The organism is Nonomuraea sp. AD125B (assembly GCF_041402765.1).
Lineage (GTDB): Bacteria > Actinomycetota > Actinomycetes > Streptosporangiales > Streptosporangiaceae > Nonomuraea > Nonomuraea bangladeshensis.
The window spans coordinates 1-113,535 of the sequence record NZ_JBGLOU010000017.1 but is presented as its reverse complement, the minus strand read 5'-3'; the positions used below and the strand labels follow the sequence as shown (position 1 = coordinate 113,535).

Genomic DNA, 113,535 nt, shown 5'->3' with positions numbered 1-113,535 from the left:
CGGATCCACTCCAGGTCGGCGACCGTCACGGACGGGTCGAACATCAGGTTCGTGATGCCCGCCAGGTCGCCGGGGGCGCCGTCCACCGTCGCGAACCGCAGCGGCTCGCTGGTCAGGAAGTCGAACCACCACGCGGGGCGGGCCAGCGCCTGCAGCGCGCTGCGCCAGCGCAGGGCCGGCGGCACCGTGAGGCCGTGCCTGACGTCGCGCAGCCGTGACCCGGCGACCGGCACGTCCACGGTGACGACCAGCACGTCCATGCCCGCCTCGCGGGCCGCGGCCAGCATGTCCAGGGTGCGGGTGCGGTCGCGGACCACGTAGAGCTGGAACCAGTTCCAGCCGCCGGGGGCCGCCGCCGTCACCGCGGGAGCCGGGGTGGTGCCCATGGTGGACAGCGTGTAGGGGACGCCCGCCCGCTCCGCCGCCCTGGCCACGGCGCGCTCGCCCGCCCGGTGCATCATCCGGGTGAACCCGGTCGGGCCGAGCACCACCGGCATCGCGATCCTGCGACCCAGGACCTCCACCGCCGTCGACGCCTCGGCCACGTCACGCAGCACCCTCGGCCGGAACTCCACCCGGTGGAACGCCTCCACCGACCTGGCCATCGACCACTCGCCCTCGGCGGCGCCGTCCACGTAGTCGAACACCATGCGCGGGGCGCGCCTCCTGGCCAGCTCCCGCAGATCGCCGACGTCCGCCGCCGCGGCCACCCGTCCGGCCCGGGAGAGGCGGGGACGCCCGGGCAGCACCTCCCGCAGCTCCCGCCACCGCGGCAGCCGCCGCCGCTCCTCCGCACTCCCGTCAATACCCCGACGCTACCAAAACCGGAGACACCCCCCCTATACCTTGATCGGGACCTCGCCACCTGCGCGCCCCCCGCACCTCCCGAGGCCCCGGTCGTCTGCGGGCGCCCTCTGCATCTCTCGAGGCCCCGGTCGTCTGCGGGCGCCCTCTGCATCTCCCGAGGGATCTGGGCCGTTTGCGGCACCTCCCGCGCCTCCCGGGGGACCCCGGTCGTCTGCGGCACCTCCCGCGCCTCCCGAGGGATCTGGGCCGTTTGCGGCACCTCCCGCGCCTCCCGGGGGACCCCGGTCGTCTGCGGCACCTCCCGCGCCTCCCGAGGGATCTGGGCCGTTTGCGGCACCCCCCGCACCTCCCGGGGGACCCCGGTCGTCTGCGGCACCTCCCGCGCCTCCCGAGGGACCTGGGCCGTCTGCGGCACCCCCCGCGCCTCCCCAGGGACCTCGGCCGTCTACGGTGGGGGCGTGAATGATCACCGTAGTGACGGCGGGCTCGTGGCGGCGTGGGTGCGGCTCGCCGGGGCGTCGGCCGCCGCCCTCGCCACCGGCGCCGAGCTCGTCGCCCGCTGGTCCGAGCCGCACCGCCGCTACCACGACCGCGCCCACCTGGCCGCCGTGCTCGCCGCCGTGGACGACCTGGCCGGTGACGCCGCCGACCCCGACGCGGTCCGCCTGGCCGCCTGGTTCCACGACGCCGTCTACGACGGCCACCCCGGCCGGGACGAGGAGCGCAGCGCCCAGCTCGCCCAGTCCAGGCTTCCGCGCTGCGGCGTCGCCCCGGCGGTGGTCGCCGAGGTGGCGAGGCTGGTCCGGCTGACCGCCGCCCACGACACCCTCGCCGACGGCGACGCGAACGGGGCCGTCCTGTGCGACGCCGACCTCGCCGTCCTGGGCGGCCCGGCCGACGGGTACGCCGGCTACGCGGCCGCCGTCCGCCGTGAGTACGCCCACGTCCCCGACGACCTGTTCAGGCTGGGCCGCGCCGACGTCCTGCGCCGCCTGCTGGCCACCCCCAGCCTCTACCGGACCGCCCGCGGCCGGGCGTTGTGGGAGGAACGGGCCCGCGCGAACATGACCGCCGAGCTCGCCTCACTCACCGCCCCCTGACCGCCGGGGCGTTCATCGTGGGACGTGCCGCTTGCGGCGGCGCAGCCCCGCGGCGACCAGCCGGCGCAGCAGCTCCCGCGAACTGACCGCCTCGGCCCCCAGCGACACCGCCCGCGCGTGCACGGTCTCGGGCACGTCGTAGTGGTCGCGGTCGAACGCCCGCTCCGGCACCCCCAGCAGCGCGGCGAAGTCGTGCAGCTCGTCCAGCGTGTGGTCGCTGACCAGATGCGACCACATGAGCCCGCGCGGCCCCGGCCAGTTGGGAGGATCGATGAGAACGGTCACGAGGACAAGGGTAGGACCCGCCCGCGCACCTCGATCTCCCCGAGGTCGGCGACGACGGTCCCGGCCCCGGCGGCGCGCAGCTCGTCCGTCTGCCCGCTCTCGCGTACGACCCCGACGACCAGCCCGAACGCGCCCTTGCCCGCCGCCTCCACGCCCGCGCGCGCGGCGTCCACCACCGCGACGCGGGCCGGCGGCAGCTCCAGGCGGCGCGCCGCCTCCAGGAACAGGGCGGGGTCGGGCTGGCCGGGGAGGCGCAGCTCGGCGGCGTCCGCGCCGTCGACGATCACGTCGAACAGGTGGGACAGGGCGGCGGCCCGCACCAGCCGGCGTCCGTGCAGGCTCGCCGATACGGCCGCCGTCCTGGCGCCGCGCCGCCGCAGCTCGTGCAGCAGCGCCACGGCGGAGGGGAACGCGGCCACGCCGTACGCCTCCACCTGGGCGAGGAACGTCCGGTCCTTGGCCAGCCCCAGCCCGTGCACGGTGGGGGCGCCCGGCTCGTCGTCCGGCGTGCCCTCGGGAAGCGTGATGCCGCGCGCGGCGAGGAACGTGCGGATCCCGTCGAGGCGGGGCCGCCCGTCCAGATGGCGCAGGTAGTCCTCACGGATGTCGAACGGCGCGGAGCGGCCGCGCAGGAAGGTGTCGAAGACGTGCTTCCAGGCGGCCGCGTGTCCCCGGGCGGTGTCGGTGACCGCGCCGTCGGCCCCGAAGGCGACGGCGCCGACCCGGGTCAGGTCGATGACGGGCGCGTCAACAGCAGCAGGCTCGCTCACATGGCGAACGTAGCCCGTCTACCAGGTCACGGGTAGCGTCTTGAGCCCGTAGACGATGGCGAGCTCCCTGAACGTCACCTCGCCCGCCACCTGGAGCGTCGGGAAGCGGCGCAGCAGGGCGGGGAAGGCGATGCGCATCTCCATCTGCGCCAGGGGCGCGCCGATGCAGCGGTGGATGCCGTGGCCGAAGGCCATGTGGGAGCCGTCACGGCCGGGCCGGATCTCGTCGGCGTCCGCGCCGAGCGCGCGTGGGTCGCGGTTGGCGCCGATGAGCGAGCACAGCACCATCTCGCCCTTCTTGATCGGTACGCCGTGCAGCTCCAGGTCGTCGCGGGCGAAGCGCGGGAAGGCCACCTGCACCACGGACATGTAGCGCAGCAGCTCCTCGACGACGTCGTTGACGTGGCCGTCGACCTCGCGCACCTTCGCGGCCTGCTCCGGGTGCTCAAGCAGCCAGAGCGTGCCGAGGGCGAGCATGCTGGTGCTGGTGTCGTGGCCGCCGGTCAGCAGGCCGTCGGCCATGCTGGCGAGCGTGCGGTCGTCGAGCTCGTCGCCGTGCTCGCGCAGGAGCTGGCCGAGCAGGCCCTCGCCGGGGTTGAGCCGTTCCCTGGCGACCAGCTCGACGAGGTAGGCCATCGCGTCGTTGATCGCCTGCAGCGACGCCTCGGGCCCGGCGGTGAAGTCGAAGCGGTCCTTGCTGATCTTGACGAAGTCGGCCCGCTCCTCGTACGGGACGCCCAGCAGCTCGCACACCACCAGCGACGGGATCGGCAGCGCGAACTCCTCGAACAGGTCGACCGGCCTGCTCTCGGCGCCCTTGGCCTCGATGCGGTCGAGCGCCTCCTCGACCAGGGCCTCGATGCGCGGCTCCATCCTGCGCAGCCGCCGCACGGTGAACTCGGGGGTCAGGAACTTGCGCAGCCGGGTGTGCTCGGGCGGGTCACGGAAGCCCAGACCGCCCGGGTCCTCCTGGTTGGAGCCGAGGCCGATGACGCCCGCGAAGTCGTTGCTGAAGCGTTCGTGGTCGCCGAGCACCGTGCGGACGTCCTCCCAGCGGGTGACGAGGTACACGGTCTGGTCGCCTGGGATCTGCATGGGAAAGACCGGATGCTCGTTCCTGATGCGGCCGAGCTCGCCCACGGGGTCGAAGCCGTCGCGCATGAACTGGACGAGCGGGAACTCATTGTCTGCCATCGTGTCCGTCCTGCTGGGATATAGCGCACTATCTAGGGATAAATCCCTCGATAGATGGTCCCACCTGGAGAGCCTGCCGGGCCCCTCCGAAAGGACGAATTTACCCCTCACCCCGCCGGGCGACCTCCCGTTCGGCTCCGCCGTCCTCCGGCGGGCGGACCGGGACAGGGGAGGTGACCCCGGGAAAGCGGGGCAAACTGGGACGGCAGCCGGGGTTTGGCGTACAGATTGGCGACCTTCTGCGATGATCTCGTCGCATAGAGCCGGAGTTAACGCCCCCCACGGATAGTGACTGATGCCGACATTCGAGGAATTCACCGCCTTCGTCAACGAGAAACCGGTCGCCACCGCGGTCATCGCCCTGCTCAGCCTCCTCGGGCTGGCGCTCGCGTTCCTGGTGATCAGGGTCGCCTGGAGAGCCCTCGCCTGGCTGTTCGCCAGATACGTCGCCCCGCGCCCCATCGAGGACGTGCTGACCATCGTGGCCGCCTCCATCGCGACCGGAGTGTCGGCCCAGGGCATGTGGCGCTTCTCCGGCGACGTGCTGGGGCTGGACGGGCCGCTGCGGTTACTCCTGTTCGCCTTCATCGAGGTCGCCATCATCACCTCGGCCGTACGCGCCCGCCGCAACATGCGCGAGAACTTCTCCGCCGGCATCGACGGCATCGCCGTGTGGGCGCTGACCTGCCTGACCGCCGTCCTGTCGTCCATGGACGCGCGCAGCCTGCCCGAGGCCGTCTTCCGGCTCGCCGCGCCGCTGGTCGCCGCCTGGCTGTGGGAGCGCGGCATGGCCATCGAACGCCACCGCATCCGCGGCACCGGCCGCATCAACTGGCGGCTCACCCCCGAACGGCTGCTCGTCCGGCTCGGCCTGGCCGAGGTCAGCGACCGCACGGCCAGCGAGGTGGACGCCCACCGCAGGCTCACCCGCGTCGCGCTGGCCGCGAAGAAGGCCAAGGCGCTGCGCGAGGCCGGCGCGCCGGAGCGCAAGATGCGCGCCGCCCTCGCCAGGCTCGACAAGGCGATGGACCAGGCCGTCGAGCACACCGGGCTGGCCGTCGACCCGGCCCGCCAGGAGGCCCTGCTCGCCCAGATCGCCGCGCTCTACAACACCAGCGCCCTCATCGACGCCGACCCGCGCGTGCCGTGGGAGCACGACGCCGAGCGGCACCCGGTGCCCGCCCGCCCGGCGCTGCCGCCCGCGCTGGCCGACCTCGTGGACGACGAGGACGAGGACATCGAGGTGCTCGACACCACCCCGCAGGTGCTGTCCACCGCCGAGCGCGCCGCCCGGCAGCGGGCCGCCCGAGACTACTGGGACCGGCAGATCGCCAAGGGCATCGTGCCGCGCACCGTGGACATCGCCCAGGAGATCGGCATCTCGCTGGCCACCGCGCGCGAGTATCGTGCCCTGTGGAAGCTGGAGCCGCAGGCACACGCCCTCATCGAGGCGCTGTTCCAGCAGCACGGCATCGTGGACACGGGCGCCTTCCCCGCACTCGGGGCCGACGGGCGGGTGCTCGCCAAGCACTGAGCGGCGGCACCTGGGGGGCGGCACTTGCGCGAGCAGCGCACACTCGAACGCGTCAGGAAGCTCCTGGCCAAGGCCGAGCGCACCGACAACGAGCACGAGCGGGCCACGTTCATGGCGGCGGCCTCGGCGCTCATGGCCAAGCACGGCATCGACGCGCTGCCGCCGGGGGCCGACCGTGAGACGCCCGGCGACCGCGTCGTCACCCTGCCCGCACCCTGGGCGAGGGAGAAGGCCAGGCTCGTCAGCCTGGTCGCCCAGGCGGTGCGCTGCCGTCCGCTGCTCATCGGGCGCGGCGACGACGGCCAGCGCGTGCACGTCTTCGGCTTCGCCGCCGACCTGGAACGCGCCGACCTGCTGGCCACGTCCCTGCTGCTGCAGATGGCCTCGGGGCTGGCCCGCGTCCGGCCGCCCGGCGACGCCGTCTCGCCGCGCGCCTACCGGCGCTCCTGGCTGATCGGCTTCACCGACGAGGTCTACCGGCTGCTGTGCGCGGCCGAGGCGGGCGCCGAGTCCGACGCGGCGGCGGCCGGCACGGGGACCGCGCTCGTCCTCGCCGACCGCCGCGCCGAGGTGGAGCGCGCCGTGGCCGCGCACTACCCGCGCGTCAGGATGAGCGTCCCGCGCACCAGCGGCACCGGCTACGGCGACGGCGTCGCCGCCGCCCGCCACGCCGACCTCGGCCGCACCGGCATGACGTCGCCCGCCGCCCGCGAGCTGACCTGACCCGGCCTGCCCTGTCCGGGTCGCGGGGTCGGCCGGCCGGCGATGCCCTGTTCCAGGTCGCGGGGTCAGCCGGCCAGCGCGGCGGAGACCAGCGAACGGGCCTCCTCCTGGACCTTCGCCAGGTGGTCGGGGCCGCGGAAGGACTCGGCGTAGATCTTGTAGACGTCCTCGGTGCCGGACGGCCGGGCCGCGAACCAGGCGTGCTCGGTCGAGACCTTGACCCCGCCGAGCGCCGCGCCGTTGCCGGGCGCCGACGTCTGCACGGCGGTGATCTCCTCGCCGGCCAGCGACGACGCCGTCACCTGCGCGGCCGACAGCTTGCCGAGCACCGCCTTCTCCTCGCGGGTGGCGGGGGCGTCCACCCGCGCGTACGCCGGCTCGCCGAAGCGCCCCACCAGATCGGCGTAGTGGGCGCTCGGCGACCTGCCGGTGACCGCCAGGATCTCGGAGGCGAGCAGCGCGAGGATGATGCCGTCCTTGTCGGTGGACCACACCGAGCCGTCCCTGCGCAGGAACGACGCCCCCGCGCTCTCCTCGCCGCCGAAGCCGAGCGAGCCGTCCAGCAGCCCCGGCACGAACCACTTGAAGCCCACCGGCACCTCGTACAGCCGCCGGCCCAGGGACTCGGCGACCCGGTCGATGATGCCGCTGCTCACCATGGTCTTGCCGACCCCGGCGTCGGCCGGCCAGCCGTCGCGGTGGGCGTAGAGGTAGGAGATGGCGACCGCGAGGTAGTGGTTGGGGTTCATCAGGCCGCCGTCGGGGGTGACGACGCCGTGGCGGTCGGCGTCGGCGTCGTTGCCGGTGGCGATGTCGTAGCGGTCGCGGCCGGAGATGAGCGAGGCCATCGCGTACGGCGACGAGCAGTCCATCCGGATCTTGCCGTCCCAGTCGAGCGTCATGAACCGCCACGTCGGGTCCACCAGCGGGTTGACCACGGTCAGGTCGAGCCGGTGCCGCTCGGCGATCTCCCCCCAGTAGGCCACGCTCGCCCCGCCCAGCGGGTCGGCCCCGATGCGCACCCCGGCCGCCCTGATCGCGTCGAGGTCGAGCACGGAGGGCAGGTCGTCCACGTACGTGCCGAGGAAGTCGTACCGGCCGGCCCGCTCCAGGGCGCGGGTGTAGGGCACCCGCCTGACCTCCTTGAGCCCGTCGGCCAGCAGCCGGTTGGCGCGGTCCTGGATCCAGCCGGTGGCGTCGGTGCCGGCGGGGCCGCCGTTCGGCGGGTTGTACTTGAACCCGCCGTCGGCCGGCGGGTTGTGCGACGGCGTGACCACGACCCCGTCGGCGAGCCCGAAGGTGCGTCCCTGGTTGTGGCGCAGGATGGCGTGCGAGACGGCGGGCGTCGGCGTGTAGCCGTCGCGCGTGTCGATGAGCACGTCCACGTCGTTGGCCGCGAACACCTCCAGCGCCGACACCCGCGCGGGCTCCGACAGCGCGTGCGTGTCGATGCCCAGGAACAGCGGCCCGTCGGTGCCCTGCTCGCGGCGGTATTCGCAGATGGCCTGACTGGTGGCCAGGATGTGGCCCTCGTTGAAGGCCGCGCCGAGCGCCGACCCCCGGTGCCCCGAGGTGCCGAACGAGACCCGCTGCCCGGCCTGGTCAGGATCGGGACGCAGGGCGTAGTAGGACGTCACCAGCCGGGGGACGTCGACCAGGTCGGCGGGCTGAGCGGGCTGTCCGGCGCGTTCGTGGGTCATGCAGGCCACTTTACAAACGGGGCCCGGCGCGGCGGGTGACCGAGTCGGGGTGTGCGAAGTACATTCACGTCAGCAACCAGAATGGAGTTCTGTTCGATGCGTTACGGGTACTTCCTCAACGAGCCCACGGGCGCCGACCCCATCGGCGGCCTCCGCGACCAGATCACCCAGGCCGCCGAGGACGGCTTCAGCTCGGCCTGGCTGTCCCACATCTTCGGCCTCGACGCGATCACCGCCCTGGTCGCGGCCGGCGTGCAGGCGCCGCCTCTGGAGCTCGGCACCGCCGTGGTGCCCACCTACCCCCGCCACCCGGCCGCGCTGGCCCAGCAGGCCATGACCGCCAACGCCGCGCTCGGCGGCCGCTTCGCGCTCGGCCTCGGGCTGTCGCACCAGATCGTCATCGAGAACATGTTCGGTTACAGCTTCGAGCGGCCCGGCCGGCACATGAAGGAGTATCTGGACGTCCTCGTGCCGGCCAGCCGCGGCGAGCACGTGCGCTACCAGGGCGAGACGCTGAAGGCCGACATCAAACTGAGCACCCCCGGCGCCGGCTTCCCCGTGCTGGTGGCCGCGCTCGGCCCGCGCATGCTCAAGATGGCCGGCACCGTCGCCGACGGCACCGTCCTGTGGATGACCGGCCCGAAGACCGTCGCCGAGCACATCGTGCCGACCATCAGGGCCGCCGCGGCCGAGGCGGGGAGGGAGGAGCCGCGCGTCGTGTGCGCGCTGCCCGTCTGCGTCACCGACGACCCCGAGGGCGCCGTCGCCCGCGCCAACGAGGTCTTCAAGATCTACGGGCAGCTGCCCTCCTACCGCGCCATGCTCGACCGGGAGGGCGCCGCGAACCCCGGCGACATCGCCCTCGTGGGCGACGAGAAGACCGTCCTGGCCAAGCTCGAAGAGCTGGAGCGGGCCGGGGTCACCGACTTCGTCGGCTCCGTCTTCGCCGAGCGGGAACGCACGCGGAGCCTGCTGACCGGCGCGGCGAAGGGCTGAGGCGGGAGAGATCCCCCTAGCTTTGGCAAGGTGAAGTTTGGCAAGGTGAAGGGCGTGCTGCAGGGCATAGACGTGTCGAACTGGCAGGGCTCGGTCAACTGGCCCGGTCACGCCGAGGCGGGCGTGGCGTTCGCCTTCGCCAAGGCGACCGAGGGCGGCGACTGGACCGACAAGTGGTTCGCGCGCAACTGGAACGGCATGCGGGAGAGCTGGCTCGTCTGCGGCGCGTACCACTTCGCCCGCCCCAAGGGCGACCCCGTCCAGCACGCCCGCCACTTCCTGGCCACGATCAGGTCGGCCGGCGGGCTGCGCCGCGGCGACCTGATCGCGCTCGACCTGGAGACCGGCGACGGCCTGCGCCCCGAGCAGGTCGCGCGCTACGCCCGCCGCTGGTGCCACCACGTCGAGCGCAGCACCGGCGTGCGCCCCTTCATCTACACCTTCCACTCCTTCGCGAGCTCCGGGCACTGCGCCGGCCTCGGCGAACATCCCCTCTGGATCGCCGGCCCCGAACACGCCCGCGGCCGCCCCGCCGTCCCGAGGCCCTGGAACGACTGGACCATCCACCAGTACGCCCAGAGCCCCGTGGACCGCAACGTCTTCCACGGCACCCGGAAGGACCTGACAAAGCTGGGGTTTCACCCGCGATAGCATCGTTGTTCGTCACCGAAGCAGCCCCGGTGCCGGGCGCCGGGCGCGCGACCTCAAGGAGTCACCGTGTCAGCCGAGCTACACATCACCCTCGCCGGAGCCGAGCGTGTGGTGGCGGCCGGCACGACGGCCGGCGCCGCGCTGGAGGCCGACGGCCGCACGGTCATCGCGGCCAAGGTCAACGGCGAGGCCCGCGACCTGGCCCACGAGCTCGCCGACGGCGACGTGGTCGAGCCGATCGAGGTCTCCAGCGAAGAGGGCAGGGCGATCGTCCGCCACTCCACCGCGCACGTCATGGCGCAGGCGGTGCAGGAGCTGTTCCCCGAGGCCAAGCTGGGCATCGGGCCGCCCGTCGACAACGGCTTCTACTACGACTTCGACGTCGCCCAGGCGTTCAACCCCGACGACCTCAAGCGCATCGAGAAGCGCATGCGCGAGATCGTCAAGGAGGGGCAGCTGTTCTCCCGCCGGCCGGTCGGCGACGACGAGGCGCGGGCCGAGCTGGCCGGCGAGCCCTACAAGCTGGAGCTCATCGGGCTCAAGGGCGGCGCGGCCGACGAGGAGTCGGTCGAGGTCGGCGCGGGACAGCTCACCATCTACGACAACCTCGACGCCAAGAGCGGCGAGCTGCGCTGGAAGGACCTCTGCCGCGGCCCGCACGTGCCGTCCACCCGGTCCATCCCGGCCTTCAAGCTCATGCGCTCGGGCGGCGCCTACTGGCGGGGCAGCGAGAAGAACCCGCAGCTCCAGCGCATCTACGGCACCGCTTGGGAGTCCCGCGACAAGCAGGACGAATACCTCAAGCTGCTGGAGGAGGCCGAGAAGCGCGACCACCGCAAGCTGGGCGCCGAGCTCGACCTGTTCAGCTTCCCGCCCGAGCTGGGCAGCGGCCTGCCGATCTTCCACCCCAAGGGCGGCATCATCCGCAAGGAGATGGAAGACTACATGCGCCGGCGGCAGGCCGAGGCGGGCTACGAGTTCGTCAACACGCCGCACATCACCAAGTCGTCGCTGTTCGAGACCTCCGGCCACCTGCCGTGGTACGCCGACGACATGTTCCCGGCCTTCGAGCTGGAGGGCGTCGAATACCGCGTCAAGCCGATGAACTGCCCGATGCACAACCTCATCTTCCGTGCGCGTGGCCGTTCCTACCGTGAGCTGCCGCTGCGGCTGTGCGAGTTCGGCTCCGTCTACCGCTACGAGAAGTCCGGCGTCGTCCACGGCCTCACCCGGGTGCGCGGCATGACGCAGGACGACGCGCACATCTACACCACCCGCGAGCAGATGGCCGAGGAGATCCAGTCGCTGCTGCGGTTCGTGCTGAGCGTGCTGCGCGACTTCGGCCTCGAGGACTTCTACCTGGAGCTGTCCACCCGCGACGACTCCGAGAAGTTCATCGGCGACCCGGCCGAGTGGGAGGAGGCCACCGAGGCGCTGCGCCAGGTGGCCACCGAGTCGGGGCTCACGCTCAAGGACGACCCGGGCGGCGCGGCCTTCTACGGCCCGAAGATCTCCGTCCAGGCCAAGGACGCCATCGGCCGCACCTGGCAGCTGTCCACCATCCAGCTCGACCTCAACCAGCCCAAGCGGTTCGGGCTCGAATACCAGGCGGCCGACGGCTCCCGGCAGACGCCCGTCATGATCCACCGGGCGCTGTTCGGCTCCGTCGAGCGCTTCCTCGGCGTGCTCACCGAGCACTACGCCGGCGCCTTCCCGCCCTGGCTCGCGCCGGTGCAGGTGGTGGGCATCCCGATCGCCGAGGCCCACGTCCCCTACCTGCAGGACGTCGCCAAGAAGCTGCGCGAGCACGGCATCCGGGTCGAGGTCGACACGGCTGACGACCGCATGCAGAAGAAGATCCGCAACGCGCAGAAGGCCAAGGTGCCGTTCATGCTGCTGGCCGGCGACGACGACATCGCGAGCGGCGCGGTCTCCTTCCGCTACCGCAGCGGCGAGCAGAACAACGGCGTGCCGGTCGAGCAGGCGATCACCGAGATCGTCCGCGCGGTGGAGCAGCGCGTCCAGGTCTGACACTCAGGCGGCTGAGCTGACGGACGGGGGGCGGAGCCAGGCGGCTCCGCCCCCCGTCCGTGCTCGTCACCTGGGGAACAGGCGGAAGGTCACGGCGGGCCGGCCGCCGAAGCGCCCGGCCGCCTCCCGCGCCTGGCCCTCGATGAGGTCGCGGGCGTACTTCTCCGGGTCCTCGTCGGTCAGCGCCTCGATGTAGGCGCGGTGCGCCAGGAGCGAGCGCACGCCCCGCTCCAGGCCGTCGGTGACGTCCACGGCGTGGGTGGGCGTGTCGGTGCCGGCGACGGCGACCCAGCGCACGCCGTTCCACGGCTCGGCGTCCGTGTCGGGGAAGATCCACCGGTTGCCGGCGTCCCCGGCCGCGTCCAGCACGGCCCTGCCGACCGCCCGGTGGTCCGGGGTGTTCCAGTACGTGCCGCCCCACGTGTCGTCCGGGTTGAGGGTGATCACCAGCTCGGGGCGGTGCCGGCGGATCGCGGCGGCCAGGTCGCGGCGCAGGGCGACGCCGTACTCGATGACCCCGTCAGGGTGGCCGAGGAACTCCACCTCGCGCACGCCCACCACGGCGGCGCCGGCCAGTTCCTCCCGCTCGCGCAGCGGCCCGCTCTCGGCGGGGTCCAGGGTGTCGATGCCCGCCTCGCCGCTGCTGACCATCACGTACGCGACCTCGCGGCCGGCGTCGGTCCAGACGGCCACGGCGGCGGCGCAGCCGTACTCCAGGTCGTCGGGGTGGGCGACGATGGCCAGGGCACGCCGCCAGTCGCCGGGCATGGGCTCAAGCTGATCGTTCGTGGTCATCCCCACACCCTAGGGCGGTGCGGCCCGGCGGTGCTCCGCGCGAGCGGCCTCGAGACCCGGTCCGCCCGGGGTCCTATGCTGCTAGTTATGCACGATCAGGCAGGGGCCGGGGCCCCGGACAACTTCGACCGTCTCTGGACCCCGCATCGGATGGCGTACATCAAGGGTGAGAACAAGCCGACGGGCACCGGCCCGGGCGACGGGTGCCCGTTCGACGCCATCCCCGAGATGAGCGACGAGGACGGCCTGGTCGTGGCCCGGGGGGAGAGCGTCTACGCGGTGCTCAACCTCTATCCGTACAACTCCGGCCACCTCATGGTGGTGCCCTACCGGCACGTCTCCGACTACGACGAGCTGACCCCCGCCGAGCTGGTGGAGCTGGGCGAGTTCACCCAGAAGGCGCTGCGCGCGCTGCGCAAGGCCAGCGGCGCCCAGGGCTTCAACGTGGGCATGAACCTCGGCCACGTCGCCGGCGCGGGCATCGCCGCCCACCTGCACCAGCACGTGGTGCCCCGGTGGGGCGGCGACACCAACTTCATGCCGGTCGTCGCCCAGACGAAGGTGCTGCCGCAGCTACTTCGCGACACCCGCCAGCTGCTCGCCGACGCCTGGGGCTGACTCCTCCCGCCGCACCAGCACCCCGATGCCGGTGGCCAGCAGCAGCGGCACCGCCAGGGCCAGCGCCATGGACAGCACCGCCGCCCCTGAGTCGTTGACCAGCATGCCGACCACGCCGGCGACCATCGTGCCGATGAGCCCGGCCCGCAGCGCGGGCGAGTGCTCGAAGGCCGCCGGCACCACCCCGGCCGAGGCCTGGTCGGGGCGCAGGATCGCGTACACCAGGAAGGCCACGGCCACGATCACGATCGGCATGAGGTTGGGGCTGAGCAGCGTGGCCAGCATCGCCTGCAGCTTGCGCCAGATGACGTCGAACGCCTCGCCGGTCAGCACCTGGCCGACGAACCGGCCCAGATGGGTCTGCTCGTTCGGCGGCTTCAGATAGTTGAGCCAGGCGAACGTCATGACGATCACCCCGCCGGCCACGCAGAACAGCCCCAGCTTCACCAGCGACACCCGCTTGCCCGTCAGCACGAGCGCGGTCACCGCGATGCCCGGCACGAACGCGATCACGCCGCCGAAGTCGCTGCCCAGCCCCGACCCGCCGAGCACCATGGCCCCCGCCCCGAGGCCGACGATCGCGGCCAGCCCGATCCGGCCCGGCCAGCGGTGCGCGATCGCGGTGGTGGTGAGCAGGGTGCCGGTGGCGAACAGCGCGAACGGGATGTTGCCGAGCCCGAAGTAGCGGGCGCCCTGCTCGGCGCTGTAGCCCATGAAGCTGTTGAGCTGGAGCGTGGTGCCGGTCAGCAGGTCGCCGGCGAGCGTGAGCGCCGTGACCCCGGCCACCACCGCCAGCGGGCCGAGCGGGCGCCTGCGCCACGGCCCGCCCAGCGCCAGCGCGACGATCACCGCCCACCAGGCCAGCATCCAGCCGAACAGCTCCAGATGCGTGCTCCACGGCAGCAGGTTGACCAGGAACGTGGTGACCGGCAGCGCCGCGAGGCCCACCGCCGCCACCCGCACCAGGGGCAGCCGCCTGCGGCGGCGCAGCAGCACGAACGCCAGCACGTAGAACAGCACCTGCAGGACGGCCAGCGTGGTGAAGTACTGGCCCTTGGCCGAGCGCATCGTCTGCGCGGTCGCGTCGGCGCGGGCCATCGCCTCGATCGTCGCGCCGCCCTCGCCCGCCCGCATCGGCACGCCCACCACGGTGGCGGGCACGGGCACGCCCAGCTCGGTCAGCACGGTGGCGGTCAGGTCGGGCAGGATCGAGATGTCGTCGCGGTGGGTGGAGGCGGCGCCGAGCAGCCGGCCCTCCAGACCCGGGGCGCGCAGGGCGGCCACCCGCAGGTGAGGCACCGAGCCGTGGTCGGAGAGCCCGGCGAGCAGCACCGTCGTGCCTGCGGGCAGGGCCTCCAGCAGCGCGCCGGCCTTGGCGTCCGCCAGCCGCGCCGCCTCGCGGCGCCGGGCCGGGGCGAGCTGCTCGGGCGTCGCGGGCAGGCGGTCGCCGGTGAGGTAGGGGCTCACGAGGTCGTCGACGTCCATGACGGTCAGCCGGCACCGTTCGAGGTCGCCGGCGGCGAGCTGCGCGGGGGAGGCGTGGTAGCGCGGGACCCGGCCCTCGCGGTCGGCGAGCGCGAGCGCCGCGCCGGGACCGATCGCGAGCGAGCACTGCCCGGCCGCCTTCAGCGCCTCGCCCAGGTTGCCGGCCTCGCGGTTGCCCGCCACGTCGATGAGGTAGCGGTAGCCGGGGATGACCGCGCCCTCGCCCCGCTGCTCGGGGGCAGGGGGCGCGCCGCAGCCGTAGCCGGCCGCCGACCTGGTGCCCGCCGAGACGGTCAGCCAGCCGTCATAGGGGCAGGTCACGTTGCCGACCGTGCGGACCGACAGGGAGCCGATCGCGCTCGATCCGGCCAGCGCCCACAGGTGGGGGGTGTCGGCGGGGCTGAGGTCGTTCCAGTGCAGCGCGGGCACCCCGATCAACGCCACCCGCTGCGCGGCGGCGGGGGGCGCCGCGGCGGCGGCCGGCCCTTGGCCGGTCAAGAGCTGGCCGGCCAGTACGGCCAGCACGATCAGCGCGCGCCTCACCTCGAAGACCTCCCGCGACTCGGTTGGGGCGTCGTGCCACCGGCGCACGAGGGGCCGGTGGAGGCCGCGCCGTCGGACGCGACTACCCTCTCATGCCGCGACCCCACCGCGAGCCGGTTACGCGCACCCGGGATCAAGCACGCGGCACCAGGTCGGAGGCCGGGTCGTGCGGGCGGGCCAGGCCGCCGGACGCGGGCACCGGGGTCAGCCAGTGACGATGACGGTCGTCGCGGCCGTGGGTGACGGCGTCGTACGCGTCCGCGAGCTTCTCCGTGACCGGCCCGGGGCCGCCGAGCTCGCGCCCGTCCACGGCGCTGACGTGCACGACCCCGGCGCCGGTGCCGCACAGGAGGATCTCGTCGGCGGCGTACAGGTCGGTCCGCATCAGGTCCTGGCGGACGGCGGGGACGCCCAGGTCGGCGGCGAGCCGTTCGAGGGTGTCCTGGGTGATGCCGTCGAGCGCCCCCGCGCCGGGCGGCGGCGTGAGCAGCCGCCCGGCGCGCACCACGAAGAGGTTGGCGCCGGTGCACTCGCTGACGTGCCCGGCGGCGTTGAGCAGCACGGCCTCGTCGTAGCCGGCGGCCATGGCCTCGTCCTTGGCGAGGACGGAGTTGAGGTAGGGGCCGGTGGCCTTGGCCGCGACCGGGACGACCCGGTGGTCGTTGCGCCGCCAGGAGCTGGTCATGAGCCGCACGCCCGAGGTGCCGAGCAGCGGCGGCCACTCCCAGGTCGAGACGGAGACGACGGTCGGGCACCGGCGCGCGGCGATGCCCATCTCGCCGTGGCCCCGGTGGGCCAGGTGCCTGATGTAGCAGGCGGCGTGGCCGTTGGCGGCGACGGTCTCCAGGGTGGCGGCGCGCAGCTCGTCCACCGAGTACGGCAGCGCGAGCCCGATCATCCGCGCGCTGCGCACGAGCCGTGCCAGGTGGTCCTCCAGCCGGAACACCGCCGGCCCGTCCGGCGTCGCGAACACCCGGGTGCCCTCGAAGACGGCGGTGCCGTAGTGCAGGGCGTGCGTCAGCACGTGCACGCGGGCCTCACGCCAGGGGACCAGCTCCCCGTCCATCCAGATGTACGTGGCTTCGCGCACTATGCCCACCCTCTTCCTCATTGGCCGCAAGTTTGCGGGATATATGGGCCAATCGGCTGACAAGTGGCACAGTAGCGGGATACTAGTGGCATGGGAAGGGATGACAACCTCGTCACACTCGTCCGCGACCGGCTGCGCCTGCACCGGGGCACCCCCAGCCGCAGGCTCGCCGGCGCGCTGGCCGACCTGGCGCAGACCGGCGCCCTGGCCCCCGGCGACCGCCTGCCCTCCGAGCGCGACCTGGCCCAGGCGGTCGGCGTCAGCCGGGGCACGGTGGCGGCCGCGTTCAACGCCCTGTGCGAGGAGGGGCTGTGCGAGCGGCGGCACGGGAGCGGCACGTACGTGCTGGGCACGCCCTCGTTCGGCGGCCTGCTGAAGGGCGAGGCGGTGGTGGCCGACCTGTCCACCTCGGTCGTGCCCGATCCGTCCCACCTGGTCGTGCCCCCGCTCGACCCGGCCGCGCTGCTGCGCTCGCCGAGCGGCCACGGCTACGACGCCATGGGCGACCCCCGGCTGCGGGCGCTGCTGCGCGGGGGCGCGGCCGGCGCCTGGCCGGAGGGCGGGGGAGAGGTCCTGGTCACGGCCGGGGCGCAGCAGGGCATCGACCTGGCCGCGCGGGTGCTGCTGCGTCCCGGCGAGCGGGTCCTGGTCGGCGATCCCGCGTACGGGGGCGCGCTCAGCGTGTTCCGGCGCGCGGGGGCGATCGCCGTGCCCGTCGACCTGGCCTCGCCTCCCGCCGTGGCGGACGCGCTCGCCCGGCACCGGCCCGCCGCCGTGTACGTCGTCGCCGTCGAGAACCCCACGGGCGCGCTGCCCGACCTGCGGCCCGCCGCCGAGCTGGCCGCCGCGGCGGACGTGCCGCTCGTCGAGGACCGCACCCTGGCCGCCCTCGTGCATGACGGCGCGCCGCCGCCCGCGCCGCTGGCCCCGCTGCATCCGTACGGGACGGTGACGGTCGGCTCCCTGTCCAAGGTGCTGTGGGGCGGGCTGCGGGTGGGCTGGCTGTCCGCGCCCGAGCCGCTGCTGGCCCGCCTGGTGGACGCCAAGCTGGACGCCGACCTGGCGACCAGCGCGGTGGCCCAGCGGCTGGCGACCGACCTCCTCGACCACAACCCGTCAGGCCCGTGGCTCGCCGAGCTGGCCCGGCGCCGCGACCACTTCACGGCGGCCCTGGCCGCCCGGCTGCCCGAGTGGACGTGGGAGCGGCCGGCGGGCGGGCTGTCGGTGTGGGCGCGGCTGCCCGGCACGGACACCGACCGGTTCGCGGCGGCGGCCAGGGAGGAGGGGGTGGCGGTGGCGCCCGGCTCGCTGTTCTCGCCGGACGGCCGGCACCGCGATCGCCTGCGGCTCAGCTTCGCCCTCCCGCCGGCCCTCCTGGACCAGGCGGTCGAGGCCCTGACCCGCGCCTGGACCTCCGGCCACGGCGACTGAGCGGCCCCGGCCGGTTGCGGCCGCCACGGCGGTTGAGCGGCCCCCCGCCGGTCGTGGCCGGGCATGGCGGTTGAGCGGCCCCCCGCCGGTCGTGGCCGGGCATGGCGGTTGAAGCGGCCCCTCAACAGTGGGGCCGGGCCGTCAGGTGAGGTCGAGGACGGCCTTGCCGTGCAGGCGGCGCTCCAGCAGCGCGCTCACGGCCTCGCCGGCCCGGTCCCAGCCGCCGCGCCACGCCACGTGCGGGTCGAGGACGCCGTCGGCGACGCGCGCGGCCAGCCACGTCAGGTCCGCTTCCAGCGGCTGCCCGTCCAGCAGGTAGAAGGTGACGATCGAGCGCCCGTGCCGCCCGTCGTTGCCGTAGAACGCGCCGGGCGGGAAGACCTCGGGCTCCTCGGCGGAGTGGCCGACCGAGACCAATGTCCCGTGCGGCGCCAGCTTCATGAAGCCCTGCACGAGCTGCGGCCCGCCCACGCAGTCCACGACCCCGTCGAGCGCCCGGGAGGCCAGCTCGGGGGCGGCGACCACCTCGTGCGCGCCCAGCGCCCGCAATCCGTCCCCATGAGCGTGCGGGTCGCCGGTGGAGGCCACGACGTACGCGCCGCCGAGCGCGGCGAGCCGCACCGCGTACCGGCCGACGCCGCCCGTGGCCCCCGTGACCAGCACGCGCCGGCCGAGCAGCGGCCCGATCACGCGCAGGGCGCGCAGCGCGCTGGCCCCCGCGACCGGGACGGTGCTGATCGCACCGAGGTCGGCCCCCTCGGGCACGACGCCGAGCGCGCGGGTGTCCACGGCCCGCAGCTCGGCCCAGCCGCCGTCGCCGCCGAGGGTGACGACCGGCGTGCCGGCGGCGGGACCGGAGCCGTCCGCGGCCGGCCGCTCGACCACCCCGGCGGCGTCCCAGCCGATCACCGCGCCGTCCGGCGCGCCGGCCAGGCCGTGCCTGACCTCGCCGTAGTTGAGCGAGACGGCACTGACTCTGACCAGGGCCTCGTGCGGGCCGGGCACGGGATCGGCGGTCTCGCCGAGACGCAGGCCGGAGGCGGTGGAGTGGTCGACGAGCAAGGCACGCATGCGAGATCTCCTCGTGGAGCGAACGGGTGTCCGAGCCCATTTATGCCACTGAGTGGCATAAGCCTGCAAGTGGCATTCGCCCCTGCTACACTCCCCGCGTGACCCTGCGCGAACGCAAGAAACTCCGCACCCGGCAGTCCCTGATCGACACGGCGCTGGAGCAGTTCACCCGCCGTGGCTTCGACGGCGTCACGCTGGACGAGCTGTGCGAGGCGGTGGAGGTGTCCAAACGCACCTTCTTCCGCACCTTCGCCAGCAAGGAGGACGTCGCGATGGCGCCCGCGCAGGACCTGTGGACGCTCTTCCTCGCCGAGATGGAGTCCGCGGAGCCCGGCGGCCGGACGCTGCTGGAGACAGGGCGGGACACGTTGCTGGCGGCGCTGGAGCGCGCCGCGCAGGAGGAGGGCTGGGGCCGGCGGATGGCGCTGGCGTACGCGCTCGCCCAGCGCACGCCCTCGATGGACGCCCACAACCGGCACTTCTGCGAGAGCACCACGCGCAGCGCACTCGACATCCTGTGGCGGCGGTTCGGCCTCGGCGGCCCGGACGACCCTCGGCCCCGCCTGGCGATCGACATGCTGGTCGCGGCGTTCCACGTCGCGATGGCGGGCTGGGCCGACGGCCCCCAGCCCGACCCCGCCGACCTGGCCGCCCGGCTCCGCGACGCGGTGGCGGCCCTGCCCGCCGCCCTCGCCCTGGTCCCGGGCGAGGGCGGCGCGGCGGGCGTCAGCTCACCTTGACGCTCGTCGCCTTGCTCTCGTGCTGGAGCCGGTCGAGCGAGGTGACCAGATAGGTGCCGGCGGCCTTGGCGGTGTAGGACGGGGTGGTGACGACGGCGACCAGGCTGCGGGCGTCGGTCTCGTGGCAGGCCTCGCCGGACTTCGGCACCTGGTAGACCGCGTAGGCGCGGGCCCCCTGCGAGGGCGTCCACGACAGCGTCGTGCCCGCGGCCTTGACGTCCGCCGGCTTGGGCGGCGGCTGCCCGTCGAGGTCCTTCATGATCGGCAGCAGCGCCGGGCGGCTGTAGAACTCCTTGACGACGCGGTCCATCGCGCCCAGCGGGTTGGCCAGCAGGTTCTTCGCGCTGAAGTAGACGTCGCCCTTGACCTCGGGGTACTTGCGGTTGAGCGTCAGGTGCGCGGCCAGCTCGCCCGGCCTGGACCACGACTGGTCCTCGCCGACCCGGTAGAGCGCCTGGCCGATGTAGAGGTGCACGCCGGTGCCCTTGACCGCGCCCGCCCACCAGGGCAGCAGCACGCGGTAGTCGGCCGCCTTGAAGCCGCGCGGCCAGTAGAGCTGCGGCATGACGTAGTCGACCGAGCCGGCCTTGATCCAGGCGAGTGCGTCGGCGTAGATCGAGTCGTAGGCCGACATGCCGGAGGTGTTGGACCCGGACGGGTCCTGCGCCTTGTTGCGCCAGATGCCGAACGGGCTGATGCCGAACTTCACGTAGCTCTTGCGCTCGTGGACCGACTTGTCCACCTCGGCGACGAGCTTGTCGACGTTGGCGCGCCGCCAGTCGGCCAGGCTCTTGCCCTTGCCGTACTTGGCGAAGGCGGCCTTGTCGTCGAACTGCCCGCCCTCGCCCGGATAGGGGTAGAAGTAGTCGTCGAAGTGCACGCCGTCGACGTCGTAGCGGCTGACGACGTCGTCCACGACCTTGACGACGTGCTCGCGCACCTTGGGCAGGCCCGGGTTGTAGTAGAGGCGGCCGCCGTACTTGACGACCCAGCCGGGGTGCTGCCTGGCGGGGTGGTTGGCCGGGAGCTGTGAGACGTCCGACTCGTACGCCGCCCGGTAGGGATTGAACCAGGCGTGGAACTCGAGGTTGCGCTTGTGCGCCTCCTCGATGAGGAACGGCAGCGGGTCCCAGCCGGGATCCTTGCCCGCGACGCCGGTGAGGAACTTGGACCAGGGCTCAAGCGACGACTTGTAGATCGCGTCGGAAGCGGGCCTGACCTGCACGAAGACCGCGTTGAGATTGCGCTTGGCGGCGGTGTCGAGGATCTTGACGTATTCGGCCTTCTGGCGGGCCTGCGACAGACCGGCCTTGGACGGCCAGTCGAGGTTGGTGGTGGTCGCGATCCAGAGTCCGCGCAACTGGCGCTTGGGGTAGCGCGGGTCGGCCTTGCAGGCGGCGGCCGCCGCGGTGGCCGCGGTGGTGGCGGTGGTCGTCTTCTTCTTGCTCGCGGCGGGGCTCTCTCCGGCTCCTGGGCCGAACAGGTAGGCGGCCGTGGTGGTGGCGACGGCGAGAGCGGCGGCGGCCAAAAGTGGGCGTCCAGTACGCATAGTGCCACCCAGTCTGGCAGCCCGACGCCGGTGATCAGGCCAAAAGAGCGAAATGAAACCGTGATGCTTCTGTGATTATTTGTTATGGCTGGGCCGGGAGGGACCTGATTCGGCCCTCCCGGCTCCACGGTTGAGAGCGGATCAGCCGGCCGCGGCCATCTTGTTCGCCAGGTTCGGCGGCAGCGGCTCGTAGCGCAGGAACGAGCGGGTGAAGGTGCCCGTGCCGTGGGACATCGACCGCAGGTCGATCGCGTACCTCGTGATCTCCAGCTCGGGCACCTCGGCCCGCACCAGCGTGCGCCCGGTGCCGACGGGCTCGGTGCCGAGCACCCGCCCGCGCCGCGACGACAGGTCGGACATCACCGAGCCGACGTAGTCGTCGGCCACCAGCACCGACAGCTCGTCCACCGGCTCCAGCAGCAGCGTCGGCACCTTCGACGCGGCCTCCTTCAGCGCGAGCTGGCCGGCGATCTGGAAGGCCATGTCGGAGGAGTCGACCGAGTGGGCCTTGCCGTCGTACAGCGTGACCCGCACGTCCACCATCGGGTAGCCGGCCACGACGCCGCGCTCCATCTGGGCGCGCACGCCCTTCTCCACCGACGGGATGAACTGCCGCGGCACCACACCGCCGACGATCTTGTCGACGAACTCGAACCCGCCGCCGGAGGGCAGCGGCTCGACCTCGATGTGGCAGATGGCGTACTGGCCGTGGCCGCCGGTCTGCTTGACGTTGCGTCCCATCGCCTGGCACCTGCCGCCGAACGTCTCGCGCAGCGGCACCCGCAGGTCGACCCGCTCGACCTCGACGCCGTAGCGCTTGGACAGCCGGTCGAGCAGCACGTCGGTGTGCGCCTCGCCCATGCACCACAGCACGAGCTGCTTGGTCTCGGCGTTGTTCTCCAGCCGCAGCGTGGGGTCCTCGGCGACCAGCCGGGAGAGCGCCTGCGCCAGCTTGTCCTCGTCGGCCTTGGACCTGGCCCTGATCGCCACCGGCAGCAGCGGGTCGGGCATCGTCCAGGACGTCATCAGCAGCGGCCGCTCGACGTCGGAGATGGTGTCGCCGGTCTCGGCCCGGCCGAGCTTGGCCACCGCCACGATGTCGCCGGCCACGCCCTTGGGGATCGGGCGTTGATGCTTGCCCAGGGGGCAGGACAGCGTGCCGATGCGCTCGTCCACGTCGTGGTCCTCGTGCCCGCGGTCGGCCAGGCCGTGCCCCGAGACGTGCACCGTCATGTCGGGGCGCAGCGTGCCGGAGAAGACGCGGACGAGGCTGATGCGGCCGACGTACGGGTCGCTGGTGGTCTTGACGACCTCGGCCACCAGAGGGCCGTCGGGGTCGCAGGTGACGCCCTGCACCGGCTTGCCGGACAGGTCGGTGATCTCCGGCATCGGGTGCTCCAGCGGCGAGGGGAAGCCCTGGGTGATGACCTCCAGCACCTCGTGCGTGCCGACGCCGAGCCCGCTGCACACGACCGGGTAGAAGCTGCCGCGCTCCACGGCCTTCTCCAGGTCCTCGATGAGGACCTTGACGTCGATCGGCTCGCCCGCGAGGTAGCGGTCCATGAGCGACTCGTCCTCGCTCTCCTGGATGATCCCCTCGATGAGGCTGCCGCGGTGCTCCTCGATCTGCGCCTCGTAGCCGGCGCCGGGCTCCTTCTCGGTACGGGCGCCGGTCGCGTAGTTGTAGAACTTCTGCGTCAGCAGCCCGATCAGCCCGTTGACGTGGCCGTTGGTGATGACCGGCAGGTAGAGGGGCGCGACGCCGTCGCCGAAGGTCTCCTGGCAGGCGGCGAGCGCCTCCTCGAAGTTCGCCCGCTGGTGGTCGATCTTGGTGATGACGACCGCGCGGGGCATGCCGACCTGGGAGCACTCCTCCCAGAGCATCTGGGTGAGCCCGTCGATCCCGTCGGAGGCCGACACGACGAACAGCGCGGCGTCGGCCGCGCGCAGCCCGGCCCGCAGGTCGCCCACGAAGTCGGCGTAACCGGGCGTGTCGATGAGGTTGATCTTGATGCCGTTGTGCGTCAGCGGGGCCACGGCCAGGTTGACCGAGCGCTGCTGCCTGACCTCGACCTCGTCGAAGTCGCTGACCGTGTTGCCGTCCTCCACGCGCCCCGGGCGCTGGACGGTGCCCGTGGCGGCCAGCAGCTGCTCGACGAGGGTCGTCTTGCCCGCTCCCGAGTGGCCGACCAGCACGACATTGCGTATCGCATCAGCCCGGTCGGCCGAGGGTGCCCTGCCCGCGGCTCCCACGGCGCTGCCTGAGCTCTTCTCCGCCACATCAGCCTCCCGCGCGTCGAACTCCGTCCCGGATCGCGCCCGCGGAATGTGCTGGAAACCGCATGGACGCGGTGTGTTCACCAAATACCCGTGTGGCGGATATCACAAGAGGGGCGGGGCAAAGAAAGTGCCTGGGTCCGTGATGGCCTACGATCGGACCGCGATGCTCAAACTCCTGCGCCCGGCCATGACCCGGATACTCACCCCGCTGGGCAGGGCCCTCGTGAGCCGCGGGATCGGCCCGGACGCCGTCACGGCGATCGGCACCCTCGGCACCGTCGTGGCCGCCCTGACCTTCTTCCCCCTGGGCCAGCTGACCTGGGGCGCTCTCGTGATCACCGTCTTCGTGCTGTTCGACCTGCTCGACGGCGTGGTCGCCCGGCTCGGCGGCAAGGGGGGCAGCACCTGGGGCGCGTTCCTCGACTCGACGCTCGACCGGGTCGCCGACGCCGCCATCTTCGCCGGCCTGATCTTGTATTTCGTCTCCCGAGGCGACACGCTGATGGCGACGGTCACGCTGGTGTGCCTGATCGCCGGCGCGCTGGTCTCCTACGCGAAGGCCAGGGCGGAAGGGCTCGGCCTCACGGCCGACGTCGGGCTGGCCGAGCGTCCTGAGCGGCTGGTCGTGGCGCTGGTCGCGGCCTTCTTCTCGGGGCTCGGGGTGCCGTACGTGCTGGCGGCCGGCATGTGGCTGCTGGCCGCGGCGAGCGTGATCACGGTGGGCCAGCGGGTGTGGCACGTCCACGAGCAGGCGAGGGAGAGATGAGCGGGGACACGTCGTTCGGCGACCGGATCGTCGCCGCGGGCTTCGCGGCCGGCTGGAAACTCGTCCCGCTGCTGCCCGAGCGGCCCACGGCGGCGGTCTTCCGCCTGCTGGCGGACCGGGTGTGGGCCAGGCACGGCAAGTCGGTGGCGCGGCTGGAGTCCAACCTGGCGAGGGTGACCGGGCTGGAGCCGGGCAGCCGCGAGCTGAGCGAGCTGACCAGGGCGGGCATGCGCTCCTACTTCCGCTACTTCCATGAGATCTTCCGGCTGCCGCGGATGAGCGGCGCGGAGATCGTGCGCCGCACCCGCGTCGTCGGGGCCGAGCATATCCACGACACCGTGGCCGCAGGCCGGGGCGTGGTGCTCGCGCTGCCCCACATGGGCAACTGGGACCAGGCCGGCGCGTGGCTGGTCAACGTGGGCCACCCGTTCACGACGGTGGCCGAACGGCTCAAGCCCGAGTCGCTGTTCCGCCGCTACGTCGCCTTCCGCGAGGGCCTCGGCATGGAGGTGCTGCCGCTGACCGGCGGCGACGGCCACAACTTCGCCACCCTGGCCCTGCGGGTGCGCAGGGGCGGCGTCGTGTGCCTGCCGGCCGAGCGCGACCTGACGAAGACCGGCGTGGAGGTGCGCTTCTTCGGCGCCGCCACCAAGATGCCCGCGGGGCCGCCGCTGCTGGCCGTGCAGACCGGGGCCGCGCTGCTGCCCGCGATCGTGCACTTCGACGGCGACGACTGGGGCATCCAGATCCAGGAGGAGCTCCCGGTGCCGGCCGAGGGCACCCGGCAGGAGAAGGTGCAGGCGCTCGCCCAGGGGCTCGCCGACGCCTTCGAGAAGGGCATCGCCCAGTATCCGGAGGACTGGCACATGCTGCAGCGGCTCTGGCTGGACGACCTGCCGGGCGGGGCCGGCCGATGAAGGTCGGCATCGTCTGCCCCTACTCGTGGGACATGCCGGGCGGCGTCAAGCAGCACATCGACGACCTGACCCAGGCGCTGGCGGCGCAGGGCCACGACGTGTCGGTGATCGCGCCGGCGGCCGACGACGACGAGCTGCCTCCTTACGTCACCGGCGCGGGCCGCGCGGTGCCGGTGCCCTACAACGGGTCGGTGGCCCGGATGTCGTTCGGTTTCCTGTCGGCGGCGCGGGTGCGGCGCTGGGTGCGCACCGGCGACTTCGACGTGCTGCACATCCACGAGCCGCTGATCCCGAGCCTCGGCGTGCTGGCCTGCTGGGCGGCCAAGGGGCCGATCGTGGCGACCTTCCACGCCTCGTTCTCGCGCTCGCGGGCGATCGCGGTGGCCGAGCCGCTGCTGCGCAGCGCGCTGGAGAAGCTGACCGGCCGCATCGCGGTCTCCGACGCGGCCCGCAAGAGCCTCGTCGAGCAGTTCGGCGGCGACGCGGTGCTCATCCCCAACGGGGTGACCGTCGACCGCTACGCGCGGGCCGAGCCGCTGGAGGGCTGGGGCCCCGACGGCCGCACGATCGGCTTCCTCGGCCGCATGGACGAGGAGCGCAAGGGCCTGCCGATCCTGCTGGAGGCGTTCGCCGTGCTGGCGGCCGACCGGCCCGAGGTCAAGCTGCTCATCGCGGGGCCCGGCGACGAGAAGGACGTCTACGACAAGATCCCCGCGCGCTTCCACGACCGGGTGACGGTGCTGGGCATGGTGAGCGAGGCCGACAAGATCCGCGCCTACCACTCGGTGGACGTGTTCTGCGCCCCCAACACCCGCGGCGAGAGCTTCGGCATCGTGCTCGCCGAGGCCATGGCCTCCGGGGCGACGGTGCTGGCCAGCGACATCCCGGCCTTCCGCAAGGTGCTCGGCGACGGCCAGGCGGGCGCGCTGTTCGCCAACGGCGACTCGGCCTCCCTGGCCCGCGAGGCCGGTGCGCTGCTCGACGCGCCGGAGCGCCGGGCCAAGCTGGCCGAGGAGGCGCTGGTGGCGGTCAGGAAGTACGACTGGTCCACGGTGGCCCGCGACGTCGTGCGCGTCTACGAGACGGTCACCGCGGCGGGCGCCGGCCGGGTGGAGGAGGACCTGTGACGTCGACCATGGCCGTGCTGGTCGCCGGCCTCGTCGTGGTGCTGCTCGCGGTCTACGTCTCCTGGCGCGCGGGCCGGCTCGACCGCCTGCACATCCGCCTGGAGCTGGCCCGCGAGTCGATGGACGCGGCGCTGACCCGCCGCCGGGCCGTGGTGCTGGAGCTGGCCGGCTCGCGCCTGCTCGACCCGGCCACGTCGCTGGTGCTGGCCGCGGCGGCGCACGAGGCCAGGATCGCCGGTCCCGAGGAGCGCGAGCACGCCGAGAGCGACCTGTCACGGGCGCTGCGGGCGGCGGTGGACCAGGAGCGCTTCAGGGAGAAGCTGGCCGAGTCGCCCGGCGGCGCCGACCTGCTGGAGGAGCTGGACGCGGCGGTGGCCAAGGTGGTCTACGCGCGCCGCTTCTACAACAACGCGGTGGCCGTCACGCGGACGGCGCAGCGCCGCTGGCTGGCGCGTACGCTGCGGCTGGCGGGCCACACGGACTACCCCGCTTTCTTCGAGATTGATGACAATCCCCCGGCGACCATGGCAACTGAATGACCAGATTTGGGGGGAAGCAGTAAGCTCATGCCGGTTTGCCAGGCATGGAGCGAGGAGTGTTCAACGTGCGGCTACCCCGGATGATCTCGGTCACGCTGGCCGGAGCGGCCGTGCTGCTGCCCATGGCGGCCTGCTCCAGTGAGGAGCCCGCCGCCGGCCAGGCCCCCCAGGCCGCCACCGCGGCCCCCAGCGACGAGCCCGAGGAGTCGGCGCCGGCGCATCCGTTCACCGGCAAGCCGTACGACACGCTGAAGCCGGTGCTCGCGGTCAAGATCGAGAACACCGCGGCCGGCAAGCCGCAGCTCGGGCTGAAGAGCGCCGACATCGTCTACGTCGAGCAGGTCGAGGCCGGGCTGACCCGGCTCATGGCGATCTTCTCCTCGAAGCTGCCGGCCAAGGTGGGCCCGGTCCGCAGCGCGCGCGTCTCCGACCTGCACATCGCGCCGATGTTCGGCAAGCCCGCCTTCTCCTACTCGGGCGCGCAGACCAAGATGCTCCCGCTGATCGCGGAGGCCTCGCTCTGGGACGTCGGCGACACCCGCAACCCCGGCGCCTACTACCGCGAGCCCGGCCGCTTCGCCCCCTACAACCTGTTCGCCACCACCAAGCAGCTCCTCGCCAAGGCGCCCAAGGCGAGCAAGGCCCACGACATCGGCTTCACCTTCGGGGAGGCGCCGGAGGGCGGGGTGGAGCGGAAGTCGTACACGGTCCGCTGGCCCGCCGCGCGCTTCACCTTCGCCTGGAACGAGCAGCGCAAGCTGTGGATGATCTGGCAGGACGGCAAGAAGGACATGGCCGCCGAGGGCGGGCAGCTCGGCGCCCCGACGATCGTCGTCCAGTACACCAAGACCGAGCGCTCGCAGTTCCACGACAAGAACCAGAGCTACACGCCGCTCGTGCACACCACCGGCAAGGGCTCGGCGATCGTGCTGCGCGACGGCAAAGCTTTCAAGGCGCGCTGGGAACGGGAATCGGAGGACAGCGGTACGACGTTCACAACGGAGAGCGGCGAGCCGATGAACTTCGCGCCCGGCCAGGTCTGGGTGGCGCTCGCCAGCCGCAAGCCCGTGATCCCTTAGCCGCCTGCATGTACAACAACAGCCCTGAATCCTGACATCTTGGCATGTCGGGCGAGGGGTCCCGCAGGACCTACGATGGGCTTGACAACGAACCGATCCGCCGTGAGAGCCCGTGAGGATGACCGTGTCCAGCAGCACGCCAGAAAGCACCCCCGTCACCGGAACCGCCCGCGTCAAGCGCGGCATGGCCGAGATGCTCAAGGGCGGCGTCATCATGGACGTCGTCACCCCCGAGCAGGCCAAGATCGCTGAGGACGCCGGCGCGGTCGCCGTCATGGCCCTCGAGCGCGTGCCTGCCGACATCCGCGCCCAGGGCGGGGTGTCCCGGATGAGCGACCCCGACATGATCGACGGCATCATCGAGGCCGTGTCCATCCCCGTGATGGCCAAGGCCCGCATCGGCCACTTCATGGAGGCCCGGGTGCTGCAGTCGCTCGGCGTCGACTACGTCGACGAGTCCGAGGTGCTGACCCCCGCCGACTACGCCAACCACATCGACAAGTGGCAGTTCACCGTGCCGTTCGTGTGCGGCGCCACCAACCTCGGCGAGGCCCTGCGCCGCATCACCGAGGGCGCGGCCATGATCCGCTCCAAGGGCGAGGCGGGCACCGGTGACGTGTCCAACGCCGTCACCCACATGCGCACCATCCGCGCCGAGCTCAAGCGGCTCAGCTCCCTGCCCGAGGACGAGCTCTACGTCGCGGCCAAGGAGCTGCAGGCCCCCTACGAGCTGGTCGCCGAGGTCGCGAAGAGCGGCAAGCTGCCGGTCGTGCTGTTCACCGCGGGCGGCATCGCCACCCCGGCCGACGCCGCGATGATGATGCAGCTCGGCGCCGAGGGCGTGTTCGTGGGCTCGGGCATCTTCAAGTCGGGCGACCCGGCCAAGCGCGCGGCCGCCATCGTCAAGGCCACCACGTTCCACGACGACCCCGACGTCATCGCCAAGGTCTCGCGCGGCCTCGGCGAGGCGATGGTCGGCATCAACGTCGACGAGATCCCGCAGCCGCACCGCCTGGCCGAGCGCGGCTGGTAGGCCCACCGGCCCCCGGGCGCTGACGGAAATCTTCGAGTGAGGCGGCATCCGCGAAGGATGTCGCCTCACTCGCGTCGCGTGGCGTTCACCACCTGGCCATGATCCTCGGTCAGGCTACGGGCGTTCCCCCCTCCTCGATCGTCCAGGAGCGCCCATGTCCTTCCCCAATCGCAGGCACTTCCTCGTCGCCGGGCTCGCCGCGGCCCTTCCCGCCACGCTCGCGCCCGGAGCGGCCCACGCCGACGACCCCACCTCCGCGAGCGCCGCGCGCGGGCTGCGCGGCGACCCCTTCACCCTCGGCGTGGCCTCCGGCGACCCCGACCACGAGGGCTTCGTGCTGTGGACCCGCCTCGCGCAGCAGCCGCTCGCCGAGGACGGGCTCGGCGGCATGCCGCAGCGGCCGTTCCCGGTCCTGTGGCAGGTCTACGCCGACGAGCGGCTGCGCCGGGTGGTGCGCGCCGGCGTCGCGACGGCCGCCCCGGAATGGGGGCACAGCGTCCACATCGAGGTGGACGGGCTGGCCGCCGACCGGGAGTACTGGTACCGCTTCCGCGTCGGCCCGTACGTCTCCCCGGCCGGCCGCACCCGCACCGCCCCGCACCCGGCGTCCTACGGCGGCGCCCTCGCCATGGCGTTCGTCTCGTGCGCCCAGTACGAGCACGGCTACTTCACCTCGTACCGCAGGCTGGCCGAGGACCACCCGGACCTGGTCCTGCACCTCGGCGACTACCAGTACGAGTACACCAGGGACACCTACACGATCCCCGGCGGCAACATCCGCGACCACGAGGGCCCCGAGACCGAGACCCTGGCCGGCTACCGCCAGCGCCACGCCCAGTACAAGACCGACCCCGACCTGCAGGCCGCGCACGCCGCCGCGCCCTGGCTGGTCGTCTGGGACGACCACGAGCTGGACAACAACTGGGCGGACAAGGTGCCGGAGAAGCCCGAGGTCCCGCAGCCGAACTTCCTGGCCCGCCGCGAGGCCGCCTTCCGCGCCTACTACGAGAACATGCCGCTGCGCCGCACCTCGATCCCGCGCGGCATCGACATGCAGCTCTACCGGCGGGTCCGCTGGGGCCGTACGGCCACCTTCCACATGCTCGACACCCGGCAGTACCGCGACGACCAGGGCTGCGGCGACGGCTACAAGGACTGCCCGGCCGCCGTGGACCCGGCCCGCTCGATCACCGGGGCCGAGCAGGAGGCGTGGCTGCTGGACGGCTTCCGCCGCTCGCGGGCGCAGTGGGACATCCTGGGCCAGCAGGTCTTCTTCGCCCAGCGTGACAACAACGCGGGACCCGCCAAGATCACCAGCATGGACGCCTGGGACGGCTACGTGGCCTCCCGCCGGCGCATCACGCAGGGCTGGGTGGACGCCGGGGTGCGCAACGCCGTCGTGCTGACCGGCGACGTGCACGCCCACTGGGCCAGCGACCTCAAGCTCGACTACGACGACCCGACCGGGCCCTCGGTGGGCGCGGAACTGGTCGCCACCTCGATCTCCACCACCGGCGACGGCGCCGACTCCGACCCGGCGGCGCACCCGTTCCTGGCGATCAACCCGCACCTGAAGTTCTACAACAACCAGCGCGGCTACGTGCTCACCAGGATCGAGCGCGACCAGATCACGGCCGACTTCAAGGTGGTGCCCCGGGTCACGGTGCCCGGCGCGGAGGCCTACACGCGGGCCACGTTCGTGATCGAGGACCGGGTGCCGGGGGTGCAGCAGACGTACCTGCGGCCGCTCGACCCGAGCCTGCGCCTCGCGCCGGTCACGGCCGAGGACACCGTCCGGCAGGAGACCGAGCGCCCCTGACGCTCCTTCGAGGAATATTAGCCAGGCTAAGTTAGTTGGGTCAGGCATGAGGGACGATCCCGCCCGCCTGGCAGAACAGGTCTCAACGGTGCTGCGTCACCTGGTGCTGCTCCTCCGGCGCACGGTCGCCGGACAGCCGCTCACCAGCCAGCAGTACGGCGTCCTCGGCTCGCTCGAACCCGGCCCGCGCCGGATGACCGAGCTGGCCGAGGAGCACGCCGTCCAACTGCCCACGATGACCGTGCAGATCAACCGGCTGGAGGACGCGGGGCTGGTCACGCGCGGCGGCGACCCCGCCGACGCCCGCGTACGCACGGTCGGGCTGACGGACGAGGGGCGCGAGCGGCTGCGGGCCGTACGCGCGGCCAGGATCGCCCACCTCACCGAGGAACTGGCGGCACTCACCGACGACGAGCGCGCCACGCTCGCGGCGGCGCTGCCCGTCCTGGCCAAGCTCGGCCGCAGCTAGACGCACCACCACCACAGAAGGAGCACCATGCAGACCGGCACGCACACCGGCGGGGGGATTCTGCGCCAGCCGATGTCCGTCTGGGCCACCGCGTTCGCCGCGGTCGTGGCCTTCATGGGGATCGGCCTTGTCGACCCCATCCTCCCCAGCATCGCGCAGGGACTGAAGGCGACGCCCAGCCAGGTGTCGCTGCTGTTCACCAGCTACTTCCTGGTGACGGCCGTGGCCATGCTGATCACCGGCTGGGTCTCCAGCCGCATCGGCGGCAAGCGCACCCTGCTGGCCGGCCTCGCGCTGGTCATCGTGTTCGCCGCGCTCGCCGGCACCTCCACCAGCGTCGCCGAGCTGGTGGGCTTCCGCGCCGGCTGGGGTCTCGGCAACGCCCTGTTCGTCGCCACCGCGCTCGCCGTCATCGTCGGCGCCGCGAGCGGCGGCGCAGAATCGGCCATCATCCTGTACGAGGCCGCGCTCGGCCTCGGCATCTCCGCGGGACCGCTGGTCGGCGCGCTGCTCGGCGACTGGAACTGGCGGGCGCCGTTCTTCGGCACCGCCACGCTCATGGCCGTCGGCTTCGTCCTCATCCTGACGCTGCTGAAGGCCACACCCAGGCCGGCCACCAGGACGGCGCTCAGCGCCCCCATCCGCGCCCTCGCGCACGGCGGCCTGTCCACCACCGCGTTCACCGCGCTGTTCTACAACTTCGCCTTCTTCACCATCCTCGCCTTCACCCCGTTCATCCTCGGCATGAGCCCGTACGGGATCGGCGCGGTCTTCTTCGGATGGGGCGTCTGCGTCGCCCTGGCGTCGGTGTTCGGCGCGCCGCCGCTGCAGCGCCGCATCGGCTCAGTCAACGTGCTGCACCTGGCGCTGGCGCTGCTCGCCGTCCTGCAGGCCGGCATCGCCGTGTTCGGCGTCACCGGCATGAAGGCCGGGATCATCGTGTGCGTGGTCCTGTCCGGCATCCCCATCGGGCTGAACAACACCGTCTTCACCGAGTCGGCCATGGAGGTCTCCGACGCGCCCCGGCCCGTCGCCTCCGCGGGCTACAACTTCGTCCGCTGGATGGGCGGCGCGCTGGCCCCGTTCGTCGCCACCAAGCTGGGCGAGGAGATCGGGGTGGCGGTGCCGTACGTGCTGGGCGCCGTCTGCTGCTTCGTCGGCATGATGATCCTCTACCTGCGCCGGCACCACCTGCGGACGCTCGTCCGCATCGACGCCGACCACACCCGGCAGGACCTCGCGGCGGCCCCCGCCCGCTGAGCCCTTCTCGCGGCCCAGCCGGAAGATGCGGGGCCGCGCTGGTGTTGAATAGCCTGAATCCGCACCCGGACGGAAGGATCGACTGTGCCCACGATCGGTGTACTCGCTCTCCAGGGAGACGTGCGCGAGCATCAGCGCATGCTTCAGGAGGCAGGCGCGACGGCCGTCGCCGTGCGCAGGCCCGCCGAGCTGGACGCGGTCGACGCCCTCGTCATCCCCGGCGGCGAGTCCACCACCATGTGGAAGCTCGCCGACATCTTCGACCTGCTCGAACCGCTGCGCCTGCGGATCAAGGAAGGCATGCCCGCCTACGGCTCCTGCGCCGGCATGATCATGCTGGCCGACCGGATCGAGGACGGCATCGCGGGACAGCAGACGATCGGCGGCATCGACATGGTGGTCCGGCGCAACGCGTTCGGCCGCCAGGTGGACTCGTTCGAGTCGGACCTGGACTTCGCGGGGGAGCGCGTGCACGCCGTCTTCATCCGCGCGCCGTGGGTCGAATCCATCGGCGGCGACGTCGAGGTGCTGGCCATGTGCGAGCCTGGGGATAGGATCGTCGCGGTCCGTCAAGGTCCGTTGCTCGCGACGTCGTTCCACCCTGAGCTCACCGGGGACACGCGCGTGCACCGTTACTTCGTAGACATGGTTAGGGAGCTCTAAGTAATGTCCGGCCACTCCAAATGGGCGACGACGAAGCACAAGAAGGCCGCGCTCGACGCCAAGCGCGGCAAGCTGTTCGCCAAGCTCATCAAGAACATCGAAGTGGCGGCCCGCACCGGTGGCCCTGACCCCGACGCCAACCCCACGCTCTTCGACGCCATCTTCAAGGCCAAGAAGAACTCGGTGCCCAACGACAACATCGAGCGGGCCCGCAAGCGCGGCGGTGGTCTGGAGGCCGGCGGCGCCGACTGGCAGACCATCATGTACGAGGGCTACGCGCCCGGCGGCGTCGCGGTGCTCATCGAGTGCCTCACCGACAACCGCAACCGCGCGGCCTCCGAGGTGCGCGTCGCGCTGACCCGCAACGGCGGCTCCCTGGCCGACCCGGGGTCGGTCTCGTACATGTTCAACCGCAAGGGCGTCGTGATCGTCCCCAAGCAGGACGGGCTCGACGAGGACACCGTCCTCATGGCCGTCCTGGAGGCGGGCGCCGAGGAGGTCAACGACCTGGGCGACTCCTTCGAGGTCGTCTCCGAGGCCGGCGACCTGGTCCCGGTGCGCAAGGCGCTGCAGGACGCGGGCATCGACTACGACTCGGCCGAGTCGAGCTTCCTGCCCACGATGAGCGTGCCGCTCGACGAGGAGGGCGCCAAGAAGGTGTTCCGGCTCGTGGAGGCCCTGGAGGACAGCGACGACGTGCAGAACGTCTACGCCAACTTCGACGTCAGCGACGCGGTGCTGGAGCGCCTGGGCGCCGAGTGACGCCCGCCTCGGGCGCCTCGGCGGCGACCCGCTCGCCATCGTGACGCCCGCCTCGGGTGCCTAAGCGGCGGCCCGCTCGGCATCGTGACGAACGGCACGTCCGGCCGGGCCGGAAATGGCTCGCGCCGGAAGGCCGCCGCTGCGTAGGTTGAACGGTTGTGGAACTTCGCGACGTGACCCCCGACGACCTCGACCAGGTCCTCGACCTCCGTAAGCGGGCCTTCGGCCCGATCCCCGCCGCCGACATGGAGACCTGGCGGCAGGCCGTCACCCCGGTGCTGGGCGAGGGACGCTACCTGGGCGTCTTCGACGGCTCCCGGCTGACCGCCGCCGCGCGGCTGCGCCAGTTCACGCAGTGGTGGCACGGAAAGCCCCAGCCCATGGCCGGCGTCGCGGGCGTCACGGTCAGCCCCGAGGACCGCGGCCGGGGCCTCGGCACCCGGCTCATGCGCGCCGTCATCGAGCGGGGCGTCGAGCTCGGCGACGCGGTGTCCGCGCTCTACCCGGCCACCACGCCGATCTACCGCTCCCTCGGCTACGAGCACGCCGGCGGCCAGCGCAAGGTGACCCTGCCCGCCGAGGCCCTGCGCGGCCTGCGCCCGTCCGGGCAGGTCAAGCTGCGCAGGATGGGGCCGTCCGACGCCGCCGAGCTGATCGCCGTCCTGCACAAGGTGCACGGCGCCGCCCGCTCCAGCGGGCCCGTCTCCTACGACGAGCGCACCTGGGGCCTGTGGCTCGGCGACGACGACGATTTCCGCTACATCGCCGACGACGGCCTCGTCATCTACGGCTGGCACGGCCAGGACATCCAGATCGACACCCTCGTCGCCGGGTCGCCCGAGACGGCCAGGGCGTTGTGGTCGATGGTGGGCACCTCCTCCTCCGTCGCCAAGAACGTCATCGCCCCGCTGGCGCCCGACGACCCCGTCCTGTGGCTGCTGCCGGAACGCTCGGCGGACCACGCCACCGAGCAGCGGTGGATGTTCCGGGTGCTGGACGTCGCCGCCGCCGTCGAGCGCAGGGGCTATCCGGCCGCCGTGACCTGCGAGGCCGTGGTCACCGTCCAGGACCCGGTGCGGGGCGAGGGCACCTGGCGGCTGGACATCTCGGGCGGTTCGGGCACGGCCACGCCGGCGGCTGGAGCGCCCGGCGCGGTGCTCACGGCGAACGGCCTGTCCGCGCTCTACTCCGGGGTGCCGACCGGCACGCTGCGCGTCGCGGGGCTGATGTCCGGCGACGAGCGCTTCGACGAGGCGCTCGACGCGGCCTTCGCCGCGAAGCCGTACATGCTCGACTACTTCTGACGGGCTTTCCCCGTACGGGCCGGGCGATCCGGCCGGTGCCCCGCCGTGCGTCGCACGGTGCGCGGCCGGGCCCGGCGCGGTAAAGTCTCGTGCCGAACAGATGTTCGGCGGCGTGCGGGGAGGGCGATCGGGTGCGGGTGTTGGGCGTCGATCCGGGGCTGACCCGGTGCGGCCTGGGCGCCGTCGAAGGGCGGCCGGGCGCGCCGCTGACCATGCTGGCGGTCGGGGTGGTCCGCACGGGCGCCGACCAGGAGCTCGGCACCCGGCTCGTCGGCATCGAGGCGGGCATCGAGCAGTGGCTCGACGACGTCCGGCCCGACGCGGTCGCGGTCGAGCGGGTCTTCAGCCAGCACAACGTACGCACCGTGATGGGCACCGCCCAGGCCGCCGGCATCGCGGTGCTGTGCGCCGCGCGGCGCGGGCTGCCCGTGGCGCTGCACACGCCCTCAGAGGTCAAGGCGGCCGTCACCGGCAGCGGCACCGCCGACAAGAAGCAGATCGGCGCCATGGTCACCCGGCTGCTGCGCCTGCCGGAGATGCCCAAGCCGGCCGACGCCGCCGACGCCCTGGCGCTCGCCATCTGCCACGTCTGGCGCGGCGGCGCGCAGAGCCGGCTGGCCGCCGCCCTGGCCCGCGCCACCCCGAAGGGCGCCCGGCGATGACGCCGGGCCCGGGGCGAGGGGTCTAGGGTCGGTGACCGTGAACGTTTCAGGAGCGGCGGAGGACAGGCTGTGATCGCGTCGGTGGCAGGGAAGGTGACGGCGATCGCGCCGGACGCCGCCGTCATCGAGGTCGGCGGCGTCGGGATGCTCATCCACTGCGCGCCGGGCACCCTCGCCCAGTTGCGGCTCGGCGAGGAGGCCAGGCTGGCCACGTCGCTGGTCGTGCGCGAGGAGTCCCTGACCCTCTACGGCTTCGCCACCGACGACGAGCGCGCGGTGTTCGAGCTGCTGCAGACCGCGAGCGGCGTCGGCCCCAAGCTGGCCCTCGCCATGCTCGCCGTCCACACGCCCAACGCGCTGCGCGTCGCGGTGGCGAGCGCCGACCTCAAGGCGCTCACCCAGGTGCCGGGCATCGGGCAGAAGGGCGCCCAGCGCATCGTGCTTGAGCTGAAGGACCGCCTCGGCACGCCGGAGGCGGCCGTGGACGCCGCGCTCAACGGCGAGCGGCGGGTGGCGGTGTGGCGCGAGCAGGTCCACTCGGGGCTGGTGGGGCTCGGCTACTCCGGCAAGGACGCCGACGAGGCGATCGCCACCGTGGAGCCCCTCGCCGACGCCGACCTCACCGCCGGCCGCCAACCCCAGGTCGCCGCCCTCCTGAAGGCCGCCCTCCGATCCCTGAGCACCCGATGACCCCCCATCCCCCATCCCTGCCCCCCAGCATCGTGCCCGTCAGCGCGACCGCCCTCACCGCCACCGTGCCCGTCAGCGCGACCGCCCTCAGCACTACCGTGCCCGTCAGCGCGACCGCCCTCAGCGCCACCGTGCCCGTCAGCACGACCGCCCTCAGCACCACCGTGCCCGTCAGCACGACCGCCCTCAGCACTACCGTGCCCGTCAGCACCGCCCTGCCCCCCAGCACCCCGCCCTTTCACCCACCCGCCCACCGGGCGAGCAGCGGGCAGGGGAGCGCTAACAGCACAAGCGGCCAGCACGCAAGCAGCCGTCACGTGGATGGGCTGCACGCGGGCGGACAGCACATGAGCGGGCGTGGCACGAGCGACCGTCACATGGGCGGGCAGCACGCGGGTGGGCAGCACGTGAGTGGCCGTCACAAGCATGTGCCGGATGTGAGCGGCCGACTCGCGGACCGGCAGCCCATCAGCGGCCGTCACTTGAGCGGACCGCACGCGACCGGCCGCCACGCGCGCAGCCTGCACACGGGCAGCCTGCACACGAGCAGCGTCCACATGACCGGCCTCCAGATGACCGGCCTCCAGATGACCGGCCTCCGCACGAGCGGTCGTTGTTCGGCGGGCGGATGGTGGACAGGGCGGGTGGCCGGGGGCCTGGAAGTCTCGGTGGCGTCGTGGGGGCGGGGGGCTTGGGGGATGTCGCAGGTCGGGAGAGGGCGTGGTCGGCGTGGGGTTTGATCGGGAGCTGGTGTCGCCCGACGCCGCCGGCGACGAGGTGCAGATCGAGGCGGCCCTGCGCCCCAAGCGGCTCGACGAGTTCATCGGCCAGTCGCGGGTGCGCGAGCAGCTCTCCCTGGTGCTGGAGAGCGCCCTGCGCCGCCGTCGCCCGCCGGACCACGTGCTGATGAGCGGCTCCCCGGGCCTGGGCAAGACGACGCTGGCCATGATCATAGCGGCCGAGCTCAACGCGCCGCTCCGCATCACCTCGGGCCCCGCGCTGGAACGGGCCGGCGACCTCGCCGCGATCCTGTCCACCCTGTCCGAGGGCGAGGTGCTGTTCATCGACGAGATCCACCGGATGGCCAGGCCCGCCGAGGAGATGCTCTACCTCGCCATGGAGGACTTCCGGGTCGACATCGTCGTCGGCAAGGGCCCGGGCGCGACCGCCATCCCGCTGGACATCGCCCCGTTCACGCTGGTCGGCGCGACCACCCGGGCCGGGCTGCTGCCCGCGCCGCTGCGCGACAGGTTCGGCTTCACCGCCCACATGGACTTCTACGAGCCGGCCGAGCTGGAGCAGGTGCTCTACCGTTCGTCCCGGCTGCTCGGCGTCGAGCTGCCGCCCGACGGCGCGCACGAGATCGCCCGCCGCTCCCGTGGCACGCCCCGCATCGCCAATCGCCTGCTCCGCCGGGTGCGCGACTTCGCGGACGTCCGCGCGGACGGCGTCATCGACCGTGACATCGCGGCCGCCGCGCTCAACCTGTACGAGGTCGACGCCGAAGGGCTCGACCGGCTCGACCGGGCGGTGCTCGGCGTGCTGCTGAAGAAGTTCGGCGGCGGCCCGGTCGGCCTGTCCACGCTGGCGGTCGCGGTGGGGGAGGAGCCGGAGACGGTCGAGGTGGTGGCCGAGCCGTTCCTCGTCCGTCAGGGGCTGCTGGCGAGGACGCCGCGCGGCCGGGTGGCCACGGCCGCCGCCTGGACCCATCTCGGGCTGACGCCCCCACCGGACGCTTTCGGGGCGGCCGTCGTGGACTGATCACAGATCGGTTGCAACCATCTCAAATCGGGAACTTCCCCGCGCGCCGAAACGCTGCCTCGTTGCCGCGTTTCGCAACAAGCGCCTACACTCCGTGGCTTGGCTGGCTGTGTAGGCTGACGGGCTGAGCGGCGCGGCCCGACGCAACGCACGGAATTTCCGGCGCGAGGCCAGTGTCAACTCCTTGTACGACGATGGAAGGTCGCCCCTTATGGACATGGGACAACTCGGAAGCATCCTGCCGCTGATCCTTCTGGTGGTGGTGTTCTACTTCCTGCTGATCCGCCCCCAGCGCAAGCGCCAGCAAGAGGCGATCCAGATGCAGAACAGCCTTACGCCGGGCAGTCGCGTCATGACGACGACCGGTCTGTTCGCCACCGTCGTCGCCGTGGACAATGAGGACGTGATCCTCGAGGTCGCGCCGGGCGTCGAGACCCGCTGGGTCAAGGCGGCCATCGGCCGTGTCGTCGCCCCGGGTGACGCGCCGGCCGGCGAGCCGGTCGCCGACGAGGCCGTCGATGAGAAGAACGAGTCCGAGATCGCCGCCGATCACAACGGCGAGGACTCCAGCACCAAGCGGCGTGATTAAGCTTCTGCGACAATCCTCTATCCGAAAGAACTGACGACCAGTGGCCCGACCGACCAGCCGCCACAGCCGACCGGGGCGAACGCTCCTGGTGCTGCTGGCGCTCATCCTCGCCATGGGCGCGACGATGCTCCTGCAGAAGGCGTTCACGCCTAAGCTGGGGCTCGATCTCGCCGGCGGAACGACGGTGACTCTGTCTCCGGTGACTCTCAACAACGCGAGTCCCCCGGAGGAGATCCTTGACCGTGCGGTCAACATCATCCGCGACCGGGTCAACGGCACCGGCATCTCCGACGCGGAGGTCGCCAAGTCCGGCGACAACATCATCATCTCCATCCCCGGCGTCGGGCAGAGCGAGGCCATCAAGCTGGTCGCCACCACCGCGGAGCTCCGCTTCCGTCAGGTGCTCGCGATGGAGGCCACGCAGATCCCGCAGGACCTCGCGACCAACGCCCCCTCCCCGAGCGCCGCCCCGTCGGCGACGGGGACGGGCACGCCGTCGACGCAGCCGTCCCAGCCTCGCTCCTCCCAGTCGGCCGGCCCGGCGCCCAGCGCCTCGCCGACCGGCAAGGCCCTGTCGTCGGCGCTGACCGCGCCGACCCCGAGCGCCTCCGCGCCGGCCGAACCGTCGGCCACGCGGAGCGCCCAGGGCCAGAACGACCAGAGCCAGAACGACCAGAGCCAGAACGACCAGGGCGCCAAGAAGGGCCAGAACGCCAAGGCCACGCCGAGCGCGTCGCCGTCGCAGCAGGCGAGCACCCCGCCCGCCCAGCAGCAGAACCCCGGCGTCAACCCCGAGGGCATCGACCCGGCCGTGCTGGCCCAGTTCAACAAGCTCAACTGCGCCGACCCGGCCAACCGCGGCCAGGGCGTCCAGGACGACCCCAACAAGCAGTACGCCGGCTGCGAGGCCGACGGCAGCTACAAGTACGTCCTCGACGTCGCCAAGGTCGTCGGCACCGACATCGACACCGCCAGCGCCGGCATCCGCCAGGGCACCACCGAGTGGGTCGTCCAGCTCGACTTCAAGAGCAAGGGCGCGGGCGCCTGGGCCGACCTCACGCAGAAGGCGTACAACTCGCAGGACCCGCGCAACAAGGTCGCGGTCGTCCTCGACGGCGTGGTCATCACCGCGCCCAACATCATCAGCCCGATCCCCGGCGGCCGCGCCGAGATCACCGGCGGCTTCGACCAGGCCAGCGCCACCACCCTGGCCGACCAGCTGAAGTACGGCGCGCTGCCGCTGAAGTTCAACCGCAGCTCCATCGACACCGTCTCCTCGACGCTCGGCCAGGACCAGCTCAAAGGCGGTCTGATCGCCGGCGTCATCGGCCTGGTGCTCGTGGTGATCTACTCCATGTTCTACTACCGGGGCCTCGGCATCGTGGCGGTGCTGAGCCTCGTGGTGGCGACGATCATCACGTACTGCTCGGTGGTCGTGCTCGGCCACAACGCCAACTTCCGGTTGTCGCTGCCGCACATCATCGGCCTGGTGGTCTCGATCGGCATCACCGCCGACTCCTTCATCGTCTACTTCGAACGCATACGTGACGAGATGAAGGAGGGCCACCGCACCTTGCGGGCGGCCGTCGAGGTCGCCTGGGTCCGCGCCCGGCGTACGATCCTCATCGCCGACGCCGTCATGTTCATCGCCGCGATCGTGCTGTACTTCCTGGCGGTGGGCGGTGTGGCCGGGTTCGCCTTCGCGATGGGCCTGACCACGCTCATCGACGTCGTGGTGGTGTTCCTGTTCACCAAGCCGTTCATCGCCCTGCTGGCGAAGCTGAAGTTCTTCGCCAAGGGGCATCCGCTGTCCGGGCTCGACGCCGAGCGCATGAGCGACGCCGGCGGCAACGCCCGCCCGACCACCCCGCAGGAGGCCTGACATGGGACTCGCGCGTCGCCTCTACCGGGGCGAGATCGACGTCGACTTCGTCGGCAAGTGGAGGCTCTGGTACAGCCTGTCGGGTGTGCTGCTGCTCGTCTCGATCGTCGGGCTGCTCATCAACGGGCTCAACCTGGGCGTGGAGTTCAGGGGCGGCACGGTCTTCTCGTTCAAGACGTCCCAGACCCTCACTGTCGAGCAGATCCGTGAGGACATCCAGGACGAGGGCGTGCACCAGGTGATCGTCCAGTCGGCCGGTGACGGCTGGCGGGTGACCACCGAGACCCTGGAGGAGGACTTCCGGGCCGAGGTGCAGTCCGCGATCGCCAAGGACTTCAACGTCCCGGCCGGCGACGTCAGCGTGCAGGCCATCGGCGCCACCTGGGGCGGCGAGGTGTCGCAGAAGGCCTGGATCGGCCTCGGCGTCTTCATGCTCGCGATCATCCTCTACCTGTCGATGGCGTTCGAGCCGAAGATGGCGCTGGCCGCCATCGTCGCGCTCTTCCACGACCTGGTCATCACGGCGGGCATCTACGCCTGGTCGGGCTTCGAGGTGACGCCGGCGACGCTGCTGGGCTTCCTGACCATCCTCGGCTACTCGCTCTACGACGCGGTCGTGGTGTTCGACATGATCAAGGAAGTCACGGCCAAGCTGGGACACACGTCGAAGATGACGTACTCGATGGCGGCCAACAACGCGCTCAACCACACGCTGATCCGGTCGCTCAACACCTCGCTGGTCGCGATCCTGCCGGTGGCGGCGATCCTGTTCATCGGCACCACGCTGCTCGGCGCGGGCACGCTGAAGGACCTGTCGCTGGCCCTGTTCGTGGGCATGGTCGTCGGCACGTACTCCTCGCTGTGCGTGGCGACGCCGCTGCTGGTGACGCTGAAGGAGCGCGAGCCGAAGTACCAGGCCATCGCCAAGCGGCTGGCCTCCACGGGCTCGGGCAAGGGGGCGAAGGGCGGGCCCAAAAGCGCCGCGGTAGCCAAGGGCTGACCCGCCGCTCCGGCCGTTCGACTCGCCGACGCCCCCGCTCCCGGGTAGACGGAGCGGGGGCGTCGCCGTGTCCGGGTGGTTCCGTAAGACGCTCTGGGATGGCAGGGGACGCCGCGGGATGTTCCGGACGGCCCAGGACGTCCCGCCACGTCCCGGAGGACCGGAGGACGGCTCTGAGCCCCGTCTGACGCGTTCCGGGGCGCGGGCGCCGCCCCGGCGGAGCGCGGTGGGGCCGGCCGGGAGGACCGGTGGTCCGGGGGAGGGCCGGGATGCACCATCATGGTGCCGGGCATCCGGCCGGCGGAGACAAGCGAGGGAGACGGCATGAGCGAGCTGAGCACGATGATCCTCGACCGGATCAGGGACGTCCCCGACTATCCCCAGCCGGGCGTCATGTTCAAGGACATCACTCCGCTCCTCGGCGACCCGGTGGCCATGGCGGCGGTCGTGGACGGACTGGCCGGCCTGTACGAGGTCGACAAGATCGTCGGCATCGAGGCCCGCGGCTTCATCCTGGCCGCCCCGGTGGCCTACCGCGCGGCCGCCGGCTTCGTCCCCGTGCGCAAGAAGGGGAAACTGCCCGCCGCCACGCTGGAGGAGTCCTACGATCTGGAGTACGGCTCGGCGACGATCGAGGTGCACCGCGACGCGTTCACCCCGGGCGACCGGGTCCTGATCGTCGACGACGTCCTGGCCACGGGCGGCACGGCCCAGGCGGCCGTGGAGCTGGTGCGACGGGCCGGTGGCACGGTCGTCGGCATCGCGGTCCTGATGGAGCTGGCATTTCTGCAGGGCCGCGAGCGTTTGGACGGAATACCGGTGCACTCCCTGGTGATCGTCTGAGCCCGGCCGCCGACGGCTTGGGTTCGTCACCTGGATACACTGGTGCATCTGGACCCGAGCGTGAGGAGCCATGTGCGTGAGGAGCCATTGCGGGAGGAGTCTGAGTGCCCCGTGATGCGGTCGTGCCCGAGATAACCGACTCCGGCAGTGCCGAGCCGTCCGGCGCCCCCGCCGCGCGCCGCCGGCGCTTCGGGGGTGGGGCCATGAATCCGGTGCTGGAGCCGCTGTTCCGTACGGTCAGGGCCACCCACCCCAAGGCCGACCTGCGCGTCATCGAGCGGGCCTACGACGTGGCCGCCTACCACCACCGCGACCAGAAGCGGAAGTCGGGCGACCCCTACATCACGCACCCGCTGGCCGTGGCCACGATCCTCGCCGAGCTCGGCACCGACGACGAGACGTTGTGCGCGGCGCTGCTGCACGACACCGTCGAGGACACCGCCTACAGCCTCGACGAGCTGCGCGCCGACTTCGGCGACACCATCGGCTCGCTGGTCGACGGCGTGACCAAGCTCGACAAGGTCAAGTTCGGCGACGCGGCGCAGGCCGAGACCGTGCGCAAGATGGTCGTGGCGATGTCCCGCGACATCCGCGTGCTGATCATCAAGCTGGCCGACCGGCTGCACAACATGCGCACCATGCGCTACCTGCCGGAGCACAAGCGCCACCAGAAGTCCCGCGAGACGCTGGAGATCTTCGCCCCGCTGGCCCACCGCCTGGGCATGAACACCATCAAGTGGGAGCTCGAGGACCTCGCCTTCGCCATGCTCTACCCCAAGCGCTACGACGAGATCGCGCGCATGGTGTCGGAGCGGGCCCCGCGCCGCGACCTGTTCCTGCAGGAGGTCATCGAGAAGGTCTCCGGCGACCTGCGCGAGGCGAGGATCCGCGCGGTGGTCAAGGGCCGGCCGAAGCACTACTACTCGGTCTACCAGAAGATGATCGCCAGGGACGTCGCCTTCGACGACATCTACGACCTGGTGGGCATCCGCGTCCTCGTCGACACCGTCCGCGACTGCTACGCGGCGCTCGGCACCATCCACGCCCGGTGGAACCCGGTGCCAGGACGGTTCAAGGACTACATCGCGATGCCCAAGTTCAACATGTACCAGTCGCTGCACACGACGGTCATCGGCCCCGAGGGCAAGCCGGTGGAGCTGCAGATCCGCACCCACTCGATGCACCACAGGGCCGAATACGGCGTCGCCGCGCACTGGAAGTACAAAGAGGAGGTCGGCGTCGCGGGCGCCGGCGGCAAGGTCAAGCCGGGCAACGACATGGCCTGGCTGCGCCAGCTCCTCGACTGGCAGAAGGAGACCGCCGACCCGGGCGAGTTCCTGGAGTCGCTGCGCTTCGACCTGTCGGTCTCCGAGGTCTACGTGTTCACCCCGAAGGGCCAGGTCATCGCCCTGCCCGAGGGGGCGACGCCGGTCGACTTCGCCTACGCGGTGCACACCGAGGTGGGCCACCGCTGCATCGGGGCGCGCGTCAACGGGCGGCTGGTGCCGCTGGAGTCGCGCCTCGGCAACGGCGACACCGTCGAGATCTTCACTTCCAAGTCGCCGGACGCGGGGCCGTCGCGCGACTGGCTGAAGTTCGTCAAGTCGGGCCGGGCACGCAACAAGATCCGGCAGTGGTTCTCCAAGGAGCGCCGCGAGACCGCGATCGAGGCGGGCAAGGAGGCCATCGGCCGGGCCATGCGCAAGCAGGGCCTGCCGCTGCAGCGGCTGATGTCGGGGGAGGCGCTGCTGGCGCTCGCCCGCGACCTGCGCTACTCGGACGTCTCGGCGCTCTACGCGGCCGTCGGCGAGGGCCACATCGCGGCCCAGGCCGTGGTGCAGAAGCTGGTCACCTCGATCGGCGGCGTCGACAGCGCCGAGGAGGACATCGCCGAGACCTCGCTGCCCACCCGGCTGCGCGGGCGTCCTCGCGGCGGGGGCGGCGCGGGCGTGGTCGTGGCGGGCGACGCCGACGTGTGGGTGCGCCTGTCGAAGTGCTGCACGCCGGTGCCCGGCGACGACATCGTCGGCTTCGTCACCCGCGGCCACGGCGTGTCCGTGCACCGCTCGGACTGCACCAACGTCCAGCAGCTCAAGTCGCAGCCCGACCGGCTGGTGGAGGTGAGCTGGTCGCCGGGCGACGACAGCGTCTTCCTGGTGGCCATCCAGGTCGAGGCGCTGGACCGGCCGCGGCTGCTGTCCGACGTCACGCGCACGCTGTCCGACCAGCACGTCAACATCCTGAGCGCCTCGGTCACCACGTCCCGCGACCGGGTGGCGATCAGCAAGTTCACCTTCGAGATGGGCGATCCGAAGCACCTGGGCCACGTGCTCAAGGCCGTGCGCAACATCCAGGGCGTCTTCGACGTCTACCGCGTGAGCGGCGCCGGCGGCTGAGCCGGCTCCTCAGCGGGGGCGCAGGTCGGGGAGGTTGACCACGATCGCCTCCTGGGTGCTGCGCGCGATGACTACCACGGCCTCGCGCTCGGGGTCGGGGTTCTCCTCGCGGTGCGGCACGTACGGCGGCACGAACACGTAGTCGCCGGGCCCGGTCTCCAGCCGCACCTCCTCGCCGTCGCGCAGGAACACGAAGGACGGCGTGCCGCTGACCACGTAGATCGCGGTCTCGGAGGCCCCGTGGTGGTGGTCGGCGGAGCGGGTGGCGGGCGCGACGTGCGTCTGGCCCATCCACAGCCGCTCGGAGCCGGCGTTCGCGCCGCTGACGGCGGCCAGCCGGCGCATGCCGGGGCTCTGCGCCGTCTCGTCCGAGAGCGCCGCTGCGGGCACGTGACGCAGCGGCCGGTGGAAGGGGTCGCCCTCGACCCGGTAGCCCTCCCAGAGGCGCCCTCCCGCCCGTTCGAGGACGCCGGAGGCGACGGCGGCCAGGCGGGCGGGGTCTTCGCGGGCGGCCAGCAGCCGTTCGGCCAGCTCGGGGTCGTGAGCGCGCAGTTCACGCAGCAGCCACTTGCCGCTGCCCTGCCAGCGCCGCCCGAACCCGAGCGCGAGCCGGGCGGTGTCCTGCACCACCTGCCAGGCGATGAACGCCCGCTCGCCGGGATCGCCCGCGCCCGCGAGGTCGTCCAGCAGGTCGGACAGCACGTAGCGGGCCCGCGCTGCCTCGCCGTCGCTCAGCCCGCCGGGCCCGGCCGCCAGGCGCTCGCCCAGCGCCGCCTGCAGGTCGCTGGCCCGGCCGCCGGTGCGGTCGGTCAGCACCGCGCCCTCGGCGCACATGCGCGCGAGGCTCGGCTGCCGCCGGTCGAAGTCGCGGTCGAGGTAGGCGCGCAGGCTCGTCTCGCTGTTGACGAACAGTTCCACCGGCCAGCCCCGCCAGCGCAGCGACTCGCGGTAGGGCGTGGGCAGGCCGTCGAGCACCACGACGACGTCGAGGTCGGAGGTGCTGGTGCGGCGCTCGGTGAGCACGCTGCCGCCGACGAAGGCGTACAGGGCGCCGGGGAACAGCTCCTCGACGAGCGCACGCGCGACACTGACCGGATCCATGCGGTCAGCCTAGATCGCGGGGTGGGCCGCGTGCCGCCCGATTCCCCGTGATCGGGCGGAAAGCACGGACGTGGACGCGGCGGTCCGGCCGGCGCGCCCTACCCGCAGGTCAGCGAACCTGCCCGCGGCGTCAGCTGAACTCGGCCAGCGTACGCTCGGCCTCCTCCAGCCAGGAGCGGCGGGCGATCAGGGCCTCCTCGGCCTCCTTGACGTCCTTGGCGCGGCCGGCCGACTGCGCCTTGGACAGCCGCTTCTCCAGCTGCTCGATCGAGGTGCGGAGCTGGTCGACCGTGCTCTGCGCGCGGGCCCTGGCCTCGGGGTTGGAGCGCTTCCACTCGGCGTCCTCGGCCTTGCGCACGGCCTCGTCCACGCGGCGCAGCCCGCCCTCCAGCCGGTCGCGCTGCTCGCGCGGCACCGGCCCCGCGGCCTCCCAGCGCTCCAGGAGGTGACGCAGCGCGGCGCGCGCCGTGCGGGCGTCCGTGACCGGAAGGATCTTCTCCGCCTCGGCCAGCAGCTCCTCCTTGACCTGCGCGTTGGCGGCCAGCGAGGCGTCGCGCTCGGCGAAGACCGCCGAGCGGGCCTGGAAGAACTGGTCCTGGGCGGCCTTGAAGCGGCCCCACAGCTCGTCCTCGGCCTCACGCGAGGCCCGGCCGGCGCTCTTCCACTGCTGCATCAGCTCGCGGTAGACCGCCGCCGTGGGACCCCAGTCGGTGGAGCCGGCCAGCGCCTCGGCCTCGGCGACGATGCGCTCCTTGGTCGCGCGTATGCCCTCGCGCTGCTCGTCCAGGCCGGCGAAGTACTGCTTGCGCCGCTTGGCGAAGGCCGTACGGGCGGCCGAGAGCCGCTTCCACAACGCGGCCTCGGTGACCCGGTCGATGCGGTCGGCGGCCTTCCACTCCTCGACGAGCTGGCGCAGCCGCTCGCCGCCGGACTTCCAGTGGGTGGTCTCGTCCGCGATGCGCTCGGCCTCGGCGACGATGCGCTCCTTGACCGTCCGCGCCTCGGCGCGCGCCTGCTCGCGGGCCGCCTTCACCTCCTCGCGACGCTGGGCGACCAGCTCGGTCAGGCCGTCGAGGCGCGCCGTCAGCGCCTGCAGGTCGCCGATGGCGTGGGCGTCGGCGACAGCCTCGCGCAGCTTGGCGATGCTGGCCTCGGCCTGGGCCGGAGCCAGGTCGGTGCCCCGCACCCGCTGCTCGAGCAGCTGAACCTGGCCCGCCAGCTCGTCGTACTTGCGATGGAAGTAGGCCAGTGCCTCTTCGGGTTCACCGGCCTGCCAGGAGCCGACGGCCCGTTCTCCCTCAGCCGTACGCACGTAGACGGTGCCGTCGTCGTCTACCCGGCCCCACGGGTCGGTGCTCACCGTGTCCTCCCGCACTCTCCATCAGACCCTTCGGGACTACTTCGTCCCTAGTTTGTATTACGTCAGCTCTTGCTGGCGATTGTCACGTCTTTGATTTCCATGGTTTCCTTCGGCGCCCCGGTCCCGTCGCCCATGTCGGCAATGACGCCTGCTTTGTTCACCTTGTCCAGGATGTCGAGACCCTTCGTGATCGTACCCACAGGCGTGTAATCGGGGGTGAGCTGGATGTCACCGAACACCAGGAAGAACTGGCTTCCCGTGGTGCCGGGCGCGCTGGTCTTGGCCATCGCCATGACGCCGCGCTTGTACTGGGCTCCTTCGAGGTTCTCCTCGGCCATCACGTAGCCGGGGCCGCCCGCGCCGTCCTGGCTCTTGCCGTCGGCCTTGGCGGTCGGGTCGCCGCACTGCAGCATGGGGAACTTCTCGCTGCCCAGCCGGTGGCACTTGCTGCCGTCGTAGTACTTCTTCTTCGCCAGGAACTCCAGCGAGTTGGTCGTGCAGGGGGCCTTGGCGTTGTCGAGCTCGACCACGACGTCGCCCAGGTTGGTCTTGAGCGTCATGGTCTTCTTGGCGGGAGTGGTCTTGACCTTCGCCGGCGGCATGCCGACGTCCTTGACCGTGCCGCCGGTGGTGTCCTTGACGTAGTCGCAGGTGCCCGTGGCCGCGTCGTACGGCTTGGGCCCTGTGCTCGCCGAGGCCGAGGCGGTCTCCGCCGCCGAGGCGCTCGGCGAGGCGGCCGCCTCCGTGCCCGTGTCGCCGCCGCCCAGGAGCGCGACCGCGGCCACGATTCCGCCGACCACGATCACCACGCCCACCGTCGAGCCGATGATCGCCGTGCGCTTGGCCTTCTGCTCGCGCTCGAGACGGCGCTGCATCTGCCGCTCGTAGTGCTCACGCGCCAGCTGCTTCTGCCGGTCCTTCCCCGTGGCCACCGCTTTGCCTCCCATAGTCAATCAACCAAGGTGGGCGAATCGTATCGGCCAATGGGTAATGATTCGCAGCCCGGCGACCCGCACCGGTACCCTTCGGTTACATTCCCATTGGCTTTTCGACGAGATCACCTGAGGCAGATGCTCATCGCCGGCTTCCCCGCAGGGGCCTTCCAGACCAACTGCTACGTCGTCGCGCCCGCGGCCGGCGAGGAGTGCGTGATCGTCGATCCGGGCCAGGACGCCGCGGAAGGCGTCGACGACCTGCTGCGCGAGCACCGGCTCAAGCCGGTCGCCGTGATCCTCACCCACGGCCACCTCGACCACGTCTGGTCGGTGGCCCCCGTCTGCGGCGCCCGCGACGTGCCGGCCTGGATCCACCCCGACGACCGCCACCTGCTCAGCGACCCCGGCGCCGGGTTCTCCCGCGAGAGCGCCGCGCTGTTCGGCGGCCTCACCTTCAGCGAGCCCGACGACGTGCGCGAGCTGACCGACGGCGCCGTGCTGGAGCTGGCCGGCCTGGAGCTGGTCGTCGACCACACCCCCGGCCATACCAGGGGGTCGGTGAGCTTCCGGCTGCCCTCGGACGACGTGATGTTCTCGGGCGACCTGCTGTTCGCCGGCTCCATCGGCCGCACCGATCTTCCCGGCGGCGACTATCCGACCATCCTGCGCAGCCTGGCTACCAAGTGCCTGCCGCTGCCGGACGATACGGTCGTCCTGCCGGGCCACGGACCACAGACCACGATCGGCCGCGAGCGCGCGACCAACCCCTACCTGAAGGAAGCAGCGCCGCACGCCGGTCCCACACGAGGGATCTAATGAGCTTCCAAGCACCAAAAGGCGTCAAGGAGTACGTTCCGCCGCAGGCCTCGACGTTCTACGCGATCCGCGCCGCGTTCGCCGAGACGGCCAGGCGCGCGGGCTACTCCTACCTCGAGACCGCCGTCTTCGAGGACACCCAGCTCTTCGCCCGTGGCGTCGGCGAGTCCACCGACGTCGTGAGCAAGGAGATGTACACCTTCACCGACCGCGGCGGCCGCTCGCTCACGCTGCGCCCGGAGTTCACCGCCGGCGTGCTGCGCGCGGTCCTGGAGCACGGCCTGCACCGCGGCCAGCTCCCGGTCAAGGTGTGGACCGACGGCCCGGTCTTCCGCGCCGAGGCGCCCCAGGAGGGCCGCTACCGCCAGTTCTACCAGCTCGACCTGGAGGCCATCGGCAGCGAGGATCCCGCGGTCGACGCCGAGACGATCGCGCTGGCCTGGCAGTGGTACACCACGCTGGGGCTCACCCGGGTCCGCCTGCTGCTCAACTCGCTGGGCTGCCGCGAGTGCCGCCCGATCTACCGCGCCCGGCTGCAGGAGTTCCTGCGCGCGCTCGACCTCGACGAGGCCACCCGCGCCCGCATCGAGATCAACCCGTTGCGGGTGCTCGACGACAAGCGGCCCGAGGTGCAGGAGCAGCTCGCGGACGCGCCGCTCATCGGCGACCACCTGTGCGCCGGCTGCAAGTCCTACCACGACCGGGTCAAGCAGCTCCTGGCCGACCTCGGCATCCCGTGGGAGGACTCGCCGCGGCTGGTGCGCGGGCTCGACTACTACACGCGCACCACGTTCGAGTTCGACCACCCGCTGCTCGGCGCGCAGTCCGGCATCGGCGGCGGCGGCCGCTACGACGGCCTGTCCGAGGCCATCGGCGGGCCCGCGCTGCCCGGCATCGGCTTCGGGCTCGGCCTAGACCGCACCGTCATCGCCCTGGAGCGCGAGGGCGTCGAGCTCGCCACCCCCGCCCGCTGCGAGGTGTACGGTGTGGCGCTGGGCGACGAAGCGGCCCGTGCCATGTTCACCCTCGTGAACGACCTGCGCGCGGCCGGCGTCGCCGCCGACATGGCCTTCGGCGGCAAGGGGCTCAAGGGCGCGATGAAGGGAGCCGACCGTTCCGGCGCCCGTTTCGCACTGATCCTGGGCGAGCGTGACCTCGCGGCCCAGGCCGTGCAAGTGAAGGACCTGACCACAGCAGACCAGACCGAGGTGCCGCTGGCCCAGGTCGTGGACGTCTTGAAGGGGAAAGTGCAGTGATCCGCACGCATACGGCCGGGTCGCTCCGCGAGGAGCACACCGGGCAGAAGGTGACGCTCGCGGGCTGGGTGGCCCGCCGCCGCGACCATGGCGGCGTGGTCTTCATCGACCTGCGCGACGCCTCCGGCTCGGCGCAGGTGGTCTTCCGCGAGGAGGACCACGCCCACGACCTGCGCGCCGAATACTGCGTGAAGGTCGTCGGCGAGGTCCGCCTGCGCCCGGAGGGCAACGAGAACCCCGAGCTGCCCACCGGGAAGATCGAGGTCGTCGCCGACACCGTCGAGGTGCTGAGCGAGTCGGCGCCGCTGCCGTTCCCGATCGAGGGCAACGTGGGGGTGTCGGAGGAGGCGCGGCTGAAGTACCGCTACCTCGACGTACGCCGCCAGCAGGTGGCCCACGCCATGCGGGTGCGCTCCAAGGCCACCTACCTCGCCAACGAGGTCATGAACGAGCTCGGCTTCGTCTACGTCGAGACCCCGACCCTGACCCGCTCCACACCCGAGGGCGCCCGCGACTTCCTCGTGCCCGTGCGCCTGCAGCCCGGCAACTGGTACGCCCTGCCGCAGTCGCCGCAGCTGTTCAAGCAGCTCCTGCAGGTGGCCGGCCTGGAGCGCTACTACCAGCTCGCCAAGTGCTACCGCGACGAGGACCTGCGCGCCGACCGCCAGCCGGAGTTCACCCAGATCGACGTCGAGATGTCCTTCGTCGACCAGGAGGACGTCATCCAGGTCGGCGAGACGCTGATCGCCCGCCTGTGGCGCGAGCTCGCCGGCTACGAGCTGCCGACGCCGCTGCCGCGCATGACGTACGCCGAGGCCATGGCCCGCTACGGCTCCGACAAGCCCGACCTGCGATTCGGCCAGGAGCTGGTCGAGATGACCTCCTACTTCGCCGGCACCACCTTCCGCGTCTTCCAGGCCGACTACGTCGGCGCGGTCGTCATGCCGGGCGGCGCCTCGCAGACCCGCAAGGAGCTCGACGGCTGGCAGGAGTGGGCCCGCTCGCGCGGCGCCAAGGGCCTGGCCTACGTGCTGGTGCAGGAGGACGGCACGCTCGGCGGCCCGGTCGCCAAGAACCTGTCGGAGGAGGAGCTGTCCGGGCTGGCCGCCAAGGTCGGCGCCGCCCCCGGCGACGCGATCTTCTTCGCCGCGGGCGCCCGCAACGCCGCCCGCGACCTGCTCGGCGCGGCCCGGCTGGAGATCGGCCGCCGCTGCGGGCTCATCGACGAGTCGCAGTGGTCGTTCCTGTGGGTCGTGGACGCCCCCATGTTCGAGGAGGACGGCGAGGGCGGCTGGACGGCCGTGCACCACCCGTTCACCGGTCCCAAGCCCGAGTGGGCCGACAACTTCCAGGACCACCCGGGCGAGGCGCTGGCCTACGCCTACGACATGGTCTGCAACGGCATGGAGATCGGCGGCGGCTCGATCCGTATCCACCGGGCCGAGATGCAGCAGCGCGTGTTCGACGTGCTCGGCATCTCCAAGGAGGAGGCCGAGAGCAAGTTCGGCTTCCTGCTGGAGGCGTTCAAGTACGGCCCGCCGCCGCACGGCGGCATCGCCTACGGCTGGGACCGCATCTGCATGCTGCTGGCCGGCGGCGAGTCGATCCGCGACGTCATCGCCTTCCCCAAGACGGCCTCGGGCTTCGACCCGCTGACCGGCGCGCCCACGCCCATCACGGCGGGGCAGCGCAAGGAGGCGGGCGTCGACGCCACGCCGCGCAAGGACTGATCCGGGCCCGGCATGAGAGAAGCCGGCGGGGCGGGCGCCCTGCCGGCTTCTTGCGCGCGCGGGTCAGGAGAACGTGATGCTCTTGATGATGACCGGCTTCTTGGGGGCGGTGGTGCCGCCGTCGCCCGTGATGTCGGCCTCGTTCACGATGAGGTCCGAGCCGTCCTTGGCCAGGCCGACCAGCATGTCCAGGCCCTCGCTGACCACGCCGACGGTGGAGAAGCCCCCGCCGAGCTGCGTGTTCTCGTCCGACAGCGAGAAGACGAACTGGCTGTTGTTCTGGCCCACCGAGTCGCCCGGCTGGGACATGAAGACCACGCCCTTGGCCGGCGGGATCTCGACGTTCTCGTCGCCGTAGACGAAGCCCGCGGTGCCCTGGCCGTCGGTCGGGTTCTTGCCGTCGGCCTTGGCCTGCGGGTCGCCGCACTGCAGCAGGTGCACGCCGGAGACGTCCGTGGTGACCAGCCGGTGGCACTTCATGTTGTCGTAGAAGTGCTTCTTGTTGAGGAAGCTGAGCGCGTTGACCGTGCACGGGGCCGCCTCGGTCATCAGGTCGACGACGACCTTGCCGCGGTTGAAGTTGATCGTCATCTTCTTCAACTTCATGTTGGGCTTCTTGCCGGGCAGGCCCACGAACTTGTTCGGGACGGAGTCGTCACGCTTGTACGTGCACGTCACCGGCCCCGCCGCCGCGGTCGTCGTCGGCGCGATCGGCAGCGACGCCGAAGGCGATGCCGACGCCGACGCGGAGGCCGAGCTCTCCGCCGCGGCGGGGTCCGGCCCGTCGCCGCCTCTCAGCGTGGTCGCGGCGAAGATGCCGCCGGCCACCACCACCACAGCCACGCCCGCGCCGATGAAGGCGTTCCGCTTCGCCTTGGAGGAGCCCTCGGCCGCCGCGCGCTTCTCCTGCCGCTCCTTGTGCTCCCGCGCGAGGTCGCTCTTGCGGTCTTCGCCGCTCACCGCATGTCTCCTTCATCTTTGCCGACACATGACCAAACAACTCCGCGCATGCTACCGGCCCTCGGTATGTGCCGGATGTAAGTGGCAAAAGCCGTGACATGCGACGGATGGGGCGGCGAACCTTATCGTGCTCCCGAACGTAGTTGAAAAGAGCACAAAGGAGCCGTCATGTTCGACCAGATCCTGGGCCTGCCGGCCCACGCGCTCGTCATCCACTTCGCCGTCGTGCTGATGCCGCTGCTCGCCGCCGTGGCGGCGGTCTACGCGCTGGTGCCGCGGTGGCGCACGTACGTCGCCTGGGCCGCGATCCTGCTCTCCCTGGCCGGCCCCGCGTCCGTGTTCGCGGCCAAGGAGAGCGGCGAGCGGCTGAAGGAGGCCCGCTTCGCCACCGCGGAGGGTGAGCTCGGCCGGGCCATCGCCACGCACGAGAGCTTCGCCGGCCCGCTGCTGCTGTCGGCGTCGGGCCTGGCCGCCGTCACGCTGCTGCTGGTGCACGCCACCCGCCCGGCCCGCGACTCCGTCGGCCGCGACCGCTTCGGCCGCCCCGTCTCGCTGGTCCTGTCCGGGCTCACGGTCGTGCTGGCCGCCGTGGCGGCCTACTTCTGCTTCCTGGCAGGGGACTCGGGCGCGAGGGCTGTTTGGGGCCTGTAATCTCGCTTTGTGGACAGCCTGTTCGATTCGGCGGCCGAGGACGCCACCCCGCAGCCCCTGGCGGTGCGCATGCGCCCGCGCACGCTCGACGAGGTGATCGGCCAGCGCCACCTGCTCGGCTCCGGCACCCCGCTGCGCCGCCTGGTCGAGAGCGAGGCCCCCATGTCGCTGTTCCTGTGGGGGCCGCCCGGCACCGGCAAGACCACGCTCGCCTACGTCGTCTCCAACGTCACCCAGCGCCGCTTCGTGGAGATCTCCGCCGTCTCCGCCGGGGTCAAGGACGTCCGCGCGGCCATCGACAACGCCCGCCGCGAGCTGGGCATGACCGGCCGCCAGACCGTGCTGTTCGTGGACGAGGTCCACCGCTTCAACAAGGCCCAGCAGGACGCCCTGCTGCCCGCCGTGGAGAACCGCTGGGTCACCTTCATCGGCGCCACCACCGAGAACCCGTACTTCTCGGTCATCTCGCCGCTGCTGTCGCGCTCGCTCCTGCTCACCCTGGAATCGCTGTCCGACGACGACATCCGCGCCGTCCTGGAGCGGGCGGTGGCCGAGCCGCGCGGGCTCGGCGGGCGCCACCGGCTCGCCCCCGAGGCGCTGGAGCACCTCGTACGGCTCGCGGGCGGCGACGCGAGGCGCTCGCTCACCTACCTGGAGGCGGCCGCGCTGCTGGCCGAGGACATCACCGTCGAGGTCGTCGAGAAGGCCGTCGACAAGGCCGCGGTGCGCTACGACCGGCAGGGCGACCAGCACTACGACGTGATCAGCGCCTTCATCAAGTCGATGCGCGGCTCCGACGCCGACGCCGCGCTCCACTACCTCGCCCGGATGATCGAGGCCGGCGAGGACCCCCGCTTCATCGCCCGCCGCATCGTCATCTTCGCCAGCGAGGACGTCGGCATGGCCGACCCCACCTGCCTGCAGACCGCCGTCGCCGCCGCGCAGGCCGTCCAGCTCATCGGCCTGCCCGAGGGGCAGATCAACCTGGCGCACGCGGTCATCCACTGCGCGCTGGCCCCCAAGTCCAACGCGGTCGTCAAGGCCATCGGGGCCGCGATCGGCGACGTGCGCAAGGGGCTGATCGGCCAGGTGCCCGGCCATCTGCGCGACGCCCACTACGGCGGAGCGGCCAAGCTCGGTCACGGCGAGGGCTACAAATACCCGCACGACTTCGACCACGGGCTCGTCCGCCAGGACTACGCGCCCGAGCAGGTGCGCGAGCGCCGCTACTACGAGCCCACCCGGCACGGCGCCGAGGCTCCGGTCGCCGAGCGCTGGGCCAAGATCCGCGAGTTCCTGCGCGGTGGCCCCCTCACGCCTCGCGGTCCTCACTGATGTTGTCAGCGGGACGCGATAGGGTCGTGCCGTTCCTGCCCAGCACACAAGGGAGATGAGCGGATGCTAACCGCCGGAGAGGTCGCCGGTCTGATCGCCGCCACCGGCTGGGTCGTCCTGGTCTGCGTGCTGGCCATGGTGCTCGTCAAGCTCGCCCGGCTGCTCAAGGAGACCACCAAGGCGGTCACCGAGCTCAACAACCGCCTCACGCCGCTGCTCGACGACGTCAGCCTCACCGTCAACGAGACCAACAGGCAGCTCATGGCCGTCGAGGCCATCGCCAAGGACGTCAAGCAGGTCAGCGGCCACGCCGCCCGGCTGAGCGCGGTCACCGACACCATGTTCACCGGCCCGCTGATCAAGGTGTCCTCACTGGGCTACGGCGTGCGCCGGGCCATCGAGGCCCGCCGGCCGGTCCGGCGCGGCCGGCCGGTCAACGGCGCCCGGCCGGGGCGGGTCAAATGATCCGCAGGCTGTTCTACCTGTCGCTCGGCGCGTTCCTCGCCTTCTGGGTGATGCGCCGGCTGCAGGCGCTGCACCCCGACCACGTCGCCCGCCGCACGGCCGCCGGGGCGGCGGGCATGCTCCAGCGGGTGAGAGACTTTACCTCGGACGCGCTCGGCGAGGCCGCGGTGCGCGAAACCGAGTTGCGGGCACGCCTCGGGCTCGACCAGGCTGAAGACACCCCCCGCTGACACCGACCGCTGACAATTCGTTCGATACGACACGACGACTAACGCAAAGGATGGCCACCATGGAGTCGGCAGAGATCGCGCGCCGCTTCCTGCGCTTCTTCGAGGAGCGTGGGCACAAGATAGTGCCCTCGGCCAGCCTGATCGCAGAGGACCCCACGCTTCTCCTGGTTCCGGCCGGTATGGCGCCGTTCAAGCCGTACTTCCTGGGGCAGCGCAAGCCTCCGGCGTCCCGGCTGGCCACCGCCCAGAAGTGCGTCCGCACGCCCGACATCGAAGAGGTCGGCAAGACCACCAGGCACGCGACGTTCTTCCAGATGCTCGGCAACTTCTCCTTCGGCGACTACTTCAAGGCCGAGGTGATCCCGTTCGCCTGGGAGCTGCTGACCCGCTCCGAGTCCGACGGCGGCTTCGGCTTCCCCGAGGACAAGCTGTGGGCGACGGTCTACCTCGAGGACGACGAGGCGTACGACATCTGGCGCAACAAGGTCGGCCTGCCCGAGCACCGCATCCAGCGCCGCGGCCTGGAGGACAACTACTGGCACATGGGCGTGCCCGGCCCCGGCGGCCCCTGCTCGGAGATCTACTACGACCGCGGCGCCGAATACGGCAAGGAGGGCGGCCCCGTCGCCGACGAGGACCGCTACCTCGAGGTCTGGAACCTCGTCTTCATGCAGTACCAGCTCAGCGCGGTCCGCACCAAGGTCGACTTCGACATCGCGGGCGAGCTGCCGACCAAGAACATCGACACCGGCATGGGCCTGGAGCGCATGGCGGCGATCCTGCAGGGCGTCGACAACATCTACGAGATCGACACCACCTACAAGATCCTCGACAAGGCGGCCGAGCTCACCAAGACCCGCTACGGCCGCGACCGCCGCTCCGACGTGAGCCTTCGGGTGGTCGCCGACCACGTGCGCACCGGCACCATGCTGGTCGCCGACGGCGTCCTGCCCGGCAACGAGGGCCGCGGCTACGTCCTGCGCCGCATCCTGCGCCGCTCCGTGCGCAACCTGCGCCTGCTCGGCTCCGGCGACGAGCGCTACATGCACGAGCTCACCGACGTCGCGATCAACGTCATGGGCGAGCAGTACCCCGAGCTCAAGGTCGACGCGCCGCAGATCCACGCGGTCATCGACGCCGAGGAGGCGAGCTTCCTCGGCACGCTCCGCACCGGCACCGCGATCTTCGACGTGGCCGTCGAGGAGACCAAGCGCAAGTCCGGCAGCACGCTGTCCGGCCAGCAGGCGTTCCAGCTCCACGACACCTACGGCTTCCCGATCGACCTCACCCTGGAGATGGCGGCCGAGCAGGGGCTCAAGGTCGACGAGGAGGGCTTCCGCCGGCTCATGAAGGAGCAGCGGCAGCGGGCCAAGGCCGACGCCGCGGCGAAGAAGACCGGCAACGCCGACATCTCGGTGTTCGGCCAGATGCTGGAGGCGGCGGGCAAGGTCGAGTTTCTCGGCTACGACCACACCGAGGCCGACACCAGCGTCGTCGGCATCCTGATCGACGGCGCGTCCGTCCCGGCGGCGGGCGCGGGCAGCACGGTCGAGGTCGTGCTCGCGCGCACCCCGTTCTACGCCGAGGGCGGCGGCCAGCTCGCCGACCAGGGCGTCATCCGCACCGGCGGCGCCGAGGTCGAGATCACCGACGTGCAGCAGCCGCTCTCCGGGCTCATCGTCCACCGTGGCAAGGTCCGCAGCGGCGAGCTCAAGGTCGGCGACGAGGCGCAGGCGGAGATCGACCTCGAACGCCGCCGCGCGATCTCGCGCAGCCACAGCGCCACCCACCTCGTCCACCGCGGTTTCAAGAACGCGCTCGGCGAGACGGCGGCGCAGGCCGGCTCGGAGAACTCGCCCGGCCGCTTCCGCTTCGACTTCACCGCGGCCGGCGCCGTGCCGCCGAGCGTGCTGCGCGACGTCGAGGACGAGGTCAACGCCGTGCTCATCAACGACCTCAAGGTCAACGCCTTCTACACCTCCCAGGCGGAGGCGCGGGCGATGGGCGCGCTCGCCATGTTCGGCGAGAAATACGGCGACGAGGTCCGCGTGGTCGAGATCGGCGACTACTCGCGCGAGCTGTGCGGCGGCACCCACGTCCACAGCTCCGGGCAGCTCGGCCTGGTCAAGGTGCTCGGCGAGCAGTCGGTCGGCGCGGGCGTGCGACGGGTCGAGGCGCTGGTCGGCATCGACGCCTTCCGTTTCCTGGCCCGCGAGAGCGTGCTGGTGCACCAGCTCAGCGAGCAGCTCAAGGCGCGCCGCGAGGAGCTGCCCGAGCGCATCGACGGCATCGTCACCCGGCTGCGCACGGCCGAGAAGGAGCTGGAGCGGCTGCGTTCGGCGCAGGTGCTCGCGGTGGCGGGCGAGCTGGTGGCGCAGGCCCGTGACCAGCGCGGCGTCTCCGTCGTGACACACCGCGCGCCTGATGGCACGGGCTCGGATGATCTGCGTAAGCTCGCGCTTGATGTGCGTGGCAGGTTCCCGTCCGACAGGCCGGCGGTCGTCGTGATCGCCGGTGTCCCCTCCGACCGGCCTGTGGTGGTTGCCGCGGTCAACGAGGCGGGGCGCGAGCGGGGGCTCAAGGCCGGGCAGCTGGTCGGCGTCGCCGCCAAGGCGCTTGGGGGTGGCGGTGGCGGCAAGGACGATGTCGCGCAGGGCGGTGGCACGCGACCGGAGGCGATCGGCGAGGCGTTGCGCCTGGTCGATGAGGCCATCGCGGGTCAGCTCGGCTGACGCTGAGATGAGGTTCGGTTCACGGATCGGCGTGGACGTCGGCTCCGTGCGGGTCGGCGTGGCCCGCAGCGATCCTTCGGGGATGCTGGCCACGCCGGTCGAGACCGTCCGGCGTGGCAAGGGCGACCTCGACCGCATCGCGGCGATCGTCGCCGAGCACGAGGCGATCGAGGTCGTCGTGGGGCTGCCCCGGTCGCTGTCCGGGCGCGAGGGGCAGGCGGCGGAGCTGGCCCGCGCCTACGCCGAGCGGCTCGCCGCCCGGCTCGCGTCGACGCCCGTCCGGTTGTTCGACGAGCGGCTGACCACGGTCGCCGCCCAGCACGGCCTGCGGGCCAGCGGCGTCAAGGCCAAGAAGCAGCGGGGCGTCGTCGACCAGGCGGCGGCCGTCGTGCTGCTGCAGGACGCGCTCGACTCCGAACGCGCCACCGACAGACCACCAGGCAGGCCCGTCGAACCGCCCGCGGCGGCCGACGGACCTGCCCAATGAGCCGGGGGCGCACGGGGCGGGGGAGCGCGGCGGGCGCCGGGGCGGTGACGCCGTGAACGAGACACCGGACGGCCGCCTGCCCGAGGAGCAGGACGACAGCGGTGACCTCATCCCGTTCGATTCCGAGGATGAGGTCGTGGGAGATGACGGCCTCAGGCCGGCCACCGACGACGCGACGGACGCCGCATCTTCGAAAACGGCCCCCATCGACGAGCCGACGGAGGAGCCGCACGACGGCCAGGCCGGGGCGGCCGGCGACGGACCGGTCGGCGTGGCGGGTGACGGGTCGGATCGTGATGGGCCGGTCGGGGCGGCCGGTGACGGCTCGGATCGTGATGGGCCGGTCGGGGGCGCCGGTGACGGGTCGGGTCGTCATGGGCCGGTCGGGGTGGCTTCGGCTGCTCGGCGTGGCGGCGTGAGTGGGCCTGCCCACGCGACGGGAGAGGCCGCCGGCGCATCCGGAAGCCAGGGTGATGCCGCGGCGCCCGCCGGCCTGAGCGAGGGCTCTGCCTCCACCGGACAGACCTCCACGGGACAGGCCTCCCGCGGGCTGGGCGATGGCGCGGCCGATGGACCAGCGCTCGGGGGCGCGGGTGCGAGGCCGGAATCAGCCGAGGTGAGCGAGGGTCCCGCGGCTGAGGGCCGGGGTGTGGACCTCGGGTCCGCCGGCCACGAGAGCGCGGGGGCTGTGTCCGTCGGCCACGAGAGCGCGGGGGCTGTGTCCGGCGACCAGGGTGGCGGGGCGGCGGCTGAAGCCGGGAAGAGCGGGCGGCGGAGGGCCGCGCGGAAGGCGGGGCTGGTGGCCGCCGGGCTGGCGGTGGCGTTGATCGCGGCTGGTGTCGGCGTCATCGTGGTGGTCAAGCCTTATCTCAGCCCCGCCGACTTCGAGGGCAGGGGCGAGGGCTCGGTGACGGTCCGCATCCCGCCCGGCTCCAGCGCCCAGGCGATCGGCGTGGCCCTGGCCGACGCCGGGGTGGTGGCGAGCGCGGGGTCGTTCGTACGCGCGACCGAGGACCGCGCGGTGACCGGACGGCTGCGTCCCGGCACCTACCGCCTGCGCAAGGGCATGGCCGCGACGGCGGCGCTGGACCTGCTGCTCGACGCCGGCTCACGGGTCGTCAAGCGGGTGACCGTGCCGGAGGGCATGCGGGTGAGCGAGGTGCTGGCCCGCCTGGCCAAGCAGACGGGCCTGTCGCTCCGCGAGTTCCTGGCGGTGGACAAGGGGCTGGTCGGCCTGCCGTCGTACGCGCCCGGCCTGGAGGGATTCCTGTTCCCGGCCACGTACGAGATCGAGCCCGGCGACACCCCCGTGGACGTGCTGGCGGCGATGGTGGAGCGTTTCGGCGCCGAGGCGCGCCGGCTCCGCCTGGCCGAGCAGGCCGCCCGTGTGCACCTGACGCCGCTGGAGGCGGTCACGGTGGCCAGCATGATCCAGGCCGAGGGCGGCACCGACGCCGACTACCCCAAGATCGCTAGAGTGATCTACAACCGGCTCCAGCGGGGCACCCCGCTGGAGATCGACAGCACCGTCCTGTACGCGCAGAAGCGGCGGACGCTGAGAGTGACCGAGAAGGACACCAAGGTCGACTCTCCGTACAACACCTACCGTCGCAAGGGACTGCCTCCCGGCCCCATCGCCAATCCCGGCGCCAAGGCGCTGGTGGCGGCTCTGAACCCGGCGGACGGCGATTGGCACTGGTTTGTGACGACAGATCCGGCGCATAGAATCACCAAATTCACCAACAAAGAGAGCGAGTTCGTGAGATACCGGGAAGAGTTGAACAAGAACCTCGGGACGAGCTGATGTTCGACGTGGCTTCCTGCGCTCCCGCGCAAATGTCGCAGAAGGGGACGCATGTCCTCTTTCCGTCCTCTAGCATGGCTACCCAGAGTGATCTCCGCTGGTCGTGGGAACATGATCGGCGGGCCCCCCAGTTCCGCTCGGTGAGCTGTGCCGGTTGGGCACTTCCGCTTGACGCCTGGCCGGCCGTACCGGGAGATTGGCCTGCGAACCTATGAGCGATCTCGATCTGAACACGCTGCTCGGCGCCGAGGACGACGAAGGTCAGTCCCGACGGCGCGCCCGGGGCGGCCGCGGCAACCGGAGACGCCGCCGCCGTCGTAACCGGGGTGGATTCATCGCGCCGCTGCTCGCCTTCGTCGTGCTGGCCGGCATCATCGGTGGCGGCGGCTACTACGGCTACCTCTGGCTCAGCGACGCTCTCGTGCCCGACGACTACACCGGTCAGGGCACCGGAGAGGTCGTCATCGAGATCCAGGACGGCCAGAGCGCGTCGGAGGTGGCGCAGGAGCTGGAGAAGCAGGGGGTCGTCGCCAGCGCCAGGGCGTTCACCAACGCGATCGGCAACGCCAACAAGAGCGGCTCGCTGCAGCCGGGCACGTACAAGATGCGCAAGAAGATGTCGGCCGCCGCCGCCGTCGACGCGCTCACGCCCACCAACAAGCTGCTGGTCAGGGTGCCGCTCAAGGAGGGCCTGCGGCTGTCGGACACGCTGGCCACGCTGGCGAAGGAGACCGGCAAGCCGGTCAAGGAGTTCCAGGCCGCGGCCAAGCAGGCCGACGACCTGGAGCTGCCGTCGTACGCCAGGGGCAAGCTGGAGGGCTACGCCTTCCCCGCCACCTACGAGTTCCAGCCCACGGCCACGCCCAAGCAGATGCTCGCGCAGATGGTCAAGCGGTTCAACCAGACCGCCGAGCGCATCGACCTCGAAGGCGGCGCCAAGGCCCTCGGCCGCAAGCCGCACGAGATCATGGTCATCGCCAGCATCATCCAGGCCGAGGCCGGCCGCGCCGAGGACATGCCGAAGATCGCCCGCGTCATCTACAACCGCCTCGGCCAGAATCCGCCGATGAAGCTGTCGATGGACAGCACGGTGATGTACGCGCTCGGCAAGTACCGCACCTACGCGACCCACGCCGAGCTGGAGACCAACTCCCCGTACAACACCTACAAGCACCTGGGGCTGCCGCCGGGCCCGATCTCCAACCCCGGCGACCACGCCATCGAGGCCGCGCTCAACCCCGCCAAGGGCTCGTGGCTGTTCTTCGTGGCCACCGACCCCAAGAGCTCGGTCACCAAGTTCGCCACCACCGAGACCGAGCGGCAGGCGCTGCTCGCCGAGTGCACCGCGAACGGCGGCTGCGGCGGCTGACCCGCCCTCCCGCCCGCCGACCCCGCCCACCTGCGACGACGAATCGCAGGTGGGCGGCGTCGTACGAGGAGCGGCGCGGCCCGCGATAGGGTCGTGCTGTTCGTCAGGGGAAGGAGCCGCGGATGCGCGCCGCCGTCATGGGGTCGCCCATCGCCCATTCGCTCTCGCCGTTCCTGCACCGCGCCGCCTACCGCGAGATGGGGCTGGCCGGATGGAGCTATGAGGCGTTCGAGTGCGACGAGGCCCGCCTGCCGGAGCTGCTGGGCGAGCTGACCCCGGTGCGCCGGCAGGGCCGCGCCGATGAGGGCGCCGATGAGGGCGCCGGCGAGGACGCCTGGGCGGGGCTGTCGCTCACGATGCCGCTCAAGCGGGCCGTGCTGCCGCTGCTCGACACCGTCTCAGAGCTGGCCGTCGAGGTCGGCGGGGCCAACACGGTGGTGTTCCGTGACGGGCGCCGCCACGGCGACAACACCGACGTGTACGGCATCGTGCGGGCGCTGGCCGAGGCCGGCGTCCACGCTCCGCGCTCGGCCGTCGTGCTGGGCGGCGGCGCGACGGCGGCCTCCACGCTCGCGGCGCTGCGCGACCTCGGCCTGCACGCCGCCACCCTCCTGGTCCGCGAGCCGGCCCGCGCGGCCGGGACCGCCGAGGTGGCCGAGCGGCTGGGCATGGCGCTGGCCGTGGAGACGCTCGACAAGCTCGACGTGTTCACCGGGGCCGACCTGGTCGTCTCGACGCTGCCTGGCGGCGCGGCCGACGCCTTCGCCGACCGGCTGGCCCGGGTGCCCGCGCTGTTCGACGTGGTCTACTCGCCCTGGCCGACCAGGGCGGCCGCGGCCGTCGCGGCGGCGGGCGGCACGGTCGTGGGCGGCTTCGCGATGCTGCTGCACCAGGCGGTGCGGCAGGTCGAGCTGATGACCGGGCGCGCGGACGTGCCGGTGGAGGCCATGCGCGCGGCCGGCGAGGCCGAGATCCGCAGACGGGCCGCCACGGCCCCCGCCTGACGGCCCGAGGTGCCCCGGTCCGACGGCCGAAATCCTTCGGCCTGGCGGCTGGAGGCAGCCCTGGCCTGACGGGCGGAAGGGGTCGTCGGCCTGACGGCCGGGATTCTGGTGAGCCGGCGGGAAGATTCGAGCGTCCCTGGCTGTTGTGGTAATGTAGCTCTCTGATCGGTCCGGCATGTTTGCTGGACGCGCAAGCGGAGGTCTCCCTCCCACCTGAGTCACCGAAAGGTGGCCGGGTCCAGGATCACGCCGGACTACTCCGGGGAGCTCGAGGCCACGAAAGCCAAAGAGCTCAGTGGCCCCGCATGCGCGACGTGCGGGGTTTTTCGCGTTAGGGGTAATGCGAAGGGCCTTGGGCACGACGAGCACGTAGGGATCGCAAACCTAGGAGGCCCCATCAGCACTGAGCCCCGCATCAACGAGCGTATCCGAGTTCCCGAGGTTCGCCTCGTGGGCCCGAACGGCGAGCAGGTTGGCATCGTCTCGATTCACGACGCCCTGAAGCTCGCCCAGGAAGCCGACCTTGACCTCGTCGAGGTCGCGGCCACGGCTCGACCGCCCGTGTGCAAGCTCATGGACTACGGCAAGTTCAAGTACGAGTCCGCGATGAAGGCGCGCGAGGCGCGCAAGAATCAGGCGCACACGATCATCAAGGAGATCAAGCTCCGGCCGAAGATCGATCCGCACGACTACGAGACCAAGAAGGGTCACGTGGTGCGGTTCCTCAAGGCGGGGGACAAGGTCAAAGTCACGATCATGTTCCGCGGACGCGAGCAGTCCCGGCCGGAGCTCGGCTTCCGGCTGCTGCAGCGGCTGGCCGACGACGTCCAGGAGCTCGGCTTCGTGGAGTCCCACGCCAAGCAGGACGGCCGCAACATGATCATGGTGATCGGTCCGCACAAGAAGAAGGCCGAGGCCAAGGCCGAGAAGGCGGCAGCCAAGGCACAGCGTGACGGCGAGGACGATTCCCCACAGGAAGCGTGACCTCCGGTAGGGGTTAGCCTTACAGAGCGCCCCGCGCCAGCCGCCGGCAGACGAAAGACGCCGCGACCGGGTCGGCCGACCACCGGCCCGGCTACCGGCACGACCGAAACGAGGAGAGACGGCGACATGCCGAAGATGAAGACGCACAGTGGTGCGAAGAAGCGGTTCCGGTTGACCGGTTCCGGCAAGATCAAGCGTCGCCGTGCCAACCGCGCGCACTACAACGAGTGGAAGTCGTCCACGCTGACGCGCCGTCTCAAGAACGAGGTCGTCCTTTCCGACGCCGACACCAAGAAGATCAAGAAGCTGCTCGGCAAGTAGCGCGATTCCCCGGGGAGAAGAAACATGGCACGCGTGAAGCGGGCGCTCAACGCCAAGAAGAAGCGCAGGGTCGTCCTTGAGAGGGCCAGCGGCTACCGTGGCCAGCGGTCGAGGCTGTACCGCAAGGCCAAGGAGCAGATGCTCCACTCGATGACCTATGCCTACCGTGACCGCAAGGACCGCAAGGGCGCTTTCCGCCGTCTGTGGATCCAGCGGATCAACGCCGCGGCTAGGCAGAACGGCATGACGTACAACCGCCTGATCCAGGGTCTGCGCCTGGCCGGCATCGAGGTTGACCGTAAGATCCTCGCCGACCTGGCGGTGAACGACGGCCAGACTTTCGCGACGCTCGTCGAGGCCGCCAAGAAGGCGCTGCCGGCGAACGTGAACGCGCCGGCCGCGAGCTGAACATTTTGTGACGAGGGCCCACCGTTGACGGTGGGCCCTTTGCTGTACCCGCACGAATGCTGCACGTGCACGATTGCTGCAGTGCACGAATGGGGTGCGCGCGCGAGACGACGCCGTACCTGTACGACCCAGGGGGAGACGCATGGCCGGGTCCGAGCTGACCAACGTGAAGTCGCCGCGGGTGAAGGCCGCGCGCCGGCTCACCAAGCGCGCCTTCCGTGATCAGGACCGCAAGTTCCTGGCCGAGGGCCCCCAGGCGGTGCGCGAGGCGCTGCGGCTGGCGGACGTCACCCTGGAGCTGTTCACCACGGCCGAGGCCGAGCTGCGCCACGCCGAGCTGATCACCGAGGCCACGCTCCAGGGCGTGCCGGTGCACCGGGCGAGCGGCGAGGTCATGGCCGAGCTCACCCAGACGGTCACCCCGCAGGGCCTGGTCGCGGTCTGCCGGCTCGTGCACGTGCCGCTGGAGCGGGCGCTGGAGGGCACGCCGCGGCTGGTCGCGGTGCTGGCCCATGTACGCGACCCGGGCAACGCCGGCACCGTCATGCGGGCGGCCGACGCCGCGGGGGCGGACGCGGTGGTGTTCACCGACGCCTCCGTGGACCCGTACAACGGCAAGTGCGTACGCGCCAGCGCCGGAAGCCTTTTTCATCTGCCCGTCGTCATCGGTGCACCGGTGAGTCCCTCCGTGCGTCAACTCAAGGAGCGAGGCTTGCGCGTGCTGGCGGCCGACGGCGCGGGCAAGCACACGCTCGACGACGTCGATCTGTCGGGTCCCACCGCGTGGATCTTCGGCAACGAGGCCTGGGGACTGCCGGAGGAGATACGCGCCGAAGCGGATGATGTGGTCAGAGTGCCCATCTACGGACAGGCTGAAAGTCTCAACCTGGCCACCGCCGCGGCGGTATGCCTTTACTCCTCCGCCAGGGCTCAGCGAGTGCCCTAGGCGGCCGGAAACCCGCTATTGTCGGCGTTGTAGGCGGAGGAGGCGAGGTCGTGCACGGCGCAGAAACCGACGGGCAAGTAGTGGCCGCCGCGTGCACGATAGCCATCGACGACCTTCCCGACGGCCTCATCGTGGCCGACCGATATGGCAGGGTGCTGGCCGTCAACCGCGCCGCCGCGAGGCTCACCGGCGTCCGCATGGAGCGCGCGGTCGGCTGCCACATGAACGACGTGTTCCCCTTCCGCGACCACGACGGGCGCGACTGGTGGAAGGCGCTCGACCCCGAGGGCGGGCTGCGCAGCCGCGTCCGGGTGCCGGAGCGGCCGCTGCACCTGCCCGGCGGGCAGGAGCTCTACGTCACCGCCCGGCTGGTCCGCGAGCCGGAGCGCGGCGGCGAGGTCGAGCGCGTCGCGATCACGCTGCGCGACGGCGGCGCCCGCGCCCGGCTGGAGCGCAGCCGCGCCGACCTGGTCTCGACCGTCGCCCACGAGCTGCGCTCGCCGCTGACCAGCGTCAAGGGGTTCACCGCGACCCTGCTGGCCAAGTGGAGCCGCTTCACAGAAGAGCAGAAGCTCGTCATGCTGGAGACGGTCAACAACGACGCCGACCGCGTCACCAGGCTCATCACCGAGCTGCTCGACGTCTCCCGCATCGAGTCCGGGCGGCTGGAGGTGCGCCGCCAGGTCGTCGACCTGCCGGCCCGCGCCCGCCGGATCATCGCCGGGCGAGTCGCCGCGGGCGAGCCCGAGGACCGGTTCCGGCTCGTCGTTCACGACGACCTGCCGGAGACGTGGCTCGACCAGGACAAAGTTGACCAGATTCTGAGTAACCTGGTGGAAAACGCGCTGCGCCATGGCCGCGGCACCGTGACAATGGAGATCGAGTCCGTCGGATGGGGAGTTGCCGTGTCGGTCCGCGATGAGGGCGAGGGCATCGAGCCCGAGCTGGCCCCGCGCGTCTTCCGGCAGTTCTGGCGCGGCGGCAACAGCCGCCGTCGCGGCGGCACCGGGCTCGGCCTGTTCATCGTGAAGGGCCTGGTCGAGGCGCACGGCGGCACGATCGTCGTGCAGCGGGCGCCCGAGGGCGGGGCGGAGTTCCGATTTACCGTGCCCACCGGCACCCCCGATTTCGCGACGTCCGCCTGACAGGCCCGGCAAGCGGGATTCGGGGCCGGTGGGCCGACCCCACTAGACTCTTTTCCGCTCAAGCCCTGGATACGGAGCTCACTCTTGTCTGACTACGACCCCGTCGAGGTGACACCGTTGCATGCCGACGAGGTGTCGCGCATGGAGGCCGACGCCATCGCGGCGATCAAGGCGGCCGACAGCCTCGACGCACTCAAGCAGGCCAGGCTGGCGCACGCGGGCGACCGCTCGCCCATCGCCCTGGCCAACCGCGAGATCGGCGCGCTGCCGCCGGCCGCCCGCGCCGAGGCGGGCAAGCGCGTCGGCGGCGCGCGCAGAACGATCAACGAGGCGCTGGCCGCGCGCCAGGCCGAGCTGGAGGCCGAGCGCGACGCGCGGGTGCTCGTCGAGGAGACCGTCGACGTCACCCTGCCGTGGGACCGCCGGCCGCGCGGCGCCCGCCACCCGCTCACCACGCTGCAGGAGCGCATCGCCGACGCGTTCGTCGCCATGGGCTACGAGGTGGCCGAGGGGCCCGAGCTCGAAGGCGAGTGGTTCAACTTCGACGCGCTCAACATCGCTCAGGACCACCCGGCCCGCTCCGAGCACGACACGTTCTTCGTCGGCTCGACCGGCTCCGGCATGGTGCTGCGCACGCAGACCTCGCCGGTGCAGATCCGCGCGCTGCTCCAGCGCGAGCTGCCGGTCTACGTCATCTCGCCGGGCAAGACGTTCCGCACCGACGAGCTCGACGCCACCCACACCCCGGTCTTCCACCAGACCGAGGGCCTGGCCGTGGACGAGGGCCTGACCATGGCCCACCTCAAGGGCACGCTCGACCGGTTCGCCGAGGTCATGTTCGGCAAGGGCATCACCACCCGGTTCCGGCCCAACTACTTCCCGTTCACCGAGCCGTCCGCCGAGATGGACCTCAAGTGCTTCGTCTGCCGCGGCGCCTCGGCGGTCCCCGGCAACCCGCCCTGCCGCACCTGCAAGTCGGAGGGCTGGATCGAGTGGGGCGGCTGCGGCATGGTCAACCCGCGGGTGCTGGTCGCCTGCGGTGTCGACCCCTCGCGTTACTCCGGGTTCGCCTTCGGCATGGGCATCGAGCGGACCCTGATGTTCCGGCACAACGCCGAGGACATGCGTGACATGGTCGAAGGAGACGTGCGCTTCACGCTCCCGTTCGGAATGGAGATCTGATGAAGGTCCCGCTCTCCTGGCTGCGGGAGTATGTCGATCTCCCGGCGGTCACCGCGCACGAGGTGGCCGACAAGCTCACCGCGGCCGGGCTCAAGCTCGAGGCCATCACCTCCCACGGCCACGACGTCAAGAACGTCGTCGTCGGCGAGGTGCTGGAGATCGAGGAGCTGACCGGGTTCAAGAAGCCGATCAGGCACTGCCGGGTCGAGGTGGGGGAGGCGACGCCGCGCGAGATCGTCTGCGGCGCCACCAACTTCGCCGCCGGCGACCGCGTGCCCGTCGTCCTGCCCGGCGGCGTGCTGCCCGGCGGGTTCGAGGTCGGGGCGCGCAAGACGTACGGGCGCATGTCCGAGGGCATGATCTGCTCCGAGCGCGAGCTCGGGCTGAGCGACGAGCACGGCGGCATCATGGTGCTGCCGCCCGACACGCCGGTCGGCGCCGACGTGGTCGAGCTGCTCGGCCTGCGCGACGACGTGATCGAGCTGGAGATCACCCCCGACATCGGCTACGCGCTGTCCATCCGCGGCGTGGCGCGCGAGGCGGCCACCGCGTTCGGGGTGGCCTTCCACGACCCCGCCGACGTCGAGGTGCCCGCCACGGACGAGCCGTCGTGGCCGGCCTCGATCGCCGACCCGACCGCCTGCGACCGGTTCGTGCTGCGGGAGGTGACGGGGTTCGACCCGGCCGCCGCGAGCCCGCTGTGGATGCGCACCCGGCTGTCGCGCGCCGGCATGCGGCCGGTGTCGCTGGCCGTCGACGTCACCAACTACCTGATGCTGGAGCTCGGGCAGCCGCTGCACGCCTTCGACCGGGGCAGGCTGCAGGGCGAGATCGTCGTACGCCGGGCCCTGCCGGGCGAGCGGCTGGAGACCCTCGACCACGTCGTACGCGAGCTCGACCCCGACGACATCCTCATCACCGACCAGTCCGGGCCGATCTCGATGGCGGGCACCATGGGCGGGCTGGAGACGGAGATCTCCGAGGGCTCGACCGACATCGTCATCGAGGCCGCCCACTTCTCCGCCACCGGCATCTCCCGCGAGTCGCGGCGGCACGGGCTCGTGTCGGAGGCGTCCAAGCGGTTCGAGCGCGGCGTCGACAGGGAGCTGCCGCTGGTCGCGTCCTGGAAGGCCGTACGCATGCTGGCCGAGCTGGGCGGCGCCCAGGTCGGACCCGGGGTCACGCACGCCGAGGTCGAGGTCACGCCCGCGCGGATCGCGATCCCCGCGAGCTACCCGGGCCGGGTGGCCGGCGTCCCCTACTCCAAGGACACCGTGATCGCCCGGCTGCGGCAGGTCGGCTGCACCGTGGCCGACGGCGACGACCCCGCGGTGCGCAAGGGCGGCGTCGCCCCGACCGGGGTCGTGACCGGCGGCGCGCTGGCGGCCAAACTGGCCGTCACCGGCGACGACATGATCACCGTCACCCCGCCGTCCTGGCGGCCCGACCTCACCGACCCCAACGACCTGGCCGAAGAGGTCATCCGGCTGGAGGGCTACGAGAGCCTGCCGTCGGTGCTGCCCAGCGCCCCCGCCGGGGCCGGGCTCACCGAGGGGCAGCGGCTGCGCCGCCGGGCCGGGCGGGCGCTGGCCGAGGGCGGCTACGTCGAGGTGCTGAGCTACCCGTTCATCAGCCCCGACGACTTCGACCGGCTGCTGCTGCCGGCCGACGACGCGCGGCGCGCGGCCATGCGGCTGGCCAACCCGCTGTCGGAGGACGAGCCGCTCATGCGCACCACGCTGCTGCCGGGGCTGCTGAAGACCCTGGTACGCAACGTCGGGCGCGGCTTCGCCGACGTGGCGCTGTTCGAGACGGGGCCGGTCTACCGGCCGCGGCCCGGCGCGCCCGAGACCGCGCCGGTGCTCGGCGTCGAGCGGCGGCCCACGCCCGAGGAGCTGGCCTCGATCGAGGCGGCGCTGCCCGACCAGCCGGTGCGGGTCGCCGTGGTGCTGACCGGGGAGTTCGAACGCTCCGGCTGGTGGGGCAAGGGACGCCAGGCGTCCTGGGCCGACGCCGTGCAGGCCGCGCGGCTGATCGCCGGGGAGGCCCGGCTGGAGCTGTCCATCAGCGCCGACCAGCACGAGCCGTGGCACCCCGGCCGGTGCGCCGCCCTCTACGTGGGCGACACGCTGGTGGGGCACGCCGGTGAGCTGCATCCGCGGGTCATCGAGGCGTACGGGCTGCCGCCGCGCACCGCGGCCATGGAGCTGGAGCTGACCCGGCTGGAGCAGGCCATGCCGGGGCCGGTGCAGACGCCCGCGGTGTCGGCCTACCCGGTGGCCACCCAGGACGTCGCGCTGATCGTGCCCGACTTCACGCCGGTGGCCGACGTCGAGGCGGCGCTACGCGACGGGGCCGGGGAGCTGCTGGAGTCGATCCGGCTGTTCGACGTCTACGCCGGGGAGCAGGTGGGCGAGGGCAACAAGTCGCTCGCCTACACGATGCGCTTCCGGGCGCCGGACCGTACGCTGACGGTCGAGGAGACGACGGCGGCCAGGGACGCCGCGGTGGCGCTGGCCGCCGACCGCGTCGGCGCCCAGCTCCGCAGCTCCTGACCCTGGCTGTTGAAGGGCCGGCCCCGGCTTCTGCCGGGCCGGCCCTTTCACATGCGGTCGACCTCGCCGAGGTCCACGTCGAGGTCGAAGGGAACGGTGAGCTTCAGCCGGTCGTGATGCAGGCCGGTCAGGGCGTAGAGGCCGGTCGCGGGGTCGAGCTCGTAGACGTAGGCGACCGGCTTGCCGGCCTGCTCCTCGATCCGCCAGAAGTGCGGGATGCCGGCCTCCGCGTAGAGCACCGGCTTGCGCTTGCGATCCCGGACGCGCGACTCCGGCGAGACCACCTCGACCACCAGAACGACGTCCTGCCCCCGGAAGAAGGTCTGCCTCCCGCCTGTGACGGCGTCTGCCCGGACGACGCAGACGTCCGGCTCGGGCCGCTGGGCGGGATCGAGGATCACGCTCATCTCCCGCCGGACGCGGTGCTCCTCCGGGGCGGCGCGACGCAACTCGCCCTCCAGCAGCGACACCACGCACATGTGGAAGGAGGCTCGCGGGCTCGCGAAGACCAGGCTTCCGTCGATCAGCTCGGTGTGTGCGGGCAGATCCGGGAGGTGGTCGAGGTTTTCGGCGGTGAGGCCCTCGGGCGGTGGGAGCGCTGGTCTGCGCATGTGTCCGGTCGCGCCTAGCGGGTGCGGCTCTTGTAGAGGGTGGTCAGGTCGATGTCGATGTCGAAGGGTACGGAGAGCTTCAGGCGGTCGTGGTGAGCTCCGCTGATCACGTAGGACTTCGTCACGGGGTCGAGTTCGTAGACGAAGACGGCGGGCCTGCCGTTGACCTCCTCGATCAGCCAGAAGTGCGGGATGCCGGCCTCCGCGTAGAGGACGGGCTTGCGTACGCGGTCACGTATCTCGGAGTCGGGTGAGACCACTTCGACGACGAGCACCACGTCGTCGACCAGGTAGCAGGTGACCTCCCGGCCGATCACGGCTTTGGGGCCGAGGATGATGAGGTCCGGCTCGGGGCGCTGCCGTGGTGCCAGCTTGACGCTCATCTCCTGCCGTACCTCGTGCCCGGCGGGCAGGAAGTCCTCCAGCTGCACGTGCAGCCGGAAGACGACCGACTGATGGAAGTCTCGTTCAGCGCGCGGGAAGACCAGGCTTCCGTCGATCAGCTCGGTGTGTGCGGGCAGGTCCGGGAGGTGGTCGAGGTCTTCTGCCACCAAGCTCTGGGGTGGCGGAATGGCGCCGTCGGGAAGTGCAGGTGGCGGCGTCATCTCAACGGTTCACCGCCGCGTTCGTAGTCACGACCCAACGCTATCTCACGCAGGGTGAACGGTTGGACACGGTTTTCCGGCTGGGACAATGGGCGCATGACGGTGTTGTTGGTGTTCGGCGAGCGGGAGGATGCCGAGGAGGTGGCCGAGACGCTGGGGGAGTGGTATCCGGCGCTCGGGGTGCCGCGGGTGGTGCGTGAGACGTTGGCCGGGGAGGACGACGCCGAGGACGCGCAGTGGCTCGTGGTGGCGGAAGGGCTCGGGGAGGGGCTGGACGAGGCGGCGCTGGCCGGCCTGGACGAGCTGGCCGAGCGTTACGACGGGTGGCGTGAGACGGGCTGAGACGCCGGCCGGCCCGGGGCAGGCTGAGGCGCCGGCCGGTTCGTGACGGGCTGGGAGGCCGGCCGGCGTGCGGGCGAGGGCACGTGGGTTGGGTCAGGTCGACTGGGTGGCGACCTGGCGGCGGGCTTTCTCGGCGAGGGCGTGCTCGTCGGTGCGGGCGTCGTAGCGGCGGAACGACGGCAGCGCGGCGGCCAGGGCGAGCACCGCGCCGACGCAGAGCAGGCCGCCCGCGCCCAGCGAGAAGCGGACGCCGCCGAGGTTGGCCATGAGGCTCGCCCGGGCGTTGCCGAGCATCGGCCCGCTGGCGTACGAGAGCAGCTCGATGCCGGCCAGCCGGCCGCGCAGCTCGCTCGGGATCGTCTGGTTCCACATGGTCGAACGGAAGATGCCGCTGATCATGTCGGCCGCGCCGGCGAGGGCGATGCAGACGACGACGAGCCAGATGTTCGGGGCCAGCGCGGCGAGCGCCACGGCCGCGCCCCACAGGGCCGCCGCGACGATCACGCCGAGGCCGTGGCGGTGCACGCGGGCCGCCCACGCCCCGGTGAGCGAGGCGATCAGCGCGCCGATCGCGCCCGCCGAGTACAGCAGCCCGAGCGCCTGTGGCGCGCGCAACTGGTCGGCGAGGAACGGGAACAGCGCCGTCGACATGGCGAACACCATGGCCGCCATGTCCACCAGGTAGGTGCCCATGAGGTCGCGGCGTCCCACCGCGTAGCGGACGCCCTCGACCAGGGAGCGCAGCGACGCGGGCGCGGCGTCCTCGGCGGGCGGCAGCGACCGGATCCGCCACAGCAGCACCAGCGAGCCGAGGAAGGTCAGCGCGTCCACCCCGTACGCCGCCGCGACGCCCGCCGAGGTCACCAGCAGGCCGCCGGCCGCCGGGGCCACGATGGCGCCGAAGTTCCAGCGGAGGCTGGACAGCACCGCGGCCGCCGCCTGCTGCTCGTGCTTGACGACCTGCTGGAAGAACGCCTCCATGCTGGGCCGCTGGAGCGAGCCGATGCCGGTGGAGATCGCGCCCATCACGTAGAGGACCCAGATCTGGGGCGTGGGCAGCATGGCGTTGACCATGAGCGCGAGCGAGGTGAACAGCAGGCCCAGCTCGCTCAGTACGATGATCTTGCGGCGGTCGAGGGCGTCGGCGATGGCGCCGCCCCAGAGCCCGCACACCACCATCGGCACGAACTCGGCCAGGCTGACCAGCCCGACCGCCAGGTAGGAGCCGGTGAGCTCCTTCATCTGGTAGGGCACCGCCACCACGGAGATGAACGTGCCGAACATCGTGATGAGCCCGGAGGCGAACATCAGCCGGTAGTCCCGGGAGTCGCGCAACGGGCTCACGTCGATGCGGAGGTCACGGAAGATGCGTTTGACGAGGCCAGGCACGACCTCAGATTGTCCGGGGCGAGGGCGGAAAACCGCAAATCGATTTCGGATCGCGAAACGCGACAGGGCCCCGGGGGCGTTCCCCCCGGGGCCCTGTCGATCGCGGGTCAGGCGGCCGGGACCCGGTCCAGGAAGCCCAGCACCCGGCGGATCCTGCCGTCCTCGGCCAGCTCCACCACGTCGAAGCCGACGGCGACCGGCTCCCCGTCCGCGGGACCGAGGTGCCAGGTGAAGCGGGCGATGTGGTGGTGGGCGTCGTACACCTCGCCCGGGGTGAACACCAGGCCGGGGAACATGCCCTGCGCGCCGGCGATCACGGCGGCGATGCCGTCGTGCCCGGCCACGTCGGCCAGCGGGTCGGTGTAGGTGGCGTCCTCGGTCCACAGCTCGGCCACGGCCTTGGCGCGGGCCTCGGCGTCGGTCTCGTTCCAGGCGGCGACGTAGCGCTCGACGAGGGTGTTGTCCATGGTGATCGTCATCTCCTCGGTGGTTGTTCGTTCAGCTGACGCGGGCCTTGCGCAGGCCCATGATCTGCAACTCGGCGAAGGCGGCCACGGTGACGGCCTGGGCGATGGCCCAGATCGCGCCGACGGTGGTGAGGCCCAGGGCTCCGGTCACCACGGCGGCGAGGCTGCCGAGGGTCCAGGCGGCGTTCAGGGCGATCACGGTCCGCGGGCCGGCCTGTCCGAGGTCGCGGCGGGTGGCCAGCAGGCCGACGGCCACGCCGTAGACCAGGAGGAAGGCGCCGATGCCGCGCAGCAGGCCCGTGTCGGGGCCGAGCAGGTCGGCGACGGGGCCGGCGAAGGCGAGGTAGACCAGGCCGTTGCCGCCGGTGACGACGGCGTCGGCGACAAGGGCGAGGCGCAGGAATCTGGCCTTGTCGGCGGTGACGGTTACGGCGGTCATATCGGGCCCTCCTTGAGGTGGCTGTCCTTGCGACACCTCGAAGATGTCAGCCACGGGGTAGGGGGCGCGATTACGCGTCAGGTAAGCGAAGGTGCGGAAACAGGGGCTGAGCTGGGGAGACGACGGCGAAAATGGGCGCAAGAAGGCGCGGTCGCCCCCTCGGAGCGACCGCGCCTTCGTAGCTGATCAGGACGTGCCGAGGACCTCGCGGCGCAGGTGCGTCTTGAGGATCTTGCCGCCGGGGTTGCGCGGCAGCTCGCCCTCGCGGAACCACACGTGCACCGGGATCTTGAACTTGGCCAGCCGCCCGGCCAGGAACTCCCGCAGCTCGTCCGCCGTGACCGAGGCGCCCAGCGCGAGCCTGACGACGGCGCCGACCTCCTCGCCCAGCTCGTCGTGCGGCACCCCGATCACGGCGGCGTCGTCCACCGCCGGGTGCTCGAACAGGGCGGCCTCGACCTCGGCGCAGTAGACGTTCTCGCCGCCGCGGATGACCATGTCCTTGGCGCGGTCCACGATGTAGACGAAGCCGTCCTCGTCGATCTTCGCCAGGTCACCGGTGTGCACCCAGCCGTCGACGAACGTCTCGGCCGTGGCCTCGGGCTTGTTCCAGTAGCCGAGGATGACGTTGGGGCCGCGGATGCACAGCTCGCCGACCTCGCCGGGGGCGAGCTGCTCGCCCATCGGGTCCACGACGCGTACGTCCACGACGGGTGAGGGCACGCCGATGCTGTCCGGCTTGGCGTGGTAGTCGGCGCCGCCGTTGCCGATCGCGAGGGCGCTGGTCTCGGTCATGCCGTAGCCGTTGGAGGGCGCGCGGTCGGGCAGGTTGGTGGTGATGCGCTCCAGCAGCTTGGGCGGGGCGGGGGCGCCGCCGTAGCCGAGCGTGGAGAGGGACGACAGGTCGTACTTGTCGAAGTCGGGGTGCGACATGAGCTGCCAGGCGTTGGTCGGTACGCCGATCATGGCGCTGACCTTCTCCCGCTCGATGAGGCGCAGCGCCTGCCCGGCGTCCCATTTGTACATGAGCACCAGGCCGCCGCCGCTGAACATCGTCGTCGTCATGGCCGAGAAGCAGCCCGTGACGTGGAACAGCGGCACGGTCAGCAGCGTGATCCGGCGGGTCCCGGCCGCCGCGGCCGGGTCCTTGCCGGCCAGCGCCACCGAGCGCATGAGGCCGTAGGCGACGGTCATGGGGGACTGGCCGATGTTGCGGTGGCTGCCGAGCGCGCCCTTGGGGTTGCCGGTGGTGCCGGAGGTGTAGAAGATCGTGGCCGGGTCCTCGGGGGACAGCTCGACCTCGGGCAGCGTCACGTCGGCCGTGACCTCGCCGAGGACGTCGGCGAACGCCCGCGCCCCGCCGGTGGCCTCGCCCCTGGTGACGATCATCGGCACGCCGGTGGAGGCCAGCCGTCCGGCCCGCTCGCCGTCGGCGATGAGCACCTTCGCGCCGGAGTCGTGTACGCCGTAGGCCAGCTCGTTCTCGGTCCACCAGGCGTTGAGCGGCACGGCGACGGCTCCGGCGGCCAGCACGGCGGAGAAGGAGATCACCCATTCGGGGTAGTTGCGCATGGCCACGGCCACGCGGTCGCCCTTGCGCACGCCGTACTCGTCGATCAGGCGGTGGGCCAGCGTCGCGGCACGGCGGAAATGGTCCTCGAACGTGATGTGCTCGTCCTCGTAGACGAGGAAGACCTTCTCGCCGTGGAACCTGCTCATCTCCAGCAGCGCCCGGAAATGGGCGGGTGCGTGCTTCCACGTTCGTACCCCGGTGTCGCCTATCTCCTCCATCTCGAAGAGCTGGCCGGGGCCGGTGAGCTGGGCCTGGACCTGGGCGTGCGTAAGGGTCATCTGCAGAACGCTCCCCGCTGTGGACGATTATTCTGGATAAGTCACAGTACCGACCGGTCAGTACGTTTCGCTAGAGTTACGTTCTACGTGAAACTTTCATGACTGTGCCGATACTTTCAGCCTCCCAACTGCTGCTTTGGCGTCCGGCGAGCCTCGGCATTGACCCTCAACGGGCCGGTCAATACCGTCGGCGATGCGATCCATGAGGGATCGAAACTTTCGGATCGAATGCCCGCCCCCCGGAGGTCGATGTCCGTGCTTTCGTCCGCGCTCGTCAGAATCCTCACTTTGCTGGGGATTTTCGCAGCCTTCCTGCTGCCCACCACCTCGGCCCAGGCGTCCGCGCCGCTGCGCACGCACGCCGCTGCCAAGGGCAAGTTCATCGGCACGGCGCTCGCCACCGGCCCGCTCGGCAGTGAGACCTCCTACCGCACCATCGCGGGCACCGAGTTCAACCAGATCACCGCCGAGAACGCGATGAAGTGGGAGTCCACCGAGCCCAACCCGGGCCAGTTCACCTTCAGTGGCGCCGACCAGATCGTCGCCTTCGCCACCCAGAACAACCAGCAGGTCCACGGCCACACCCTGGTCTGGCACCAGCAGACGCCCGGCTGGGTGCAGGGCCTCGGCGCCAGCGCCATGCGCTCGGCGATGCAGAGCCACATCGCCCAGGTCGTCGGCCACTACGCCGACAACCCGGCCGTGGTCTCCTGGGACGTCGTGAACGAGGTCTTCGACGAGAACGGCGGCTGGCGCTCGTCGTTCTGGTACAACACGCTGGGCCAGAGCTTCGTCGCCGACGCCTTCCGCGCCGCCCGCGCCGCCGACCCCGACGCCCGGTTGTGCATCAACGACTACAACGTCGAGGGCATCAACGCCAAGAGCACCGCGATGTACAACCTCGTCTCGTCGCTGCGCCAGCAGGGCGTCCCCGTCGACTGCGTGGGCCTGCAGAGCCACCTCTCCATCCAGTACGGCTTCCCGAGCGACATGCAGCGGAACATGGAGCGCTTCGCCGCCCTCGGCGTGCAGGTCCGGGTCACCGAGCTCGACGTGCGCATGCCGACGCCGCGCGACAGCTCCAAGGACACCACCCAGGCCACCTACTACCGCAACGTCGTCAACGCCTGCCTCGCGGTGACGGCCTGCGCCGGCGTCACCATCTGGGGCTTCACCGACAAGCACTCCTGGGTGCCGGACACCTTCCCCAACGAGGGCTTCGCGCTGCCGTGGGACGCCAACTACCAGCAGAAGCCGGCGTACACGGCCGTGCACGACGCGCTGGCGGGCGGCACGAGCGGCGACACCACCCCGCCGAGCACTCCCGGCACGCCGACGGTCGGCACGGTCACCTCCAACTCCGCCGCGCTGACCTGGAGCGCCTCCACCGACACCGGCGGCAGCGGCCTGGCCGGCTACAACGTCTACCGCGAGCAGGGCGCCACCGACACGCTGCTCGGCCAGAGCAGCACCGCCTCGATCACGCTGACCGGGCTGAGCCCCAGCACGCAGTACCAGGTGTACGTGCGCGCCAGGGACGGCGCGGGCAACCTGTCCGGCGACTCCGCGCTCGCCACGTTCACCACCCAGGACGGGCCGGGCGGGGGCGGCGGCTGCACCGCCACCGGGACCGTGCAGACCCAGTGGAGCGGCGGCTACGTGGTCCAGCCCGTGACCGTCACCAACACCGGCACCTCCGCCATCACCGGCTGGACCGTCACCTTCACCCTGCCCGCCGGGCACACCCTGGTCGGCTCGTGGAACGCCACCCTGACGGTGAGCGGCCAGACCGTGACCGCCAAGAACGCCGCCTACAACGGCAACCTGGCCCCGAACGCCGCCACCTCGTTCGGCTTCCAGGTGAGCCGCCCGAGCGGGAACACGCAGACTCCCTCCACCTACACCTGCGCCTGACGGCCGGGCAGACCGGGCACCCCTGGACCGCGCTCCGGGGGTGCCCGTCCCGTTCAGCGCTCCAGCGTGATGCCCTCGCGGCGCAGGTCCTCGATCACGCCGTCGACCAGCCGGGTGGCGACCGTGTGGCGCAGCCTGCCCTCCTCGCGCAGCTCGCGCACGGCCGGCACCGGGTCGGGGTCGGCGAACAGCCGCTCGTCGGAGTGGTCGGCCGGGCGGCCGGTCGGGTCGAGCGTCCACCAGGACGCCTCCAGGGCGATGCCGTTGGGGTCGCTGAAGTAGATCGAGCGCAGGAAACCGTGGTCGATGACGTCGGTGACCTCGCAGCCGTGCGCCTTCAGCCGGTCGCGCATGCGGTTCAGCGCCTCCTCGTCCGGCAGGTGCAGCGACAGGTGGTCGAACTGCGCCGCCCGCGCGTACGGGACGCCCGCGGGCTTGGCGAAGCTGTCGAGCGGCTGGTCGGCGTACTCGAAGAAGGCGACCGTGTTGCCGGGCGCGACGTCGAAGAAGTAGTGCTTGAACGCGGGGACGGCCAGGGTGGCGACGAGCCGGGCGCCGAGCACGCCGTGCCAGAAGCGCACGGTGGCGTCCATGTCCGCGGTCACCAGGGCGAGATGGTGCACGCCGCGCCAGTGCACCTGATCGGGGGTCTCAGCCATACGTCAACCGTATGCCTTTCAACTATCGCAGGTAAGCCCTAACGGAAGCCGCGCTCTGACCTGTCGCGGCGGAAGGCGTCCAGACGGCCGAAGTCCAGCTCGTGGACGGAGACGGCGTCGTCGGGCGGACCGGTGAAGAAACCGGTGTGGGTGTGCGGGCACGGGTTGGCGAGGCCGGTCACGCCCGCGCACGGATGCCCGTGGTAGGTGGTCTCGTGGTGCCAGTCGCTCACGGCCACGTACGTCATGAACTCGTACGCGCGGGCCACGCTCATGTGCTGCCAGAGCTGCCGGGCGGGGGCGGGACCGTCCCAGCGGGTCACCGAGAAGGCCGGCACCAGCACGGCGTCCGGGCCGTCCGCGCCCGCCAGGCTGGCCGAATACCACAGGTCGGCGCAGAGCAGCACGTGCAGGCGGCGGCCGTGCAGCTCGAAGCCGCCGCCGGGACGGCCGGGGACGACACCGGAGCGCAGCTCCAGCCCGTAGGGGTGGGCCTTGTCGTACTCGGCGAGCAGCGCGCCGTCCGGGCCGGCCGCCGCGCCCCGGTTGACCCGCCCGCCCGGGGCCGAGTCGTCGTAGTGGGAGCCGCCGACCACCGCCATCCCCGAGCCCCTGGCCAGCTCCCGCACCCGCGCCAAGTAGTCGGCGCGCGGTAAGGACGCGCCGGCCAGCTCGGGCAGGATCATCAGCTCGGCGGAGCCGGGGGTGACCAGCGTCTCGACGGCGTCGAAGTTGGCATGGCCGTCGGGGGAGTAGCGCGGCGGCTGCACAAGGAGGATCTTCACCCTCCTACTCTGTCCCCCCGGGGATGGCGGCCAGCAACTCCCGGGTGTAGCCGTCGGCCGGCCGGTCGAAGATCTCCTCCGTCGTGCCGCTCTCCACGATCCGGCCGCGCCGCATCACGTGCACCTGATGCGAGATCATCCGGACCACCGCCAGATCGTGGCTGATGAACAGGTAGCTGAGGCCCAGCTCGCGCTGCAGCTCGCCGAGCAACTCCAGGATCTGCGCCTGGACCAGCACGTCGAGCGCGGAGACCGCCTCGTCGAGCACCACCAGCTCGGGCGACAGGGCGAGGGCCCGCGCGATGGCCACCCGCTGGCGCTGGCCGCCGGACAGCTCGTGCGGCAGCCGCTCGCCCATCGACGCCGGCAGCGACACCTGCTCCAGCAGATCGGCGGCGGCCTTGCGGCGCTCGGCCGCGGTGCCGACGCCGTGCACGCGCAGCGGCTCGGTGATCGACTTCTCGACGGTGTAGCGGGGGTCGAGCGAGGCGTACGGGTTCTGGAAGACCGGCTGCACCCGGCGGCGGAAGGCGAACAGCTCGCGCCGCCCCAGCCCGGCCAGGTCGGTGCCGTCGAACCGGATGCCGCCCGCGGTGGCCGCCTCCAGCCCGAGCACCAGGTTGGCGGTCGTGGACTTGCCCGAGCCGGACTCGCCCACGATCGCGACGGTGCGCCCGCGCGGGATCCGGAAGGACACGTCGTCCACCGCGACCAGCTCCTCGTCCGTGCCGCGCAGCGGGAAGACCTTGCGCAGCCCCTCGACCACGACCAGGTCCTCGGGCGGCGGTCCCGGAGGCTCGGCCACGCGCACCGACGACAGGCTCGGGGCCGCGCGCAGCAGCCGCCTGGTGTAGTCGTGGCCGGGCGCGGCCAGGATCTCGGCCGCCGGTCCCGTCTCCACGATCTCGCCCTGGTACATCACGGCCACCACGTCCGCCCGCTCGGCCGCGAGCGCCAGGTCGTGCGTGATGAGCAGCACCGCCGTGCCCATCTCCGCGGTGAGCGCGGTGAGCTGGTCGAGGATGCGCCGCTGCACGGTCACGTCCAGCGCGGAGGTGGGCTCGTCGGCGATGAGCAGCCGCGGCCGGCAGGCCAGCCCCATGGCGATCAGCGCCCGCTGGCGCATGCCGCCGGAGAACTCGTGCGGGTACTGCCCGATCCGCCGCTCCGGGTCGGGGATGCCGACCAGGTCCAGCAGCTCCAGCACCCGCGCGCGGGCCGCCCTGCCGGTGGCCGCGCCGTGCACCTCCAGGGCCTCGGCGATCTGGTCGCCGACCTTCATGAGCGGGTTGAGGTTCGACATGGGGTCCTGGGGGACCAGGCCGATGCCCGCGCCGCGGATCGCGGTCATCTCCCTGCGGCTCGCCCGCGCCAGGTCGCGCCCCTCGAACAGGATCTCCCCGGCGGTGATGCGGCCGTTGTCCGGCAGGAGCCGGTTGATCGCGGCGGCCGTGGTCGACTTGCCCGAGCCCGACTCGCCGACGACCGCGACGGTCTGGCCGGGCAGGATGTCCATCGAGACGTTCCGTACGGCGGTGACGTCCTGCTTGCGGGTGCGGAAGGCGACCGACAGGCCGCGGATCTCCAGGAGCGGGGTCATGCGTTCCTCGTCTGTCGCGTGACGGCCTGCAGCAGGCCGTGCCAGAGGTCGTCGGTCGGCGTCGGCTCGCCCGTGACGAGCAGGCGGTTGCTCGCCACGACCAGGGCCACGTCCCGGCCGGGGACGAAGCCGATCGCGCAGCCGACGTACCCGGGGTGGCCGAGCACGGTCACGCTCTCGCCGCCCAGGTCGAGGGCGTAGCGGCGGAAGCCGAGCGCCTGCTCGGGGTCGGGGCCGGGGGCGAAGAACTCGCGGACCGTCTCCGGCCGCCACAGACGGTCGTGCTCCTCGTACCGGGACATCGCCAGGCAGTAGCGCAGCAGGTCGGGCACGGTCGAGAAGAGCCCCGCGTGCCCGGCGACGCCGTCGAGGGCGTGGAAGGCGTTGCCGTCGGCCGGCTCGCCCAGCACCGGCCCGCGCCGCCAGCCCGCGAAGTCGGAGCTGCGATAGGGGACCGGGTACGGGCGGCCGGTGTCGAGCATGGTCATCTCCACCCGGTCGTCGAGCGCGCTCATGGCGACCTCGGTGCCCGTGGGCCGGGCGTAGGTGGTGCGGGTCAGGCCGAGCGGCCTGGTCACCAGCTCGGCCACGGCACGGTCCAGCCGCAGCCCCGTCACGGCCGAGACGATCCGGCCGAGCAGGATGAAACCGAGGTCGGAGTAGTGCCGGGCGCGGCCGGGCCGGTAGCGGGGCGGCGGCAGGTCGGCCCGCACGTACAGCGGCCACCACTCCCACAGGCCGCCCCGGTGCAGCAGCAGGTCCCGTACGGTGATCGCCTCGTACGAGTGCGGCAGGTACGCGCTCAGCGGCGCGTCCAGGTCCACGAGCTGCTCCGACACCAGCCGGATGAGCGCCGTCGTGGTCGCCACGACCTTGGTGACCGAGGCGAGGTCGTGGTGGGTGTCCGGCGTCATCGGGGCCTCGCCGGCCAGCGCCCCGCCCTCCTGGCGGACGGTGCGGTGGCCGGTGCACTCGTCGAGGTCGAACCACGGCGTGCGGGCGGCGGTGATCAGGCCGGGCGGCGGCTCGGGCGGCCGCTCGGCGGCGGCCGGATCCCCGCTCATCGGGCCAGCACCAGCGATCGGGGCGGCGTCGTGACCGGCGCGGGCAGCACCAGCGGCCCCGCGCCGGGGGTCAGCGTGCCGAGGACGCGCGGCGCGGACGCGCCCGTCCCGCCGGGCACCGTGCCGGGCAGGCCGTGCGCGCTCAGCCAGCCGATCAGCGCGAACGCGATGGCCTCCTTGTCGTCGGCGGGCGCCCCGTAGGCGTCCGACGGCGACACCCGCACGCCGGGCAGGGCCGCGCGCAGGCCGTCCATGATGACGGGGTTGCGGCAGCCGCCGCCGGAGACCACCAGCGTCGCCACCCCGGCGGCCCGCACGTCGGCGGCCACGGTCCGCACGGTCAGCTCGGCGAGCGTCGCCACCAGGTCGGCGTCGCTCACGTCCCCTTCCGGCAGGCCCGCCAGGGCGGCCTCCACGTAGCCCAGGTGGAACAGCTCCTTGCCGGTGCTCTTCGGCGGGGCCAGCCGGTAGTAGGGCTCGTCCAGCAGCGCCGCCAGCAGGCCGGGGTGCACCCGCCCGGAGGCCGCGATCGCGCCGCCGGCGTCGTAGCCCCTCGGGTCCAGGCCGCGGGCGGTCACCACGGCGTCGATGAGCGCGTTCGCCGGGCCGATGTCGTAGGCGTACAGCCGGCCGTCGCGCAGCACGGTCATGTTCGAGATGCCGCCCAGGTTCAGCGCGGCGGCACCGTTCTCCAGGCCGCCCAGCAGCAGCCCGTCCAGCACCGACACCAGCGGCGCGCCGTGCCCGCCCGCCGTGATGTCGCGGATGCGCACGTCCGACAGCACCGGCACGCCGGTCCGCTCGGCGATCCAGGCCGGCTGCCCGATCTGCAGGGTGCCGCGCGCGTGCGCCTCCTCCACCCAGTGGAACACCGTCTGCCCGTGCGAGACGATCAGGTCGACCGGCCCGCCCGCCTCGATCGCCGCCGCCGCGGCCTCGGCGAAGCACTGCCCGATGAGCGTGTCCAGCACGCACACCTCCGCCAGCGTCACGGGCGCGGGCGGCAGCGTCGCGAGCAGCCGCGCCCGCAGCTCCGCCGGGTACGGCGTGCTCGCCGTGTGCCCGACCCGGCCGCGCAGCACCTCACCCTCCGGCGTGAAGTCGACGACGGCCACGTCGATGCCGTCGTGCGAGGTGCCGGAGATCATCCCGAGAATCCTCATGCCCGCTCCCCAAGAGCCGCCCGCAGCCGCCCGCCGGCCCCGGCCAGCCGCGCCGCGGCCTCCTGGGGCGTCAGGTCGAAGCGCGAGGCGACGACCGCCTGCTTGACGTTGAAACCGTTCTGCCGCAGGGCGGACAGCGCCTCGGCGCGCCCGGCCCCGGTGATCGCGCGCACGATGCGCACGGCTCGCTCGCGCAGCTTGCCGTTGCTCGGCCGCACGTCCACCATCAGGTTCCCGTACGTCTTGCCGAGCCGCACCATGACGATGGTCGAGAACATGTTGAGCACGAGCTTCTGCGCCGTGCCCGCCTTGAGCCGGGTCGAGCCGCTGATCACCTCGGGCCCGACCGGCACCTCGACGGCGTACGCGGCCGCCGCGCCGAGCGGCGTCCCGGTGTTGCAGGCCAGGCCCACGGTCAGCGCGCCGCGCTCGGCCGCCCGCCGCACCGCGGCCACCACGTACGGCGTCCGCCCGCTGGAGGCGATGCCCACGACGGTGTCGAGCGGCCCGACGCCGGCCCCGTCGATCGCGGCGGCACCGGCCTCCTCGTCGTCCTCGGCACCCTCGCAAGGCGCGACGATCGCCCGCGGGCCGCCCGCGATGATCGCGAACACCTGGTCGGGCGGCGTCCCGAAGGTCGGCGGGCACTCGGAGGCGTCCAGCACGCCGAGCCGCCCCGGCGTGCCCGCCCCCACGTAGATCAGCCGCCCGCCGCGCTGCATGCGCTCGGCCGTGGCCTCGATGGCCGCGACGATCTGGGGCAGCGCTCCCGCCACGGCGGCGGGGACGGTGGCGTCGGCCGCGTTCATGGTCGCGGCGAGCTCCGCGACGCTCATCGTGTCGATGCCGGAGAAGCGGGGGTCGGCCGCTTCTGTGGTCAGGTTGGTCAGATTCACCGCTTGCCTCGGTTTCGCGGGTCGAGTGTGTCACGCAGGCCGTCGCCCAGCAGGTTCAGCCCCACCACGAGCAGCACGACGACCGCGCCAGGTGCGATCAGCGTCCACGGGGCCACGAACACCAGGCTGCGCGCCTCGAAGATCATCGAGCCGAGCGACGGCGCGGGCGGCGGCGTGCCGAGCCCCAGGAAGCTCAGCGACGCCTCGGTCAGCACCGCCCAGGACAACGACAGGGCGACCTGGATGACGATGATCGAGGTGATGTTGGGCAGCACGTGCCGGAACATGATCTGCGCGCGGCTCTGGCCGGTCGCCACCGCGGCTTTGACGTACTCGATCTCCCTGAGCGACAGCACGGGGCCGCGGGTGACGCGGATGAAGATCGGCACGTACACGATGGCGATGGCCACCGCCACGGTGAACCAGTTGCGCTCCAGCACCGACGCCAGCGACAGCGCCAGCAGCAGCGGCGGGAACGCGAACAGCACGTTCGTCACCCCGCCGATCGCGCCGTCGGCGAGGCCCCGGTAGAAGCCGGACACCAGGCCGCCGAGCGTGCCGAGCGCGGTCGCGAACGCCACCGCGACGACCGCGATGAGCGCCGAGTTGCCGACCCCGGCCGCGACCCGAGCGAACACGTCCCTGCCGAACTGGTCGGTCCCGAACAGGTGCGACCCCGACGGCGCGAGGAAGCGCTCCGGCGGGTTCTGCGCGATCGGGTCGTAGGGCAGCAGCCCGAGGAACGACAGCGCCGCCACCACGGCCAGCAGCACCAGGATCACCGTGCCCGACACCGCGGCGGGGCTCCTGCGCAGCGCGCTCACGACGCCCTCACCCGCGGGTCGATCACCCGGTAGAGCACGTCGGTCAGCAGGTTCACCAGCACGAACGCCAGCGCGATCACCAGCACGGTGCTCTGCACGACCGCGTACTCCTTCTGCTGGATGCCGAGCAGCACCTGCCGCCCGATGCCGGGCACGGAGAAGATCTGCTCGACCACGACCGCGCCGCCGAGCAGGTAGCCGAACTGCAGGCCGGTCATGGTGACGATGGGCACGAGCGCGTTGCCGAGCACGTGCCTGACCTGCAGCCGCCGCTCCGGCACGCCCTTGGCGCGGGCGGTGCGGACGAAGTCCTCCGAGCGCACCTCCAGCACCGCCGCCCGGGTGGTGCGCAGGATCGGCGCGGCGATGCCGAAGCCCAGCACGAGCGCGGGCAGGACCATCTGCCGCAGGTTGAGCAGCGGGTCCTCGGCCAGCGTCGCGAAGCCCTGCCCATTGGGGTTGAAACCGAACGAGGCGGCGAACACCGACAGCAGCGTGGTGGCCAGCAGGAACGCCGGGATCGACAGCCCGGCGAGGCTCACGACCTGCCCGAGCGCGTCCCGCGCCGCGTTCGGGCGGGAGGCGGCCAGCATGCCGAGCGGCACCCCGATGAGCAGCGCCAGCAGGATCGACAGCACCGCCAGCTCGGCCGTCACCGGCAGCGAGCGCAGCGTGAGGTCGAGGACGCTCTGCTGGTTGCGGGCGGAGTAGCCGAAGTTGCCGGTGAACATGTTGCCGAGCCAGGCGAAGAACTGCGCGACCAGGGGCCGGTCGAGCCCGTAGTAGCGCTCCAGCGCCGCCTGCTGGGCCGGGGTGAGCGCGGCGGCCTCGGTGCCGAGACCCGCGGTGATCTGGTTGCCGGGGATCGCCCGCAGCATGACGAACACGAACACCGCCACCCCGAACAGGGTGCCCGCCGTGCCCGCCGCCCGCCGGACGGCCCGGTTGCGGAGGAACGCTCTCATGTCAGGAGACGGACGCGGCGCGCAGCGACTGCAGCGAGCCGTTGGCCATCGGCGTGAAGCCCTGCACGCCCGAGGTCGTCGCCGTGTAGGTGTAGCCGGAGAACAGCCAGATCCAGGCCGCGTTGTCCTCCAGCTCGGCGGCCACCTGGTCGTAGATCGCCTTGCGGGCGGCCTGGTCGGTGGTCGCCTTGCCCTCGGCGAACAGCTTGTCCAGCTTGTCGGAGCTGTAGCCGGCGACCTTGTTGAGGTTGCCGTCGCTGGTGAAGTAGCGGCCGTAGGAGCCGTCGGGGTCGGGACGGCCGCCGTTGAGCGCCACGGCCGCGTCGAAGTCGGCGGCCACCCAGCGGTCCACGAACGCGCCGGACTCCAGCACCTCCAGGTCCAGGTTGATCTTGGCCTCGGCGAGCTGGGCCTTGAGGTTCTGGGCCTCGTTGACGGAGGTGGCGTACTCGCCCTGGGAGACGATGGTCTTGATGGTCACCCCGCCGGACTTGCCGGCCTTGGCGAGGTAGTCGGCGGCCTTGGCCAGGTCGCGGGCGGGGCAGGGCCGCTTGTTCGGGTCCGACTTGAAGGCCGGCGCGGTGTTGGGTCCCGTCACCTCGCCCTCGCCCAGCGCGGCGGTGTCGAGCACCTGCTTGCGGTCGATCGCGCACTGCACGGCCAGGCGCACGTTGACGTCGCCGAGCTCGCCGCGGCGCGCGTTGAGCTGGAGCACGTGGTAGTTGAGCTGCGGGGTCTTGGCGACGGTGATCGTGCCGCCGCCCTCGGCGGTCTGCGCCACCAGCGGGTCGTTGAAGACGGCGAGCTGCACGTTGCCCGACTGCATGGCCGAGACGATGGACGACTCGTCGGGGATCACCCGGAACTCGACCGCCGGCGACTTCGCCTTCTCCGCGCCCCAGTACGCGTCGTTCCTGGTCAGCGTGATCGACTGGCTCGGCACCCGCTTGCCCAGCTTGAAAGGGCCGGTCCCGTTGGGGGTGGCCGACAGCTTCTCCTCGGTGTCGTCGGAGGAGAGCATCGCCATGTTCACCGTGGCCAGGTTGGCGGGCAGCGCGGCGTCCGGGGCCGACAGCTTGAGCACCACCGTGGTCGCGTCGGGCGCCTCGACGGACTTCACCGACGACAGCGAGGCGCGGGCCACGGCCGCGGTCTTCTCGTCCATGATCTTGTCGAGTGAGGACTTGACGTCCGCGGAGTCGAAGGCGCTGCCGTCGGCGAAGGTGACGCCCTGGCGCAGCTTGAGCGTCAGGGTCTTGCCGTCCTCCGAGGCCTCCCACGACTCGGCCAGCCCGGGGACCACGTTGAGGTCCTTGTCGAACTCGGTCAGCGTGCCGTACAGGTTCTGCAGCACGTTGACGGCCTGGAACTGGGTGGCCTTCCAGGGGAACAAGGTGTCCGGGTCGGAGGTCACGCCGACCACCAGCGGCTTGCCGCCGCCCGTCCCCTCGGCGCCAGGGGCGGGCCCGGAAGAGTCGGACCCGGAGGAGGACGAGCAACTGGCGAGGGCAAGGGACAGGGTCGCGGCGAGGGCGGCCGCGGAAAGCGCGCCACGGGGCATGGTGGCCTCCTCAGGGCATTGGGTTATAAAATTACCGAGACCCTACCACCAGGGTATTTTCTTTTCCTGACCGGGATGGTTGACGATGGCCGAGGACGCCGGCACCTTGCTGATCCGCATCCGCGCGGCCATGCCCGGCCTGCGCCCGTCCGAGCGGCGCATCGCCGAGGCGTTCGCGGCCGACCCGGCCGCGGCCAACCTGTCGATCGCCGACCTCGCCGCCCGCTGCGCCACCTCGACGACCTCGGTCGTCCGCTTCTACCGGCGGATGGGCTACGCCCATTACAAGGACTTCACCATCGACCTGACCAGGGCGCTGGCCAGGGAGGAGCTGGCCACCTCAGGCCTCGCCGAGGCGCCCGGCGACATCGACCGCAACGACAGCCTGGCCGGCATCGTCTCCAAGGTCGCCATGAACGAGACGCTGTCCATCGCCGACACCGCCCGCTCCCTCGACCTGGACGCCCTGGCCCGCGCGGTCGAGATGGTCGGCGCCGCCCGCCGCATCGACACCTTCGGCGTCGGCGCGAGCGCCCTGGTGGGCCTCGACCTGCAGCAGAAGCTCTCCCGCATCGGCCGCACCGCGATCAACTGGCACGACGCCCACTCCGCGTGGACCTCGGCCGCAGTCCTGGACGGCACCTGCGTCGCGGTGGCGGTCTCGCACAGCGGCGCCACCGTGGACACCGCCGAGTTCCTGGCCATCGCCCGCAGGTCCGGCGCGGCCACGGTCGCGATCACGAACTTCCTCGACTCTCCGCTGGCCCGCGCGGCCGATGTGACCCTCACCACGGCCGCCCGCGAGACCGCGTTCCGCTCCGGGGCGCTCGGCAGCCGCATCGCCCAGCTCATGGTGGTGGACTGCCTGTTCACCGGGGTCGCCCAGGCGTCCTACGACGCGTCGATGGCGGCGCTGCGCGACACGTACGCGGTGGTGCACCCCAGGGCGGTCAAGCGCGGCTAGCGGTGGGCGGCGGACCGCCATGTCCGATATGGTCCCGTCGTGATCAACGGGCCCTCCCGCCGCGCTCTCCTCGCCGGAACCCTCGCCGGCCTCGCCGCCTCCCCGTCGTCCCCCGCCTCCGCGGCGGCCAGGGGAGGGTTACCCTTCCGTCCCAACATCCTCGTCATCCTCGCCGACGACCTGGGATGGGGAGAGCTCGGCAGCTACGGCCAGCGCCTGATCAGGACACCGCACCTGGACCGGATGGCGGCCGAGGGCGTGCGCTTCACCGACGCCTACGCGGGCGCCCCGATCTGCGCGCCCTCCCGCTGCGCGCTGCTCACCGGGCTGCACGCCGGCCACGGCACCGTACGCGAGAACCCCGGGGGCGGCCCCCAGCACGCGCTCACCGCGGCCGACCTCACCTTCGGCGAGCTGCTCAACCTGTCCGGCTACCGCACCGCCTGCATCGGCAAGTGGGGCTTCGGCCCCGACCGCGCCGGGCAGCCCTCGCATCCCAACGAGCGCGGCTTCGAGGAGTTCTACGGCTACCTCGGCCACAAGCACGCCCACCAGTACTTCCCGAAGTACCTCTGGCACAACGACCGGAAGGTGGGACTCGACGGCCGGCAGTACGCGCCCGACCTGTTCCGCCGACGCGCCGTCAGCTACATCGAGCAGCACCGCGACGAGCCGTTTCTGCTCTACTACCCGACGAACCTGCCGCACGCGCCGAGCGCGGTCCCCGGCGACGCCGGCCCCTACGAGAGCCGTCCCTGGAGCGACGCCAACCGCCGGCACGCCGCCCAGATCACCCGCCTGGACCGGGACGTCGCCGCGCTGACGGGCGCGCTGCGCGACAACGGGCTGGCCGGGCGCACGCTGGTGCTGTTCCTCAGCGACAACGGCCCGCACCACGAGCAGGGCGTGACGCCCGACCTGTTCGACGCCAACGGCCCCTACCGGTCAGGCAAGCGCGCGATGTACGAGGGCGGCCTGCGCGTCCCGATGATCGCCTGGTCGCCCGCGCTGCGGCCCCGCGTCGTCCGCCGGCCGGTGGCGGGCTGGGACCTGATGCCGACGCTGGCCGACCTCGCCGGGGTGCCGGTGCCCGCCCGGCTGGACGGCGTCTCCTTCCGCGGCCTGCTCACCGGCGCGAGCGCGCCCCGGCACAAGCACCTCGTCTGGAACCGGCCGGGGAAGGCGCAGGCCATCCGCCGCGGCCGGTGGAAGGCCGTGCGCATCGCCCCGGACGCCGCCGGGACCCGGCCCGAGCGCGTCGAGCTGTACGACCTGACCGCCGACCCGGGGGAGCGGCACGACCTCGCCGCCGCCCGCCCCGAGCTGGCCGCCGAGCTCACGGCCACGCTCGACGCCGAGATCGGGGACGATCCGCGCATCCCGTACGGGCTGCGCAGCGAGGTCGTCGGCGACGAGCTCGTGGTCACCCTGGAGAACGGCTCCGGCGTGCCCTGGAACGACGTCGTGCTCGGCGTGGACGGCCCGCGCAAGGCCCGCGCGAGCAAGGTGGAGCGGGTCGAGCCCGGCATGGCGATCTCGGTCGGCTTCCCGCTGCCCGCCGGCGGCCCCGGCCGCGCGGTCGCCCGCGCCGCGTTCAGGGCGCTCGGCCGCTCGCAGCTCTTCCGCCGCCCGCACGCGAGGAGCGCCCTGGCCTCCCGCTGACCTGCCCGCGACCGGTCAGGTCAGCCGGCCGACGTGGGCGAGCGCCTGCTTCAGCAGCACGCCCTGCCCGCCCGTCATCTCCTGCTGCACCGCCGGGGAGCCCGCCTCCTCCGGCGTGAACCACACCAGGTCGAGGGCGTCCTGCCGGGGCCGGCAGTCGCCCGCGACCGGCACGATGTAGGCCAGCGACACCGCGTGCTGGCGCGGGTCGTGGTAGGGCGTGACGCCCGGCGTCGGGAAGTACTCGGCGATCGTGAACGGCTGCGGCGACGCCGGGATGCGCGGCAGCGCCACGGGGCCGAGGTCCTTCTCCAGATGGCGCAGCAGCGCGTCGCGGACCCGCTCGTGGTGCAGCACCCGGCCCGAGACGAGCGCCCTGCTGACCGTGCCGTCCGACGCGATGCGCAGCAGCAGGCCGACGTGGGTGACCACGCCGTATTCGTCGACCCGCACCGGCACGGCGTCGACGTAGAGGATCGGCATGCGGCCGCGTACCGACTCCAGCTCTTCCGGTGACAGCCAGGCGGGCGTCGTTTCGGTCTTTTCGGTCATTGCTTGATCGTACGGCCTAGGTTCTCAGCGCCGTGCCCTGACCGGTGGCAGCAGGGTGCGCCCGGCCAGCCACGACGCCGTGCAGACGGCCAGCACGATGCCGAGGAACGGCAGATAGTGGACGATCTTCTTGCTCATGCTCCGACTTCTGCCCGGCGGCTCGCGGCGGGAAACGGCCGGTCAGGGCGCCCCGGGGAAGACGCGGGCGGCGGCCTCGTCCCAGGCGCGGGCGTCGCCCGAGGGCTCGTAGCGGCGCAGCGGCCCGGCCGCGGCCACCAGCGCCCGCATCTCGTCCAGGCCGGACACCAGCCCGGCGGCACGCGCCTGCACCAGCACGTTGCCGAACGTCGTCGCCTCGGCCGGTCCTGCCACCACCGGCAGGCCGCAGGCGTCGGCGGTGAGCCGGCACAGCAGCTCGTTGCGCGAGCCGCCGCCCACCAGGTGGACGACCTCGACCTCACGCCCCGACAGCTCCATGGCCTGCCGAACCGCCCGGCGGTGCCCGAGCGCCAGGCTCTCCAGCACGCACCGCACGTAGCCGGCCTCGGTGACCGGCGGGGTCTGCCCGGTGCGGCGGCACTCGGCGGCGATCCGCGCCGGCATGTCGCCCGGCGGCAGGAACACCGGCTCGTCCGGGTTGACCACGGCGGCGAAGGGCGGCTCGCCGGCCGCCGCCTTCAGCAGCTGCCCCAGGTCGGCGCCCTGCCAGGCGCGCAGGCACTCCTGCAGCAGCCACAGTCCCATCACGTTGCGCAGGTAGCGTACGGTGCCGTCGATGCCGGCCTCGTTGGTGAAGTTCGCGGCCCGGCTCTCCGGCGTCAGCACCGGCTCAGGCAGCTCCACCCCGGCGAGCGACCAGGTGCCGCAGGAGACGTAGGCGAAGGCGGGGCCGGTCGCGGGCACGGCGGCCACGGCCGAGGCGGTGTCGTGCGAGCCGACCGCCCGCACCGGGGCCGACCAGCCGAGCTCGGCGGCCACGTCGGGCCGCAGCCCGCCGATGTCCTCGCCGGGCTGCCGCAGCGGCGGGAACAGCCGGGCGGGCAGCCCCAGCCGCTCGATCAGCGGGTACGCCCACGTCCTGCCCCGCACGTCGAGCAATCCCGTGGTGGAGGCGTTGGTGACCTCCGCGCCCATCTCGCCGGTCAGCCAGTACGCCAGCAGGTCCGGCACGAGCAGCATCGTGGCCGCCCGGTCGAGCCGGTCGGCGAGCAACTGGTAGACCGTGTTGAACGGCAGCACCTGGAGCCCGTTGGTCTCGTACAGGGTCTCCGCGCCGACCTCGGCGGCCACCCGCTCGGCCACGCCCCGGGTGCGGTCGTCGCGGTAGTGCACCGGGTTGCCGAGCAGCGCGCCGCTCTCGTCGAGCAGACCGTAGTCGACGGCCCAGGAGTCGACGCCGATGGAGGAGACCGGCCCGGCGGCGCGCAGCCCGGCCAGGATCTCCCGGTAGAGGCCGAGGACGTCCCAGTGCAGCCGGCCGGCCACGCGGACCGGGCCGTTGGGGAAGCGGTGGGCCTCGGTCAGCGTGAGGCCGTCGGACAGGTCGGCCAGCATCACCCGGCCGCTGGAGGCGCCGAGGTCCACGGCGGCGAAACGGGTCATTGGGTGGACTCCCTAGCGACGAGCTCAGGCTGGAACATGATGTGCTGGTGCGCGTGCGTGTCGGGGTTGTCGCACTCGTCCAGCAGCAGCTCGGTGGCGATGCGCCCGAGCTGGTAGGTCGGCTGCCGCATCGAGCTCAGCGACACCGTCGAGGCGGCGGCGAAGTCGATGTCGTCGTAGCCGATCAGCGCCACGTCCTCGGGCACCCGCACGCCGGCGCGCAGCAGCGCCCGCAGCACGCCGAGCGCGAGCAGGTCGTTGGCGCAGAAGACGGCCTCGGGCAGGGCTTCGCCGGCCAGCAGCTCGGCGGCGGCCTTCTCGCCCCCGCGGGCGGTCATCGTGGCCGCCTCCACGACGCGCAGCTCCGCCGGGTCGATCCCGGCGCCGCGCAGCGCCGCCCGCGCGCCGTCGCGGCGCTCCACGCACTGGCGGATGGTCAGCGGGCCGGTGACGCAGGCGACGCTCCGCGCGCCCCTGGCCAGCAGGTGCGCCACGGCGGCCCGGCCGCCCGCCACGTCGTCCACGGCGACCGCGCACTGGTCGGGCCGGTGCGCGGGATGGTCCACGAGCACCACGCTGATGCCGTGCTCGCGCAGCCGGTCGAGCCGGCCGGAGTCCTCGCCGGACGGGGTGATCAGCACGCCGCGCACCCGGTGCTCGGCCAGCACCCGCAGGTTGCGGTCCTCCTTGTCGGGGGAGCCGGCCGAGTTGCCGAGGATCACGGCGTAGCCCAGCTCGCTGGCGACGTCCTCGACACCGGCGGCGACCTCGGTGAAGAACGGGTTGCCGATGTCGATCACGCTCAGGCCGATCGTCCTGCTGTGCCCGGCGCGCAGCGTCGAGGCCGAGCCGTGCCGGACGAACCCCAGCTCCCTGATGGCCGCCTCCACGCGCTCCCTGGTGGCGGGGGCGACCTTGCCCGGCCGGTTCAGGACGTTGGAGACCGTGCCGGGGGAGACGCCGGCGTGCGCGGCGACATCCTTGATGCTGACCATGGCCATGACGCCTCATTAAAACGTACCAACCGGCGGGACGCCAGTCAGCGCGCGGCTCCCGGACCGCGCCGCGCGCCGACGTCGCCGTCTTGCTGGTAAAACGTTCTACTTCCGGGGAAGAACCACCCCTCCATTGAACGGTGGCATTGAATCGTTCTTCACACCAGCCGCCGCACGTCGCGTGTCCACCGCATCGCCCCCATCGGGAAACGGCCGTTTCCCGCCCGCCGAGCAGCACTGACAGTCGTGCGAGGCGCGCCCGCCCTTGTGCCACGATGCCCAGGAACGTTTTAATCCCCGGTGAACTCCAAGGACGAAAGGCAGGCTCATGCCGGATGTCATCGCCTACGGCGGCGACTGGAACCCCGAGCAGTGGCCCGAGGAGACGTGGCAGCAGGACGTCGCGCTCATGCGCGAGGCCGGCGTCAACCAGGTCAGCCTCGGGATCTTCTCCTGGTCCGTGCTGGAACCCGCCGAGGGGGTGTTCGACTTCGGCTGGCTCGACCGGGCCATGGACCTGCTGGCCGCCAACGGCATCCGCGCCGGCCTGGCCACCCCCACCGCCTCGCCGCCGCCGTGGTTCGGCGCCTCCTACCCCGAGGCGCTGCCGGTCGACGCCGACGGCCGCCGCCTCCACCACGGCAGCAGGCAGGGCTTCTGCCCCAGCTCGCCGATCTACCGCGACCGCGCCCTGCGCGTCGCCGAGCGGGTCGCCACCCGCTACGCCGGCCATCCGGCGCTGGCGCTCTGGCACGTGCACAACGAGTACGGCTGCCACAACGCCCGCTGCTACTGCGACACCTCGGCGGAGGCCTTCCGCGCCTGGCTGCGCGCCCGCTACGGCTCGCTCGACGAGCTCAACGACGCCTGGGGCACCGCCTTCTGGTCCCAGCGCTACGGCGACTGGGCGCAGATCCTGCCGCCCCGTGCCACCCCCAGCTTCACCAACCCCGGCCAGCAGCTCGACTTCCGCCGCTTCAGCTCCGACGCCCTGGTGGAGCTCTACACCGCCGAGCGCGACCTGCTGAAGTCCGTCACCCCTGACGTCCCCGCCACCACGAACCTCATGGCCGGCGCCCACTGGGACATGGACTGCTGGGCCTTCGCCGCCGAGGTCGACGTGGTCTCCACCGACCACTACCTGATCGGGGCGCGCGCCGAGCCGCACATCGACCTGGCCTTCGCCGCCGACTACGCCCGCTCGCTGAACGGCGGCCGGCCCTGGCTGCTGATGGAGCACTCCACCAGCGCCGTCAACTGGCAGCCGCGCAACCTCGCCAAGGCGCCCGGCGAGCTGCGCCGCAACTCCCTGCAGCACCTGGCCAGGGGCGCGGACGGGATCATGTTCTTCCAGTGGCGGGCCTCCCGCGCCGGGGCCGAGAAGTGGCACTCGGCGATGCTGCCGCACGCCGGCCCCGACACCAAGATCTTCCGCGAGGTCAAGGCGCTCGGGGCCGAGCTCGCCGGGCTGGACGGCGTGCCGGGCAGCCGGGTCGCGGCCGAGGTCGCGATCCTGCTCGACCATGCGAGCGTCTGGGCACAGGACCACCCCGCCCAGCCGACCTCCGAGCTGGACCCGGTCGAGGAGGCCAAGCGCTGGCACGCCGCACTGTGGCGGGCGGGCATCACCTGCGACCTGGCCCACCCCGAGGGCGACCTGAGCGGCTACCGGCTGGTCCTGGTCCCCATGCTCTACCTGGTGAGCGACGCGGGGGCGGCCGGCCTGGCGGACTTCACCCGGGCGGGCGGCGTGACGCTGGTCGGCCCGTACAGCGGGATCGTGGACGAGCACGACCGGGTCCGCCTCGGCGGCTACCCCGGCGCCTGGCGGGAGCTGCTGGGGGTGAGCGTCGAGGAGTTCTTCCCGCTGGAGGGGCCGATCGCGCTGGAGTCCGGCGGCACCGGGACGGTCTGGAGCGAGCTGGCCCACGTCACCGGGGCCAAGGTGCTGGACGCGTACGCGACCGGCGAGCCCGCCTGGACCCGCCACGAGCAGGGCGGCGGCGCGGCCCACTACCTGACCACCCGCCTGGACGACGCGACGCTGGCCCGCGTCCTCGCGGCGGTCTGCGCCGAGGCCGGCGTGCGCCCGGCCGCCACGGCCCCGCCGGGCGTCGAGGTCGTGCGCCGGGCCCATGAGGACGGCCGCGCGTTCCTGTTCGCGATCAACCACACCGGCGCGGACGCCGAGGTGACGACGCCCGCCGGCGTCCGGGCCACCGTGCCCGCCGGCGACGTGCTGATCCTGCCCGAGGAGCCGGGCGGGGAGCAGGGGACGCATTGACAGCGCAGAGCGGGAACCATAGTTTCCTGCCCGAAGGATTAAAACGTTTTGAAGGGAGTGCCAGTGCAACGGGTCTGCTTCCTCCTGAAGGTCCGCCCAGAGCGGCTGGCGGAGTACCGCGAACGCCACCAGGACGTCTGGCCGGAGATGCGAGAGGCGCTGTCACGCACCGGCTGGCACAACTACTCGCTCTTCCTCCGCGACGACGGCCTGCTCGTGGGCTACCTGGAGACCGACGACTTCGAGGCCGCCAAGAAGGCCATGGCCGAGACCGAGGTCAACGCCCGCTGGCAGGCCGAGATGGCGCCGTTCTTCGAGGATCTCGACGGGCGTCCCGACGAGGGCATGACGCCGCTGACCGAAGTGTTCCACCTGGATTGATCGGGGAGCTATGACTGACATCAAGGCCGCGCTGCGGTCGCAGCGCATCGAGACGCCGTCCTGGGCGTACGGCAACAGCGGCACCCGCTTCAAGGTCTTCGCGCAGCAGGGCGTGCCGCGCGATCCGTACGAGAAGCTCGCCGACGCCGCCCAGGTCCACGCCTACACGGGCATCGCGCCCACCGTGGCCCTGCACATCCCGTGGGACAAGGTGGACGACTACGCCGACCTGGCCCGCCACGCCCGCGAGCTGGGCGTCGCCATCGGCGCCATCAACTCCAACGTCTTCCAGGACGACGACTACAAGCTGGGCAGCGTCACCAACCCCGACCCCCGGGTCCGCCGCAAGGCCACCGACCACCTGCTCGAATGCGTCGACATCATGGACGCCACCGGCAGCGACACGCTCAAGCTGTGGTTCTCCGACGGCATCAACTACCCCGGCCAGGACGACCTGCGCGCCCGCCAGGACCGCCTGGCCGAGTCGCTGGCCGAGGTCTACGACCGGCTCGGCGACGGCCAGCGCTTCCTGCTGGAGTACAAGCTGTTCGAGCCCGCCTTCTACGCCACCGACGTGCCCGACTGGGGCACCGCCTACGCCCACTGCGTCAAGCTCGGCCCGAAGGCCCAGGTCGTCGTGGACACCGGCCACCACGCGCCGGGCACCAACATCGAGTTCATCGTCGCCTTCCTGCTGCGCGAGGGCAAGCTCGGCGGGTTCGACTTCAACTCCCGCTTCTACGCCGACGACGACCTGATGGTCGGCGCCGCCGACCCGTTCCAGCTCTTCCGCATCATGTACGAGGTCATCAGGGGCGGCGGGCTCACCGACGAGGTCGCGTTCATGCTCGACCAGTGCCACAACATCGAGCCCAAGATCCCGGGCCAGATCCGCTCGGTCATGAACGTCCAGGAGGCCACCGCCAAGGCGCTGCTCGTGGACCAGGACGCCCTCGCCGCCGCGCAGGCCGCCGGCGACGTGCTCGGCTCCAACGCCGTCCTCATGGACGCCTACAACACCGACGTGCGCCCGCTGCTCGCGGAGCTGCGCGAGGAGATGGGCCTCGCCCCCGACCCGATGGCCGCCTACGCCGGGTCCGGTTACTTCGAGAAGATCGCCGCCGAGCGCGTCGGCGGTCAGCAGGCGGGCTGGGGAGCCTGACGAGATCATGTCTGACAAGAACACGCCCACCGACACCGTCAACGAGCTGCTGGAACGCTCGCACCGCCTAGGAGCCGACCCCCGCAACACCAATTTCGCCGGCGGCAACACCTCCGCCAAGGGCCTCGCGCCCGACCCGGTCACCGGCGAGGACGTCGAGCTGCTGTGGGTCAAGGGCTCCGGCGGCGACCTCGGCACGCTCAAGGAGTCCGGCCTCGCCGTGCTGCGCCTGGACCGGCTGCGCGCGCTCAAGGACGTCTACCCCGGCGTCGAGCGCGAGGACGAGATGGTCGCCGCCTTCGACTACTGCCTGCACGGCAGGGGAGGGGCCGCGCCGTCCATCGACACCGCCATGCACGGCCTGGTCGAGGCCGGCCACGTCGACCACCTGCACCCGGACGCCGGCATCGCCGTCGCCACCGCCGCCGACGGCGAGGAGCTGACCCGGCGGATCTTCGGCGAGCGCGTGGTGTGGGTGCCCTGGCGGCGGCCCGGCTTCCAGCTCGGCCTGGACATCGCCGCGATCAGGGCGGCCAACCCGCAGGCCATCGGCTGCGTCCTGGGCGGCCACGGCATCACCGCCTGGGGCGAGACCTCCGAGGAGTGCGAGAGCCGATCCCTGGAGATCATCCGCACCGCGGAGGCGTACCTCGCCGAGCACGGCCGCCCCGACCCCTTCGGCCCGGTCGTGCACGAGCCGCTGCCCGAGGCCGAGCGGCACGCGCGCGCCGCCGCGCTGTTCCCGATCGTGCGCGGCCTGGCCTCCACCGACGTGCGCGTGGTCGGCCACTACACCGACACGCCCGAGGTGCTGGACTTCGTCGCCCGCGCCGAGCACCCGCGCCTCGCCGCGCTCGGCACGTCCTGCCCCGACCACTTCCTGCGGACCAAGGTCGCGCCGCTGGTGCTCGACCTGCCGCCGGACGCGCCCCTGGAGCGGGCGGCCGAGCGGCTGCGCGAGCTGCACGCCGCCTACCGCGCCGACTACACCGCCTACTACGAGCGGCACGCCGAGCCCGGCTCGCCGGCGATGCGCGGCGCGGACCCGGCGATCGTGCTGGTGCCGGGCGTCGGCATGTTCTCCTTCGGCAAGGACAAGCAGACCGCCCGCGTGGCCGGCGAGTTCTACGTCAACGCCATCAACGTCATGCGCGGCGCCGAGTCCGTCTCCTCCTACGCCCCCATCCCCGAGTCGGAGAAGTTCCGCATCGAGTACTGGGAGCTGGAGGAGGCCAAGCTGCGCCGCCTGCCGAAGCCGAAGCCGCTCGCCACCCGGGTGGCGCTGGTCACCGGCGGCGGCTCGGGCATCGGCGCGGCCACCGCCCGCCGCCTCGCCGCCGAGGGCGCCTGCGTCGTGGTCGCCGACCGCGATCTCGGCGCGGCCGAGAAGGTGGCGGCCGAGATCGGCGCGAACGCCTACCGCCCCTCCGACGTGGCCGTGGCCGTCGGCGTGGACGTCACCTCCGAGGAGCAGATCGCCGCCGCCGTACGGGCCGCCGTGCTCGCCTTCGGCGGCGTGGACCTGGTGGTCAACAACGCCGGCCTGTCGCTGTCGCGCTCGCTGCTGGAGACCAGCCTCGCCGACTGGGACCTGCAGCACGACGTCATGGCGCGCGGCTCGTTCCTGGTCGCGCGGGAGACCGCCAGGGTCATGATCGACCAGGCGATGGGCGGCGACATCGTCTACATCTCCTCCAAGAACGCCGTCTTCGCCGGCCCGAACAACGTCGCCTACGGCGCGGCCAAGGCCGACCAGGCCCACCAGGTGCGGCTGCTCGCGGCCGAGCTGGGCGAGCACGGCATCCGCGTCAACGGCGTCAACCCCGACGGCGTGGTCCGCGGCTCCGGCATCTTCGCCTCCGGCTGGGGCGCCAACCGGGCCAAGGTGTACGGCGTGGAGGAGGAGCGGCTCGGCGAGTTCTACGCCCAGCGCACCCTGCTCAAGCGCGAGGTGCTGCCCGAGCACGTGGCCGCGGCCGTCTTCGTGCTGGCCGCGAGCGACCTCTCCCACACCACCGGCCTGCACGTGCCGGTGGACGCGGGCGTGGCCGCCGCGTTCCTGCGCTGAGCGCGCGGGTCCCCCGCCGGCTCCTGGGCCGGCGGGGGACCCCGGCTCGTCAGGCGTAGGCCGCGACCAGTCCGACCAGCATCCCCACGGTGCCGGCCGCCGTGACCAGCCATCCGCCGATCACGGCGGCCCGCCGCCCGCGCCGCGCCCCGGCCCAGTACATGAGCACGTACGGCAGGAAGCCCAGCCCGCCGAACCCGACCGACGGCAGCGCCAGCGCCGCCAGCATCCCCTTCGTCCCCGCCGGGGCCGCCCGGTCGCCCTCCGGCGTGAGCTGCGCCCGCAGCACGTCGCCCGCCGAGGAGTCCGGCGAGGCGTCCACCGGCACCGGCGCGCCCCCGCCGTCCGGCGTGAACTGCCCGTCGCAGTCGTAGCGGCCCTGGCCCAGGTCCTCGCACGAGATCACGCGCAGCGTCCCCGGGGTGCCGACGCGCCCGGTCGCGAGTTCCAGGTCCCCGACGGCCAGCCACATCGGCAGCAGGCAGACCGCCAGCCAGAGCAGCACGAGCACGGCCCGGCCCCACCGCCCCGGGTCCCGCCCCGGCCCAGGCTGCGGTGTGACGAAGGGCACATCGGACAAGAAATCGCTCATAAGCTCATCATTCAGGCCGCCACTTGGTGTTCACCTGCATCCGGCTGGGAAGGGCGGCTTGCGCATCCCCGCCGCGACGTGCATCATTCTCACAAGCAAGGTCATGAGCTATGATGCATGAATATGCAGGAGGGGCGAGAATGAGAGCGGCGATAGCGGGAGCCAGCGGCTACGCGGGCGGAGAGCTGCTGCGCCTCCTGCTCGGCCATCCCGAGTTCGAGATCGGCGCGCTCACCGCCGCCTCCAGCGCCGGCGCCCGCCTCGGCGCCCACCAGCCCCACCTGCCGCAGCTGGCCGACCGGGTCATCGAGGAGACCAGCGCCGCCACGCTCGCCGGCCACGACGTCGTCTTCCTGGCCCTGCCGCACGGCCACTCGGCCGCCGTCGCCGCCCAGCTCGGCGAGGACACCGTGGTCGTCGACTGCGGCGCCGACCACCGGCTCGCCGACCCCGCCGCCTGGCAGGAGTTCTACGGCGGCGAGCACGCCGGCACCTGGCCCTACGGCCTGCCCGAGCTGCCCGGACAGCGGGAGAGGCTGCGCGGCGCGCGGCGCGTCGCGGTGCCCGGCTGCTACCCGACCTCCGTCCTGCTCGCCCTCTTCCCCGCCTTCGCCGCCGGCCTGGCCGGCCCCGACGTCGTCGTGGTCGCCGCCAGCGGCGCCAGCGGCGCGGGCAAGGCCCCGAAGGCGCACCTGCTCGGCAGCGAGGTCATGGGGTCGGTCAGCGCGTACGGCGTCGGCGGCGTCCACCGCCACACCCCCGAGATGGAGCAGGGCCTGTCGGCCGTCGCCGGCACGCCGGTGCGCGTCTCCTTCACCCCCACGCTGGCCCCCATGAGCCGCGGCATCCTCGCCACCTGCACCGCCCCCGCCGCGCCCGGCCTCACCCGGCAGGCGCTGCGGTCGGCGTACGAGGTGGCGCTGAAGGACGAGCCGTTCGTCCACCTGCTGCCCGACGGCGTCTGGCCGGCCACCTCCATGACCTACGGCGCCAACACCGCCGCCCTCCAGGTGACGCTCGACGAACGCGCCGGCCGCGTGGTCGCCGTCATCGCCATCGACAACCTCACCAAGGGCACCGCCGGGGGCGCGATCCAAAGCGTCAACCTCGCCCTCGGCCTGCCGGAAGAGCTCGGCCTTCCCCTGACAGGAGTCGCACCGTGAGCGTTACCGCTCCACTTGGATTCAGAGCGGCCGGCGTCGCCGCGGGCATCAAGCCCGGCGGCGCCCGCGACCTCGCCCTCGTCGTCAACGACGGGCCCAGCCGCGCCGCCGCGGGCGTCTTCACCGCCAACCGCGTGAAGGCCGCCCCCGTCCTGTGGTCGCAGCAGGTCCTCGCGGGCGGCCGGCTGCGGGCCGTGGTGCTCAACTCCGGCGGCGCCAACGCCTGCACGGGCCCCGAGGGCTTCCAGGACACCCACGCCACCGCCGAGAAGGTCGCCGAGGCGCTGCAGGACTCCGCCGGCGAGATCGCCGTCTGCTCCACCGGCCTGATCGGCGAGCGGCTGCCCATGGACGAGCTGCTGTCCGGCGTCGAGACCGCCGCGGGCCAGCTCTCCCGCGACGGCGGCCTGGCCGCGGCCGACGCCATCCGCACCACCGACACGGTCAGCAAGATCTCCTTCAAGCGGGCCGCCGGCTACATGGTGGGCGGCATGGCCAAGGGCGCGGGCATGCTCGCCCCCGCCCTCGCCACCATGCTCTGCGTGATCACCACCGACGCCGACCTCACCAGCGACGAGCTCGACGCCGCGCTGCGCAAGGCCACCTCCCGCACCTTCGACCGGCTCGACACCGACGGCTGCATGTCCACCAACGACACCGTGCTGCTGCTGGCCAGCGGCGCCGCCGGCGTCAGGCCCGACCTCGCCGAGTTCGAGCAGAAGGTCTACGAGGTCTGCGCCGACCTGGCCCGCCAGCTCCTCGTGGACGCCGAGGGCGCCTCCAAGGCCATCGCCATCGAGGTCGTCGGCGCCGCCTCCGAGTCCGACGCCGTCACGGTCGGCCGCGCGGTCGCCCGCTCCAACCTGCTCAAGTGCGCCGTCCACGGCGAGGACCCCAACTGGGGCCGCGTGCTCGCCGCCGTCGGCACCACCGACGCCGTCTTCGAGCCCGACCGGCTCAACGTCGCCATCAACGGCATCTGGATCTGCCGCGGCGGCGCGGTCGGCGACGACCGCTCCAAGGTGGACATGCGCCCGAGGGACGTCACGATCACCGTCGACCTGTCGGCGGGCCCGCACACCGCGACCGTCCACACGACCGACCTGACCGCGGACTACGTCCACGAGAACTCGGCGTACAGCTCATGAGGCGCAGCGCGGCCGAGACGAAGGCGGGCACGCTCATCGAGGCGCTGCCCTGGCTCACCCGCTTCCACGGCGCGACCGTCGTCATCAAGTACGGCGGCAACGCCATGACCGACGAGGGGCTGAAGGCCGGCTTCGCCGAGGACGTCGTCTTCCTCCAGCACGCCGGCCTGCGCCCGGTCGTCGTGCACGGCGGCGGCCCGCAGATCAGCAGCGCGCTCGACCGGCTCGGCATCGCCTCCACCTTCACCGCCGGCCTGCGGGTCACCACGCCCGAGGCCATGCAGGTGGTGCGGATGGTCCTGGTCGGCCAGGTCAACCGCGACATCGTCGGCCTGATCAACCGGCACGGCCCGTTCGCCGTCGGCCTGTCGGGCGAGGACGCCCACCTGTTCACCGCCGTGCGCAAGCACGCCGTGGTGGACGGCGAGCTCGTCGACATCGGCCAGGTCGGCGAGATCATCAAGGTCGACCCGGGAGCGGTCCGCGCCCTCATCGCCGACGGCCGCATCCCCGTGATCTCCAGCGTCGCCCGCGGCGACGACGGCGAGGTCTACAACGTCAACGCCGACACGGCCGCCGCCGCGCTGGCCGTCGCGCTCCAGGCGCAGAAGCTGATCGTGCTCACCGACGTCGAGGGCCTGTACGCCAACTGGCCCGACGACACCGACGTGATCGACCAGCTCGCGGCCGACGAGCTGGAGACCCTCATGCCCACGCTGTCCAGCGGCATGGTGCCCAAGATGGAGGCGTGCCTGACGGCCGTGCAGGGCGGGGTGCCGCGCGCCCACGTCCTCGACGGCCGGGTGCCGCACTCCCTGCTGCTGGAGATCTTCACCAATGAAGGAATCGGAACGATGGTGATGCCCTGATGAGCCTGTTCAAGAGGTTCGAAGACGCCTTCATGCCCAACTACGGCGTCCCGCCGATCGCCCTGGCCCGCGGCGAGGGCAGCCGCGTGTGGGACGTCGACGGCAGGGAATACCTCGACTTCATCGCCGGCATCGCCACCAGCTCGCTCGGCCACGCCCACCCGGCCCTGGTCGAGGCCGTCACCCGGCAGGTCGCGGCCATCGCGCACACCAGCAACCTGTTCCTGCACGAGCCCGAGGTGCTGCTCGCCGAGCGGCTGCGCGGCCTGCTCAACGCCCCCGCGCGGATCTTCTTCGCCAACTCCGGCACCGAGGCCAACGAGGCGGCGTACAAGCTGGCGCTCAAGTACGGCCGCCGCGAGGGCCGCTCCTACTTCGTCGCCGCCGAGAACGGCTTCCACGGCCGCACCATCGGCGCGCTGTCGCTGACCGGCAAGCCGGCCATCCGCGAGCCGTTCGGCCCGTTCCCCGTGGACGTGCGCTTCGTCCCCTACGGCGACGCCGACGCGCTCAAGGAGGCCGTGACCGGCGACTGCATCGCGGTCTTCCTGGAGCCCACGCAGGGCGAGGCCGGCGTGGTCCCGCCCCCCGACGGCTACTTCGAGGCGGCCCGCGAGATCTGCGACTCCACCGGCGCGCTGCTGGTCGCCGACGAGATCCAGTCGGCCATCGGCCGCACCGGCCACTGGTTCGCCCACCAGGCCGACGGCGTCACCCCCGACATCCTCACCCTGGCCAAGGGGCTCGGCGGCGGCCTGCCGATCGGCGCCTGCGTCGGCTTCGGCGAGATCGGCGGGCTGTTCGGCAAGGGCGACCACGGCTCGACCTTCGGCGGCAACCCGGTCTCCTGCGCCGCCGCGCTGGCGGTGCTCGACAACGTCGACCTCGCCCACGTGCGCGAGGTCTCCGCCCGGCTGCGCGCCGGGCTGGAGTCGGTACGCCACCCGCTGCTGAAGGGCGTGCGCGGGCGCGGCCTGTGGCTGGCCGCCGTGCTGCGCGAGCCGCGCTCGGCGCGCTTCCAGGAGGCGGCGGCCAAGGCCGGGTTCCTGGTCAACGCGCTCCAGCCGGACGCGGTGCGCATCGCGCCCCCGCTGGTGGTGACGGCAGAGGAGGTGGACGCCTTCGTGACGGCGTTCCCCGCGATCGTGGAAGAGGCGTCGAAGTGAGCAGCCAGAGCCAGGACCCCGCGAGCGTCCGGCACTTCCTCAAGGACGACGACCTCTCGCCCGCCGAGCAGGCGGAGGTGCTCGACCTGGCCGAGGCCATGAAGAAGGACCGCTTCGGCTACCGCCCCTTCGAGGGCCCGCGCAGCGTCGCCGTCCTGTTCGACAAGCCCTCGGCCCGCACCCGCGTCTCCTTCCACACCGGCATCGGCGAGCTCGGCGGCCTGCCGCTCGTCGTCGACAACGTCGGGGCGCTCATGGGCCGCGGCGAGCCCGCCAAGGACCTCGCCCGCGTGCTCGACCGGCAGGTCGCCGCGATCGTCTGGCGCACCAACGGCCAGGAGCTCATCGAGGAGATGGCCGCCCACTCCCGTGTCCCGGTCGTCAACGCGCTCACCGACGAGTACCACCCCTGCCAGATCCTCGCCGACCTGCAGACCGTGCGCGAGCACCTCGGCCGCACCGCCGGCCTGACGCTCGCCTACACCGGCGACGGCGCCAACAACATGGCCCACTCCTACCTGCTCGGCGGCGCCACCGCCGGCATGCACGTACGCATCGCGGCCCCCGACGGCTACCTGCCCGACCCGGCCGTGCTCGACCGGGCCGCGGCCGTCGCCGAGCGGACCGGCGGCTCGGTGAGCGTCGTCGCCGACCCGGCCGCCGCCGCCGAGGGCGCCCACGTGCTCGCCACCGACACCTGGGTGTCGATGGGCCAGAGCGGCAAGGAGGAGCGGGTGGCCGCGCTCATGCCGTACCAGGTGGACGCCGCGCTGGTCGCGCGCGCCGCCCCCGAGGCGATCGTGCTGCACTGCCTGCCCGCCTACCGCGGCTACGAGATCACCGAGGACGTGCTCGAAGGCCCGCGCAGCGTCGTGTGGGACCAGGCCGAGAACCGCCTGCACGCCCAGAAGGCGCTGCTCCACTGGCTGGTGACCAGACCGTGACCATCCCGATGACCAAGGCGGCCCGGCAGGCGCGGATCACCGACCTGCTGCGGCGGCAGGTGGTGCGCTCCCAGCCGGAGCTCGCCAAGCTGCTCGCCGACAGCGGCGTCGAGGTCACCCAGGCCACGCTCTCCCGTGACCTGGACGAGCTCGGCGCGCTCAAGCTGCGCGCCGAGGACGGCTCGCTGATCTACGCGCTGCCCGGCGAGGGCGGCGCCCGCATCCCGGTCGCCCGGGTCGGGGCCGGCGAGCCCCCCTCCGCCCGCCTCCAGCGCGTGGCGGAGGAGCTGCTGGTCAGCGCCGAGGCCTCGGCCAACCTGGTCGTCGTGAAGACGCCTCCCGGCGCGGCGCAGTTCATGTCCTCCGCCATCGACCACGCCGACTGGGAGTCCATCCTCGGCACCGTCGCGGGCGACGACACGATCCTCGTCATCACCCGCGACCCGCAGGGCGGGCAGGCGGTCGCCGAGGCGCTGCTGAAGGTCGCCGACCGGCGCGGCTGAAAACGGAAGAAGCCCCGCTGAAGATCGCGCCGCCCGTGACGCGAACGGGGGCCGACGTGCACTATGGTCGCGGGGGACACGAAGGAGATGACGGTGAGTGAAGGCAAGCCGATGCGGCTGTGGGGCGGACGCTTCGAGAGCGGCCCGTCCGACGCGCTGGCCCGGCTGTCGGTGAGCGTGCACTTCGACTGGCGGCTCGTGCCGTACGACCTGGCGGCGTCCAGGGCGCACGCGCGGGTGCTGCACAGGGCGGGGCTGCTGAGCGACGAGGAGCTCGGGCGCATGATCGGCGCCCTCGACGACCTGGACCGCGCCTGCAAGGAGGGCGAGTTCCGGCCGACGGTGGCCGACGAGGACGTGCACACCGCGCTGGAGCGCGGCCTGCTGGAACGGCTCGGCTCGCTCGGCGGCAAGCTGCGCGCCGGCCGCTCGCGCAACGACCAGATCGCCACCGACCTGCGCCTCTACCTCCGCGACCACGTCCGCATGGTCGTCTCCCGGGTGGTCGAGCTGGAGACGGCGCTCATGGCCCAGGCCGAGCAGCACGCCGAGACCGCCGCGCCCGGCATGACCCACCTGCAGCACGCGCAGCCGGTGTCGTTCGGCCACCAGCTCCTGGCGCACGTGCACGCCTTCGCCCGCGACGTCGACCGGCTCACCGACTGGGACAAGCGGGCCGCGGTCTCGCCGCTCGGCTCCGGCGCGCTGGCCGGCTCGTCGCTGCCGCTCGACCCGCAGGCCGTGGCCGAGGAGCTGGGCTTCGCCGCCGCCGCGCCCAACTCGATGGACGCCGTCGCCGACCGCGACTTCGCCGCCGAGTTCCTGTTCGACGCGGCCATGATCGGCGTGCACCTGTCGCGGCTGGGCGAGGAGATCGTCCTGTGGGCCTCGCAGGAGTTCCGCTGGATCGAGATGGACGACGCCTACTCCACCGGCTCGTCGATCATGCCGCAGAAGAAGAACCCCGACGTGGCCGAGCTGGCCCGCGGCAAGTCCGGCCGGCTCATCGGCAACCTCATGTCGCTGCTGACCACGCTCAAGGGCCTGCCGCTGACCTACAACCGCGACCTGCAGGAGGACAAGGAGCCGGTGTTCGACGCCGTCGACACCCTGCTGCTGGTCCTGCCCGCCATGGCCGGGCTGGTCGCCACGATGCGGGTCAACACCGCCCGCATGGAGGCCTCGGCCCCCGACGGGTTCGCGCTCGCCACCGACCTCGCCGAGCTGCTGGTGCGGCGCGGCGTGCCGTTCCGCGAGGCGCACGAGGCCGTCGGCCACCTGGTCGTGTGGTGCCAGGTCAACGACAAGGACCTCGGCGAGCTCAGCGACGACGAGCTGCTCAAGGTCTCGTCGCACCTCACCCCCGACGTGCGCGACGTGCTCAGCGTGCCCGGCGCGCTCGCCGCCCGCAAGGCGCACGGCGGCACCGCTCCCGACCGCGTACGCGACCAGCTCGTCGCGCTGCGCGAGGCGGTTGACGCGCAGGCGGCATGGGCGGCGCAGAGCTGAGCCCCGCGCCGCTGCCGCGGAGCTTCTTCGACCGCCCCTCCCACGAGGTCGCGCCCGACCTGCTCGGGCGCGTCCTCGTGCACGGGCCCGTCGCCGTGCGCCTCACCGAGGTCGAGGCGTACGGCGGCCCCGGCGAGGACCCCGCCGCGCACACCTACCGCGGCAGGACGCCGCGCAACGCCGTCATGTTCGGCCCGCCCGGCCACCTGTACGTCTACTTCACCTACGGCATGCACTTCTGCGCCAACCTCGTCTGCCTGCCCGAGGGATCGGGCTCGGCGGTGCTGCTGCGGGCCGGCGAGGTGCTGGACGGCGTGGACGTCGCCCGCGTCCGCCGCTCCTCGCGCGGCAAGCCGCCGCCCGACCGCGACCTCGCCCGCGGCCCCGCACGGCTCGCCGTCGCCCTCGGCCTGGCCCGCGAGCACAACGGCCTCGACGCCGTGCTGGAGGGCTCACCCGCCGGGCGGCCCCACGAGTCGGCCGCCGTGCTCGAAGGCCGTCCGCCCGCACCCGGGCTGGTCAAAGCCGGGCCGCGCACCGGGATCTCCACCGCCAAGGAGGTGCCGTGGCGGTTCTGGATCGACGGCGACCCGACCGTGTCGCCCTACCGGGCTCACGTGCCGCGCCGGCGCAGCGCCGCCGCCACCTCCGTCGGAGAGGCGCCCAGCTCGTGAGGGCTGAAGAGGTGCAGGTGGTCGCCGGTGTCGATCTCCAGCATCTCGCTGCGCCGGCCCCAGCGCCTGCGTACGTCCACCGTGACGTCCCGGATCTCGTCCCAGGGCACGTGCCGGTGTCCCGCGAACCCGTGCACCACCGTGATCCCGCTCTCGTCGGCCGCCAGCCGCACCGGGACCAGCAGGTCCCGCAGCCCCATGCCGCCGAGGAGCACCGCCCCAGGCACGGCCAGGATCACGCCGCGGTGATCGCCGCCGATCCACCAGTAGACGGCGAGACCCGCGCACGCGAGAGCCCCTAAGATCTTGAAAACGGCCAGCTCGCGACGGACCCTCCACATGGGCACAGAGCGTATCCAAGTGGCGGGCTACCCGGGCGATCAGGCACGCTGTACTCATCCGACCCGTCTCACTCTCCTGGAAAGCCCGCACCGTGACCGACATTCTCGATGACCTCGCCTGGCGGGGCCTGATCGCGCAGTCCACCGACCTCGACGCCCTGCGCGCGTCCATGGCCGAGGGTCCGATCACGGTCTACGCCGGGTTCGACCCGACCGCCCCCTCTTTGCACGTCGGTCACTTCGTGCCGCTGCTCACCCTGCGCCGGCTGCAGCTCGCCGGGCACCGCCCGATCGGCCTGGTCGGCGGCGCCACCGGCCTCATCGGCGACCCGAGCGGGCGCAACAGCGAGCGCTCACTCAACGCGACCGAGACCGTGGCGGAGTGGGTGGAGCGCCTGCGCGGCCAGGTCGGCCGCTTCCTCGACTTCGACGCGCCGTCCAACGCCGCCCTCATGGTGAGCAACCTCGACTGGACCGGCGAGATGAGCGCGATCGGCTTCCTGCGCGACATCGGCAAGCACTTCCCGGTCAACCGCATGCTGGCCCGCGAGTCCGTCTCGGCCCGGCTGGCCGGCGAAGGGCTCAGCTACACCGAGTTCAGCTACCAGATCCTCCAGGCCAACGACTACCTGGAGCTGCACCGCCGCTACGGCTGCGCGCTGCAGATCGGCGGCAGCGACCAGTGGGGCAACATCACCGCGGGCGTCGACCTCGTACGCCGCATCGAAGGCGCCCACGTGCACGCCATGACCCTGCCGCTGATCACCAAGTCCGACGGCACCAAGTTCGGCAAGACCGCCGGCGGCGCGCTCTGGCTCGACCCCGAGATGACCTCGCCGTACGCCTTCTACCAGTACTTCCTCAACTCCGACGACCGCGACGTGATCCACTACCTCAAGGTGTTCACCTTCCGCGGCCGCGAGGAGATCGAGGCGCTGGAGAAGGCCGTCGCCGAGCGGCCCTTCGCCCGCGAGGCGCAGCGGGCGCTGGCCGAGGAGCTCACCGAGCTGCTGCACGGCAAGCAGGAGCTGGACGCCGTCGTGGCCGCCTCCAAGGCGCTGTTCGGCCAGGGCACGCTGGAGGAGCTGCCCGCCTCCACCCTCGGCGCGGCGCTGGCCGAGGTGCCGAAGGCCGTGGTGCCCGCGCTCGGCGCGTCCTTCGTCGACCTGCTGGCCGACAGCGGCCTGGTCGAGTCCAAGTCGGCCGCCCGGCGGGCGGTCAAGGAGGGCGGGGCCTACCTCAACAACGTCAAGATCACTGACGAGGCGTACGTGCCGGGGGCCGAGGACCTGCTGCACGGGCGGTTCATGGTGCTGCGGCGCGGCAAGAAGTCGATCGGCGGCGTCGAGGTCGGCTGACCACGACGACCGCGCACGAAGAAGCGGGCCCCTCCATCCGCGGAGGGGCCCGCTTTCGCGTGATCCGCAGCGGGTCGTGGCCAGTCGCGGGTGCCGGGGCGGCTGACCGCGGCCGGGTCGCGAGTGCCCGGGCGGCTGACCGCGGCTATTCGCGGGTGAACAACGCCACCGTGAGCCCCGGCAGCTCAGCCGAGTGCTTGGCCAGCTTCAGCTCGAACCCCGCCCGCTCGACCTCCGCCACCCGCGGCACCGCGTCCCCCTCCAGCCCCGACTGCTTGCTGCCGCGCCAGACCACCCACACCCGCTCGCGCCCGTCGAGCGCCGCGGCCACGTCCGCCCGCTCGGGATATCCGAACCCGGTGGGGGAGGGCTCGTCCCCGGAGCGGAGCACGTCCACCGGCATGAGCGAGTCGGCGTAGTAGTCGAAGCCGGTGCGCAGCTGGCTCTGGCCGTACACGATCGCGTCGTCCCGCTCGGCCCTGATCACCCGCAACGCCCACGGGATGTTCTCGAAACGCCCGTTCTCCTCACGGACGTCCACATGATCGGGGAACGACAGCGCGCACCCGAGCACGACGACCGCCACCCCCGCCGCCACCGCGAACCGGGGGATCGCCGCCACCGCCAGGCCCGCGAGCAGTGCCAACGCGGGCGCGGTCACGAACAGGTAGCGGTCCACGTACACCGGCGTCACCAGGTGCGAGACCGCGAGCAGGAGCAGCGGCGGCAGCACCAGCCACCCCGCCAGCGCCAGGGCCCACGGCCGCTCGCCCCGCCGCGCGTACAGGTGGACCGCCCCGGCCACCGCGACCGCGAACAGCACCACCCCGAACGCGTTCGTCCCCGCCGCCATCTTCGGGAACTTCAGCCACACCTCCGGCCCGCGCTGCGGGATCCAGCTGATCGCGTGCCGCTCCCCGAACCCGATCAGCCCCAGCGCCACGGCCGGGAGACCGCCCACCGCGAGCGCGCCCAGCATGCGCACCACGGCCCCGCGCCGGGCCAGCGCGAGCTGCGCGGGCAGCACGAGGACCGCGAACAGGTGCGTCGAGCACACCAGCGCGACCGCCACCCCGTACAGCACCCACCGCCTGGCCGCCGCCGGCCGTTCAAGCGCCCGGTGCAGCGCCCAGAAGGACAGCACCGCCGCGGCCGCCGCGAACGCGTACGACCTGGCGAAAGCCCCGAAATAGGAGACGGACGGCAGGACCGCGAAGATCGCCGCCGCGAACACCCCCGCCCGGACCGAGCTCAGCCGCCGGCCCAGATCCGTCAGCAGCCAGGCCGCCACGCCGATCGCCAGCGCCGACGGCAGCCGCAGCCACAGCTCCGCGGTGCCGGCCATCGTCCAGAAGTGCATGAACAAGTAGTACGGCAGGAAATGACCGTCGATGTTGAGCGCCAGCTCCCACATGCCCGCGAGCGAACGCCGTGCGGCGCTGAGCGTGGCGAGCTCGTCGCCGTTCAGCGTGGCGGAGCCCGTGCCCGAGAACGCCGCGGCGGCGGCGAGCAACGCCATCCACCAGGGGCTCCACGCGCGGGGGGCGGTGACGTGGCGGGCCGGGGGTGCGAGGGTGGCGGCAGTGGTCACCGGGGCAGGATACGCGGCCCCGCACGGGCTGATCGCCCATCCCGCCGACCCTGCGCCTCCTGCCGGGATGAAGGCGGCGCGTGGGTGGCGGCGCGTGGGTGGCGGCGCGTGATGGGCGGCGGCGCGTGGGCGAGGGCGGTGCGGCGGCAACCCCTCCGCTCCCGCCACCGGGCTGGGACCCGCCGCCCCTCGCCGAGATCTGAGCCACTGCTTCCGTATCCGTCGGGAAGGCGGTAGCGCCCCCCGACTCCGCGGCAGCCAGGAAGACAGCCCTGACCCCGAGCCCGGCGTCCACCGAGAAGGCGGACGTGACCCCTTGGACTCCGCGTGCGCAAAGGAAAACGGGGTGGGCCCCGGACCTCGCGCCCACCGGAGGGCTCGCCTGCCCTCCGGCTATCGCGTTCGCCCAGAAGCCGGCGTGAGCCCCGAGCCGATGACGGTCCGCCTCGACGCGCCGCCGCCTGGACGCGGACCGGATCCGCAGCCCTCGCCGCCGGCGCCGGCCCGCCTACTGGCTGGTGGTGTGCGTCGGCCTCACCACGATCACCACCCGCCGCTCGGCGTCGCCGACCGGCCGCTCGTACTCCAGGCCGTACCGCCTCGCCAGCACGTCGAAGAAGTCGCCCGACGGATCCGGCTCGATCCGCTCGACCACGCCGCGGATCTCCAGATACCGATAGGGCCGCTCAGGATCGTTGATCGAGACCGCCACCCGCGGATCCTCCACCACGTTCCGATGCTTGCGCCGGTCCGTCGTCGTCGTGAAGCGAAGGAACTCCCCGTCCCACGCCGTCCACACCGGGTTCACGTGGGGCCGGCCGTCCCCGAGGGTCGCCAGATGCGCGAACAACGGCCGCTCCAGCAGGTCGAGATGACTCTCCGGAACAACGACCGCCCGCTTCTCTTCGCCCATCTCATCCATCCTTTCCATCGTCACTTCGGCCGACGGCAACTTATCAAAACCTTGACGACCATCAAAGCTGGAACGCATATCCGTCCTTGTACGATCCCCTTCATGGCGTCACACAGAGACGAGCAACCTGCCGAGGAGCCGGCCAAGGGCCTGCCCCCGGACGAACGGCTCGGCATGGACATCAAGCGAGCCGAGCAAGCTCTGATCACCGCCAAGCAGCTCGCCGTACGCCCGGCCGGACTCACGGTTCCCCAGTACGCCGCCCTGTTCGCGCTCGCCGACAATCCCGGCATCTCCGGTGCGGCGCTCGCGCGCACCTGCCTGGTGACCCCACAGGCGATGACCGTCGTACTCAAGAACCTGGAGGAGCGCGGCCTCGTCGAGCGTTCACCCCACCCTTGGCACCGCAACGTCCTGGAGACCCGCCTCACGGAGTCCGGCCGCGACGCTCTCGCGACGGCGGACGCCCGCGCCGTGCAGATCGAGCGCGCGCTCGCCGACGAGTTCACCGCCGAGGAACGTGCCACGCTGCGGAAACTCCTGGAACGCTGCGGCACTGCCATCGCCCGCGCCGCAGCGGAGCTGTGACCGCCGGGCCCGGCGATTTGACGAGTCGCGAATCGCCACTTAATGTTTGACCTCGCCGCGGGAGTGAGCCGGACGCCGATCAGGCGGACGGGCCCCGGGCAAGCCCCTCGAATACGAGCCACTCGGCAGAGCTGCTACGGCATGCTCGTGGTCCGAGACCTCCAGGGCGCGCCGAAGCAGCCGAAAAACCGGTTGATTCGACAAGCTGCGGATGTCACGGTAAGTTGAGAGGGTTGCCCCGGAAACGGGGCGCGCAATACTAGGCAGTTCACCTCGACTGTCGTCAAGTCTCCGGATTTGACACAGAATCGGACGAACTGCTAAGATTGCGGAAGACGAGATAGCGCCTCCAGGGCGAGATCCGAACGGATCTGGTCGAGGAAGTTCGCGTCCGTTTCTTGAGAACTCAACAGTGTGTTAAAAGCCAGTGCATGTGCATCACACATGTATGACCCCGTCATTTTTGACGGATTCTTGCTTGGATGATTCATCCGGACAAGCTGTATTACGCAGACATTGTTTGGAGAGTTTGATCCTGGCTCAGGACGAACGCTGGCGGCGTGCTTAACACATGCAAGTCGAGCGGAAAGGCCCTTCGGGGTACTCGAGCGGCGAACGGGTGAGTAACACGTGAGCAACCT

Annotated in this window: 103 protein-coding genes and 1 rRNA gene (1 of these 104 only partly in view); 67 read left to right on the top strand and 37 right to left on the bottom strand. The window is 72.1% G+C overall.

Going from position 1 to position 113,535, the window contains the following annotated elements; translation table 11 throughout:
• Positions 1-749 carry the 5' portion of an alpha-hydroxy acid oxidase gene (locus tag ACBR40_RS36965; protein ID WP_371251717.1) on the bottom strand. 418 nt of this gene lie to the left of the window's left edge, so the window shows 749 of its 1,167 coding nt (coding positions 1-749); it begins with the start codon at positions 747-749; the stop codon falls past the left edge of the window.
• Between the two features lie 516 nt (positions 750-1,265).
• Here ACBR40_RS36965 and ACBR40_RS36960 point away from each other — a divergent pair.
• A complete protein-coding gene (locus ACBR40_RS36960) occupies positions 1,266-1,907 on the top strand; it encodes a metal-dependent phosphohydrolase (protein WP_371251716.1) in 642 nt (213 codons plus the stop codon).
• 12 nt (positions 1,908-1,919) lie between these two features.
• On the opposite strand, the gene ACBR40_RS36955 is transcribed toward ACBR40_RS36960, so the two are convergent.
• From ACBR40_RS36955 to ACBR40_RS36945, 3 genes are read right to left on the bottom strand one after another with little or no spacing between them, the layout of a single operon-like run.
• Positions 1,920-2,192, bottom strand: coding sequence for a DUF4031 domain-containing protein (locus tag ACBR40_RS36955; RefSeq protein WP_364445049.1), 273 nt, complete (start codon positions 2,190-2,192; stop codon positions 1,920-1,922).
• A complete protein-coding gene (locus tag ACBR40_RS36950) occupies positions 2,189-2,962 on the bottom strand; it encodes an HAD family hydrolase (RefSeq protein ID WP_371251715.1) in 774 nt (257 codons plus the stop codon). The genes ACBR40_RS36955 and ACBR40_RS36950 overlap by 4 nt, the downstream gene beginning before the upstream one ends.
• Before the next feature lie 18 nt (positions 2,963-2,980).
• Positions 2,981-4,156, bottom strand: coding sequence for a cytochrome P450 (locus ACBR40_RS36945; protein ID WP_344218420.1), 1,176 nt, complete (start codon positions 4,154-4,156; stop codon positions 2,981-2,983).
• A gap of 295 nt (positions 4,157-4,451) precedes the next feature.
• On the opposite strand from ACBR40_RS36945, the gene ACBR40_RS36940 reads away from it, so the two are divergent.
• Together ACBR40_RS36940 and ACBR40_RS36935 are read left to right on the top strand one after the other, a co-directional pair.
• Positions 4,452-5,690 carry a hypothetical protein gene (locus ACBR40_RS36940; RefSeq protein ID WP_371251714.1) on the top strand — a complete coding sequence of 413 codons (1,239 nt, stop codon included), beginning with the start codon at positions 4,452-4,454 and terminating at the stop codon, positions 5,688-5,690.
• A gap of 24 nt (positions 5,691-5,714) precedes the next feature.
• The gene (locus tag ACBR40_RS36935) at positions 5,715-6,413 is read left to right on the top strand and encodes a DUF2786 domain-containing protein (RefSeq protein ID WP_371251713.1); all 699 of its coding nucleotides are present in this window, start codon (positions 5,715-5,717) and stop codon (positions 6,411-6,413) included.
• A 65-nt stretch (positions 6,414-6,478) separates the two neighbouring features.
• Here the strand turns inward: ACBR40_RS36935 and pgm are convergent, their stop codons facing one another.
• A complete protein-coding gene (gene pgm, locus ACBR40_RS36930; RefSeq protein WP_371251712.1) occupies positions 6,479-8,113 on the bottom strand; it encodes a phosphoglucomutase (alpha-D-glucose-1,6-bisphosphate-dependent) in 1,635 nt (544 codons plus the stop codon).
• A 96-nt stretch (positions 8,114-8,209) separates the two neighbouring features.
• On the opposite strand from pgm, the gene ACBR40_RS36925 reads away from it, so the two are divergent.
• The 3 genes from ACBR40_RS36925 (at position 8,210) to thrS (ending at position 11,791) form a co-directional block, all read left to right on the top strand.
• Positions 8,210-9,109: a TIGR03564 family F420-dependent LLM class oxidoreductase gene (locus ACBR40_RS36925; protein WP_344218428.1), complete on the top strand. Its 900-nt coding sequence runs from the start codon at positions 8,210-8,212 to the stop codon at positions 9,107-9,109.
• A 30-nt stretch (positions 9,110-9,139) separates the two neighbouring features.
• Positions 9,140-9,760: a glycoside hydrolase family 25 protein gene (locus ACBR40_RS36920; RefSeq protein WP_371251711.1), complete on the top strand. Its 621-nt coding sequence runs from the start codon at positions 9,140-9,142 to the stop codon at positions 9,758-9,760.
• Between the two features lie 66 nt (positions 9,761-9,826).
• A complete protein-coding gene (gene thrS, locus ACBR40_RS36915; RefSeq protein WP_344218432.1) occupies positions 9,827-11,791 on the top strand; it encodes a threonine--tRNA ligase in 1,965 nt (654 codons plus the stop codon).
• Positions 11,792-11,857: 66 nt separating this feature from the next.
• Here the strand turns inward: thrS and ACBR40_RS36910 are convergent, their stop codons facing one another.
• Entirely contained in the window at positions 11,858-12,586 is a 729-nt protein-coding gene (locus tag ACBR40_RS36910) for a PIG-L deacetylase family protein (RefSeq protein ID WP_371251710.1), read from the bottom strand.
• Between the two features lie 87 nt (positions 12,587-12,673).
• Here ACBR40_RS36910 and ACBR40_RS36905 point away from each other — a divergent pair, with 87 nt between their 5' ends.
• Positions 12,674-13,204 carry an HIT domain-containing protein gene (locus ACBR40_RS36905; protein ID WP_344218436.1) on the top strand — a complete coding sequence of 177 codons (531 nt, stop codon included), beginning with the start codon at positions 12,674-12,676 and terminating at the stop codon, positions 13,202-13,204.
• Here ACBR40_RS36905 and ACBR40_RS36900 read toward each other — a convergent pair.
• Complete coding sequence (locus tag ACBR40_RS36900) at positions 13,160-15,232, bottom strand: hypothetical protein (RefSeq protein ID WP_371251709.1); 2,073 nt, start codon at positions 15,230-15,232, stop codon at positions 13,160-13,162. The genes ACBR40_RS36905 and ACBR40_RS36900 overlap by 45 nt on opposite strands.
• A gap of 133 nt (positions 15,233-15,365) precedes the next feature.
• Positions 15,366-16,322 carry a branched-chain amino acid transaminase gene (locus ACBR40_RS36895; RefSeq protein ID WP_371251708.1) on the bottom strand — a complete coding sequence of 319 codons (957 nt, stop codon included), beginning with the start codon at positions 16,320-16,322 and terminating at the stop codon, positions 15,366-15,368.
• A 90-nt stretch (positions 16,323-16,412) separates the two neighbouring features.
• Here ACBR40_RS36895 and ACBR40_RS36890 point away from each other — a divergent pair, with 90 nt between their 5' ends.
• Positions 16,413-17,753 carry a PLP-dependent aminotransferase family protein gene (locus tag ACBR40_RS36890; protein WP_371251707.1) on the top strand — a complete coding sequence of 447 codons (1,341 nt, stop codon included), beginning with the start codon at positions 16,413-16,415 and terminating at the stop codon, positions 17,751-17,753.
• 141 nt (positions 17,754-17,894) lie between these two features.
• On the opposite strand, the gene ACBR40_RS36885 is transcribed toward ACBR40_RS36890, so the two are convergent.
• Complete coding sequence (locus ACBR40_RS36885; RefSeq protein WP_371251706.1) at positions 17,895-18,824, bottom strand: zinc-binding dehydrogenase; 930 nt, start codon at positions 18,822-18,824, stop codon at positions 17,895-17,897.
• 98 nt (positions 18,825-18,922) lie between these two features.
• On the opposite strand from ACBR40_RS36885, the gene ACBR40_RS36880 reads away from it, so the two are divergent.
• Positions 18,923-19,564, top strand: coding sequence for a TetR/AcrR family transcriptional regulator (locus ACBR40_RS36880; RefSeq protein ID WP_371251705.1), 642 nt, complete (start codon positions 18,923-18,925; stop codon positions 19,562-19,564).
• On the opposite strand, the gene ACBR40_RS36875 is transcribed toward ACBR40_RS36880, so the two are convergent.
• Entirely contained in the window at positions 19,551-21,113 is a 1,563-nt protein-coding gene (locus tag ACBR40_RS36875) for a glycoside hydrolase family 10 protein (RefSeq protein WP_371251704.1), read from the bottom strand. The two genes, ACBR40_RS36880 and ACBR40_RS36875, sit on opposite strands and share 14 nt — an antisense overlap.
• Before the next feature lie 141 nt (positions 21,114-21,254).
• Complete coding sequence (locus ACBR40_RS36870) at positions 21,255-23,393, bottom strand: elongation factor G-like protein EF-G2 (RefSeq protein WP_344218450.1); 2,139 nt, start codon at positions 23,391-23,393, stop codon at positions 21,255-21,257.
• A gap of 163 nt (positions 23,394-23,556) precedes the next feature.
• On the opposite strand from ACBR40_RS36870, the gene pgsA reads away from it, so the two are divergent.
• The 20 genes from pgsA to ACBR40_RS36770 all read left to right on the top strand — a co-directional run bounded on the left by pgsA (position 23,557) and on the right by ACBR40_RS36770 (position 44,954).
• Positions 23,557-24,159 (top strand): phosphatidylinositol phosphate synthase, encoded by a 603-nt coding sequence (gene pgsA, locus ACBR40_RS36865; protein ID WP_344218452.1) that lies wholly within the window; start codon positions 23,557-23,559, stop codon positions 24,157-24,159.
• Positions 24,156-25,076, top strand: a complete 921-nt coding sequence (locus tag ACBR40_RS36860; protein WP_344218454.1) for a phosphatidylinositol mannoside acyltransferase — start codon at positions 24,156-24,158, stop codon at positions 25,074-25,076. The genes pgsA and ACBR40_RS36860 overlap by 4 nt, the downstream gene beginning before the upstream one ends.
• On the top strand, positions 25,073-26,203 hold the full coding sequence (locus ACBR40_RS36855; protein ID WP_371251703.1) for a glycosyltransferase family 4 protein: 1,131 nt from the start codon (positions 25,073-25,075) through the stop codon (positions 26,201-26,203). Before ACBR40_RS36860 ends, ACBR40_RS36855 begins: the two co-directional genes overlap by 4 nt.
• An 8-nt stretch (positions 26,204-26,211) precedes the next feature.
• A complete protein-coding gene (locus ACBR40_RS36850; protein WP_371251777.1) occupies positions 26,212-26,742 on the top strand; it encodes a hypothetical protein in 531 nt (176 codons plus the stop codon).
• Positions 26,743-26,807: 65 nt separating this feature from the next.
• The gene (locus ACBR40_RS36845; RefSeq protein WP_364445080.1) at positions 26,808-27,821 is read left to right on the top strand and encodes a DUF3048 domain-containing protein; all 1,014 of its coding nucleotides are present in this window, start codon (positions 26,808-26,810) and stop codon (positions 27,819-27,821) included.
• 118 nt (positions 27,822-27,939) lie between these two features.
• Entirely contained in the window at positions 27,940-28,854 is a 915-nt protein-coding gene (pdxS, locus tag ACBR40_RS36840) for a pyridoxal 5'-phosphate synthase lyase subunit PdxS (RefSeq protein ID WP_344218600.1), read from the top strand.
• Between the two features lie 154 nt (positions 28,855-29,008).
• On the top strand, positions 29,009-30,673 hold the full coding sequence (locus tag ACBR40_RS36835; protein ID WP_371251702.1) for an alkaline phosphatase: 1,665 nt from the start codon (positions 29,009-29,011) through the stop codon (positions 30,671-30,673).
• 46 nt (positions 30,674-30,719) lie between these two features.
• Entirely contained in the window at positions 30,720-31,142 is a 423-nt protein-coding gene (locus ACBR40_RS36830) for a MarR family transcriptional regulator (protein ID WP_344218464.1), read from the top strand.
• A gap of 27 nt (positions 31,143-31,169) precedes the next feature.
• Entirely contained in the window at positions 31,170-32,402 is a 1,233-nt protein-coding gene (locus ACBR40_RS36825; RefSeq protein WP_371251701.1) for an MFS transporter, read from the top strand.
• Between the two features lie 84 nt (positions 32,403-32,486).
• The gene (gene pdxT, locus ACBR40_RS36820) at positions 32,487-33,065 is read left to right on the top strand and encodes a pyridoxal 5'-phosphate synthase glutaminase subunit PdxT (protein WP_329574837.1); all 579 of its coding nucleotides are present in this window, start codon (positions 32,487-32,489) and stop codon (positions 33,063-33,065) included.
• Between the two features lie 3 nt (positions 33,066-33,068).
• Positions 33,069-33,827, top strand: a complete 759-nt coding sequence (locus ACBR40_RS36815) for a YebC/PmpR family DNA-binding transcriptional regulator (RefSeq protein WP_091082748.1) — start codon at positions 33,069-33,071, stop codon at positions 33,825-33,827.
• A 158-nt stretch (positions 33,828-33,985) separates the two neighbouring features.
• Complete coding sequence (gene eis, locus ACBR40_RS36810; RefSeq protein ID WP_371251700.1) at positions 33,986-35,131, top strand: enhanced intracellular survival protein Eis; 1,146 nt, start codon at positions 33,986-33,988, stop codon at positions 35,129-35,131.
• 131 nt (positions 35,132-35,262) lie between these two features.
• The gene (gene ruvC, locus ACBR40_RS36805; RefSeq protein ID WP_344218471.1) at positions 35,263-35,793 is read left to right on the top strand and encodes a crossover junction endodeoxyribonuclease RuvC; all 531 of its coding nucleotides are present in this window, start codon (positions 35,263-35,265) and stop codon (positions 35,791-35,793) included.
• 69 nt (positions 35,794-35,862) lie between these two features.
• A complete protein-coding gene (gene ruvA, locus ACBR40_RS36800) occupies positions 35,863-36,483 on the top strand; it encodes a Holliday junction branch migration protein RuvA (RefSeq protein ID WP_344218473.1) in 621 nt (206 codons plus the stop codon).
• Positions 36,484-37,212: 729 nt separating this feature from the next.
• A complete protein-coding gene (gene ruvB, locus ACBR40_RS36795; protein WP_344218475.1) occupies positions 37,213-38,244 on the top strand; it encodes a Holliday junction branch migration DNA helicase RuvB in 1,032 nt (343 codons plus the stop codon).
• A gap of 211 nt (positions 38,245-38,455) precedes the next feature.
• Positions 38,456-38,833: a preprotein translocase subunit YajC gene (gene yajC, locus ACBR40_RS36790; RefSeq protein ID WP_344218477.1), complete on the top strand. Its 378-nt coding sequence runs from the start codon at positions 38,456-38,458 to the stop codon at positions 38,831-38,833.
• 40 nt (positions 38,834-38,873) lie between these two features.
• Positions 38,874-40,715 carry a protein translocase subunit SecD gene (gene secD, locus ACBR40_RS36785; protein WP_344218479.1) on the top strand — a complete coding sequence of 614 codons (1,842 nt, stop codon included), beginning with the start codon at positions 38,874-38,876 and terminating at the stop codon, positions 40,713-40,715.
• 1 nt (position 40,716) lies between these two features.
• Complete coding sequence (secF, locus tag ACBR40_RS36780; RefSeq protein ID WP_344218482.1) at positions 40,717-41,715, top strand: protein translocase subunit SecF; 999 nt, start codon at positions 40,717-40,719, stop codon at positions 41,713-41,715.
• A gap of 324 nt (positions 41,716-42,039) precedes the next feature.
• A complete protein-coding gene (locus ACBR40_RS36775) occupies positions 42,040-42,558 on the top strand; it encodes an adenine phosphoribosyltransferase (protein ID WP_364445092.1) in 519 nt (172 codons plus the stop codon).
• A 203-nt stretch (positions 42,559-42,761) separates the two neighbouring features.
• Entirely contained in the window at positions 42,762-44,954 is a 2,193-nt protein-coding gene (locus ACBR40_RS36770) for a bifunctional (p)ppGpp synthetase/guanosine-3',5'-bis(diphosphate) 3'-pyrophosphohydrolase (RefSeq protein ID WP_344218602.1), read from the top strand.
• A 9-nt stretch (positions 44,955-44,963) separates the two neighbouring features.
• Here the strand turns inward: ACBR40_RS36770 and ACBR40_RS36765 are convergent, their stop codons facing one another.
• From ACBR40_RS36765 to ACBR40_RS36755, 3 genes are all read right to left on the bottom strand, one after another.
• The gene (locus tag ACBR40_RS36765) at positions 44,964-46,055 is read right to left on the bottom strand and encodes a cupin domain-containing protein (RefSeq protein WP_371251699.1); all 1,092 of its coding nucleotides are present in this window, start codon (positions 46,053-46,055) and stop codon (positions 44,964-44,966) included.
• Between the two features lie 130 nt (positions 46,056-46,185).
• Positions 46,186-47,415 (bottom strand): DUF349 domain-containing protein, encoded by a 1,230-nt coding sequence (locus ACBR40_RS36760; RefSeq protein ID WP_344218488.1) that lies wholly within the window; start codon positions 47,413-47,415, stop codon positions 46,186-46,188.
• A gap of 62 nt (positions 47,416-47,477) precedes the next feature.
• On the bottom strand, positions 47,478-48,347 hold the full coding sequence (locus tag ACBR40_RS36755; RefSeq protein WP_344218490.1) for a peptidylprolyl isomerase: 870 nt from the start codon (positions 48,345-48,347) through the stop codon (positions 47,478-47,480).
• A gap of 138 nt (positions 48,348-48,485) precedes the next feature.
• Between ACBR40_RS36755 and ACBR40_RS36750 the strand changes: the two genes are divergently transcribed.
• From ACBR40_RS36750 to aspS, 3 genes are read left to right on the top strand one after another with little or no spacing between them, the layout of a single operon-like run.
• On the top strand, positions 48,486-49,166 hold the full coding sequence (locus tag ACBR40_RS36750; RefSeq protein WP_344218492.1) for an MBL fold metallo-hydrolase: 681 nt from the start codon (positions 48,486-48,488) through the stop codon (positions 49,164-49,166).
• Positions 49,166-50,422 carry a histidine--tRNA ligase gene (gene hisS, locus ACBR40_RS36745; RefSeq protein ID WP_344218494.1) on the top strand — a complete coding sequence of 419 codons (1,257 nt, stop codon included), beginning with the start codon at positions 49,166-49,168 and terminating at the stop codon, positions 50,420-50,422. The genes ACBR40_RS36750 and hisS overlap by 1 nt, the downstream gene beginning before the upstream one ends.
• A complete protein-coding gene (gene aspS, locus ACBR40_RS36740; protein ID WP_364445095.1) occupies positions 50,419-52,152 on the top strand; it encodes an aspartate--tRNA ligase in 1,734 nt (577 codons plus the stop codon). The genes hisS and aspS overlap by 4 nt, the downstream gene beginning before the upstream one ends.
• Before the next feature lie 63 nt (positions 52,153-52,215).
• On the opposite strand, the gene ACBR40_RS36735 is transcribed toward aspS, so the two are convergent.
• A complete protein-coding gene (locus ACBR40_RS36735; RefSeq protein WP_364445097.1) occupies positions 52,216-53,112 on the bottom strand; it encodes a peptidylprolyl isomerase in 897 nt (298 codons plus the stop codon).
• A gap of 168 nt (positions 53,113-53,280) precedes the next feature.
• Between ACBR40_RS36735 and ACBR40_RS36730 the strand changes: the two genes are divergently transcribed.
• The 16 genes from ACBR40_RS36730 to ACBR40_RS36655 all read left to right on the top strand — a co-directional run bounded on the left by ACBR40_RS36730 (position 53,281) and on the right by ACBR40_RS36655 (position 70,730).
• Positions 53,281-53,763 (top strand): hypothetical protein, encoded by a 483-nt coding sequence (locus ACBR40_RS36730; protein ID WP_371251698.1) that lies wholly within the window; start codon positions 53,281-53,283, stop codon positions 53,761-53,763.
• A gap of 9 nt (positions 53,764-53,772) precedes the next feature.
• Positions 53,773-55,098, top strand: coding sequence for a replication-associated recombination protein A (locus ACBR40_RS36725; RefSeq protein WP_371251697.1), 1,326 nt, complete (start codon positions 53,773-53,775; stop codon positions 55,096-55,098).
• A gap of 63 nt (positions 55,099-55,161) precedes the next feature.
• Complete coding sequence (locus ACBR40_RS36720) at positions 55,162-55,563, top strand: DUF948 domain-containing protein (RefSeq protein WP_344218502.1); 402 nt, start codon at positions 55,162-55,164, stop codon at positions 55,561-55,563.
• Positions 55,560-55,793, top strand: a complete 234-nt coding sequence (locus ACBR40_RS36715; protein ID WP_344218504.1) for a hypothetical protein — start codon at positions 55,560-55,562, stop codon at positions 55,791-55,793. Before ACBR40_RS36720 ends, ACBR40_RS36715 begins: the two co-directional genes overlap by 4 nt.
• A gap of 59 nt (positions 55,794-55,852) precedes the next feature.
• Positions 55,853-58,525, top strand: coding sequence for an alanine--tRNA ligase (alaS, locus tag ACBR40_RS36710; protein WP_344218506.1), 2,673 nt, complete (start codon positions 55,853-55,855; stop codon positions 58,523-58,525).
• 7 nt (positions 58,526-58,532) lie between these two features.
• On the top strand, positions 58,533-59,012 hold the full coding sequence (gene ruvX, locus ACBR40_RS36705) for a Holliday junction resolvase RuvX (protein ID WP_371251696.1): 480 nt from the start codon (positions 58,533-58,535) through the stop codon (positions 59,010-59,012).
• A gap of 649 nt (positions 59,013-59,661) precedes the next feature.
• Positions 59,662-60,816 (top strand): endolytic transglycosylase MltG, encoded by a 1,155-nt coding sequence (gene mltG, locus ACBR40_RS36700; RefSeq protein ID WP_371251695.1) that lies wholly within the window; start codon positions 59,662-59,664, stop codon positions 60,814-60,816.
• Positions 60,817-61,027: 211 nt separating this feature from the next.
• Complete coding sequence (gene mltG, locus ACBR40_RS36695) at positions 61,028-62,185, top strand: endolytic transglycosylase MltG (RefSeq protein WP_344218510.1); 1,158 nt, start codon at positions 61,028-61,030, stop codon at positions 62,183-62,185.
• Between the two features lie 122 nt (positions 62,186-62,307).
• Positions 62,308-63,189 (top strand): shikimate dehydrogenase, encoded by an 882-nt coding sequence (locus tag ACBR40_RS36690; RefSeq protein WP_371251694.1) that lies wholly within the window; start codon positions 62,308-62,310, stop codon positions 63,187-63,189.
• Between the two features lie 396 nt (positions 63,190-63,585).
• Positions 63,586-64,173 carry a translation initiation factor IF-3 gene (gene infC / locus ACBR40_RS36685; protein ID WP_344218606.1) on the top strand — a complete coding sequence of 196 codons (588 nt, stop codon included), beginning with the start codon at positions 63,586-63,588 and terminating at the stop codon, positions 64,171-64,173.
• Positions 64,174-64,299: 126 nt separating this feature from the next.
• Positions 64,300-64,494 carry a 50S ribosomal protein L35 gene (gene rpmI, locus ACBR40_RS36680; protein ID WP_344218514.1) on the top strand — a complete coding sequence of 65 codons (195 nt, stop codon included), beginning with the start codon at positions 64,300-64,302 and terminating at the stop codon, positions 64,492-64,494.
• A 24-nt stretch (positions 64,495-64,518) separates the two neighbouring features.
• The gene (rplT, locus tag ACBR40_RS36675; protein WP_020547116.1) at positions 64,519-64,902 is read left to right on the top strand and encodes a 50S ribosomal protein L20; all 384 of its coding nucleotides are present in this window, start codon (positions 64,519-64,521) and stop codon (positions 64,900-64,902) included.
• Between the two features lie 142 nt (positions 64,903-65,044).
• The gene (locus tag ACBR40_RS36670; RefSeq protein WP_020547115.1) at positions 65,045-65,848 is read left to right on the top strand and encodes an RNA methyltransferase; all 804 of its coding nucleotides are present in this window, start codon (positions 65,045-65,047) and stop codon (positions 65,846-65,848) included.
• Positions 65,849-65,898: 50 nt separating this feature from the next.
• The gene (locus ACBR40_RS36665; protein WP_344218517.1) at positions 65,899-66,993 is read left to right on the top strand and encodes an ATP-binding protein; all 1,095 of its coding nucleotides are present in this window, start codon (positions 65,899-65,901) and stop codon (positions 66,991-66,993) included.
• Between the two features lie 141 nt (positions 66,994-67,134).
• Entirely contained in the window at positions 67,135-68,175 is a 1,041-nt protein-coding gene (pheS, locus tag ACBR40_RS36660) for a phenylalanine--tRNA ligase subunit alpha (protein WP_344218608.1), read from the top strand.
• Entirely contained in the window at positions 68,175-70,730 is a 2,556-nt protein-coding gene (locus tag ACBR40_RS36655; RefSeq protein ID WP_371251693.1) for a phenylalanine--tRNA ligase subunit beta, read from the top strand. Before pheS ends, ACBR40_RS36655 begins: the two co-directional genes overlap by 1 nt.
• Before the next feature lie 47 nt (positions 70,731-70,777).
• Here ACBR40_RS36655 and ACBR40_RS36650 read toward each other — a convergent pair whose 3' ends face one another.
• Complete coding sequence (locus ACBR40_RS36650) at positions 70,778-71,341, bottom strand: Uma2 family endonuclease (RefSeq protein ID WP_371251692.1); 564 nt, start codon at positions 71,339-71,341, stop codon at positions 70,778-70,780.
• A gap of 14 nt (positions 71,342-71,355) precedes the next feature.
• On the bottom strand, positions 71,356-71,892 hold the full coding sequence (locus ACBR40_RS36645; protein WP_371251691.1) for a Uma2 family endonuclease: 537 nt from the start codon (positions 71,890-71,892) through the stop codon (positions 71,356-71,358).
• Positions 71,893-72,042: 150 nt separating this feature from the next.
• On the opposite strand from ACBR40_RS36645, the gene ACBR40_RS36640 reads away from it, so the two are divergent.
• Positions 72,043-72,288, top strand: coding sequence for a hypothetical protein (locus tag ACBR40_RS36640; RefSeq protein WP_344218523.1), 246 nt, complete (start codon positions 72,043-72,045; stop codon positions 72,286-72,288).
• A gap of 93 nt (positions 72,289-72,381) precedes the next feature.
• On the opposite strand, the gene ACBR40_RS36635 is transcribed toward ACBR40_RS36640, so the two are convergent.
• The 4 genes from ACBR40_RS36635 to ACBR40_RS36620 all read right to left on the bottom strand — a co-directional run bounded on the left by ACBR40_RS36635 (position 72,382) and on the right by ACBR40_RS36620 (position 76,434).
• Positions 72,382-73,677 (bottom strand): MFS transporter, encoded by a 1,296-nt coding sequence (locus ACBR40_RS36635; protein WP_344218525.1) that lies wholly within the window; start codon positions 73,675-73,677, stop codon positions 72,382-72,384.
• A gap of 107 nt (positions 73,678-73,784) precedes the next feature.
• Complete coding sequence (locus ACBR40_RS36630) at positions 73,785-74,156, bottom strand: nuclear transport factor 2 family protein (RefSeq protein WP_371251690.1); 372 nt, start codon at positions 74,154-74,156, stop codon at positions 73,785-73,787.
• Between the two features lie 19 nt (positions 74,157-74,175).
• Positions 74,176-74,583 (bottom strand): hypothetical protein, encoded by a 408-nt coding sequence (locus ACBR40_RS36625; protein ID WP_344218529.1) that lies wholly within the window; start codon positions 74,581-74,583, stop codon positions 74,176-74,178.
• Between the two features lie 186 nt (positions 74,584-74,769).
• Entirely contained in the window at positions 74,770-76,434 is a 1,665-nt protein-coding gene (locus tag ACBR40_RS36620) for a class I adenylate-forming enzyme family protein (RefSeq protein ID WP_371251689.1), read from the bottom strand.
• Between the two features lie 288 nt (positions 76,435-76,722).
• Here ACBR40_RS36620 and ACBR40_RS36615 point away from each other — a divergent pair, with 288 nt between their 5' ends.
• Entirely contained in the window at positions 76,723-78,348 is a 1,626-nt protein-coding gene (locus ACBR40_RS36615; protein ID WP_371251688.1) for an endo-1,4-beta-xylanase, read from the top strand.
• Positions 78,349-78,401: 53 nt separating this feature from the next.
• On the opposite strand, the gene ACBR40_RS36610 is transcribed toward ACBR40_RS36615, so the two are convergent.
• From ACBR40_RS36610 to ACBR40_RS36570, 9 genes are read right to left on the bottom strand one after another with little or no spacing between them, the layout of a single operon-like run.
• Complete coding sequence (locus ACBR40_RS36610; protein WP_344218535.1) at positions 78,402-79,007, bottom strand: VOC family protein; 606 nt, start codon at positions 79,005-79,007, stop codon at positions 78,402-78,404.
• 38 nt (positions 79,008-79,045) lie between these two features.
• A complete protein-coding gene (locus ACBR40_RS36605; RefSeq protein WP_371251687.1) occupies positions 79,046-79,792 on the bottom strand; it encodes a carbon-nitrogen hydrolase family protein in 747 nt (248 codons plus the stop codon).
• 4 nt (positions 79,793-79,796) lie between these two features.
• Positions 79,797-81,392 (bottom strand): ABC transporter ATP-binding protein, encoded by a 1,596-nt coding sequence (locus ACBR40_RS36600; protein ID WP_371251686.1) that lies wholly within the window; start codon positions 81,390-81,392, stop codon positions 79,797-79,799.
• Positions 81,389-82,456, bottom strand: a complete 1,068-nt coding sequence (locus ACBR40_RS36595; protein WP_371251685.1) for a serine hydrolase domain-containing protein — start codon at positions 82,454-82,456, stop codon at positions 81,389-81,391. The genes ACBR40_RS36600 and ACBR40_RS36595 overlap by 4 nt, the downstream gene beginning before the upstream one ends.
• The gene (locus ACBR40_RS36590; RefSeq protein WP_371251684.1) at positions 82,453-83,619 is read right to left on the bottom strand and encodes an anhydro-N-acetylmuramic acid kinase; all 1,167 of its coding nucleotides are present in this window, start codon (positions 83,617-83,619) and stop codon (positions 82,453-82,455) included. The genes ACBR40_RS36595 and ACBR40_RS36590 overlap by 4 nt, the downstream gene beginning before the upstream one ends.
• Complete coding sequence (murQ, locus tag ACBR40_RS36585; RefSeq protein WP_344218545.1) at positions 83,616-84,515, bottom strand: N-acetylmuramic acid 6-phosphate etherase; 900 nt, start codon at positions 84,513-84,515, stop codon at positions 83,616-83,618. The genes ACBR40_RS36590 and murQ overlap by 4 nt, the downstream gene beginning before the upstream one ends.
• A complete protein-coding gene (locus ACBR40_RS36580) occupies positions 84,512-85,339 on the bottom strand; it encodes an ABC transporter permease (protein ID WP_344218547.1) in 828 nt (275 codons plus the stop codon). The genes murQ and ACBR40_RS36580 overlap by 4 nt, the downstream gene beginning before the upstream one ends.
• Entirely contained in the window at positions 85,336-86,304 is a 969-nt protein-coding gene (locus ACBR40_RS36575) for an ABC transporter permease (protein WP_344218549.1), read from the bottom strand. Before ACBR40_RS36575 ends, ACBR40_RS36580 begins: the two co-directional genes overlap by 4 nt.
• Position 86,305: 1 nt before the next feature.
• A complete protein-coding gene (locus ACBR40_RS36570) occupies positions 86,306-87,865 on the bottom strand; it encodes an ABC transporter substrate-binding protein (RefSeq protein WP_371251683.1) in 1,560 nt (519 codons plus the stop codon).
• An 85-nt stretch (positions 87,866-87,950) separates the two neighbouring features.
• Here ACBR40_RS36570 and ACBR40_RS36565 point away from each other — a divergent pair, with 85 nt between their 5' ends.
• Both ACBR40_RS36565 and ACBR40_RS36560 read left to right on the top strand, forming a co-directional pair.
• A complete protein-coding gene (locus ACBR40_RS36565) occupies positions 87,951-88,829 on the top strand; it encodes a MurR/RpiR family transcriptional regulator (protein WP_344218553.1) in 879 nt (292 codons plus the stop codon).
• A gap of 39 nt (positions 88,830-88,868) precedes the next feature.
• Positions 88,869-90,491: an arylsulfatase gene (locus ACBR40_RS36560; RefSeq protein ID WP_344218555.1), complete on the top strand. Its 1,623-nt coding sequence runs from the start codon at positions 88,869-88,871 to the stop codon at positions 90,489-90,491.
• 15 nt (positions 90,492-90,506) lie between these two features.
• On the opposite strand, the gene ACBR40_RS36555 is transcribed toward ACBR40_RS36560, so the two are convergent.
• The 3 genes from ACBR40_RS36555 to ACBR40_RS36545 all read right to left on the bottom strand — a co-directional run bounded on the left by ACBR40_RS36555 (position 90,507) and on the right by ACBR40_RS36545 (position 93,646).
• Positions 90,507-91,043, bottom strand: a complete 537-nt coding sequence (locus tag ACBR40_RS36555; protein ID WP_344218557.1) for an NUDIX hydrolase family protein — start codon at positions 91,041-91,043, stop codon at positions 90,507-90,509.
• A 180-nt stretch (positions 91,044-91,223) separates the two neighbouring features.
• A complete protein-coding gene (locus ACBR40_RS36550; RefSeq protein WP_371251682.1) occupies positions 91,224-92,645 on the bottom strand; it encodes a rhamnulokinase family protein in 1,422 nt (473 codons plus the stop codon).
• Positions 92,642-93,646 carry a LacI family DNA-binding transcriptional regulator gene (locus ACBR40_RS36545; RefSeq protein WP_344218561.1) on the bottom strand — a complete coding sequence of 335 codons (1,005 nt, stop codon included), beginning with the start codon at positions 93,644-93,646 and terminating at the stop codon, positions 92,642-92,644. Before ACBR40_RS36545 ends, ACBR40_RS36550 begins: the two co-directional genes overlap by 4 nt.
• A gap of 322 nt (positions 93,647-93,968) precedes the next feature.
• On the opposite strand from ACBR40_RS36545, the gene ACBR40_RS36540 reads away from it, so the two are divergent.
• The 4 genes from ACBR40_RS36540 (at position 93,969) to ACBR40_RS36525 (ending at position 99,535) form a co-directional block, all read left to right on the top strand.
• Entirely contained in the window at positions 93,969-95,924 is a 1,956-nt protein-coding gene (locus ACBR40_RS36540; RefSeq protein WP_371251681.1) for a beta-galactosidase, read from the top strand.
• 63 nt (positions 95,925-95,987) lie between these two features.
• Positions 95,988-96,305 (top strand): L-rhamnose mutarotase, encoded by a 318-nt coding sequence (locus ACBR40_RS36535; RefSeq protein WP_344218565.1) that lies wholly within the window; start codon positions 95,988-95,990, stop codon positions 96,303-96,305.
• 10 nt (positions 96,306-96,315) lie between these two features.
• Positions 96,316-97,467: an L-rhamnose isomerase gene (rhaI, locus tag ACBR40_RS36530; RefSeq protein WP_344218567.1), complete on the top strand. Its 1,152-nt coding sequence runs from the start codon at positions 96,316-96,318 to the stop codon at positions 97,465-97,467.
• 7 nt (positions 97,468-97,474) lie between these two features.
• Complete coding sequence (locus tag ACBR40_RS36525; RefSeq protein WP_371251680.1) at positions 97,475-99,535, top strand: bifunctional aldolase/short-chain dehydrogenase; 2,061 nt, start codon at positions 97,475-97,477, stop codon at positions 99,533-99,535.
• 49 nt (positions 99,536-99,584) lie between these two features.
• Here the strand turns inward: ACBR40_RS36525 and ACBR40_RS36520 are convergent, their stop codons facing one another.
• The gene (locus ACBR40_RS36520) at positions 99,585-100,127 is read right to left on the bottom strand and encodes a hypothetical protein (protein WP_371251679.1); all 543 of its coding nucleotides are present in this window, start codon (positions 100,125-100,127) and stop codon (positions 99,585-99,587) included.
• A gap of 140 nt (positions 100,128-100,267) precedes the next feature.
• Here ACBR40_RS36520 and argC point away from each other — a divergent pair, with 140 nt between their 5' ends.
• The 8 genes from argC to ACBR40_RS36480 all read left to right on the top strand — a co-directional run bounded on the left by argC (position 100,268) and on the right by ACBR40_RS36480 (position 108,103).
• The gene (gene argC / locus ACBR40_RS36515; RefSeq protein ID WP_344218573.1) at positions 100,268-101,290 is read left to right on the top strand and encodes an N-acetyl-gamma-glutamyl-phosphate reductase; all 1,023 of its coding nucleotides are present in this window, start codon (positions 100,268-100,270) and stop codon (positions 101,288-101,290) included.
• Complete coding sequence (gene argJ / locus ACBR40_RS36510) at positions 101,287-102,438, top strand: bifunctional glutamate N-acetyltransferase/amino-acid acetyltransferase ArgJ (protein ID WP_364445141.1); 1,152 nt, start codon at positions 101,287-101,289, stop codon at positions 102,436-102,438. Before argC ends, argJ begins: the two co-directional genes overlap by 4 nt.
• Positions 102,435-103,307, top strand: coding sequence for an acetylglutamate kinase (gene argB, locus ACBR40_RS36505; protein WP_344218577.1), 873 nt, complete (start codon positions 102,435-102,437; stop codon positions 103,305-103,307). Before argJ ends, argB begins: the two co-directional genes overlap by 4 nt.
• A complete protein-coding gene (locus tag ACBR40_RS36500) occupies positions 103,307-104,473 on the top strand; it encodes an acetylornithine transaminase (RefSeq protein WP_371251678.1) in 1,167 nt (388 codons plus the stop codon). The genes argB and ACBR40_RS36500 overlap by 1 nt, the downstream gene beginning before the upstream one ends.
• Complete coding sequence (gene argF / locus ACBR40_RS36495) at positions 104,470-105,417, top strand: ornithine carbamoyltransferase (protein WP_344218581.1); 948 nt, start codon at positions 104,470-104,472, stop codon at positions 105,415-105,417. The genes ACBR40_RS36500 and argF overlap by 4 nt, the downstream gene beginning before the upstream one ends.
• Positions 105,414-105,920 carry an arginine repressor gene (locus ACBR40_RS36490; RefSeq protein WP_091082841.1) on the top strand — a complete coding sequence of 169 codons (507 nt, stop codon included), beginning with the start codon at positions 105,414-105,416 and terminating at the stop codon, positions 105,918-105,920. The genes argF and ACBR40_RS36490 overlap by 4 nt, the downstream gene beginning before the upstream one ends.
• A gap of 87 nt (positions 105,921-106,007) precedes the next feature.
• Entirely contained in the window at positions 106,008-107,429 is a 1,422-nt protein-coding gene (gene argH / locus ACBR40_RS36485; RefSeq protein ID WP_344218584.1) for an argininosuccinate lyase, read from the top strand.
• A complete protein-coding gene (locus tag ACBR40_RS36480) occupies positions 107,411-108,103 on the top strand; it encodes a DNA-3-methyladenine glycosylase (RefSeq protein WP_344218586.1) in 693 nt (230 codons plus the stop codon). Before argH ends, ACBR40_RS36480 begins: the two co-directional genes overlap by 19 nt.
• Here ACBR40_RS36480 and ACBR40_RS36475 read toward each other — a convergent pair.
• Positions 108,043-108,444, bottom strand: a complete 402-nt coding sequence (locus ACBR40_RS36475; protein WP_364445145.1) for a PH domain-containing protein — start codon at positions 108,442-108,444, stop codon at positions 108,043-108,045. The genes ACBR40_RS36480 and ACBR40_RS36475 overlap by 61 nt on opposite strands.
• A 92-nt stretch (positions 108,445-108,536) precedes the next feature.
• Between ACBR40_RS36475 and tyrS the strand changes: the two genes are divergently transcribed.
• On the top strand, positions 108,537-109,802 hold the full coding sequence (tyrS, locus tag ACBR40_RS36470; RefSeq protein ID WP_344218590.1) for a tyrosine--tRNA ligase: 1,266 nt from the start codon (positions 108,537-108,539) through the stop codon (positions 109,800-109,802).
• Positions 109,803-109,947: 145 nt separating this feature from the next.
• Here tyrS and ACBR40_RS36465 read toward each other — a convergent pair whose 3' ends face one another.
• Together ACBR40_RS36465 and ACBR40_RS36460 are read right to left on the bottom strand one after the other, a co-directional pair.
• On the bottom strand, positions 109,948-111,393 hold the full coding sequence (locus ACBR40_RS36465; RefSeq protein ID WP_371251677.1) for a glycosyltransferase family 39 protein: 1,446 nt from the start codon (positions 111,391-111,393) through the stop codon (positions 109,948-109,950).
• Positions 111,394-111,901: 508 nt separating this feature from the next.
• Positions 111,902-112,384 carry a PPOX class F420-dependent oxidoreductase gene (locus tag ACBR40_RS36460; protein ID WP_371251676.1) on the bottom strand — a complete coding sequence of 161 codons (483 nt, stop codon included), beginning with the start codon at positions 112,382-112,384 and terminating at the stop codon, positions 111,902-111,904.
• Between the two features lie 24 nt (positions 112,385-112,408).
• On the opposite strand from ACBR40_RS36460, the gene ACBR40_RS36455 reads away from it, so the two are divergent.
• Positions 112,409-112,894, top strand: a complete 486-nt coding sequence (locus tag ACBR40_RS36455) for a MarR family winged helix-turn-helix transcriptional regulator (protein ID WP_371251675.1) — start codon at positions 112,409-112,411, stop codon at positions 112,892-112,894.
• A 517-nt stretch (positions 112,895-113,411) separates the two neighbouring features.
• Positions 113,412-113,535: ribosomal RNA gene (locus ACBR40_RS36450) — 16S ribosomal RNA — on the top strand; the annotation flags it as partial.

Bases quoted from the DNA above. Each gene is read 5' to 3' on its own strand.
- ACBR40_RS36945 (WP_344218420.1), bottom strand. From the start codon at position 4,156: ATGGCAGACAATGAGTTCCCGCTCGTCCAGTTCATGCGCGACGGCTTC.
- ACBR40_RS36940 (WP_371251714.1), top strand. From the start codon at position 4,452: ATGCCGACATTCGAGGAATTCACCGCCTTCGTCAACGAGAAACCGGTC.
- pgm (WP_371251712.1), bottom strand. From the start codon at position 8,113: ATGACCCACGAACGCGCCGGACAGCCCGCTCAGCCCGCCGACCTGGTC.
- ACBR40_RS36925 (WP_344218428.1), top strand. From the start codon at position 8,210: ATGCGTTACGGGTACTTCCTCAACGAGCCCACGGGCGCCGACCCCATC.
- ACBR40_RS36910 (WP_371251710.1), bottom strand. From the start codon at position 12,586: ATGACCACGAACGATCAGCTTGAGCCCATGCCCGGCGACTGGCGGCGT.
- ACBR40_RS36905 (WP_344218436.1), top strand. From the start codon at position 12,674: ATGCACGATCAGGCAGGGGCCGGGGCCCCGGACAACTTCGACCGTCTC.
- ACBR40_RS36890 (WP_371251707.1), top strand. From the start codon at position 16,413: ATGGGAAGGGATGACAACCTCGTCACACTCGTCCGCGACCGGCTGCGC.
- ACBR40_RS36885 (WP_371251706.1), bottom strand. From the start codon at position 18,824: ATGCGTGCCTTGCTCGTCGACCACTCCACCGCCTCCGGCCTGCGTCTC.
- ACBR40_RS36875 (WP_371251704.1), bottom strand. From the start codon at position 21,113: ATGCGTACTGGACGCCCACTTTTGGCCGCCGCCGCTCTCGCCGTCGCC.
- pgsA (WP_344218452.1), top strand. From the start codon at position 23,557: ATGCTCAAACTCCTGCGCCCGGCCATGACCCGGATACTCACCCCGCTG.
- ACBR40_RS36860 (WP_344218454.1), top strand. From the start codon at position 24,156: ATGAGCGGGGACACGTCGTTCGGCGACCGGATCGTCGCCGCGGGCTTC.
- ACBR40_RS36855 (WP_371251703.1), top strand. From the start codon at position 25,073: ATGAAGGTCGGCATCGTCTGCCCCTACTCGTGGGACATGCCGGGCGGC.
- ACBR40_RS36850 (WP_371251777.1), top strand. From the start codon at position 26,212: ATGGCCGTGCTGGTCGCCGGCCTCGTCGTGGTGCTGCTCGCGGTCTAC.
- pdxS (WP_344218600.1), top strand. From the start codon at position 27,940: ATGACCGTGTCCAGCAGCACGCCAGAAAGCACCCCCGTCACCGGAACC.
- ACBR40_RS36835 (WP_371251702.1), top strand. From the start codon at position 29,009: ATGTCCTTCCCCAATCGCAGGCACTTCCTCGTCGCCGGGCTCGCCGCG.
- ACBR40_RS36830 (WP_344218464.1), top strand. From the start codon at position 30,720: ATGAGGGACGATCCCGCCCGCCTGGCAGAACAGGTCTCAACGGTGCTG.
- ACBR40_RS36825 (WP_371251701.1), top strand. From the start codon at position 31,170: ATGCAGACCGGCACGCACACCGGCGGGGGGATTCTGCGCCAGCCGATG.
- ACBR40_RS36815 (WP_091082748.1), top strand. From the start codon at position 33,069: ATGTCCGGCCACTCCAAATGGGCGACGACGAAGCACAAGAAGGCCGCG.
- yajC (WP_344218477.1), top strand. From the start codon at position 38,456: ATGGACATGGGACAACTCGGAAGCATCCTGCCGCTGATCCTTCTGGTG.
- secF (WP_344218482.1), top strand. From the start codon at position 40,717: ATGGGACTCGCGCGTCGCCTCTACCGGGGCGAGATCGACGTCGACTTC.
- ACBR40_RS36775 (WP_364445092.1), top strand. From the start codon at position 42,040: ATGAGCGAGCTGAGCACGATGATCCTCGACCGGATCAGGGACGTCCCC.
- ACBR40_RS36770 (WP_344218602.1), top strand. From the start codon at position 42,762: ATGAATCCGGTGCTGGAGCCGCTGTTCCGTACGGTCAGGGCCACCCAC.
- ACBR40_RS36765 (WP_371251699.1), bottom strand. From the start codon at position 46,055: ATGGATCCGGTCAGTGTCGCGCGTGCGCTCGTCGAGGAGCTGTTCCCC.
- ACBR40_RS36750 (WP_344218492.1), top strand. From the start codon at position 48,486: ATGCTCATCGCCGGCTTCCCCGCAGGGGCCTTCCAGACCAACTGCTAC.
- hisS (WP_344218494.1), top strand. From the start codon at position 49,166: ATGAGCTTCCAAGCACCAAAAGGCGTCAAGGAGTACGTTCCGCCGCAG.
- ACBR40_RS36730 (WP_371251698.1), top strand. From the start codon at position 53,281: ATGTTCGACCAGATCCTGGGCCTGCCGGCCCACGCGCTCGTCATCCAC.
- ACBR40_RS36720 (WP_344218502.1), top strand. From the start codon at position 55,162: ATGCTAACCGCCGGAGAGGTCGCCGGTCTGATCGCCGCCACCGGCTGG.
- ACBR40_RS36715 (WP_344218504.1), top strand. From the start codon at position 55,560: ATGATCCGCAGGCTGTTCTACCTGTCGCTCGGCGCGTTCCTCGCCTTC.
- alaS (WP_344218506.1), top strand. From the start codon at position 55,853: ATGGAGTCGGCAGAGATCGCGCGCCGCTTCCTGCGCTTCTTCGAGGAG.
- ruvX (WP_371251696.1), top strand. From the start codon at position 58,533: ATGAGGTTCGGTTCACGGATCGGCGTGGACGTCGGCTCCGTGCGGGTC.
- mltG (WP_344218510.1), top strand. From the start codon at position 61,028: ATGAGCGATCTCGATCTGAACACGCTGCTCGGCGCCGAGGACGACGAA.
- ACBR40_RS36690 (WP_371251694.1), top strand. From the start codon at position 62,308: ATGCGCGCCGCCGTCATGGGGTCGCCCATCGCCCATTCGCTCTCGCCG.
- rpmI (WP_344218514.1), top strand. From the start codon at position 64,300: ATGCCGAAGATGAAGACGCACAGTGGTGCGAAGAAGCGGTTCCGGTTG.
- rplT (WP_020547116.1), top strand. From the start codon at position 64,519: ATGGCACGCGTGAAGCGGGCGCTCAACGCCAAGAAGAAGCGCAGGGTC.
- ACBR40_RS36670 (WP_020547115.1), top strand. From the start codon at position 65,045: ATGGCCGGGTCCGAGCTGACCAACGTGAAGTCGCCGCGGGTGAAGGCC.
- pheS (WP_344218608.1), top strand. From the start codon at position 67,135: ATGGAGGCCGACGCCATCGCGGCGATCAAGGCGGCCGACAGCCTCGAC.
- ACBR40_RS36655 (WP_371251693.1), top strand. From the start codon at position 68,175: ATGAAGGTCCCGCTCTCCTGGCTGCGGGAGTATGTCGATCTCCCGGCG.
- ACBR40_RS36650 (WP_371251692.1), bottom strand. From the start codon at position 71,341: ATGCGCAGACCAGCGCTCCCACCGCCCGAGGGCCTCACCGCCGAAAAC.
- ACBR40_RS36640 (WP_344218523.1), top strand. From the start codon at position 72,043: ATGACGGTGTTGTTGGTGTTCGGCGAGCGGGAGGATGCCGAGGAGGTG.
- ACBR40_RS36630 (WP_371251690.1), bottom strand. From the start codon at position 74,156: ATGACGATCACCATGGACAACACCCTCGTCGAGCGCTACGTCGCCGCC.
- ACBR40_RS36625 (WP_344218529.1), bottom strand. From the start codon at position 74,583: ATGACCGCCGTAACCGTCACCGCCGACAAGGCCAGATTCCTGCGCCTC.
- ACBR40_RS36620 (WP_371251689.1), bottom strand. From the start codon at position 76,434: ATGACCCTTACGCACGCCCAGGTCCAGGCCCAGCTCACCGGCCCCGGC.
- ACBR40_RS36610 (WP_344218535.1), bottom strand. From the start codon at position 79,007: ATGGCTGAGACCCCCGATCAGGTGCACTGGCGCGGCGTGCACCATCTC.
- ACBR40_RS36600 (WP_371251686.1), bottom strand. From the start codon at position 81,392: ATGACCCCGCTCCTGGAGATCCGCGGCCTGTCGGTCGCCTTCCGCACC.
- ACBR40_RS36595 (WP_371251685.1), bottom strand. From the start codon at position 82,456: ATGAGCGGGGATCCGGCCGCCGCCGAGCGGCCGCCCGAGCCGCCGCCC.
- ACBR40_RS36590 (WP_371251684.1), bottom strand. From the start codon at position 83,619: ATGAGGATTCTCGGGATGATCTCCGGCACCTCGCACGACGGCATCGAC.
- ACBR40_RS36575 (WP_344218549.1), bottom strand. From the start codon at position 86,304: ATGAGAGCGTTCCTCCGCAACCGGGCCGTCCGGCGGGCGGCGGGCACG.
- ACBR40_RS36570 (WP_371251683.1), bottom strand. From the start codon at position 87,865: ATGCCCCGTGGCGCGCTTTCCGCGGCCGCCCTCGCCGCGACCCTGTCC.
- ACBR40_RS36565 (WP_344218553.1), top strand. From the start codon at position 87,951: ATGGCCGAGGACGCCGGCACCTTGCTGATCCGCATCCGCGCGGCCATG.
- ACBR40_RS36555 (WP_344218557.1), bottom strand. From the start codon at position 91,043: ATGACCGAAAAGACCGAAACGACGCCCGCCTGGCTGTCACCGGAAGAG.
- ACBR40_RS36550 (WP_371251682.1), bottom strand. From the start codon at position 92,645: ATGACCCGTTTCGCCGCCGTGGACCTCGGCGCCTCCAGCGGCCGGGTG.
- ACBR40_RS36545 (WP_344218561.1), bottom strand. From the start codon at position 93,646: ATGGCCATGGTCAGCATCAAGGATGTCGCCGCGCACGCCGGCGTCTCC.
- ACBR40_RS36540 (WP_371251681.1), top strand. From the start codon at position 93,969: ATGCCGGATGTCATCGCCTACGGCGGCGACTGGAACCCCGAGCAGTGG.
- rhaI (WP_344218567.1), top strand. From the start codon at position 96,316: ATGACTGACATCAAGGCCGCGCTGCGGTCGCAGCGCATCGAGACGCCG.
- ACBR40_RS36525 (WP_371251680.1), top strand. From the start codon at position 97,475: ATGTCTGACAAGAACACGCCCACCGACACCGTCAACGAGCTGCTGGAA.
- ACBR40_RS36520 (WP_371251679.1), bottom strand. From the start codon at position 100,127: ATGAGCGATTTCTTGTCCGATGTGCCCTTCGTCACACCGCAGCCTGGG.
- argC (WP_344218573.1), top strand. From the start codon at position 100,268: ATGAGAGCGGCGATAGCGGGAGCCAGCGGCTACGCGGGCGGAGAGCTG.
- argB (WP_344218577.1), top strand. From the start codon at position 102,435: ATGAGGCGCAGCGCGGCCGAGACGAAGGCGGGCACGCTCATCGAGGCG.
- ACBR40_RS36500 (WP_371251678.1), top strand. From the start codon at position 103,307: ATGAGCCTGTTCAAGAGGTTCGAAGACGCCTTCATGCCCAACTACGGC.
- argH (WP_344218584.1), top strand. From the start codon at position 106,008: ATGACGGTGAGTGAAGGCAAGCCGATGCGGCTGTGGGGCGGACGCTTC.
- ACBR40_RS36480 (WP_344218586.1), top strand. From the start codon at position 107,411: ATGGGCGGCGCAGAGCTGAGCCCCGCGCCGCTGCCGCGGAGCTTCTTC.
- ACBR40_RS36475 (WP_364445145.1), bottom strand. From the start codon at position 108,444: ATGTGGAGGGTCCGTCGCGAGCTGGCCGTTTTCAAGATCTTAGGGGCT.
- ACBR40_RS36460 (WP_371251676.1), bottom strand. From the start codon at position 112,384: ATGCGTTCCAGCTTTGATGGTCGTCAAGGTTTTGATAAGTTGCCGTCG.
- ACBR40_RS36455 (WP_371251675.1), top strand. From the start codon at position 112,409: ATGGCGTCACACAGAGACGAGCAACCTGCCGAGGAGCCGGCCAAGGGC.